Annotated in this window: 84 protein-coding genes and 1 riboswitch; of the genes, 63 read left to right on the top strand and 21 right to left on the bottom strand. The window is 60.0% G+C overall.

Going from position 1 to position 115,343, the window contains the following annotated elements; translation table 11 throughout:
- The first annotated feature begins 37 nt into the window (after window positions 1–37).
- The 11 genes from ACFOTD_RS14365 (at window position 38) to ACFOTD_RS14315 (ending at window position 18,548) form a co-directional block, all read left to right on the top strand.
- Window positions 38–1,597, top strand: a complete 1,560-nt coding sequence (locus tag ACFOTD_RS14365; RefSeq protein WP_378119837.1) for an ABC transporter substrate-binding protein — start codon at window positions 38–40, stop codon at window positions 1,595–1,597.
- A gap of 216 nt (window positions 1,598–1,813) precedes the next feature.
- The gene (locus ACFOTD_RS14360) at window positions 1,814–3,388 is read left to right on the top strand and encodes an ABC transporter substrate-binding protein (protein WP_378119835.1); all 1,575 of its coding nucleotides are present in this window, start codon (window positions 1,814–1,816) and stop codon (window positions 3,386–3,388) included.
- 92 nt (window positions 3,389–3,480) lie between these two features.
- Window positions 3,481–4,467 carry a hydroxyacid dehydrogenase gene (locus ACFOTD_RS14355; protein WP_378119833.1) on the top strand — a complete coding sequence of 329 codons (987 nt, stop codon included), beginning with the start codon at window positions 3,481–3,483 and terminating at the stop codon, window positions 4,465–4,467.
- A gap of 22 nt (window positions 4,468–4,489) precedes the next feature.
- Window positions 4,490–5,440, top strand: a complete 951-nt coding sequence (locus tag ACFOTD_RS14350; RefSeq protein ID WP_378119831.1) for a carbon-nitrogen hydrolase family protein — start codon at window positions 4,490–4,492, stop codon at window positions 5,438–5,440.
- A 70-nt stretch (window positions 5,441–5,510) separates the two neighbouring features.
- Complete coding sequence (locus ACFOTD_RS14345) at window positions 5,511–6,434, top strand: Gfo/Idh/MocA family protein (RefSeq protein WP_378119829.1); 924 nt, start codon at window positions 5,511–5,513, stop codon at window positions 6,432–6,434.
- Window positions 6,431–7,726, top strand: coding sequence for a hypothetical protein (locus tag ACFOTD_RS14340; RefSeq protein ID WP_378119827.1), 1,296 nt, complete (start codon window positions 6,431–6,433; stop codon window positions 7,724–7,726). Before ACFOTD_RS14345 ends, ACFOTD_RS14340 begins: the two co-directional genes overlap by 4 nt.
- Before the next feature lie 123 nt (window positions 7,727–7,849).
- Window positions 7,850–10,198 carry an AraC family transcriptional regulator gene (locus ACFOTD_RS14335; protein ID WP_378119825.1) on the top strand — a complete coding sequence of 783 codons (2,349 nt, stop codon included), beginning with the start codon at window positions 7,850–7,852 and terminating at the stop codon, window positions 10,196–10,198.
- Window positions 10,199–10,398: 200 nt separating this feature from the next.
- Window positions 10,399–14,454 carry an S-layer homology domain-containing protein gene (locus ACFOTD_RS14330; protein WP_378119824.1) on the top strand — a complete coding sequence of 1,352 codons (4,056 nt, stop codon included), beginning with the start codon at window positions 10,399–10,401 and terminating at the stop codon, window positions 14,452–14,454.
- A 68-nt stretch (window positions 14,455–14,522) separates the two neighbouring features.
- The gene (locus tag ACFOTD_RS14325) at window positions 14,523–16,184 is read left to right on the top strand and encodes a DUF4091 domain-containing protein (protein ID WP_378119822.1); all 1,662 of its coding nucleotides are present in this window, start codon (window positions 14,523–14,525) and stop codon (window positions 16,182–16,184) included.
- A 59-nt stretch (window positions 16,185–16,243) separates the two neighbouring features.
- On the top strand, window positions 16,244–17,569 hold the full coding sequence (locus ACFOTD_RS14320; protein ID WP_378119820.1) for a Gfo/Idh/MocA family protein: 1,326 nt from the start codon (window positions 16,244–16,246) through the stop codon (window positions 17,567–17,569).
- Between the two features lie 100 nt (window positions 17,570–17,669).
- On the top strand, window positions 17,670–18,548 hold the full coding sequence (locus ACFOTD_RS14315) for an SDR family oxidoreductase (protein ID WP_378119844.1): 879 nt from the start codon (window positions 17,670–17,672) through the stop codon (window positions 18,546–18,548).
- Here ACFOTD_RS14315 and ACFOTD_RS14310 read toward each other — a convergent pair.
- Entirely contained in the window at window positions 18,502–18,876 is a 375-nt protein-coding gene (locus tag ACFOTD_RS14310; protein ID WP_378119818.1) for a hypothetical protein, read from the bottom strand. The genes ACFOTD_RS14315 and ACFOTD_RS14310 overlap by 47 nt on opposite strands.
- Window positions 18,877–19,002: 126 nt before the next feature.
- Here ACFOTD_RS14310 and ACFOTD_RS14305 point away from each other — a divergent pair, with 126 nt between their 5' ends.
- The 9 genes from ACFOTD_RS14305 (at window position 19,003) to xylF (ending at window position 29,566) form a co-directional block, all read left to right on the top strand.
- Window positions 19,003–19,392: an iron chaperone gene (locus ACFOTD_RS14305; RefSeq protein WP_378119816.1), complete on the top strand. Its 390-nt coding sequence runs from the start codon at window positions 19,003–19,005 to the stop codon at window positions 19,390–19,392.
- A gap of 268 nt (window positions 19,393–19,660) precedes the next feature.
- Complete coding sequence (locus ACFOTD_RS14300) at window positions 19,661–20,182, top strand: DinB family protein (RefSeq protein ID WP_378119814.1); 522 nt, start codon at window positions 19,661–19,663, stop codon at window positions 20,180–20,182.
- 463 nt (window positions 20,183–20,645) lie between these two features.
- Window positions 20,646–21,386 (top strand): hypothetical protein, encoded by a 741-nt coding sequence (locus tag ACFOTD_RS14295; protein WP_378119812.1) that lies wholly within the window; start codon window positions 20,646–20,648, stop codon window positions 21,384–21,386.
- A gap of 14 nt (window positions 21,387–21,400) precedes the next feature.
- Complete coding sequence (locus ACFOTD_RS14290; protein WP_378119810.1) at window positions 21,401–23,089, top strand: vWA domain-containing protein; 1,689 nt, start codon at window positions 21,401–21,403, stop codon at window positions 23,087–23,089.
- 29 nt (window positions 23,090–23,118) lie between these two features.
- Window positions 23,119–24,258, top strand: coding sequence for a toxic anion resistance protein (locus tag ACFOTD_RS14285; protein ID WP_378119808.1), 1,140 nt, complete (start codon window positions 23,119–23,121; stop codon window positions 24,256–24,258).
- A gap of 185 nt (window positions 24,259–24,443) precedes the next feature.
- Window positions 24,444–25,421 (top strand): sugar ABC transporter substrate-binding protein, encoded by a 978-nt coding sequence (locus tag ACFOTD_RS14280; protein WP_378119806.1) that lies wholly within the window; start codon window positions 24,444–24,446, stop codon window positions 25,419–25,421.
- On the top strand, window positions 25,418–26,863 hold the full coding sequence (locus ACFOTD_RS14275; RefSeq protein ID WP_378119805.1) for a sensor histidine kinase: 1,446 nt from the start codon (window positions 25,418–25,420) through the stop codon (window positions 26,861–26,863). Before ACFOTD_RS14280 ends, ACFOTD_RS14275 begins: the two co-directional genes overlap by 4 nt.
- Window positions 26,856–28,442: a response regulator transcription factor gene (locus tag ACFOTD_RS14270; RefSeq protein ID WP_378119803.1), complete on the top strand. Its 1,587-nt coding sequence runs from the start codon at window positions 26,856–26,858 to the stop codon at window positions 28,440–28,442. Before ACFOTD_RS14275 ends, ACFOTD_RS14270 begins: the two co-directional genes overlap by 8 nt.
- Window positions 28,439–29,566, top strand: a complete 1,128-nt coding sequence (xylF, locus tag ACFOTD_RS14265) for a D-xylose ABC transporter substrate-binding protein (protein ID WP_378119801.1) — start codon at window positions 28,439–28,441, stop codon at window positions 29,564–29,566. Before ACFOTD_RS14270 ends, xylF begins: the two co-directional genes overlap by 4 nt.
- Window positions 29,567–29,739: 173 nt before the next feature.
- Here xylF and ACFOTD_RS14260 read toward each other — a convergent pair whose 3' ends face one another.
- Window positions 29,740–30,420, bottom strand: coding sequence for a TetR/AcrR family transcriptional regulator (locus ACFOTD_RS14260; protein WP_378119800.1), 681 nt, complete (start codon window positions 30,418–30,420; stop codon window positions 29,740–29,742).
- A gap of 136 nt (window positions 30,421–30,556) precedes the next feature.
- Between ACFOTD_RS14260 and ACFOTD_RS14255 the strand changes: the two genes are divergently transcribed.
- From ACFOTD_RS14255 to ACFOTD_RS14235, 5 genes are all read left to right on the top strand, one after another.
- A complete protein-coding gene (locus ACFOTD_RS14255; protein WP_378119798.1) occupies window positions 30,557–31,906 on the top strand; it encodes an MATE family efflux transporter in 1,350 nt (449 codons plus the stop codon).
- A gap of 182 nt (window positions 31,907–32,088) precedes the next feature.
- Window positions 32,089–33,195 (top strand): sugar ABC transporter substrate-binding protein, encoded by a 1,107-nt coding sequence (locus tag ACFOTD_RS14250; protein ID WP_378119796.1) that lies wholly within the window; start codon window positions 32,089–32,091, stop codon window positions 33,193–33,195.
- A 98-nt stretch (window positions 33,196–33,293) separates the two neighbouring features.
- Entirely contained in the window at window positions 33,294–34,814 is a 1,521-nt protein-coding gene (locus tag ACFOTD_RS14245) for an ATP-binding cassette domain-containing protein (RefSeq protein ID WP_378119794.1), read from the top strand.
- A 12-nt stretch (window positions 34,815–34,826) separates the two neighbouring features.
- The gene (locus tag ACFOTD_RS14240) at window positions 34,827–36,002 is read left to right on the top strand and encodes a sugar ABC transporter permease (RefSeq protein ID WP_378119792.1); all 1,176 of its coding nucleotides are present in this window, start codon (window positions 34,827–34,829) and stop codon (window positions 36,000–36,002) included.
- An 818-nt stretch (window positions 36,003–36,820) separates the two neighbouring features.
- The gene (locus ACFOTD_RS14235) at window positions 36,821–37,411 is read left to right on the top strand and encodes a DUF2087 domain-containing protein (RefSeq protein ID WP_378119791.1); all 591 of its coding nucleotides are present in this window, start codon (window positions 36,821–36,823) and stop codon (window positions 37,409–37,411) included.
- 72 nt (window positions 37,412–37,483) lie between these two features.
- On the opposite strand, the gene ACFOTD_RS14230 is transcribed toward ACFOTD_RS14235, so the two are convergent.
- The 3 genes from ACFOTD_RS14230 to ACFOTD_RS14220 form a co-directional block, all read right to left on the bottom strand.
- Window positions 37,484–38,479, bottom strand: coding sequence for an LLM class flavin-dependent oxidoreductase (locus tag ACFOTD_RS14230; RefSeq protein ID WP_378119789.1), 996 nt, complete (start codon window positions 38,477–38,479; stop codon window positions 37,484–37,486).
- 104 nt (window positions 38,480–38,583) lie between these two features.
- Entirely contained in the window at window positions 38,584–38,895 is a 312-nt protein-coding gene (locus ACFOTD_RS14225) for a spore coat protein (protein ID WP_378119787.1), read from the bottom strand.
- A gap of 12 nt (window positions 38,896–38,907) precedes the next feature.
- A complete protein-coding gene (locus tag ACFOTD_RS14220) occupies window positions 38,908–39,096 on the bottom strand; it encodes a spore coat protein (protein ID WP_378119785.1) in 189 nt (62 codons plus the stop codon).
- Between the two features lie 228 nt (window positions 39,097–39,324).
- On the opposite strand from ACFOTD_RS14220, the gene ACFOTD_RS14215 reads away from it, so the two are divergent.
- The 12 genes from ACFOTD_RS14215 (at window position 39,325) to ACFOTD_RS14160 (ending at window position 65,851) form a co-directional block, all read left to right on the top strand.
- Window positions 39,325–39,669, top strand: coding sequence for a YojF family protein (locus tag ACFOTD_RS14215; protein WP_378119783.1), 345 nt, complete (start codon window positions 39,325–39,327; stop codon window positions 39,667–39,669).
- Window positions 39,670–39,696: 27 nt separating this feature from the next.
- A complete protein-coding gene (gene bshB2 / locus ACFOTD_RS14210) occupies window positions 39,697–40,353 on the top strand; it encodes a bacillithiol biosynthesis deacetylase BshB2 (RefSeq protein ID WP_378119781.1) in 657 nt (218 codons plus the stop codon).
- A 471-nt stretch (window positions 40,354–40,824) separates the two neighbouring features.
- Window positions 40,825–42,099 carry a BNR-4 repeat-containing protein gene (locus ACFOTD_RS14205; protein ID WP_378119779.1) on the top strand — a complete coding sequence of 425 codons (1,275 nt, stop codon included), beginning with the start codon at window positions 40,825–40,827 and terminating at the stop codon, window positions 42,097–42,099.
- A gap of 130 nt (window positions 42,100–42,229) precedes the next feature.
- Window positions 42,230–44,542: a helix-turn-helix domain-containing protein gene (locus tag ACFOTD_RS14200; protein ID WP_378119777.1), complete on the top strand. Its 2,313-nt coding sequence runs from the start codon at window positions 42,230–42,232 to the stop codon at window positions 44,540–44,542.
- Between the two features lie 365 nt (window positions 44,543–44,907).
- Window positions 44,908–45,057, top strand: coding sequence for a hypothetical protein (locus tag ACFOTD_RS14195; protein ID WP_378119775.1), 150 nt, complete (start codon window positions 44,908–44,910; stop codon window positions 45,055–45,057).
- 553 nt (window positions 45,058–45,610) lie between these two features.
- Window positions 45,611–46,636 (top strand): ABC transporter permease, encoded by a 1,026-nt coding sequence (locus ACFOTD_RS14190; protein WP_378119774.1) that lies wholly within the window; start codon window positions 45,611–45,613, stop codon window positions 46,634–46,636.
- A 13-nt stretch (window positions 46,637–46,649) separates the two neighbouring features.
- Window positions 46,650–47,534, top strand: a complete 885-nt coding sequence (locus ACFOTD_RS14185) for a carbohydrate ABC transporter permease (RefSeq protein WP_378119772.1) — start codon at window positions 46,650–46,652, stop codon at window positions 47,532–47,534.
- Window positions 47,535–47,573: 39 nt separating this feature from the next.
- Window positions 47,574–49,115, top strand: a complete 1,542-nt coding sequence (locus ACFOTD_RS14180; protein ID WP_378119770.1) for an ABC transporter substrate-binding protein — start codon at window positions 47,574–47,576, stop codon at window positions 49,113–49,115.
- Between the two features lie 86 nt (window positions 49,116–49,201).
- Window positions 49,202–54,187: an Ig-like domain-containing protein gene (locus ACFOTD_RS14175; protein WP_378119768.1), complete on the top strand. Its 4,986-nt coding sequence runs from the start codon at window positions 49,202–49,204 to the stop codon at window positions 54,185–54,187.
- A gap of 720 nt (window positions 54,188–54,907) precedes the next feature.
- Window positions 54,908–61,891, top strand: a complete 6,984-nt coding sequence (locus ACFOTD_RS14170; protein ID WP_378119766.1) for a DUF4962 domain-containing protein — start codon at window positions 54,908–54,910, stop codon at window positions 61,889–61,891.
- Window positions 61,892–62,057: 166 nt separating this feature from the next.
- Complete coding sequence (locus ACFOTD_RS14165) at window positions 62,058–64,265, top strand: helix-turn-helix domain-containing protein (RefSeq protein ID WP_378119764.1); 2,208 nt, start codon at window positions 62,058–62,060, stop codon at window positions 64,263–64,265.
- Between the two features lie 29 nt (window positions 64,266–64,294).
- Window positions 64,295–65,851, top strand: a complete 1,557-nt coding sequence (locus ACFOTD_RS14160) for an extracellular solute-binding protein (protein WP_378119762.1) — start codon at window positions 64,295–64,297, stop codon at window positions 65,849–65,851.
- A 34-nt stretch (window positions 65,852–65,885) separates the two neighbouring features.
- Here ACFOTD_RS14160 and ACFOTD_RS14155 read toward each other — a convergent pair whose 3' ends face one another.
- A complete protein-coding gene (locus tag ACFOTD_RS14155) occupies window positions 65,886–66,521 on the bottom strand; it encodes a cyclodeaminase/cyclohydrolase family protein (protein WP_378119760.1) in 636 nt (211 codons plus the stop codon).
- Complete coding sequence (locus tag ACFOTD_RS14150; RefSeq protein WP_378119758.1) at window positions 66,518–67,381, bottom strand: bifunctional 5,10-methylenetetrahydrofolate dehydrogenase/5,10-methenyltetrahydrofolate cyclohydrolase; 864 nt, start codon at window positions 67,379–67,381, stop codon at window positions 66,518–66,520. The genes ACFOTD_RS14155 and ACFOTD_RS14150 overlap by 4 nt, the downstream gene beginning before the upstream one ends.
- Window positions 67,382–67,471: 90 nt before the next feature.
- Window positions 67,472–67,556, bottom strand: a riboswitch (ZMP/ZTP riboswitch).
- A 136-nt stretch (window positions 67,557–67,692) separates the two neighbouring features.
- On the opposite strand from ACFOTD_RS14150, the gene ACFOTD_RS14145 reads away from it, so the two are divergent.
- A complete protein-coding gene (locus tag ACFOTD_RS14145; RefSeq protein ID WP_378119757.1) occupies window positions 67,693–68,091 on the top strand; it encodes a DUF1801 domain-containing protein in 399 nt (132 codons plus the stop codon).
- Window positions 68,092–68,141: 50 nt separating this feature from the next.
- Here ACFOTD_RS14145 and ACFOTD_RS14140 read toward each other — a convergent pair whose 3' ends face one another.
- Entirely contained in the window at window positions 68,142–68,498 is a 357-nt protein-coding gene (locus tag ACFOTD_RS14140) for a hypothetical protein (RefSeq protein WP_378119755.1), read from the bottom strand.
- 420 nt (window positions 68,499–68,918) lie between these two features.
- Between ACFOTD_RS14140 and hflX the strand changes: the two genes are divergently transcribed.
- Complete coding sequence (hflX, locus tag ACFOTD_RS14135; RefSeq protein WP_378119753.1) at window positions 68,919–70,205, top strand: GTPase HflX; 1,287 nt, start codon at window positions 68,919–68,921, stop codon at window positions 70,203–70,205.
- A gap of 412 nt (window positions 70,206–70,617) precedes the next feature.
- Here hflX and ACFOTD_RS14130 read toward each other — a convergent pair whose 3' ends face one another.
- Window positions 70,618–71,016, bottom strand: coding sequence for an MmcQ/YjbR family DNA-binding protein (locus ACFOTD_RS14130; RefSeq protein ID WP_378119751.1), 399 nt, complete (start codon window positions 71,014–71,016; stop codon window positions 70,618–70,620).
- Between the two features lie 109 nt (window positions 71,017–71,125).
- On the opposite strand from ACFOTD_RS14130, the gene ACFOTD_RS14125 reads away from it, so the two are divergent.
- On the top strand, window positions 71,126–71,938 hold the full coding sequence (locus ACFOTD_RS14125) for an AAC(3) family N-acetyltransferase (protein WP_378119749.1): 813 nt from the start codon (window positions 71,126–71,128) through the stop codon (window positions 71,936–71,938).
- Window positions 71,939–72,013: 75 nt separating this feature from the next.
- A complete protein-coding gene (locus tag ACFOTD_RS14120) occupies window positions 72,014–72,868 on the top strand; it encodes a hypothetical protein (RefSeq protein ID WP_378119747.1) in 855 nt (284 codons plus the stop codon).
- A 12-nt stretch (window positions 72,869–72,880) separates the two neighbouring features.
- Here ACFOTD_RS14120 and ACFOTD_RS14115 read toward each other — a convergent pair whose 3' ends face one another.
- The 3 genes from ACFOTD_RS14115 to ACFOTD_RS14105 all read right to left on the bottom strand — a co-directional run bounded on the left by ACFOTD_RS14115 (window position 72,881) and on the right by ACFOTD_RS14105 (window position 74,482).
- A complete protein-coding gene (locus tag ACFOTD_RS14115) occupies window positions 72,881–73,345 on the bottom strand; it encodes a DUF4385 domain-containing protein (RefSeq protein ID WP_378119745.1) in 465 nt (154 codons plus the stop codon).
- Window positions 73,346–73,460: 115 nt separating this feature from the next.
- Entirely contained in the window at window positions 73,461–74,102 is a 642-nt protein-coding gene (locus ACFOTD_RS14110; protein WP_378119743.1) for a DNA-3-methyladenine glycosylase family protein, read from the bottom strand.
- Complete coding sequence (locus ACFOTD_RS14105; protein ID WP_378119741.1) at window positions 74,099–74,482, bottom strand: hypothetical protein; 384 nt, start codon at window positions 74,480–74,482, stop codon at window positions 74,099–74,101. Before ACFOTD_RS14105 ends, ACFOTD_RS14110 begins: the two co-directional genes overlap by 4 nt.
- 203 nt (window positions 74,483–74,685) lie before the next feature.
- Here ACFOTD_RS14105 and ACFOTD_RS14100 point away from each other — a divergent pair, with 203 nt between their 5' ends.
- Together ACFOTD_RS14100 and ACFOTD_RS14095 are read left to right on the top strand one after the other, a co-directional pair.
- Window positions 74,686–76,269, top strand: coding sequence for a DEAD/DEAH box helicase (locus tag ACFOTD_RS14100; protein ID WP_378119739.1), 1,584 nt, complete (start codon window positions 74,686–74,688; stop codon window positions 76,267–76,269).
- A gap of 169 nt (window positions 76,270–76,438) precedes the next feature.
- A complete protein-coding gene (locus ACFOTD_RS14095; protein WP_378119737.1) occupies window positions 76,439–77,608 on the top strand; it encodes a phosphodiester glycosidase family protein in 1,170 nt (389 codons plus the stop codon).
- Between the two features lie 127 nt (window positions 77,609–77,735).
- On the opposite strand, the gene ACFOTD_RS14090 is transcribed toward ACFOTD_RS14095, so the two are convergent.
- From ACFOTD_RS14090 to ACFOTD_RS14080, 3 genes are read right to left on the bottom strand one after another with little or no spacing between them, the layout of a single operon-like run.
- A complete protein-coding gene (locus ACFOTD_RS14090; protein WP_378119736.1) occupies window positions 77,736–78,308 on the bottom strand; it encodes a ferric reductase-like transmembrane domain-containing protein in 573 nt (190 codons plus the stop codon).
- Complete coding sequence (locus tag ACFOTD_RS14085) at window positions 78,292–79,353, bottom strand: FAD:protein FMN transferase (protein ID WP_378119734.1); 1,062 nt, start codon at window positions 79,351–79,353, stop codon at window positions 78,292–78,294. The genes ACFOTD_RS14090 and ACFOTD_RS14085 overlap by 17 nt, the downstream gene beginning before the upstream one ends.
- A gap of 30 nt (window positions 79,354–79,383) precedes the next feature.
- Window positions 79,384–79,692 (bottom strand): hypothetical protein, encoded by a 309-nt coding sequence (locus ACFOTD_RS14080; RefSeq protein WP_378119732.1) that lies wholly within the window; start codon window positions 79,690–79,692, stop codon window positions 79,384–79,386.
- 206 nt (window positions 79,693–79,898) lie between these two features.
- Here ACFOTD_RS14080 and ACFOTD_RS14075 point away from each other — a divergent pair, with 206 nt between their 5' ends.
- Window positions 79,899–81,311, top strand: a complete 1,413-nt coding sequence (locus tag ACFOTD_RS14075) for an ATP-grasp domain-containing protein (protein WP_378119730.1) — start codon at window positions 79,899–79,901, stop codon at window positions 81,309–81,311.
- A gap of 119 nt (window positions 81,312–81,430) precedes the next feature.
- Here the strand turns inward: ACFOTD_RS14075 and ACFOTD_RS14070 are convergent, their stop codons facing one another.
- Window positions 81,431–81,823 (bottom strand): hypothetical protein, encoded by a 393-nt coding sequence (locus tag ACFOTD_RS14070; RefSeq protein WP_378119728.1) that lies wholly within the window; start codon window positions 81,821–81,823, stop codon window positions 81,431–81,433.
- A 272-nt stretch (window positions 81,824–82,095) separates the two neighbouring features.
- Here ACFOTD_RS14070 and ACFOTD_RS14065 point away from each other — a divergent pair, with 272 nt between their 5' ends.
- The 3 genes from ACFOTD_RS14065 to ACFOTD_RS14055 are packed head-to-tail and all read left to right on the top strand — an operon-like array spanning window position 82,096 to window position 92,626.
- Entirely contained in the window at window positions 82,096–85,152 is a 3,057-nt protein-coding gene (locus tag ACFOTD_RS14065; protein WP_378119727.1) for a PA14 domain-containing protein, read from the top strand.
- 17 nt (window positions 85,153–85,169) lie between these two features.
- On the top strand, window positions 85,170–86,834 hold the full coding sequence (locus ACFOTD_RS14060; RefSeq protein WP_378119725.1) for an S-layer homology domain-containing protein: 1,665 nt from the start codon (window positions 85,170–85,172) through the stop codon (window positions 86,832–86,834).
- 26 nt (window positions 86,835–86,860) lie between these two features.
- Window positions 86,861–92,626, top strand: coding sequence for a glycoside hydrolase domain-containing protein (locus ACFOTD_RS14055; protein WP_378119723.1), 5,766 nt, complete (start codon window positions 86,861–86,863; stop codon window positions 92,624–92,626).
- A gap of 54 nt (window positions 92,627–92,680) precedes the next feature.
- Here the strand turns inward: ACFOTD_RS14055 and ACFOTD_RS14050 are convergent, their stop codons facing one another.
- Entirely contained in the window at window positions 92,681–94,180 is a 1,500-nt protein-coding gene (locus tag ACFOTD_RS14050; RefSeq protein ID WP_378119721.1) for a bifunctional folylpolyglutamate synthase/dihydrofolate synthase, read from the bottom strand.
- A 456-nt stretch (window positions 94,181–94,636) separates the two neighbouring features.
- Window positions 94,637–95,785, bottom strand: coding sequence for a zinc-dependent alcohol dehydrogenase (locus ACFOTD_RS14045; protein WP_378119719.1), 1,149 nt, complete (start codon window positions 95,783–95,785; stop codon window positions 94,637–94,639).
- A 142-nt stretch (window positions 95,786–95,927) separates the two neighbouring features.
- On the opposite strand from ACFOTD_RS14045, the gene ACFOTD_RS14040 reads away from it, so the two are divergent.
- The 3 genes from ACFOTD_RS14040 (at window position 95,928) to ACFOTD_RS14030 (ending at window position 98,034) form a co-directional block, all read left to right on the top strand.
- Window positions 95,928–96,416, top strand: coding sequence for a general stress protein (locus tag ACFOTD_RS14040; protein WP_378119717.1), 489 nt, complete (start codon window positions 95,928–95,930; stop codon window positions 96,414–96,416).
- 141 nt (window positions 96,417–96,557) lie between these two features.
- Complete coding sequence (locus ACFOTD_RS14035) at window positions 96,558–96,776, top strand: hypothetical protein (RefSeq protein WP_378119715.1); 219 nt, start codon at window positions 96,558–96,560, stop codon at window positions 96,774–96,776.
- A 76-nt stretch (window positions 96,777–96,852) separates the two neighbouring features.
- Window positions 96,853–98,034, top strand: coding sequence for a YecA family protein (locus ACFOTD_RS14030; protein WP_378119713.1), 1,182 nt, complete (start codon window positions 96,853–96,855; stop codon window positions 98,032–98,034).
- Between the two features lie 494 nt (window positions 98,035–98,528).
- Here ACFOTD_RS14030 and ACFOTD_RS14025 read toward each other — a convergent pair whose 3' ends face one another.
- Window positions 98,529–99,416, bottom strand: coding sequence for a helix-turn-helix domain-containing protein (locus tag ACFOTD_RS14025; protein WP_378119711.1), 888 nt, complete (start codon window positions 99,414–99,416; stop codon window positions 98,529–98,531).
- Window positions 99,417–99,527: 111 nt separating this feature from the next.
- Between ACFOTD_RS14025 and ACFOTD_RS14020 the strand changes: the two genes are divergently transcribed.
- Window positions 99,528–101,030, top strand: coding sequence for an L-arabinose isomerase family protein (locus tag ACFOTD_RS14020; RefSeq protein WP_378119709.1), 1,503 nt, complete (start codon window positions 99,528–99,530; stop codon window positions 101,028–101,030).
- A gap of 90 nt (window positions 101,031–101,120) precedes the next feature.
- On the opposite strand, the gene ACFOTD_RS14015 is transcribed toward ACFOTD_RS14020, so the two are convergent.
- Window positions 101,121–102,491, bottom strand: a complete 1,371-nt coding sequence (locus ACFOTD_RS14015) for an FAD-dependent oxidoreductase (protein ID WP_378119707.1) — start codon at window positions 102,489–102,491, stop codon at window positions 101,121–101,123.
- A gap of 527 nt (window positions 102,492–103,018) precedes the next feature.
- Here ACFOTD_RS14015 and ACFOTD_RS14010 point away from each other — a divergent pair.
- Window positions 103,019–103,834 carry a hypothetical protein gene (locus ACFOTD_RS14010; RefSeq protein WP_378119706.1) on the top strand — a complete coding sequence of 272 codons (816 nt, stop codon included), beginning with the start codon at window positions 103,019–103,021 and terminating at the stop codon, window positions 103,832–103,834.
- A gap of 228 nt (window positions 103,835–104,062) precedes the next feature.
- Here the strand turns inward: ACFOTD_RS14010 and ACFOTD_RS14005 are convergent, their stop codons facing one another.
- On the bottom strand, window positions 104,063–104,275 hold the full coding sequence (locus ACFOTD_RS14005) for a hypothetical protein (protein ID WP_378119704.1): 213 nt from the start codon (window positions 104,273–104,275) through the stop codon (window positions 104,063–104,065).
- A 161-nt stretch (window positions 104,276–104,436) separates the two neighbouring features.
- Between ACFOTD_RS14005 and ACFOTD_RS14000 the strand changes: the two genes are divergently transcribed.
- The 11 genes from ACFOTD_RS14000 to ACFOTD_RS13950 all read left to right on the top strand — a co-directional run bounded on the left by ACFOTD_RS14000 (window position 104,437) and on the right by ACFOTD_RS13950 (window position 115,272).
- On the top strand, window positions 104,437–104,733 hold the full coding sequence (locus tag ACFOTD_RS14000; RefSeq protein ID WP_378119702.1) for a late competence development ComFB family protein: 297 nt from the start codon (window positions 104,437–104,439) through the stop codon (window positions 104,731–104,733).
- A gap of 186 nt (window positions 104,734–104,919) precedes the next feature.
- Window positions 104,920–105,726 (top strand): adenosylmethionine decarboxylase, encoded by an 807-nt coding sequence (gene speD / locus ACFOTD_RS13995; RefSeq protein WP_378119700.1) that lies wholly within the window; start codon window positions 104,920–104,922, stop codon window positions 105,724–105,726.
- Between the two features lie 25 nt (window positions 105,727–105,751).
- Entirely contained in the window at window positions 105,752–106,795 is a 1,044-nt protein-coding gene (locus ACFOTD_RS13990; RefSeq protein WP_378119698.1) for a GTPase, read from the top strand.
- Window positions 106,792–107,391: a GTPase gene (locus ACFOTD_RS13985; protein WP_378119696.1), complete on the top strand. Its 600-nt coding sequence runs from the start codon at window positions 106,792–106,794 to the stop codon at window positions 107,389–107,391. The genes ACFOTD_RS13990 and ACFOTD_RS13985 overlap by 4 nt, the downstream gene beginning before the upstream one ends.
- Before the next feature lie 33 nt (window positions 107,392–107,424).
- Complete coding sequence (locus ACFOTD_RS13980; protein WP_378119694.1) at window positions 107,425–107,625, top strand: hypothetical protein; 201 nt, start codon at window positions 107,425–107,427, stop codon at window positions 107,623–107,625.
- Between the two features lie 200 nt (window positions 107,626–107,825).
- A complete protein-coding gene (locus tag ACFOTD_RS13975) occupies window positions 107,826–109,280 on the top strand; it encodes a nicotinate phosphoribosyltransferase (protein ID WP_378119693.1) in 1,455 nt (484 codons plus the stop codon).
- A gap of 325 nt (window positions 109,281–109,605) precedes the next feature.
- A complete protein-coding gene (locus ACFOTD_RS13970; protein WP_378119691.1) occupies window positions 109,606–111,300 on the top strand; it encodes a peptide ABC transporter substrate-binding protein in 1,695 nt (564 codons plus the stop codon).
- Between the two features lie 130 nt (window positions 111,301–111,430).
- The gene (locus ACFOTD_RS13965) at window positions 111,431–112,360 is read left to right on the top strand and encodes an ABC transporter permease (protein ID WP_378119689.1); all 930 of its coding nucleotides are present in this window, start codon (window positions 111,431–111,433) and stop codon (window positions 112,358–112,360) included.
- A gap of 3 nt (window positions 112,361–112,363) precedes the next feature.
- Window positions 112,364–113,278, top strand: coding sequence for an ABC transporter permease (locus ACFOTD_RS13960; protein WP_378119687.1), 915 nt, complete (start codon window positions 112,364–112,366; stop codon window positions 113,276–113,278).
- 13 nt (window positions 113,279–113,291) lie between these two features.
- On the top strand, window positions 113,292–114,323 hold the full coding sequence (locus ACFOTD_RS13955; RefSeq protein ID WP_378119685.1) for an ABC transporter ATP-binding protein: 1,032 nt from the start codon (window positions 113,292–113,294) through the stop codon (window positions 114,321–114,323).
- Window positions 114,316–115,272, top strand: coding sequence for an ABC transporter ATP-binding protein (locus tag ACFOTD_RS13950; RefSeq protein WP_378119684.1), 957 nt, complete (start codon window positions 114,316–114,318; stop codon window positions 115,270–115,272). The genes ACFOTD_RS13955 and ACFOTD_RS13950 overlap by 8 nt, the downstream gene beginning before the upstream one ends.
- The last annotated feature ends 71 nt before the right edge of the window (window positions 115,273–115,343 follow it).

Below are 115,343 nucleotides of genomic sequence, written 5' to 3'. Positions count from 1 at the left end.
AGGCATCATCATCCAACATTTCTCGGGAGGGTTCACGTTGAAAAAAACAAACAACGGCAAATTCAAATTCCGGACGACGCTTCTCACGTCGATCTCGCTGGCGGCTGCGCTCACGGCGGCAGGCTGCGGCAATTCCAACAATAATACGGACGCATCGCCGAGCGCCGCCGCTTCCGGCAGCGCCAGCTCCACAGCGTCGGCGCCGGCTTCGGACAGCGCGTCGCCTTCGGCCAGCAGCGAGCTTGAGCCTGTAGAGCTCACCTGGTACTATCCGCAAAACGCGGCGAACGCCGATCTGAAGCTCGTCAACGATGCGGTCAACAAGATTACGAAAGAAAAAATCAACGCGACGATCAAGCTCATGCCGATCGACTTCGGCACCTACGAGCAGAAGATGAATACGACGACGGCGGCCAGCGAGAAGATCGACATCATCTGGACCTCCAACTGGCTGTTCAAGTTCGACACGAACCAGAAGAAGGGCGTATTCCTGCCGCTCGACGACCTGCTTAAGTCCAGCGGGCAGAAGCTGTACGATTCGATGCAAAAGAAGTTCTGGGACGACGCCACGCTGGACGGCAAGATCTACGCCGTGCCGAACTTCCAGGTCTCGGCCAGCCGCCCTTCGCTTGTGCTCCAGAAGCGGTTCGTGGACAAATACAACCTGGATATCAGCACGATCAAGAAGATCGACGACATCGAGCCTTTCCTGAAGCAGATCAAGGACGGCGAGCCGGGCATTACGCCGTTCGGCACGACCAAGGGCTTCTACTCGGGTCTGATGTACAACATCGACAACCGGGTCGAAGTGTACAGGGACGATACGACGCATACTGTCCTGCCGGACGTCACGGACGAACTGAAGCATAGCTACGAGCTTGCCCATTCCTGGTACACGAAGGGTTACATCATGGAAGACGCGGCGACGCTGAAGTCCGCAGCCGACGCTTACAACAAAGGAACGACGGCCGTCTGGTTCGACGTCACCGGCAAGCCGGGCTCCGAGGTCGAATTCAAGGTCGCCGACGGCGGCTACGACGTCGTGCTCGCACCGCTCGCGCAGTCCACGTTCACTGGCGCAGCAAGCACGATGAACGCCATCAGCCGCACGTCCAAAAATCCGGAGCGCGCGATGATGTTCCTCGAGCTCGTCAACACCGACAAGGAGCTATATAACACGCTCGTTTACGGCATCGAAGGCAAGCATTACGTGAAGACGACGGGCGACTACATCAAGATCAACCAGGACGCGGGCTACTTCACGAACACGGACTGGATTTTCGGCAACATCACCAACGAATACCTGCCTGAAGGCGCGCCGGCCGACAAGATCGAGCAGACGATTAAAGTGAACGACGAAGCGTACGTATCGCCGTACACGGGCTTTGTCTTCAACACGGAGCCGGTCAAGACGGAGATCGCCAACGTGAACGCGGTCAAGGAAGAATACGGCGCGTCGCTCGGCACCGGTACGCTCGATCCGGCGAAGTATCTGCCGATTTACGAGGAAAAGCTGAAAAAGGCCGGCGTCGAAACGATCCGCGCCGAGAAGCAAAAGCAGCTGAACGAGTGGCTGGCCGCCAACGGCAAGGGCTAAGCATCGGATGAGCAATCGAATCGAATCGAATGACAGACCAAGAAAATAGACAGGGCTCGCCCCGTCTATTTTCTTGGTACATAGAGAGAAACGAATCATGGGAGCGACCCGCCTATAAGCTTGCTGCCTCAGGCGAGCGTAAAAGCGGGGCGAACGGCGAGGCCTGCTGTATGGCATGGGATGGCATCATTATCCTACACTTCGGGAGGGTTTAAGTTGTACAAAAAAAACATCGGCAAATACGGATTCCGAACCACGCTCCTCGCCTCGCTCTCGCTTGGCCTCGCGCTTACGGCAGCAGGCTGCGGCAATTCCAACAATAACTCCAATGCTTCGCCCAGCGCAGCTTCGCCCAGCGCGTCCGCGTCGGGCAGCGCAAGCGCGGCTCCGTCCGCATCGGCTTCCGCCAGCGCGGCTCCATCGGCGAGCAGCGAGCTCCCGCCCGTCGAGCTGACCTGGTACTATCCGCAAAACGCTGCGAATGCCGACCTTCAGCTCGTGAACGACGCGGTCAACAAGATCACCAAGGAAAAGATCAACGCGACGGTCAAGCTGAGCCCGATCGACTTCGGCACCTACGAGCAGAAGATGAATACGATGACCGCTGCCGGCGAGAAGATGGACATTATCTGGACGTCCAGCTGGGCGTTCAAGTTCGATCAGAATCAGCTGAAGGGCGCGTTCCTGCCGCTTGACGATCTGCTGAAGACGAGCGGGCAGAAGCTGTACGATTCGCTGGATAAGAAGTTCTGGGACGACGCCACGCTGCAAGGCAAGATTTACGCGGTCCCGAACTTCCAGTTCTCCGCCCAGCGCGCGAGCGTCGTCATTCAGAAGCGGTTCATCGACAAGTATAACCTCGACACCAGCACGATCAAGAAGATGGAAGATCTAGAGCCGTTCCTGAAGCAGATCAAGGAAGGCGAGCCGGGCATTACGCCATTTGGTACGCAGAAGGGCTTCTACACGGCGCTGCTGTACGGCATCGATACCAAAGTGCCGGTCTATTATACCGATTCGACGAACACCGTCCTTCCGGACGTAACCGATGAAATGAGAGCCAATTACGCCCTCGCGCACTCCTGGTATACGAAAGGCTATATCAACCAGGATGCCGCGACGCTCAAGTCCGCCGCCGAAGTTTACAACAAAGGAACGACGGCCGTCTGGTTCGACTGGACGGGCAAGCCGGGCTCCGAGGTCGAATACAAGGCAGCCGACGGCGGCAACGACGTCGTGCTCGTGCCGCTTGGCGAGCCGGTATTCACGGGTGCGGCCAGCACGCTGAATGCGATCAGCCGCACGTCCGAAAATCCGGAGCGCGCGATGATGTTCCTTGAGCTCGTCAACACCGACAAGGAGCTTTACAACACGCTCGTCTACGGCATTGAAGGCAAGCACTACACGAAGACGACGGGCGATTTCATCAAGATCGACCAAAGCGCGGGCTATTTCACGAACACGGACTGGATCTTCGGCAACATCAGCAACGAGTATCTGCCCGAAGGTTCGCCGGCCGACAAGATCGAGCAGACGATCAAGATGAACAACGAGGCGCGCGTATCCAAGTATAACGGCTTCGTCTTCAACGGCGAGGCGGTCAAGACGGAGATGGCAAACGTCAACGCGGTGAACGGCGAATATGCCGCCTCGCTTGGCAGCGGTACGCTCGATCCGGCGAAGTACCTGCCGATTTACGAGGAGAAGCTGAAGAAGGCGGGAGCGGAAAAGATTCGCGCCGAGAAGCAAAAGCAGCTGAACGAATGGCTGGCCGCCAACGGCAAGTCGTAATCGGTTTAACGCAATAAGAATAGCAAGCCGACGCGAAAATAGACTGGGGCTCGTCCCCGTCTATTTTCTGCGCGGTCATGGAGGTTATAGAGATGAAAATCGCGCTGCTGCAGGGCAAGGAACAGCGGGAGAAGGTATTTAAACAGCAGCACATCGACCGGCTGCGGAAGCTTGGCGACGTCGCCCTTAACGACATCGTCGGCGACCCGTCGGAGGATCAGCTGGAGGCGCTTATCAGAGGCGCCGACATCGCGATCACGTCCTGGGGCTGCGGCCCGCTGACCGCACGGGTGCTGGACGCCGCGCCGAACTTGCGGCTCGTGCTGCACGCGGCAGGCACGGTGAAGCTGATCGTCACGCAGGAGCTGTGGGACAGAGGCATCCGGGTATCCAATGCGACGGCCGCGCTCGGCAAGGGCGTGGCGGAGACGGCCCTCGGCTTTACGATCGTGTCGCTCAAAGACATGTGGCGGCTCGTCCGCGAGACCCGGGAAGGCGGCTGGGGAGACGGGGCGAGCGTGCGAGAGGTTTATAACGTGACGATCGGCGTCGTCGGCGCGGGAAAAGCGGGCTCGCACTACATCAAGCTGCTGCGCCAGTTCGACGTGGACATCGTGCTGTACGATCCGTTCGTCGGCGAGGCGCAGGCCAAGGAGATGGGCGCGCGCAAGGCCGGGCTCGAAGAGCTGCTCGCGCAGAGCGACGTCGTCTCGATTCATCTGCCGTCCTTGCCCGAGACCTATCATATGTTCAACCGGGAGCGCCTCGCGCTCATGAAGGACGACTGCGTGATCATCAATACGGCCCGCGGCTCGGTCATCGACGAGGACGCGCTGGCCGAGGAGCTGCGCAAGGGCCGGTTTTTTGCCTGCCTGGACGTGACCGATCCCGAGCCGCCGCTTGCCGACCATCCGTTCCGCGGCCTGCCGAACGTCGTGCTCACGCCGCACATCGCGGGCGCCGTCAACAACGGGCTGCAGCGTCTTGCGCAGGCTGTCGTTCTGGATGCGGAGGCGTTCATGGACGGCGAGCCGCTTGGCGGCGAAGTGCGGGCCGACCAGCTGCATTTGTTGGCTTAAACGAGAAGGGAGCGCCGGCGCCATGGCGAATTACATTACAATCAGCTGTCTGGGCCCGCGGCCGCTCGCCGTGCCGGCCGACGTCACGGACGAAGAAGCGATCGCGCGCATGATCGCCCACTGGCAATCGCAACTCGACCGGGTGCTGCCTGACCGGCCGGATCTGATCGTCCTGCCGGAGGCCTGCGACCGGCCGGATCCTTTAAGCTTTCCGCTCGATCGGCGCCTATCCTACTATCGCGCGCGCAAGGACCGGATACGCGACTTCTTTGCGGACGTCGCGAGGCGCCACGGCTGCTACATCGCCTATCCGGCGCATACCGAGGCGGAGGACGGCTCGTGGCGCAACGCGATGCAGCTCATCGACCGCGGAGGCCGCGTCTTGGGGGCTTACCACAAGAATCATCTGACGCCTGACGAGCATACGCGCACGAACATCCTGTACGGGCGGGAGACGCCGATCTTCGAATGCGACTTCGGGCGGGTCGCGGCGGCGATTTGCTTCGACCTCAACTTTGAAGAGCTTCTGCGGCGCTATGCAGCCGAGAAGCCCGATCTGATCCTGTTCCCTTCGATGTATCACGGCGGCCTGATGCAGGGCTATTGGGCGTACGCCTGCCGCTCGTTCTTCGCGGGAGCTGTCGCCGGAGCGCCATGTACGATCGTGACGCCGCTCGGGGAAGTGGCAGCCAGCAGCACGAACTACTATTCTTTTATCACGGCCCGGGTCAATCTCGATTACGCGGTCCTGCACATTGACGAGAACGACGCCAGATTCCCGGACATCAAGGCCAAATACGGCCCTGCGGTCGTCATTCACGATCCGGGCTATCTCGGCTGCGTGCTGCTGACGAGCGAGTCGGCGGATGTCACGGCGGACGAGATCGTGGCCGAGTTCGGACTCGAACGGCTTGACGATTATTTCGCGCGGGCGGACCGATCCAGGCATCTGCCTGGAAGAATGGAGCCCTGACAAGAAGACAAGGAGTCAAGGAGACAAGGACAAGGGACAAGAAGACTGGGAAACAAAGGAGGCATGCGCTTTGAAAATCGGAATCGTCGATCTGGATACGTCACATCCGAACGCCTGGGTGCCGATCCTGCAACAGCTGGGGCACGAGGTGGTCGCCGTATTCGACGGCGGCACTGTGCATGACGCGGGCGCGGCCGGCACGTTCGCCGCGAAGCACGGCATTCCGGTCGTCTGCGACAGACTGGCGGATATGCCGGGGCTCGTCGACGCGGCCATCGTCCACAGCGTGAATTGGGACCTGCATGTAGAGCGGGCGCGCCCCTTTGCCGAAGCGGGCAAGGCGATCCTGATCGACAAGCCGATGGCGGGCAACGCGCGCGACATCCGGCAGCTGCTCGCCTGGGCGCGCGGCGGCGTCCGGATCGCCGGCGGCTCGGCGCTGCGCTTCTCCGCAGAAACCGAGGCGTGGCGCAGGTCTCGGGACCCGGATGACCGGATCGTCACCGCGCTGGCGGGCTGCTCGGTCGACGACTTTAACTACGGCATCCACGCATTCGGTCTGATGCTGGCCATTATGGGGCCGGAAATCGCGAGCGTCAGGTCAACCGGCGTCCATGTCCAGCATCAGATCGAGCTGGCCTGGCCTGACGGCCGCAAGGGATTCCTCAGCGTAGGTACGACCGCGGGCTATTTGCCCTTCTACGCAACGATCGTCTCGGAACGCGAGGTCAGGCATATCCAGGTGGATTCGGATCGGCTGTACCGTTCGTTCCTTGAGGCCGCGCTGCCTTATCTGGCCGGAGAATCCGCCGTCTTCCCGCCGCTTGGCGAGCTGCTGGAGGCGGAGCTGGCGGCGGTCGCCGCCAGGCGCTCCCTGCTGGAAGGCGGACGAACGGTCACGCTCGAAGAGATAGCATGCGAGTCCGGGCCGGGGTACGACGGGGGCGACTTCGCCGCTCAATACCGCATGCAGGCCAGGGGGCAAACGCGATGATCACAATCCGAAAAACGGGGCTGGGCACGATTCGGGAGCCGCTTGCCGCGCCTTTCGGCTTCAAGGGCGGCTATGTCGACGAGCTGTGGCAGTCCGTCGTCTGCCTGGAAGACGAGCGCGGCAGCCGGTCGACCGGACTTGGCGTCCAGAGCGTCCTGTGGTCGGACCCCGACGTCTATGCGAAATGGGGAGCCGAGCGCGGAAATGCGTTTATGCAGGCGATCACCGCGCATGCCTTAACGGCAGCTGACGGCGCATCCTTCGGGACGCCGCTGGATCTGCTGGACGACCTGGCCGGGCAGGCTCGTGCTTATGCCAATCGCGAGTGGGGAGAAGGACCGCTTCGCGCGACCTTTTCTCTGAACGCTCTCGTGCCCGTCGATCATGCGGCATGGGCGCTGCTCGGAAGGCGGCAGCCGGACGCTTCCTTCTTCGAGCTTATTCCCGCAGCCTACCGTTCCTTCCTGCAGGCCCGCCACGACCGGCTGGCATGCACGCCGGTCGTCTCCTACGGGATGACGGCTGCGGATGTCGAGTCGCTGCTCGACGAGGGCTATTTCGTGCTGAAAATCAAGCTTGGCTCCGACCCGGACGGCGATGGCGACCCGGACAAGATGCTGGCATGGGACATCCGGCGTCTGGCGGAGATCCACCGGATCGCCGGGAACCGCGACTGCCCGCATACCGACAACGGGAAGATCGCGTACTATCTGGACATCAACGGTCGTTACGGCGGGAAGGAACAGTTGTGCCGGCTGATCGACGCTGCGGAACGAATGGGCGCGCTGGAGCGCGTGCTGGTCGTCGAGGAGCCGTTCCCCGAGCATGTTCACGCGAGCGTCGCGGACCTGCCGGTCCGGGTGGCGGGCGACGAGAGCGTGCACGACGAGGGAGATGCGCTGGCGCGCATCCAGATGGGCTACGGCGCGTTCGCGCTCAAGCCAGTCGCCAAGACGATGAGCATGAGCCTCAGGATCGCCCGGACGGCTGCCGCCTATCGCATACCGTGCTTCTGCGCGGACCTGACGGCCAATCCCGTGATGGTCGACTGGAACAAAAACCTGGCCGCCCGTCTGGCTCCCCTGCCCGGATTATCTATGGGACTGATCGAATCGAACGGCGGGCAAAATTATCGGCGTTGGGAAGCCATGAAACGCAGCCATCCGAGATCGGGGAGCGATTGGATCGAACCGGCCTCGGGCATGTTCATGCTCGCCCCGGCTTTTTACGCAAGCAGCGGGGGCGCCCTGGACGGCAGCGAATACTACGCCGATGCGTGCCATATGCTTTAGGCAATCATTTCAACGACTGTAAAAAGGTAGTTCACATACTGGCCATAATGGAGAAAAGTGCGGATTTTGCACTTTTCTCTTTGTTTAAATTCCTGATAAGGTAGAGACGGAGGGGATTACGCCATGGCTCACTACCTGCGGAAATACAGAGAACGAAAATACTTGATGCGCATCATGCTCTCGATCAACCTGCTTATCGTCGTGTCCATGCTGGCTTCCTTGCTGACGGCCTACATGTACTCGCGGAAGATCAGTCTCGATTCCCAGCGGGAGGCCAACGAGAAGGTGCTCTCCCAGATCAACTACAATATTTCCTACATGAACGAAACGGTCAAAAACTTCGCGATCTCTCTCTATTACGATAACGATATGGCGCATCTGCTGTTCAGCAGGGAGCCGGACCGGTTCGAGGATACGTTGCGCATTATCAAGCTGAACAAAACGATCGCTTACAACTCGTTTATCCATTCCATCGTTTTCTACAACAGCAAACGGGATACGTATTTTACGAGCGGCGACGATTCCATATCGAATCCCAAGAGCAATCTGATGGATATTACGAAGAGCTATCTGGCCGGCACCAAGTCCATCTATAAAATGCAGTTGATGCCGATCGCCTACGCGCCGAATACCGAGCATCCGGAAAGTTCGCAAGAAATCTTTTCGCTGTTCATGTACGATTCGATCGAGGCCTACAACAAAACCGACAGCGCTCTCATTATCAATATCAAGCCGGAATGGCTGTTCCAGAAGCTGGAGCTCATGAACCAAACGTCCGACAATCCGTCCAACCGCATTTTTATTCTGGACCAGAACAAGGAAATCTACAGTCCGATCGCGCCGGTGGACGAGGGAATCGCCAAGCTCAAGGACGAGATTTACAAACGGATCGACGCGTCCAAGCAAGAGGTGTCCCAGTTCACCTATTCGTACGACGGCCAGAAGCAGATCGTGAATTACATGGCCAACGCATCGACGAATTGGGTCATCGTCAACATCGAACCGTTCACCGGCGTGCTGGCCCAGATCGAGCAGCTTAAAAAGGTGTTCATTACCGTCGCTGCGATCTCCTTTGTACTGGCGCTCGTCGCTTCCCTGTTCGTGTCCAATAAGCTGTACAATCCCGTCAGCGTGCTGCTGAAGCAGACGGCGCGGGTGCCCGGCGTGACGATCGAGCCATCGCAGGGCAAGGATGAATTCAGCTATGTCACGGACATTTACGACCGGCTGGTCGAGAAGCTGGCATCGGAACAATCGAGGCAGGCCGGCAACGAAAATATCATTTGTTCCTATCACCTGCGCAAGCTCGTGACCGACAGCACGGCGATATCGGCGGATGAGCTGAAGTCGTTCCGGGAGCGGGGCTACCTCAAGACCGAGCTCGAGTGGCCGTTCGTGCTGGGCGTCATTAAGGTAGACGACTATAAAAAGCTTAAGGATACCCGGGGCCTGGATCTTAAGCTGCTGCAGTTCGCCGTCTCCAACATCGTGCAGGAGGTCGTATCCGAGGTGCTTCCGGTGGATGCGGTGGATCTTAGAGAAGAGCACTTCGTATTGCTGTTCGACATCGGGAAGCCCGACGAGGAGACATACGAGCGGATCGCTTCGCTAATGCGAAAAGCGCAATCGATCATTAACGATCTCTACCACATCACGTTCACCGTGGCGCTCAGCGACCTCGTCCCTTCATATAGCGAGCTGACCTATTCTTACGAGCGGACGCTCGATTATTTGCAATATAGAATGAACGTCGGCGCGAACGCGGTGATCACGCCCGGGACGGTCCAGGCCAGGCAAGACAACCACGATGCGCAGATTCCGCCCGAGCTCGAACGCAAGCTGATCGAAGGGATTAAGTCGGGCCGGCAGGAGCAGGTTCATCAGGAGCTCGCGCGCATCCGCGGCGTCATCTCCGAGATGAGCTCGGACGCCGTCATCCAGTCTGTCGTCCACGTCGGCATCATCATCAAGCAGACGATCAGGGAGATCAACCAGAACAAGGTATCGCCGATCATGCTCGACCTGCGTTCCATCGACGGCCTCGTGTTCGAAAAGGAGACGCTCGACGAGATTTTCGAAGCGTTCGTCCACATATTGGATCCGATCTTTGCGGATCACAAAGAGGTCGTCGAGAACAAGGTCCAGGTCATCGTCGATACGATCAAGGACGTCATTCAGACGAACTACGCCAACGGAAATCTCAGCCTGCAGGAAATCTCCGATCTGCTCAAGATGTCACCGGCCTATGTGGGACGCATTTTCAAAAAGTACGAGACCGTGTCGGTAGCCGACTATATTAATGAAGTTCGTCTGCAGCACGCGGTACTGCTGCTTGAAACGAATAATTGGCAGGTCAACGAGATCTCCGAAAAGGTCGGGTTCAGCTCGCAAAGCTACTTCTTCAAGCTGTTCAAGAAGCGCTTCGGCACGACGCCAAAAGACTACCGGATCAAAAAGTCGATGGGAATGTAATGGAAATGTGTTGGGAATGTAAGGGGAATGTGACAGAAATGTGATAGAGGTGCGGCGCGCTCTTCACTAAAATCCATATCGAGGAGCGCGACGAGGGTGAAAAGTGCAGATTTTGCACTTTTTTTTCTTTAAGGTCCTGCTAGTCTATGAGTGCGGATGATGCTCACCAATTCGCCATCAGACAAGAGGAGGTATGGTTCTTGTACAAGAAACAGAGATCGAAGCTTGTTTCCGGCATGGCGGCACTAATGATTGCGTTATTGATTTTCGGATTGATTCCGGTTACGGGTGCTCAGGCGGCCGAGCCCGAGACGTTCGTTCCGAACGCAGGCAACAACCAGAGCGTAGCTTCGATTACGTATAGCGTGACCGGCGCTACATATTACGTATCGACGGCTGGCGACGACAATGCGGTCGGCTCCGAACAAGCGCCGTTCCAGACGATCAGCCAGTGCGCCGAGGTGCTGCAGCCGGGCGATCTGTGCCTGATCGGCTCGGGCACTTATCGCGAGACGGTCAAGCCGGCCGTCAGCGGAACGAGCGACAAGCCGATCACTTATGCGGCCGCGCCCGGCGCGGATGTCGTCATCAGCGGCACCGAAGAGATCGGCGGCTGGACGCAGGATTCCGGACATATATATGTCGCGGACCTTCCCGCAGGCATGAACAGCCTGGGCGATCAGAACCAGCTCTTTATCCGGGACGGCGGGGACGTCACGAAGCTTTGGGAGGCGAGATGGCCCAATATCGACGACTATACGTTTCCCGAGCTGAAGCAGCATGTCGGAATCGCGACCGGCGGTTCGGAAACGACGCTGTCCAGCGATCAGCTGACGCAGGCAGACAATTACTGGGTCGGCGCGACGATGTGGATGCGGGGCGGCGACGCTTACGATCCGGTGTCGACCAAGATCACCGGTTTTAACGCAGCGACGCATACGCTAAGCTACCCGCTCATCATTCAGAACTTCGACTACATGTGGCCGGAGCTCGGATCTACCTTCTACCTGTCCGGCCTGCGCAGCGAGCTGGACGCGCCGCACGAATGGTACGTCGACTCGGCAGCGCGCAAGGTCTATCTGTGGGCACCGGACGGCGGCATGCCCGAGAACGTCGAGATCAAGCAGCGCATGAAGACGTTCGACCTGAGCGGACGCTCTTATATCCATGTCGAAGGACTGCAGACGTTCGGCGGCAGCATCCCGATGGACGGCGGCGCAAGCTACAATGTGCTTGACGGCATCACGGCCGAGTATTTGTACTTCTCGACCGAATCGCACGGCACGTCCGTCGCCCACCAGCTAAGCGGCGGCATCAACATCAGCGGCAACAACAACGAGATCAAGAACAGCGAAATTTCCTATTCTACCGGCACGCTGGTCAACATCGACGGCAGCAACAACCGGCTCGTGAACAATTCCATTCACGACGGCAGCTACTTTGCGGCCTACGATCCGGTGGTCAAGCTGACAAGCGGCACGCAGAACCTGATCAGCCACAACGACTTGTATAATTCCGGGCGCTACCTTCTCTACTGGAACCGGGGAAGCGCGGAAATTCAGTACAACGACTTCCACGACGGCATGTGGCTGTCCCGCGACGGGGCGCTGATCTACAGCTGGGGCGCCGATATGGGCAACAGCGAGATTCATCACAACCTGATTCACGACAGCCAGGGCACGGACATGAGCGTCGGTCTCTACTTCGACAATTATGCCAGCAACGCGATCGTGCACCACAACGTTATTTTCAACAATAACGTCGGCATTCAGCTGAACACGCCGGGCAACTACCGGCTCATCTACAACAACACGGTTGCAAACAACGACGTGAGCAGCATCGGCTACTGGGGCTCGGCTCCGTACGCCCAGGAGCTGTACGGTTCGCGCGTCTACAACAACATTTTCACGAACAAGGCGGATCTGACGCCGGATACGGCCAGCGGATTTAATGTCACATCGGCCAGCGGCGTGAACTTCGTCGATGCGGCGAACCGCAACTTCCGTCTAAGCGCCGGTTCTACGGCAATCAATACCGGTGCCGTCATCGAAGGCATTACGGACGGCTTTGCAGGCGCCGCGCCGGATGCGGGCGCATACGAGTACGGCGGCACGGACTGGACGGTCGGACCGAACTTCGACAATCCGCCGAATCCTTCGTATACGCAAATTGCGACTCCTTATATGAATATGGTCAAGAACGGCGGTTTCGGCACGCTGGACAGCTGGCTCCCATGGTCGCAGACGACGACGTCGCTCGAGCAAGTGCCGAACGCAACGGGCAATGAAGTCTGGAAAAATAGAGGCTATCAAATGCGGCTGAAGCTCGGCAAGGGCGGCGGCGTCGAACAGAAAGTCAACGGGCTTAAGCCTAACACGGATTACAAGTTCGTCGCTTGGGTCTACAACGAACCGGGCGAAACGATTATTGTCGGCGTGACGCAATACGGCGGCGCAGACAAGGATATCTCGACGAAAGAAGAGAAATATACGCGCATTGAAGTGCCGTTCCGTACCGGAGCGGATATTACGGGCGCGCGGGTGCGCATTTACAAGAGCAACGCGACGACCGGCATTTCTTATGCGGACGATCTCGGACTGTTCGAGGTTACGCCGTTCAATTCCGGCGTGAGCGATTCGCTGCTTAAGGAAGTTAGCATCAATCTGCCTAATACGAACCTTACGGTAGGCGGCACAGGCACGATCCCGCTGGTCGGCAAGCAGCAGGACGACCAGGCTGCGGATCTGTCCGATGCCGAAGTCACCTTCACGTCGAGCGACAGCAGCGTTCTGCGTATCGACGGCGTGACCGGCGGCAACGCATACTACACGGCGCTGGCGCCGGGACAGGTGACGATCGAGGCGATCGCCGTCAAGGACGGCATTACGAAGGCGGCTACCAAGGTCGTCACGGTATTCCCGAACGGGCAGCAGTCCCCGATCGGAGACTGGTCCGTACGGACTTACGGAACGAACAGCCGCGGCTTCGCCACGGTGGCCAACTCGACCTATACGTTGATCGGCCAAGGCGACAACGTTTGGAACGCGTCCGACGACTTCGTTTATTTTAGCAAGCCCGTGCACGTGAACGACACGAGTGCGAAGGTTACGCTGACCGCAACCATCGACTCGATTGGCGCGGGCGATCCGGCATCTGTCGGCCTGATGCTGCGGGCGGAGGATGCGGCGGATTCCAAGCACGTGCATTTCCGCACGGACGGCACCGGCAAGGTGCTCCGTTACGTGTTCCGCAACGAGGAGAGCATCCAGGACGCGCAGAAGCCCGTTGCCCAGCAGAAATATTGGGGTTCGCAAACCGGCCTGCTGCTGGACTATCAAGGCAAGAGCATCGATGCGCCTTTCCAGATGAAGCTGGTCAAGCAGGGGGATAGCGTCGAAGGCTTCTATTTTAAAGACAACGCATGGGTATCGATCGGCAGTACGACCGTCGAGTTCGAAGACGGGGACTTCCTGGCAGGCATCGGCATGTTCTCCGGCGCGGGCAAGATTCCGGTGAAGGCCGTCATCTCGAAGCTCGAAGTCACGGTTGAAGGCGACACGCCGGATACGGAGCCGTCGACATCTCCGACACCAACACCGACGACTACACCGACACCGACGCCTTCGCCGGTATCGTCTCCGTCTCCAACGCCGACGCCGTCCGCGACGCCGACACCAACGCCGGCACCGACATCGGGCGCTGCGATCTTTAAGGACGTCGACGCGAAGTACGGCTGGGCGGACGAAGCGATCGGCACGCTTGCTGCGGCGGGCATCATCCAGGGCACGAACGAATCGACGTTCGATCCGGCCAAGCCGATTACGCGTGCGGACTTTATGACGCTGCTCGTACGCATGCTGAGCCTCGAGACTGACGTAGAGGGAGCCGACAATTTCGCCGACGTATCGCCCAACGATTACTTTTACCAGACGCTGGCGGTCGTGAAAAAGCTCGGCATCACCAATGGCATCGACGGCACCAACTTCGATCCGAGATCGGAGATCTCGCGGCAGGATATGATGGTGCTGATTGCCAGAGCGCTGCAGGTATCGGGGAAACTCGAACTGTCGGGCGCTCCGGCGGACCTGTCTACGTTTAAAGACGGAGGCGCCATCTCCGGTTACGCGCAGGAAGCCGTAGCCGGGATGGTCGGCGCCGGCATTATCCAGGGCAGCGACGGACAGCTGAATCCGAAGTCCTCCGCAACGAGGGCCGAGACCGCGACGATGCTGTACCGTATCTTCAAGCAGCTTTAACACGTCTCGCAGCAGAATGTCCCGATTGAATAAAAGCTTAAGCGCTTAGCAGCAGAAGGAGAATCGCCATGACCCGCACCGCCCCGATTTTCGAGACCAGATGCCTGCATTCCCTGGAAAAGGTGTTTCCGGACGAGGCGCTCAGCGCCGCCGCTTATACGCGCGGTTCGGCGCTCAAGGGAGAAACCTATGCCTTCCAGGTTGCTTACCGCGCGTCGGAACTGACCAAGGCCGTCGCCGTCGCCGCGCAATCGCCGCTTGGGGAGCGCGTCTCCCTTAGAGTCGTCGGGTTGTCTCCGTCGGAGCTGCCCTGCATGCACGATCGCGACGAGCACGTCCTGCGGGCGACGCCGGGGCTGTATCCCGATCCGTTGTATCCGATCCGGGAAGCGCATGGCGTGACGGGCTTGCCCGATCAGTGGCGGTCGGTGTGGGTCACGGTAGAGACTGGCGCCGATCTGCCAGCCGGCGTATATCCGGTCATCGTTCGATTCGACGCCGAGACGGGCGAGACGCTCGGGGAGGAGCGGTTCGAGCTGGAGATCGTCGAGGCCGCGCTTCCTCCGCAGACGCTTATCCACACCGAGTGGTTCCATAGCGACTGCCTGGCCAATTATTATGGCGTCGACGTATTCGGAGAGTCGCATTGGTCGCTGATCGAACGATATCTTGATACGGCAGTGCGGCATGGTATGAACATGGTGCTGACGCCGCTCTTCACGCCTCCGCTCGATACTGCGGTGGGCGGGGAGCGGCCGACGGTTCAACTGGTGGACGTAACGAAGGACGGAGAATGCTACGTCTTCGGCTTTGAACGTCTCGAGCGCTGGATCGCCATGTGCGACCGCGTCGGCATCCGTTACTTTGAGTTCTCGCATCTGTTCACGCAATGGGGAGCGAAGCACGCGCCCAAGATCGTGGCGGACGACAACGGCACGCATCGGCGAATTTTCGGATGGGATACCGATTCCGCAGGCGAAGCATACAGGTCTTTTCTGGGCGCGTTTCTGCCGTGCCTGGTCGCCTTCCTCCGCCGGCGCGGCCTGCTGGACCGCAGCTACTTTCACATTTCCGACGAGCCGCTTGCCGAGCATATGCCCTGGTACCGCAGCGCGAGCGAGCTGATGCAGGCGCATCTGGGGGAAATGCCGATTATCGACGCGCTCACCGACTATGCTTACTACGAGCAGGGGCTGGTGCGACGGCCGATTCCGGCGAATAATCACATCGAACCTTTTCTCGCGCATGGCGTTCCGGAGCTCTGGACGTACTATTGCTGCGTGCAGTACCAGGACGTATCCAACCGTTTTTTCAATATGCCGTCAGCACGCAACCGGATCATCGGCATTCAGTTGTACAAATATCGAATCGCCGGATTTCTGCACTGGGGCTACAACTTCTGGAACATCCAGTATTCGCTGGAGGCGATCGATCCGTATCGCGTGACCGACGCGGGCTGCACGTTCCCTTCGGGAGACGCGTTCCTGGTCTATCCGGGGGCGGACGGCACGCCCGTCGAGTCGATCCGCATGGAGGTGTTCCAGGAAGGGCTCCAGGATCTGAGGGCGCTGCAGCTGCTCGAAACGTTGATCGGACGCGAGCGCGTGCTTGCGATGATCGAAGAGGGGCTCGAGGAGCCGCTGACGTTCAGCGCGTATCCGCGCGACGCGGCATGGCTGCTGGGATTGCGGGAATCGGTCAACTCGGCGATCAAATTGCATATCGGTTAATAGAACGCGGCGCAGGACAAACGTCCTGCGCTCTTATCATGCTAAGGAGATGGATGAAAGTGAACGTAACCACCAGCGACGCGGCGAGCGCGTCTCGCGATCCGGTCACCGTCGTTATCGTCGGCGCGGGCAGCCGCGCGATGAACTATGCCTCCTATGCGCTCAAGCATCCCGATGCGATGCGGATCGTCGGCGTCGTGGAGCCCAATCCCGTCCGGCGGGCGCATACGGCGAGCTTATACGATTTACCGGCGGACCGGTGCTTTGACAGCGTCGACGCACTCGTATCCCGCCCGCAGCTCGCCGATGCCGTCATCAACGGGACACTAGACGCGCACCACGTGCGGACGACGCTGCCGCTGCTGCGCAAGGGCTACGACGTGCTGCTCGAAAAGCCGGTGGGCATCTCGGAAGCGGAGGTGCTGGCGCTCTACCGGACCGCGGAGACTTACGGCCGCAAGGTGATGATCTGCCACGTGCTGCGCTACGCGCCGTTCTACCAGGCGTTGAACCAGGTCATCCGGACCGGCGAGATCGGCGACGTCATCCATGTCCAGACGGAGGAAAACGTCGATTATCACCACATGGCGACCGCCTTCGTACGGGGCAAGTTCGCGAGTCTTGCGCGGGACGGGTCCTCGTTTCTCATGGCCAAATGCTGTCACGATCTCGACTTGATCTCCTGGTTCAAGACCGGGATCAAGCCGGTCCGCGTCAGCAGCTTCGGGCGGCTCTCGCAGTTCCGCGAGGACCGGGCGCCGGAAGGGGCAGGCACAAGATGCGTGACGGATTGTCCGATCGAAGCGGCATGTCCTTACTCCGCCAAGACGCTATACGTCGATCGGGGGCTGTGGCCGGTTTACGTATGGCCGGGTTACCTGGACGGCGTGCGGCTGAGCGACGAGGAGAAGCTGGCTGGCCTTGCGGGCGACAATCGGTTCGGCCGCTGCGTCTGGCGCTGCGACAACGATATCGTGGACCATCAAGTCGTCCAGTTCGCGTTCGAGGACGGGAGTACGGCCGCGCACAGCCTCGTCGGGGGCGCCGCCAAGGCTTGCCGGACCGTGCATATTACGGGGACCAGGGGAGAGATTCAAGGGGAGCTGGAGGAAGGCGTATTCGTCGTGCGGAATCCGGATCCATGGGCGGACGGACGCGTTTTTTCAGAGCGGGAGGTCCGTATCGAGGTGTCGGGCGAGATGCACGGGGGAGGCGACCATCGGCTTGTCGAGGATTTCCTGCGAGTCGTCAGGGGCGACCCCGACGCCGGCTATTCGACCTCTCTGGCGCATTCGATCGTCGGGCATGTATCGGGCTTCCGGGCGGACGTATCGATGGCGACGGGCCGGACGGTCGAGATCGATTGGGACGGCATATTCGTTTGAAGCAGGGCTGAGAAGGTTATATAGAAAGGAGTTTGAGCCTATCCGTTAAAAATTCGCGAAACAACCAATGGAGGGATTGACGATGGCCGACCAATACGCGATGCAGGATCCGACGAAGCAGTATCCCAAGGCGGGACCGGAGTATCAACAGACGCAGGAGCCGCCGGGGCTTCAGGTCGAGATGACGCCGATTCCCGACTGCGGCGAACGGACATACCGCGGCACGGGCCGGCTTGCGGGCCGCAAGGCGATCGTGACCGGCGCGGACAGCGGCATCGGCCGCGCCGTGGCGATCGCCTTCGCGCGGGAGGGTGCCGACGTGGTACTGTCGTACTTGCCGGAGGAGGAAGCGGACGCGCAGCAGGTCGTCAAGCTGGTGGAGGAAGCCGGGAGCAAGGCTGTCGCGGTGCCGGGCGACCAGAAGGACGAGACCTACTGCGAACAGCTGGTAGAGACTGCGGTCCGCGAGCTCGGCGGTCTCGATATTCTTGCGAACGTAGCGGGCATGCAGCAATTCGTGCCGGACATCGCAGAGCTGACGACGGAGCAATTCGACGCGACGTTCAAGACGAACGTATACGGCTTGTTCTGGCTGTGCAAGGCGGCGATCAAGCACATGGAGCCGGGCAGCGCGATCATTAATACGTCTTCGATCCAGGCGTACAAGCCCGCGCCGATCTTGCTCGACTACGCGACGACCAAGGGCGCGATCAACGTGTTCAGCAAGGCGCTGGCCCAGCAGGTCGCGAGCAAGGGCATCCGCGTGAACGTCGTGGCGCCCGGCCCGGTATGGACGCCGCTCCAGGTATCCGGCGGCCAGCCGACGGAGAAACTGGCGAAGTTCGGCGAGACGACGCCGCTTGGCCGTCCGGGCCAGCCGGCCGAGATGGCGCCGGCGTACGTATTCCTGGCGAGCCAGGAATCCAGCTACGTCAGCGGCGAGACGCTGAACGCGAACGGCGGCACGCCGACGCCATAAGCGTCGCCGCCGACAGCGCCGCTGCATGAGGCGGCGTTGGCAAACGGGACGAAGCGATATTACGGGACGAAGCGATACTTGCTTTGTCCCGTTTTTGCCGTGGATGAGAGGCGTCGCCGGCTAACGCCTGCTGCACGGAGGGCGATTGCGAGGTTCGCACCGCCGTAAGGCCCATCGCCTTCTGTATGGTAGGCGATGGCTCGAACCGCGCCACCGATTGGCCCATCGCCTTCTGTATGGAAGGCGATTGCGCGAACCGCGCCATCGATTGGCCCAACGCCTTCGGTACGGAAGGCGACTGCTCGTTGCTCGCCACCGATTGTCCCATCGCCTCTCGCCTTGTCTTCTCATCGACTGCCGCGCCACCCCGCGACAGCCTTTCTTTTCCGTCTCTCATTCATTTCGAATATACTAATGATGTGATCTCCAATCCGGCCAAAAGGGGCGTATTGCCATGGATGTAAAAGGGACCTCGTTCGCATCGACGGAGGACTATATCGCGACTTTCCCGCCGGAGATACAGCGGCTGCTGCAGGACGTTCGGGAGACGATTCGATCGGCCGCGCCGGAAGCGAAGGAGAAGATCAGCTACCAGATGCCGACGTTCGATCTGCACGGCAACCTGGTGCACTTCGCCGCATTCAAAAACCATATCGGATTTTACCCGGGCGCGGACGGCATTGCGGCGTTTAAGGAGGAACTGTCGGCGTACAAGGGGGCGAAGGGCTCGGTGCAGTTTCCGCTGGACAAGCCGCTGCCTCACGAGTTGATCAGTCGAATCACGGCTTACAGAGTAATCCAGAACAAGGCGCGAGCCGACGCGAAACGAGGCAAAAAGGCTTAAAGTGGCCCAATCGCCTGTCGTAGAGCAGGGGATCGCCGAATCTGGGCGCCCGTCCGCCCAATCGCCTCTCGTAGAGCAGGGGATCGCCGAATCCGGGCGGCCATCCGCCCAATCGCCTCTCGTAGAACAGGGGATCGCCGGATCCGGGCGGCCACACGCTCCATCGCCTCTCGTAGAGCAGGGGATCGCCAGGCTCTGGCGCTATTAGCCGAACCTTCAACACACGCCGCTAATTTCCGCACGATCTATCCTAAAGGGGGACGCACGCATGAATTTCAACATAGAAGAAGCCGTGGCCATCCTGAGCCGGACGCCGCAGACGCTCGCCTCGCTCCTATCGGGTCTGCCCGAAGGCTGGCTAAGCTGCAATGAAGGCGAGGGTACCTGGAACGCGGACGAAGTTGTCGGCCATATGATCGAAGGGGAGAAAACGAACTGGATTCCGCGTCTTGCGTTTATTTTGCGGGAGGGCGAGAGCAAGCCGTTTCCCGCGTTCGACCGTTATGCCCACCTGAGTGCCGAGAGCCGGACGACGGAGGTCAAGCTTGAGGAATTCGCGGAGCTCAGATACAGCAGCATCGAAAGCCTGCGGACGCTAATCGGCGCGGATGAGCGACTGGAGCGGACGGGCGCGCATCCGGCGTTCGGCACGGTCAAAGCCAGGGAGCTCGTCTCCGCATGGGTCGTGCACGACCTAACGCATCTTGCGCAGATCGTTAGAACGATGGCGCTGCGCTACAAGACGGACGTCGGCCCTTGGGTCCAATATCTCGGGATCCTTAACCGCTGAGCGGGTCCACGCGGCACGCGCCGGGCCGCCTCCTTTTTCGTTGACGCTCCCCCGCAGCTGCGCGGCATTCCCGAACAAGAGCTCCGCATCGCGGCCGCTTCGATCGAGCCCGTCTCGTTCGAGGACGGCCGTTCGCTGCTTGTGGAGGGAGATGCGGGGGACGATTGTTACTTTATCAAACGGGGCTCCGTACAGGCGTCCTCCCGCAATATTGTGTGAAAAATTGAGTAACTTCTTACGCCGTTCTTACGTATTCCCGATATATAAGGAATGAAGCGGCGCCGCGGCCGCGCTGTCGACAGCAACCGTTTATATGGATATTTTGTTTACAACCCTCGAATCCTAGCATTATATGGTACTATTTAATTATATGAACTGAGCGCCCGTTCGATCGCATATTCATAGCATAACAGCAGAGCGGGCGGACCGGAATTCCATACATCGAGGGAAGGGGCTACTGGCGTTGGTCGGAAAGAACTATTTGAAAATGCTGGGGGTTGTGGTTGGCGCGGCCCTCGTGAATATTATCGCGCTATCGCCCGCCTTCGCCGGCGTGACGATCGGCGGCAGCGCGTTCGAGACGGCGCTGGGCGCGACGCTGCTCGCCGCGAGCGCCATCGCGATCATTTACGGCAGCTACAACTGGCTCTACAAGTCGTCGATCGTGCTGGCTGCTAACAAGCCGATCAAGACCCGGGAGGACTATGCGAGCGCGCTCGCGCCGTACGGCAAAGTTCGCGCGCTTGCGGAGGATATCGGGCTGGCGCTGGAGCAGATGGACCGCATGGACAAGAAAAAGGCGACGCTGTTCAAGGTGCTTCACCAGCGCTTCGATCCTGCCGAGATGAGCTTCGCCAAGTTCTCGAGCGTGGCCGAAGAGGTGGAGAATCTCTTTTATCTGAATATAAAGAGCGTGCTCAATCGGCTCGGCGTGTTCGACGAAGCCGAATACGAGCGGGTCATGACGCGGAAGTCGGCACGATACTCGCCGAAGCTGCTGCAGGAGAAAACCGATTTTTACAACGATTATATGTCCTACATCAAGCACGCGATCGGCACCAACGAGGAGATGCTCCTGCAGCTCGACAAGCTGCTGCTCGAGATCTCGCGTCTGGACAGCATCGAGCCGGGCGACATCGAGCAGATGCCGGCCATGGTGGAGATCGACTCGCTGATCAAACAAACCAAGTACTATAAACAGTAAGGGGTGCAAGCGCATTGAGGAGCGGCAAAAAGTTTTTATGGGTAACCGGCATCATTCTGATCGTCGTGTTCGCGATTGTCTATATCGGCGTCAACGTGTCCACGAACTGGGGCAAGTCCGACAAGCAGGTGGCGACGGAAGACGCGGGCAAGCGGCTGAACAAGCTTTACAACAACATCGACGTTACGACCGACACGCCGGTCAAGGGACAGATCGACCTCGATCCGGTCGACGTGGCGGCCACGCTGCCGGATATCGCCAAGTTCCCGATTACGGTGGACAGCACGACTTCGGACTTTGCGGAGATTTTCTCCTCGACGGAGAAGTCCGGCACGGGCAACGACGGCTGGCTGACGGACGTGGCGAACGATTTTAACAAGGCGAATATTAACGTAAACGGCAAGGCGGTCTCGGTCAAGCTGCGGAACATCGCTTCGGGCACGGCGGCGGATTATATCCGTTCGGGCAAGTACGTGCCGGACGCGTTCACGCCGTCCAACGAGTTGTGGGGCGAGATGGTCAAGGCTTCCGGCGTGAAGACGCAGATCGTCTCCAAACGGCTCGTCGGCAACGTTCCGGGGATCGTCATCGCCAAGGCGAAAAACGACGCGCTCGTCCAGAAATACGGCTCGGTGAGCGTCAAGACCGTCACCGAGGCGATCGCGGCAGGGGACTTTTCGATGGGCTACACGGATCCCTTTGCCAGCTCGACGGGACTTAACTTCCTCGTGTCCGCGCTGAAGACGTTCGACGGCTCGAATCTGCTCAGCGAAAAGGCGGTCCAGGGCTTCGAAAATTTCCAGGCGAACGTGCCGTTCATCGCGTCGACGACGCTGCAGATGCGCGACGCCGCCAAGTCGGGCGCGCTCGACGGCTTCGTGCTGGAGTATCAGACGTACGTCAACGCGGCGGATCTGAAGGGCGGCTACGTGTTTACGCCTTTCGGCGCCCGGCATGACAGCCCGCTGTATGCGCTCGGCAACATTTCCGCGACCAAGCTCGAGATCGTCAAGAAATTCGCCGAATTCGCGGCGCAGGCCAAGTACCAGGATGCCGCCAAGAACAAGGGCTTCAACGAGCTGGAGGATTACAAGCCGACGGTCGGCGCGATCGACGGTAGTACGCTGATCGCCGCGCAGAAGGTATGGAAAGAAAAGAAAAACGGCGCCAAGCCGATCGCCGCGGTATTCGTCGCCGACGTCTCCGGCAGCATGGACGGCGAGCCGCTGAACCGGCTGAAGGAATCTCTGCTCAAGGGGCAGAAGTACCTGGGACGCGACAACAGCATCGGGCTCGTCTCGTACTCCAGCGCGGTCACGATCAACCTGCCGATCGGCAAGTACGATACGAACCAGCAGTCGATGTTCGTCGGCGCCGTGGACGGCCTGCAGGCGGGCGGCAGCACCGCGACGTTCGACGGCGTCGTCGTGGCGCTCAAGATGCTGCAGGATTACATGGCGGCCAACCCCAACGTCAAGCCGCTGATCTTTGTCCTGAGCGACGGCGAGACCAACGTCGGCCTTAAGCTCAAGGAAGTCCAGAGCCTGATCGCGAGCTACAAGATTCCGATCTACACGGTCGGCTATAACGCGGACATCAAGGCGCTGCAAAATATTTCGAGCATCAACGAAGCGGCCAGCATCAACGCGGACACGGACGATGTCGTCTACAAGCTCGGCAACTTGTTTAACGTTCAAATGTAAGCTCAAGACATAGGAGAGGTGGACGCGAAATGTCATTTTCGATGGAAGTCCCAAGCCAGGAAGAAATTAAGGTCGCGATCGAGGAAGAGGTCAAGCCCGTCCCCGAGGAAGTCGCCAAGCTCAAGGAGCTGGCGGATAACAACGTGAACGCGATCATGACGCTCGACCTCGAATCGCTCGACCATCGCAAGGGCATTCTGCAGTCGATCGATACGTTCGGGATGAATACGATGCGGAATTCCGCGGAAAAAAACCAGCTGCTGCAAATCTCCGTCGGCAACCTGTCCAAGACGGGCGACGAGGGCGGCCAGGTCGCCAAGGGGCTCTCCGAGCTGAACATTCAGCTCAAGGATCTCGACCCGAGCGCCGTCGACTTCGCCAAGAGCGGGCTGCTCGGCAAGCTGTTCAATCCGCTGCGCGCCTACTTCGCGCGGTACGAAAAGGCGGATGTCGTCATCGCGGACATCATCGCCTCCCTCGACAAGGGCAAGACGACGCTGAAAAACGACAATACGACGCTGGAGATCGAGCAGCAGACGCTGCGCGACCTGACCAAGAAGCTGCAGAAGGAAATCGAGCTCGGCACGCTTATGGACGCGTCGATCGAGCAGCAGGTCGAAGCGGCCAAGGTGCGCGGCGAGGATCCCGATAAGGTCCGCTTTATCACCGAAGAAGTCATGTTCCCGCTGCGCCAGCGCCTGATGGACCTGCAGCAGATGCAAGTCGTCAATCAGCAGGGCATCATGGCGATCGAGGTCGTCGTGCGTAACAACAAGGAGCTCATCCGCGGCGTCGACCGCGCGAAAAACGTGACGGTATCGGCGCTCAGGATCGCCGTCATCGTGGCAAGCGCCCTGTACAACCAGAAGATCGTGCTCAAAAAAATCGAGCTGCTCAACCAGACGACGAACGAGCTGATCGCCGGCACCTCCCGGATGCTCAAGGAACAGGGCGCCTCGATCCACAAGCAGTCGCTCGAGGCCAACATCTCCGTCGATACGATGAAGCAGGCGTTCACCGACGTGCTGTCGGCGCTCGACTCGATCAGCGCCTACAAGCAGGAGGCGCTGCCGAAGATGCGCGAGACGATCAATCAATTCCGCGAGCTGGCGGACACCGGCGAAAAGCAAATCCTGCGTCTCGAGCGGGGCAACAAGCTGGGCTTGTAGGCGTCGTCGTACTCATACTTCGCTGCCTGGATCAATTCGCAGCCCAATCATAAAATTCGCACCCGGCCCGGCCGTCTGCCTCGCAGACGACCGGGCTTCTTTGCGCCTCCCTGCGCCCGGACGCTTGAACTTCCGTTGGCCTCTGCTATGATGTAGCTAGTCCAATTGGAAACGGAGTCATTCGCTTGCGCAAATCGTTGCTTATCCTGATCGGCGCCCTTTGCGCCGTGCTCCTGTACTTTACGGTCCAGTCGGCGGACCGGGTGTTCCGCTCCGACCGGGAGCTTCCGCAGACGCGGGCCGGGCAGGAAGCCCGCTACCGTCTCGTCCTGATCACGCAAGAGCTGGACACGCCGTTCTGGAATCAGGTCGCCGTCGGCGCGAAGGCGGAGGCCAAGGCGAACGGCTCCAGCATTGAAGTGTGGGGCAGCTACAACAAAGACCAGGACGACTTCCTCAAGAAGCTGGAGATCGCCATCGATTCCAAGGTGGACGGGATCATTCTTCAGGGGCTGGATACGGAAGCGTTTAAAGAGTTGACGAAGGTCAAGGCCGCTTTTTACGGCATTCCCGTCATCACGGTCGGCAGCGATGTGCCGATGGCCGAGAGCCTCCGGCGAACGTATGTGGGCTCGGATCAATTCGCGGCCGGGCAGCTGATCGCCAGGCAACTGATCGCGGACATGGGCAAGTCGGGCACCGTCATCCTGATGGGCGACGACCGGCAGGAATATTATCAACGGCAGCGCATTCAAGGCCTAAACGACGTGCTCAAAAACTATCCTGACGTAAAGACCGCCTACGCGGAAACCGGGGAAACGCGCGAGCAGGTCATCGCCACGACGCAGGACATGATGAACCGGCTGCCCGACGTCGACGCCTTCGTCGCCGTCAACGCCAACATCGCGGACGCGATGATTCAGGAGATCGGCAGGCGCTCGCAGGTGGGACCTTACGACATTTATACGTTCGACGACAGCTCGGACAGCCTGGATCTGCTCAAGGCAGGCAAGCTGGACGGCGTGCTCGAGCAATCGCCCGACAAGATGGGAAGGCAAAGCGTAAGCCTGATGGTCAAATGGCTGAGCGGAGAGGTCATGCCGCTAAATACCGACGGCTACCTGACCGATATCCGGATGCTTAAGCTGAAGGAGGCGCCATGACGAGCATTCAACGCAAGATCTGGACGCTCGCCGCCATCGTCCTGTTCATCATGGTCGCGATCTGGATGACGCTGACCTATTACAACCAGAAGACGCAGGAGCAGTACAACGACATTTTGCAGCGGTATTTGCGGATGAACGAGGTGACGACGGCGAGCCAGCAGACGATCACCGCGCTCAACAACTATCGGCTGGAGCCGACGGCGGGCAACCTCGGCCTGCTCGACCGGAGCAAGGAAGAGCTGCGCAAAGCCAGGCTCGGGGTCATCAATCTCCGTAACGCGGACAACGACTTCGCGATTACCAACTACATGAACCTGATCGACAGTCTGCTCGAGACGATGGACCGCTCGCTGCTTTTTCAATCCGAGAAGGAGTCCGAGGATTCGGCGAACGCCTTTCTCGAGGCGACGCGCATCTCCAAGTACATTTCCGAGATGACGCTCACGCTAATCGACACGGAGCTTAAAACCTATGATCAATTTTACCGCGGTATCATCGAGCAATCGGCCGAGCTCAAGAAGCTGGGCGTCTGGCTGCTGCTGACGATCACGCTGCTCATGCTGCTGTTCACGTACGGATTTTCCCTGAGCATCACGCGGCCGATCCAGAAGCTTACGCAGGCGGCCAAGGAGCTGTCGCGCGGGCGCTTCGACCTGAAGGTCGAGGTCAAGTCCAATGACGAGATCTCCTTCCTGGCCAAAATGTTCGAGCGCATGCGCGTCAATATCAACAACCTCATCTCGGAAATTCAGCAGAAGGCGCAGCTTGAGCGCGAGCTCCAGCAGAACAAGCTGCTGCTTCAAGAGAGCCAGCTCCGCAGCCTGCAGAGCCAGATTAATCCGCATTTCCTGTTCAACACGCTCGACACGCTGTCCAAGAAGGCTTATCTCGAGGGCTCCGAGGAGACGAGCGACCTGCTTGCGAGCGTCGCGGGCTTGCTGAGATACAATCTCAAGCGGCTCGACCGGTCCGTCACCCTGTACGAGGAAGTGAAGGTGCTGGGGCAGTACATGGAGATCCAGAAGGCCAGGTTCACCGATCGGCTTCGCTTCGAGACGGACGTCGACGAGTCGTGCCTGCACGTTCAGATCCCGGGCCTGACGTTGCAGCCGATCGTGGAAAACGCGGTTATTCATGCGGTCGAGCCGAGCGAGGAGGGCGGCACGATCCGCTTCAAGGTGGCGGACGAAGAGACGTATGTCAGGATCGAGATCTCGGACGACGGACCGGGCATGTCCGAGCTCAAGGTCAGGCAGATTCTCGAGGAACGCCCCGTGGTGACGGAAGGGCATTCGACAGGTATCGGCTTCAGCAATGTCGTCAGACGGCTCCGCCTTTTTTACGGCATCGACGAGGTCATCGACATCGCCAGCGGCCCGGCAGGCACGACGGTTTTCCTTCAAATACCGAAAACAAGGAGATTCGATAGCGATGACTAGGCTCTTGATCGTGGACGACGAGCAGATCGAGCGGGACGGATTGCAGGCGATTCTGCGAAAAGGCTTCCCCGAGCTGGACATCGCGCAAGCGAAAAACGGAAGAATAGCCGTGGAAATGGCCGCGGAGCTGCAGCCCGACCTTATCCTGATGGATATTAAGATGCCCGGCATGAACGGCCTTGAAGCGATCGAGATTATCGCCAAGGCCCAGCCCGGCATCAAGTTCGTCATGGTCACGGCGTACGACACGTTCGATTATGCGCGCTCGGCCATCAAGCTCGGGGTCAAGGACTACCTGCTCAAGCCGAGCAAGGCGAGCGAGATCGTAGCGACGGTGGGCAAGGTGCTCGGTCAGATCGACGAGGAGCGCAGGTCGGCCGAGACGAGCAAGCGGCAGGAGGATGCGCTGCGCAAGGTGCTGCCCGTGATCGAGGCCGACATCGTCACGCAGCTGCTGTTCGACCACGTGCATGAGGTGCACCTGAACGAGCTGGTGGGTCTGCTGGGCGAGAGCGCCGGCGGCGAGCCGTTTGCGATGTGCGTGCTGCTGCCGCAAGGGGCGGAGGGACTGTACGCCGCGGTCCGGGAAAAAGCGAGACGGGCGGGCGGCGGCTGGGTCGGCGCGATGTACGGACGTCACATCCCGATTATCGCGTTCAGGGACCAGGCGCGTTCGTATCGCTCGCAGGCGCTGGCCCTGGCGCGCGAGCTACTGCAGACCGCGGACGCGGCGGTACCGGGCGGCGCGAGCTTGTCGGGCGCGGACGGGAGCGGGGGCGGCTCGTTCGTCGGCATCGGCGGCGAATGCGATTCGCTGGACCAGATCCGGCAATCCTATCAGGAGGCGCTGATCGCGTCCTCGGATCCGACCGTGCCGGTCAAGTACCGGTTTTACGCGGATACGCCTGCGCTCGGCATGGCGCGCGAGGGGCTGTCGGCGAAGCAGTGGGAACGCCAATTTTTTGACCGTATTCGGCTCGGGCAATGGGAGCAGCTCGAAGCGGACGTCCAGGAGCTGCTCCGGCGCTGCGAGAGCGAGGGCGCGGACCTGCTGCTCGGGCAGCAGCGGGCGCTGGAGCTGCTCTGGCTCGCCTCGCGCGTGCTGCTTGAGATGGGCGTGGAGACGGAATCGCCGCTATTTGCGGTTCAGGCCCGCGATTATCGGCAGCTGCGCGCCGAGACGGATCTCCTGCTCGCGCGGATGCGGCAGGCGTTCGAGACCCATCAGGAGCAAGTCAAGCCGGATGCGATCCAGCAGATTAAACAATACGTCTACGAGCACTCCCACGAGGACATCTCGCTCGAGGCGATCGGCAAGCGTGTCGGACTCAGCCCGTTTTATATCAGCAAGCTGTTCAAGGAGCAGCTTGGCGTCAACTACATCGACTTTCTCACTGAATGCCGCATCGACAAGGCCAAGAAGCTGATGGGCGATCCCGAGCGGAGCCTGAAGGAGATTACGTTCGAGGTGGGTTATCACGATCCGAACTATTTCAGCAAGGTGTTCAAAAAAATGTGCGACGTCTCGCCGACCGAATACCGCAAAACGCTGCTCGGCAAAAGGGGATCGCAAGGATGAAGCAACCGTGGAATAAAGGCAGGCGAGCGATAGGTCCGCTGTTGCTGGCGCTAACGCTGGCCGGCTTCGCGGCAGGCTGCGACGGAGGCGGCAACGGCGGCGGGCAGTCGGGCAACGCGCCTGCGGCGTCCGCTACGCAGGGCGGAGGAGGCGGTGCCTCGCCGTCCCATAGCGGGCCGATCAAGATCGGCTTCGCGATGGATACGCTGCTCGAGGAGCGCTGGCTGCGCGACCGCGACCTGTTCAAGGCCGCGGCGGAGGCGCTTGGCGCCGAGGTCGTGATCGAGGCGGCGAACGGGGACGACGCCAAGCAGATCTCGCAGGCCGAGACGATGATCGGCGAAGGCGTCGATATCCTCGTCATCGTGCCCCACAACGCGGCGGCGACGGCGGCGATCGTCAAGCGCGCCCATTCCTCGGGCATCAAGGTGCTGGCGTATGACCGGCTCGTCAACAATGCCGATATCGATCTCTACGTCTCCTTCGACAACGAGAAGGTCGGCGAGCTCCAGGCCGAGGCGATTCTGAAGCAAGTGCCGCGCGGCAAGTTCGTCTATATCGGCGGTGCGGATACGGACAACAACGCGCATATGTTCAAGCAAGGCGTGTTCAACGTCATCCAGCCGAAAATCGACAGCGGCGTCATCCGAGTCGTATACGACCAGTGGAGCAAGGACTGGCTGCCGGCGAACGCGCTGGCCAACATGAGGGCGGCGCTTGACGCGAACGGCGACCGCATTGACGCGGTCATCGCGGCCAACGATGCGACCGCAGGCGGCGTCGTCCAGGCGCTGGCCGAGCGGGGCCTCGCCGGGCGCATCCCGATCGCGGGCCAGGACGCGGATCTCGCGGCCGCGCAGCGGATCGTCGAAGGGACGCAGACGATGACCGTCTACAAGCCGATCAAGCTGCTCGCCGAGAAGGCGGCGGAGCTTGCCTTCAAGCTCGCGCGGGGAGAAGACCCGGGCGCCGACCGCAAGGTCAACAACGGCAAGATCGAGGTGCCGTCCGTACTGCTCGCGCCGATCGCCGTAGACAAGTCCAATATCGACGAGACGATCATCGCCGAAGGCTTCCACTCGCGGGAGGAAGTGTACAAGAACGTGGAGCTGTCGCGACGCTAGCGGCTTGGCGGAAGCGGTCGAATTGCGCGAAGATATCAAAGCGCCAGGGGCGATGACCTGGCGCTTTTTTTCGCATGCCGCAAGCCGGAGACGACGCGAAACGGTCGTTCCGGCGTGAATGCTGGAGCCATGTGGCCGGCATAGCGCAAAACTGCGCTATTTCCGCGATCCCGTTAGTTCTCCTGCGCCTTAATAACCTGCTCCACGCCAAGTAAAATCAGATTCAAGCCGAATTCGAACGACCTGTCGGTCCCCATCACCTCGAACAGCCCGCTCTTGAACATCCGCCGGAATACTCCCGCATCCGACTCGCTCATGCTGTCCAAAAGACGCAGCATCACACCTTCCGGAAGCTCTCCCTCGTCGTTCATGACCGCTTTGACATTGCGCTGGTGCTGGTAATCGTCCAGCACAAAGTAGTGAACATAATTCACGAGCGTAAGAACCGTTTGAATTTTCTGCTCGGCCTCGAGCGGCGTCGATGCCAGGCAGAGCAGCATACGGTTGGTGAACCGGATCGTGTCCGGCTCGTGCGGCAGCGTCATCATCATGAGCTGCGTGGAGCAGGGATACCGGCGGAGCACATCCCTGATCGTTACCGCAATTCCCGCAAGCTGCGCCTTCCAATCCCCGTCTTCTCGGAACTCGTCCAATATAATTCGCGATATCTGGCTGGCCAGACGCTGATACAGATCCTGTTTGCTTTTGAAGTACCAGTATAAAGAGGGAGCTTGAATGCCCAGCCGCTCAGCCAACCGTCTCATGCTGAATTTCTCGATGTCCTCCTCGCCCAGAAGCGCCCACGAAGCCTCTAAGATTTTATCCTCCGAAATCTGCGGCTGCTGCTTTTTCATCGCTAACCATCCTTTTGTCTAACAGTGTAAGTTTGTGCTTTACAGCCTCATAGGTTCATGATATCATCTAACACTGTAAGGTTCAATCTAACACTGTTAGATATAACCGAAAACAACCGAGAAAGCGGTGACCCGCATGGATACAAACCTTCATTATTTTGAAAAAGCGCCAATCGCAAAAGCCGTAGCCCACTTCGCCGTCCCGATGATGCTAGGCACTTCAATGAGCGTGATCTACTCGATCTTAAATGCCTTTTTCCTTGGTACGCTCCACAATACGGCCATGTTATCCGCGCTCGCGCTCACTTTGCCGTTATTTGCGATCATCATGGCGCTGGGCAACCTGATCGGCATCGGCAGCGGCGCATTCATCTCCCGGCTGCTGGGGGAGAAAAAATACGAGGACGTTAAGCATTTATCTTCCTTCGCCTTTTACAGCAGCCTGGCGCTCGGCATCATCGTGATGGCCGTCGGTCTCCCGTTGATCGATTCGATCGTTCACGGGCTGGGCGCGACGCCCGATTCGTTCGGATTTACGAAGGATTATGTTACGATTATGCTGATCGGCTCGCCGTTCGTCGTGTTGTTCTTTACGCTGGAAAATATCGTGCGGTCGGAAGGCTCGGCCATCACGTCGATGGTCGGCATGATCGTCAGCGTCATCGTGAATATCGCGCTCGATGCGCTTGCTATTTTCGTTTTCCATTGGGGCGTGATCGGCGTTGCCTCCGCTACGGTCGTTTCCAATATCGTCGCCAGCGTATTCTACGCCTATCATATGGGCTACAAGAGTTCGTTCTTATCCATCTCGGTAAAATGGTTCAAGGTGACCAAGGACATTGCGGGAAATGTGTTCAAAATCGGCGTCCCTGTCTTCGTCATGAGCGTATTCCTCGGCGCCATGTCGCTTATTTTTAACCATTATCTCGTGGAATACGGGGAGCAGGCGATCGCGGGCTACGGCATTTCATCTCGTTTATTGCAATTTCCCGAGTTCATCCTGATGGGCTTGTGCGAGGGCGTCGTACCGTTGATCGCTTTCTCTTTTACCGCGAATAAATTGCGCATGAAGCATACCATCTCCTTCACGATCAAAACGATCGTGGCGCTGGCCGTCGCGTTCGGCGTCATCGTCTATTTGATATCCGACCACCTGATCGGCTGGTTTACGAACGATCCGCAATTGATCGAAATGGGCAGCTACATTTTGCACGTGACGTTCTTATCCTTGTTCATTACGGGCATGACCTCGCTGTTCACGGGCATCTTTCAAGCGACAGCGCAAGGCACCGCCGCCTTTATTATGTCCGTCATTCAAGGAGTCACGCTGATTCCCGTGCTTTATATCGCCAATCGCATGAGCGGATTCCATGGCGTCGTCTGGTCGATCGTCATTGCGGATGCCGTCACGTTCCTGGTAGGCGCGATCATGCTGTACGTGCTGCGCAACAAGTTGCAGCCGGATCTGGAGCAGCTGGTTCAGTAAAAAAACATAAGTCGAGCATGAACCGCACAATCCATGTGCGGTTTTTTTGCCTGCTCCGGCGAGGATAAAATTTTGCAGGCGGTCGCAAAAGAGTGCTATCGATAAGCGCTTTCATGCCGCTTGTCCGGTGCTATAGTTGGTCTTGTCAGAAAAACCGACGAGATCGAAAGGGGTTACAAGAAATGAAAAAGGGATTCAAAACAATCGCGCTATTGATGGTCGTCATGATGTTCGCGGCGGTCGCCGCGGCTTGCGGCAAGGATGGAGCCGGCAGCAAGGTGAGCGTGGGCATCGTGCTTCCGACGAAGGATGAGCCGCGCTGGGTACAAGACGAGCAACGCTTTAAGGATGCGCTGTCCGGCACGAAATATACGACGGATATTCTGTTCAGCCAAGGCTCCTCGGCCAAGGAAAAGGAAAACGTCGAGACGCTGATCAACAAAGGCATTCAAGTCCTCATCATCTGTCCGCAAGACGGCGACGCAGCGGCAGCGGCTGTTGAAGAAGCCAAGAAGGAAGGCATCAAGGTTATCTCCTACGACCGTCTGATCACGAACACCGACGCGGTCGACTACTACGTCACCTTCGACAGCGTCGCGGTCGGCGCGGCGCAAGCGCAATACCTGGTCGACCACGCCAAGGGCCAAGGCGAGCCGCTGTACCTGTACGCTGGCGCAGCTACCGACAATAACGCGTTCCTGTTCTTCCAAGGCGCATGGCAAACGCTGCAGCCGAAGATCGCGGACGGCACGTTCAAGATCGCGAACTCGAGCGAAGCGGTCGCGCTGAAGGATACGAAGGATCTGACCCGCGAGCAAATGAGCAAGATTATCGGCCAAGTGACCACGAACTGGGACGCCAACGAAGCCAAGAACAAAGCGCAAACGCATCTGACCTCCGCAGCCGCCGACATGAAGGGCGACGTCGCCATCCTGGCGCCGAACGACGGCACGGCTCGCTCCATCGCCGACGTGTTCGGTTCCGACAAGGCAATCACGAGCTACGTCGTCACCGGCCAGGACGCCGAGAAGGCATCCATCCAATACGTCATCGATGGCAAGCAATCCATGACGGTGTTCAAGGACGTCCGTACGCTGGTCAAGGACGCGATGGGCATGGCGGTCGACATCCTCGACGGCAAGTCGCCCGAGACGACCGGTTCTTACAACAACGGCAAGGTGGACGTGAAGGCGAAGCAAACCGACGTCATCGTCGTCGACAAGGACAACGTGAAGAAAGAGCTCATCGATTCGGACTACTACAAAGCGGGCGACTTTACGGGACTGTAATCCCGGCCGGCAAATAGCTTAGAGCGCGGGATCGTGATAGATGCGTCTATCGCGATTCCGCCGTTACCGAACGTCGCTGCGCCTAAGGAGTGAAGAGAATGAGCGACTATATTTTAGAGATGAAGGGCATTACCAAGGAATTCCCGGGCGTTAAGGCGCTCACGGACGTCAGCTTCAAGGTCGAACGGGGCGAGATCCACTGCCTTATCGGGGAAAACGGCGCAGGCAAGTCCACGCTGATGAAGGTGCTGAGCGGCGTTTATCCGCACGGCACGTATTCCGGAGACATCGTGTTTGACGGTAAGGTGCAAGCCTTCGGCAAGATCGGCGACAGCGTCAAGGCCGGCATCGCCATCATTTATCAAGAGCTCGCGCTGTTCCCGGATCTCACCGTCTACGAGAACATTTTTGCCGGCAACGAAGTGAAGAGAGGCGCGGTCGTCGACTGGAACCGCACGATCGTCGAAGCCAAGCGCATGCTGCGCAAGGTCAAGTTGAACGTCAATCCCGAGACGCTGATCAAGGATCTGGGCGTCGGCAAGCAGCAGCTCGTCGAGATCGCCAAGGCGCTCAGCAAGGAAGTGAAGCTGCTCATCCTGGACGAACCGACGGCCGCGCTCAACGAGAACGACAGCGAGAACCTGCTCGAACTGCTCCGCGAACTGAAGGACCAGGGCATCACATGCATCATGATTTCCCACAAGCTCAAAGAAGTCATCTCTATCGCCGACAAAGCGACCGTCATCCGGGACGGACGCACGATCTGCACGCTTGACGCCGCCAATGGCGAGATCACGGAAGGCGTCATCATCAAAAATATGGTCGGCCGGGAGATCGAGGACATCTATCCGAAGCGCTTGAACAAAAAGTTCGGCGATACGATTCTCGAGGTCCGCGACTGGACGGCTTACGACGCGCCGACGGGCAGAAACGTCGTAAAAAACGCCAGCCTGCACGTTAAAAAAGGAGAAATCGTCGGGATCGCCGGCTTGATGGGCTCGGGGCGGACGGAGCTGGCACTCAGCATCTTCGGCAATCCGAAGTCTTATAAACTGCAAGGCGAGCTGCAAATGGAAGGCAAGCGCCGATCGTTCAAGCATACGAGCGACGCGATCGAAGCGGGCATCGCCTACGTCACGGAAGACCGCAAGGGAGACGGCCTGTTCTTGCTTCAGGACATCAAGAGCAACGTCACTGCTGCCAATCTGTACGGCATCGCCAGGGGCGGCGTCATCAATCAGAACGAAGAGGTCAAGGTCGCGAACGAGTATAAGCGGTCGATGAACGTGAAGGCCCCTTCCGTCGAACAGATCGTCGGCAACCTGAGCGGCGGCAACCAACAGAAGGTATCGCTCGGCAAGTGGCTGTTCGTCGGACCGAAGCTGCTTATCCTCGACGAGCCGACCCGCGGCATCGACGTCGGCGCGAAGTTCGAGATCTACACGATCATGAACAAGCTGATCGCCGAGGGCATGAGCATCATCATGATCTCCTCGGAGCTCGGCGAAGTGCTCGGGATGAGCGACCGCGTATACGTCATGGCCGAGGGCAGGATCAAGGGCGAACTGCCGATCGAACAGGCTACCCAGGAAAAAATCATGGAGCTCGCCACGCAATAGGAGGTATCACCGATGAATTTCTTTAACGAAGCCAAGTCGCTGATCAAGGTGAATATTCGCGAGTACGGCATGTATATCGCGCTGTTCGTGATCATGCTTACTTTCTCGATCATGACGGACGGCCTGTTCATGTCCTCGCGCAACATCAGCAATCTGCTTGATATGACGGGCTACACCGCCGTGCTGGCCGTCGGCATGACGCTCGTCATCGTCATCCGGCACATCGACCTGTCGGTCGGCTTCGCCGCCGGCTTTATGGGCGCGATCGCCGCGATCATGCTGTCGGACTGGGGCGTGCCGGTCTATATAACGATTCCCGTCATCCTCGTGCTCGGCGTCGTCATCGGCATGTTCAACGGCGTACTGGTCGCCTCGGTCGGCATCCCGGCGTTCGTATCGTCGCTGGCGGCGATGCTGATCTTCCGCGGCGCGCTGCTCATGGTCACCGAGAAGACCGGTACGATTATCGTGAAAAACGAGCACTTTAACGCGCTGGGCAACGGATTTATTCCGTCCCTGGGCGAAGTCGGCGGACTCAGCGTGCTGTCGCTGATCCTGGGACTCGTCGTCATCGCGCTGTACATTTACTTTGAATTCGCGAACCGCCGCAACAAGCTGAAGTACGAGTTCGAGGTCGTCTCCGGCGGCATCTTCGCGGTTAAGCTCGTATTCGTATCCGCCATCATCGCTTATATTACCTGGATCATCGCCGGCTACAACGGCTTTTCCTGGACCGTCGTCATCATGCTGGCCGTTGTCGTGATCTACCACTTCCTGACGACCAAAACGGTGCTTGGCCGCCATATCTACGCGGTCGGCAGCAACCCGGAAGCCGCGCACCTGAGCGGGATCAGCGTCAAAAAGATCACGTACATCGTCTTCGGCTCGATGGGCATGCTGTCCGCGCTGTCCGGCATCCTGTACACCGCCCGTCTCCAATCGGCGACGACGACGGCGGGCACGCTGTTCGAGCTCGACGCGATCGCGGCCGCCTACGTCGGCGGCGTATCCGCAGCCGGCGGCGTCGGCAAAGTCACCGGCTCCATCATCGGCGCCATCGTCATGGCCTCGCTCACGAGCGGCATGAACCTGCTCGGCGTCGGCATCTCGTACCAATACATGATCCGCGGCGGTGTCCTGGCCGCGGCCGTCATCTTCGACGTCATGACGCGCAAGAAGAGAGCATAAGGGCAAGCTGGCCGAGCCGTTCGGTCCGCCGCGAGATTCGCGGGGACCGGGCGGCTTTTTAGTTGTGGGCGGCGCGGGGAGCGGGATCGCCTCTACTGCGGGAGGCGATTGGGCTGGCAGCGGCGTAAGAAGCCGCATCGCCTGCACTACGACAGGCGATTAGGCTGGAGGCGGCAATAGAAGCCGCATCGCCTTCTGAATAGAAGGCGATTGGGCCGGCGGCGGTGCAGGGAGAGGCAATCGCCTGCACTACAGCAGGCGATTAGGCTGGAGGCGGCGCGAGAAGACGCATCGCCTGCACTACAACAGGCGATTGGGCTGACAGCGGCGCGAGAAGACGCATCGCCTGCACAACAACAGGCGATTAGGCTGGAGGCGGCGCGAGAAGACGCATCGCCTGCACTACAACAGGCGATTGGGCTGGCCGCGGCGCGAGAAGTCGCATCGCCTGCACTACGACAGGCGATTAGGCTGGTGGCGGTGCAGGGAGAGGCATCGCCTGCACTACAGTAGGCGATTGGGCTGGAGCAGGCAATAGAAGACGCATCGCCTTCTGCATAGAAGGCAATTGGGCCAGCGGAGGCGCGATAAGTCGCATCTCCTTCTGCATAGAAGGCAATTGGGCCAGCGGAGGCGAGAGAAGACGCATCGCCTTCTGTATAGAAGGCGATTGAGCTGGCAGAGGCTTAAGGATTGGCATCGACTGCACAACGACAGCCGCTAACGCCTCATCGCTTAACTTCTTGACGCGCTCTTAAGATTAGATTAACATCTAATTAGATGTTAATCTAATCTGATCTTCTGTTGGAGGTGCACCCATGCAACTCGACAAAGTCGTCGCCTATCACAAGGCGCTGGCGGATCCGACGCGGCTGCGGATGCTGATCTTGCTGGCCGGCGGGGAACTTAGCGGGCTGGAGCTGGCGGAACGGCTGCATCTGGCGCCCGCTACGATCACGCATCATGCGGCGAAGCTGCGCGAGGCGAGTCTCATTCACGAGCGAAGGGAAAAGAACTCGATTTTTTTCACGCTCAACGATTACTTTCTCAAAAACAACGCCAACGCGGCTGTCGCGCTCATTTACAAAGATAGAGAAGGGAGGACGAACAACGTGGGGAACGAAGCGGATTCGCGCTTGAAAGACACTGTCGTTAAAAACTTTTTCACCACGGACGGCAGGCTCAAACACTTGCCGGCGCAATTGAAGAAGAAGCTGATCGTGCTGGCGCATCTCGCATCCAAACTGGAGCCGGGTCGGCGTTACGGCGAGCCGGAAATTAACACGTTCATCAAAGACTACCACGACGACTACGCAACGATCCGAAGAGAGTTTATCATGCATCAGTTCATGTTTCGCGAAAACGAGGTTTACGAGCTGAACCCGCCGGAAATGTGGGCAAAATCGTGAGTGCAGGCGATCTGACAGGCGACCGGACAGGCGAATTCCGCAAGCGGATCCGACTGTCCGGCCAACCTGTTCCTACCGCAGCAGCTCCCGCGCCAGCAAGCGAAACACGCTCAATCGCGAGGCCATACCGTGCGGCGTGCTATTGATCATCACTTCGTCGAACCCGTACAGCTCCTGGTCCCGGCGCAGCTGATCGGCGACCTCGGCGGGCGTGCCGACGAGATGAAGCTTGCGGTTCTCGCGGATGATGGCAAGATCCGCCTCGGTCAGTGGATAATCGCGCGCCTCCTCGGGCGTCATCACCGGCTGCAGCGAGCCCCGCATGAGCGACAGGCGCATCAGGTCTGCCGGCTTCGCGATGTACTCGGCTTCCTCGCGAGTCTCGGCGACCGTAGCCGAGTAAGTGACGAGGATGATCGGCTTGGGCATGAAATACGACGGCTCGAAGTTGTCCCGGTAGGCATCGAAAATCTCCCGCGTCATTTGACCGTTGAAAAATTGCGCAAAAGAGTAGCCTACTCCGAGCCTGCCCGCCCTTATGGCGCTGTTGCCCGTGGAGCCGAGCAGCCATGCTTCCGGCAGCGGCACATCGTAAGGCGAGGCCAGCAGACCCTCGTACAGCGGATCCTTCGGCGCGCGGTCGGCGATCAGCTGCATCGTCGTGTGCAGCTTGTCGTAAAGGTCGTCAGGCAGATGCGCCCGTCCCTCGGCGAGCGCGCGGGTCGAGAAATGGTCGCCGCCCGGCGCGCGCCCGGCGCCGAAGTCGATGCGCCCCGGGGAGAAGGCGCTGAGTGTCTTGAACACTTCGGCCAGCTTGAGCGGCGAATAGTGCATCATCATGACGCCGCCGGTGCCGATGCGGATGCGCTTGGTCAACGCGGCGAGCCGCGCCGCCACGATCTCGGGCGCCGTGCTGGCGAAGTTGCGGGTATTGTGATGCTCCGCCATCCACATCCGGTGGTAGCCGAGCTCGTCCGCGAGGACGGCGATCTCCTCGGCGTTGCGCAACGCTTGAGGAGCGTTGCTGCCCTTTACGATCGGCGCTTGATCCAGGATTCCAATCTTCATGCAGGTACGCCTTCCTTCCGCATTCCGTCTTCTTATCGTCTATATCTATACGGTAGCATATTTTCATCCATAAAAAAAAGCGCCCGAAGGCGCCCGGCTGCCGCTTATTCCTTGATGAGAGACAGGGCGTTATCCGCTTTGAGCACGTCGTGCTCGACTTGTTTTTCAACGTTGTACGGGTGGTACATTTCGTTCTCGATCATGTAGGCCGCAATCTTGCGATGCGTCTCGATCGCCGTATCCAGCTGCGCCTTCAGGATTTTATGAACCTTTGGCGTTGCCGTCTCCGTAAGCGCGATGGCGTAGCTGCGTACCGCGGCTTTTGCGGACAGCAGCATGTCGGTCGCGATCGCCAGATCGTCCAGCGGCGCCGTCGCTTTGAGCAGCACTTCTTTTTTCATCGTCGTCGTTGCCATATCAGTCACCTCTTATTGTAAGATGGATTTCAATTCTTCGATCGCCTTGGACGAATTCACCAGGTCTTGTTCGATCAGCGCCTTTAGCTTCTCGTCCGTCGCCAGCTCGAGCATTGCCCTCGCTTTGGTTGCGCACGACGTTTTTAACGTCAGGATCTCATGGACCTCAAGCTTCTCGTGCAGCGCCAATTCCTTTGCCATCTCGATCGCTCCTTCCATAGTGGGTGCCACCAAAAACATACCCTATCCTCGTATGCGAATAAACAAGCCAGATGAGAATTTTAGAGCGCGATTTGCGGTTTCATTTGCAAGTCACCCCCTATTCGACGGGATTCATCGGCATGATCCGAGGGGGAACGGGGGCCTTGCGCATGCGCCGTCCCGTTGACTGTGGTATATTGAATCATAAATAGCGGAGGAGGCGCCGGCATGTTACCGATTCAAAACGTGGAAATACAGAACAGGATCGATTCGCTCAAGGATCAGGACCTGTACATACATTTGGAATTGACGACGGGCGCTTACGCGGCCCACAACGATAGCACCAAGCATCCCGCGGCTAACTTCATTACGAACGCGCTGATCCGTTACGGCATCGGCTCGATCTCGGGCAACGGACCGTACAGGGTCGGTTTGAAAATGGAAAAGGGCTGGATTTACGCAGAGGGACTGACGCACTACGACGAGACGGACGAGGAGCGCCTGATCATGGCCGGCCACGACAGCTCGGGCAAGCTGGTCGTCGCCCTGCAGCTGAGCCGCGAACCCTTTTAACCTAACGACCGGGAAAGGAAGATATCCATGGAACAACGTATTCTAGTCGTGCTGCCGCATCCGGACGACGAATGCTTCGGCATCTCGGGCACGCTGGCCAAGCACATCGCGGCGGGCGCTCAGGTTACTTACGCCTGCCTGACCTTGGGCGAGCGCGCGCGCAATATGGGCAATCCCCCTTTTGCCAACCGCATCACGCTCCCGCAGATCCGCAAGGGCGAGCTCGAGCAGTCTTGCAAGGCCATCGGCATCCAGGATCTTCGCCTGCTGGGCTTCCACGACAAGACGCTTGAGTTCGAGGATCAGGACCTATTGGATCTGAAAATCGGCGAGCTGATGGCGGAGCTCGATCCGACGCTCGTCATCACGTTTTTCCCGGGCTTCGCGGTTCATCCGGACCATGACGCTACAGGCGCCGCCGTCGTCCGCACGATCGGCAAGCTGCAGCCGTCCGCCCGTCCGCCCGTGCACTGCCTCGCCTTTTCGCATAATCATCAGGAGTCGATCGGCGCTCCGGACGTCTTGGTGGACGTCAGCGATTTCCTGCAGCAGAAGATCGCATCGGTTTTGTCGCATCGCTCGCAATTTTACGTCCCGCAGCTGTTCGAGAAAAATCCGCACAAGAACCGCGAAGTGCAGGAGCGATTTGGCACGGAGCGTTTCTACACGTACAAGTTCGCCTGACCAAGGATGCGCCTTCGGGCGCGTGGCCCCGGGAAGCTGCTGGCATCTGGAAGGGCAAGCCAGCAGTTGATCCGGGAACCACAATACCCGCTCCAAGCGCCAACTGTCGATCTACGTGATACTTTTAAGCGCAAACCCGCTTCAAGCTCCGACTGTTGATCTACGTGCACGCTTGGGCCAGTTACTCCACGCGCTCTCGCCAACTGTTGATCTACGTGCATACTTCGAGCGCGGTCCTCGCTCCCATCGCCTTCTTCAAGCAGAATTCTGTTCTATCCGCCCCCGAATCCCCTCATTTTGTTCTACTCCTGCATCATTTTGTTGCTGACGCGCGCCGCGGACCGCATGGTACGATAAGCCTGTCGCCGGAAGCCCGGCGGCCGTTCATGCAAACGCTTCACCGGCGTCCGCTGCCGAAGCGAACGCTCTGCAAGCTGCGGTTCATTCCGGGCAATGGAGAGGAGAAGGTGAATGATGAATTGGAAAAAGCAATGGAGGGCGTGGGTCGCGGGGCTCTTGCTGGTCTCGCTGCTGCCCATGGGCACGGGGAGCGCGGCGGCGGCGCTGACGGAGGTGCCGTATGCGATGGACTCGAGCAACCAGGCAGGCTGGTGGAGTCCGCTCGCGACTTACGGCACGGGACTCGAGTATGCCTACATGGCGTACAACGCGCCGGGCAGCACCGCGGGCACGCACAAAGTATACATCGCAAGGCGCGACGGGACGGGGGCCTGGTCGAACATTCCGGTCATGAACGGCACCGCCGTGGCCGAATACGCCGACGACAACGGCCACAACCAGCCGTCGATCGCGCGGGACGGCAGCGGCCGATTCCACGTGTTCGCGTCCATGCACGATTCAACCTGGCATTATTTCCGGTCGGATACGGTCGGCGGCGCGCCGCAGAACCATTCGGCGGATATGCCCGACCAGACGATGAAGGTCACGTACCCGGTCGTGACGACGGCGCCGAACGGCGACCTCTACCTGCTCGTCCGGTCCAGCCTCGATACTGCCGGCAAGCGCAACGGCGTACTGCTGCGCTGGGACAACGCGGCCTCGACGTGGAGTCAGATCGCGGTCATCGCCTCAACGCTTAATCGTTCGGTGTACCCGGACGACCTGGCGTTCGACGCGAACGGCGATCTGCACATTTTGTTCGAATGGGCGTACTTCGCGGCCAGTCCGCTGCGCCACCAGCTGTCCTATCTCAAGTACAGCCCGTCCGCGAATACGTTCGCCAAGGCCGACGGTACGCCCGTCGCGGTACCCGTATCGCTGACGACGGCGGACATCGTGCAGCCGATGGCGCCGACCGAGATTTACGTGCAGAGCGGCAGCGACCCGGGAGGTCCCGGCGTGCAAAGCGCCAAGCTGACCGTCGACGCGGCAAACCGGCCGGTCATCGCGTACCGCTACCGCGAGGAGGGAAGTACGACGTTCTCCGTCAAGCAGGCGACGCGCGGCGCGACCGGCTGGAATCTGCAGACCGTCTACGACGCCGCCGAGACGACGGCCGCCATCGACGTCACCTGGACGGGCACGCAGTCGCGCGTCTATTATGTGACGGCCGCCGGGACGGATCGCGCCTTTATGGCGTCGCAATCGGGCACGGGCTGGAGCGTGGCATCGCTTGCGCCGGGCATCCCGATCCAGCGCCTCGCCGTCGAGCGGAACGCGAACAACGTCGATGTCCTGTATCTTGCGGATATCGCCAATCTCAAGCTGTATTACGGGCGCAATTGACCGACATATAGACAGGGGAGCGGCCGGACGCGCGCCAAACGTCTGGCTGCTCCCTTTTTCCCATCCGTTGACAACAAAAAGAGAGAGCGATTATAGTTAGTGCACCATGGCACTTCGGGAGAGAAGTCTTATGAACGTGTTCCGAACGCTTCGCGCGCGCAAGTTCCTGCAGCGGATCCTTCTCAGCTTCATGCTCGTCGTCGTCACTCTGGCGGTGACTGCTTATCTGCTCAACGTCAACGCCCGCGGCAAGGTTCTCAGCCTGCAGAACGATGCCGACCGCAAGCTGCTTACGCAGATCAACTACAATATCGAGAACATGAACGGCATCGTCAAGGACATGGCGGTGTCCTTGTTTAACGACGACGAGCTGATCGCGCTCAAGGCGGGGGCCGATTACCGGCAGAGCGTCCTGAAGATCGACCGCCTCGACCGGACGGTCGCCGAGTCGCCCTATTTGCATGCCGTCGCTTTTTACAACCCGAGCCAGAAGCGCTTTTTCTCCTCGCTCAATCACGGCATGGACAACAGCCGGCTGTATGAAGTTTTAGGCGGCTATCTTGAGCAGCACCAGGATGTCCCGAAGCTGCAGCTGATGCCGCTCGATCTGGACGGCGGCGGCAGCGGCATCGACGTTTTCGCCTGTTTCCTGTACGACGGTCCTTCGCTCGGCTCGGTCAACGGCAGCGTGCTGATCCTGACCGTGAAGCCGGATTGGCTGCTGGACAACGTGAAGGCGCTTAACAAGCTGGCCGACCGGGAGAAGGATCTGCTCCTCGTGACCGACGGGGAAGGCAACGTCCTCATGTCGAGCGAGCCGCTGTCTCCGGCGCAGCTGGCGCTCAAGGACGAGGTCATGCCGCGGATCGCTGCTTCGTCCAGCACGCTCGAGGATTTCGTTTACCGGCATGCAGGCAAGAAGTACAAGGTCGCTTATCTGGAAAAGGGGATGAACAACTGGCGCATCCTGAGCCTGCGCGACTACGATTCGGTACTGGGGAACGTGAACCGGATGAAGTGGACGGAGATCGGGGTTATGCTGTCGGTCGTCCTGTTCGCCGTGCTGCTGTCGGTGTTCTTCTCCCTGCGGCTGTATCGTCCGGTCGGGCGCCTGCTCAGCCTGATTCCCGAGGATCCGCGCGGGCACCCGCAGACGGAGGACGAGCTGACGCTTATCGCAACCAATTACATGGGCATGGTCGACAAGCTGAAGGGATTGGAGCGGGACGAGGCGTCCAAGCGCAACATCGCCAAGGTGTACCATCTGCGCAGCCTGCTCGGCGGGAGCGAGGCCGTATCCGAAGCCGAGTTCAGGCAGAACCGGGAGCAATACGGTATCGACATCGAAGGGGAGGGGGCGCTTAGACTCGCCGTCGTCCGGCTCGACCGTAGAGATGCGCTCGTCGCGGCGTCGGGCGAAAGCTCCGCATCGCTCTTTACCTTCGCCATCGCCAATATTGGCGAAGAGCTGCTTCGCCGCGACTACGGCTGCGAATACGCGGACATGAAGGACGGACATCTCGTATTTATCGTCAGCGCCAAGGGCGCCGGGGGGCTGGAGGCGCTGGCCGAACGCTTCCGCGAGCTGCAGGCGACGATCATGTCCTTTTACCGCATTTCGTTCACCGTCGCCCTAAGCCGCACGTTCGAGCGATATCGCGATATTTCCCGCCACTACGCGTTGACGCTCCGCCAGTCCGATTACCGGATGATTCTCGGCTACGGGGCGGTCATCGAGCCGGCGGATATCGAAGCCAACGAGCGCAACGAGCAATTCCGGATTCCCGGCGAGCTGGACAAGCAGTTGATCGAAGGGCTCAAGAGCGGCGATCTGGCGCAGACGACGGAAGCGATCGACAGCTGGAAGCGGGCGATCGGCGCGTTCAGCTTCGAAAATATGTTTTCGGCGCTGCTGCAGATGGGGATGACGATCAGCAATACGCTCGGCGAGATCAATCAATTCAACCTGAATCCGGTATCCGTCGACCTTCACGCGGTCAATCGGCGCCTGGTCGGCACCGAGACGCTGGACGAAGCGCGGGACGTGCTGCTCGCCGTGGCGCGGGAGATGTTCGAGCAGCGGCAGAGCGGCAAGGAAGACAAGAGCCGGCTGCTCGCCGACACGATCGCGGAGATCGTGGACAAGCATTTCGCCGATCCGGATCTCAACGTCCAGAAGATCGCGGACATGCTTAAGATGAACCCGGTCTACCTCGGCCAGGTTTATAAGGCGCAGTCGGGTGAGACGGTCGTCGACCGGATCAACACCGCGCGGCTCGCCCAGGCGAGGCTGCTGCTCGAGCAGCAGGACTTGACGGTGTCGGAAATTATGGAGCGGGTCGGCTTCGGCAACGAAAGCTATTTTTACCGGCTGTTCAAGCGCCGTTACAGCGTCACCCCCAAGGAATACAGACTAAAGTCCGCCATCGAACGAAATACGTGAACGACGCCCGTCCGGCATGCCGGAACGGGCTTTTTTTAGTGCGCATCTTAAAACTGCACAGAAAGTCGGAAGATTGGGGGGGGATATTCCGGACGCGCGGCCTCGTATAATGAGGTCAATCGGCAGCGCGCTCCGGCATCGCCGCTTAACCAGCCGGGACGATCACATGAGGGGGAACTCTGACGGGGACTACTTTCGACGCGCTGGTCGGGCAGATGTGTGAAGAAGTACTGACGGGGACTACTTTACACGTGCTGGTCGGGGGATGTGCGAAGAAGTGCTGACGGGGACTACTTTCGACGTGCTGGTCGGGGGATGTGCGAAGAAGTGCTGACGGGGACTACTTTCGACGTGCTGGTCGGGGGATGTGCGAAGAAGTGCTGACGGGGACTACTTTCGACGCGCTGGTCGGTCAGATGTGTGAAGAAGTGCTGACTGGGACTACTTTCGACGCGCTGGTCGGTCAGATGTGTGAAGAAGTGCTGACTGGGACTACTTTCGGCGAGCTGGCCTGACGGATGTGCGAAGAATTTCTGACTGAGACTACTTTCGGCGCGATGGCCTGGCAGCTGAGCGAAGAAGTGCTGACGGGGGCTGCTTTGTGCGCGCTGGCGGATCGTAGTAACGTCCATGGACGTTACTTTCGAGACAAAAGACGATTGGCGGATCAAAGTAACGTTCACGGATGTTACTTCCGGTATAACGGCGGGATAGGGGACAAAGTAACGTCCATGGACGTTACTTTGAAGTAAGGGCCAGCCGGATCCGGCTGGCCCTTTTCCTCGTGGAGCCGGCCGCTCCATCGGACCTGTTTACGACCTGCACGACCTGCACGACCTGCACGACTTGCACGACCTGTACTGCACCTGTACCGGACCCATATACGACCTGTACTGCACCTGTACAGCCCGCGCGCCGCGCCGTTACAGCATTCTGGCATACGTACAGCCCGCGTTTACAGGAATCCTGCATATGTACAGTACCGCGATTTCGGCCCGCTGCGCTATCGTTAGACCTGCAAGCCGGAGCAACAAGGCAGCAAGGGAAGCAAGGGAAGGAGCATTCGTCATGCCGAACAAAGCATCGGTCGCCCTGAGCGACCAGAGCCGCACAAGCGCATTAGCCGACGCGCAATCATCGCCGCAAGCCGGCATCGCCCACAAGCCGAAGCGCAAATCATTTATCCGAAGAGAGCTCAAACATTTTAAGAACAACCGGGAGCTGTTCCTGCTGTCGCTGCCCGGACTTCTGTACAAGTTGATCTTCGCGTACCTGCCGATGGTCGGGCTCATCATCGCCTTCAAAAATTATCGCTACGATCTCGGAATGTTCGGGAGCAAGTGGGTCGGCCTGGACAATTTCCGGTTCCTGTTCACGACGGATACCGCCTGGCGAATCACCCGCAACACTGTGTTGTACAACGCCGGTTATATGTTGATCACGACGCTCGGCGCCTTGTTCCTGGCGGTGCTGATGAACGAGCTGAAGGCGAAGTATACGAAGTTTTATCAGACGGCCCTGTTCCTGCCTCACTTTTTGTCCTGGGTGCTCGTGGGCTACATCGCCTACGCGTTCCTGAATCATTCGGACGGCTTCATCAACCGGATGCTGATCTCCCTCGGGTTCGAGCCGGTCAGCTGGTACCAGGATTCGGGTCCCTGGCCGGTCATTCTAATCGTCGTTCATCTATGGAAGGCGATCGGCTTCACGACCTTGATCTACTTCGCGGGCATCATGGGCATCAGCGGGGATTATTACGAGGCCGCCCGGATCGACGGCGCGACCAAGGCGCAGATGGCGCTGAAAATCACCGTGCCGCTGCTGACGCCGCTCATCATCATCATGCTCATTCTCTCGATCGGCGGCATGTTCCGCGGCGACTTCGGGCTGCATTACTTCATTCCGAACAACTCGGGTTTCCTGTTCTCCTCCACGGACGTCATCGACACTTATGTATACCGGGCGCTTCGCGAGGTCGGGAACGTGAGCATGTCGGCCGCGGTAGGGTTCTATCAATCGATCGTCGGCTTCATCCTGGTGCTCGTCGCGAACGGCATCGTACGCAAAATCAACCCGGATCACTCGATGTGGTAAGGAGGAATCGCAGATGCAGCAAGCAAGTCCGATCCCGCGCACGTTTATCCACCTGTTCTTCGTCATCCTCTCCGTCTTGATGATCCTGCCGTTCCTGCTCGTCGTTGCCGTGTCCCTCACGGACGAACAGGCGCTGACGCAGCACGGCTATCAATTTTGGCCGAGCGTCTTCAGTCTCAATGCCTACCGGTACATGCTCGACTCGCCGGTCATTCTGTTCCGGGCTTACGAGGTGACGCTGCTGGTCACGGTCGTCGGCACGATCGTCAGCCTGCTCATTACCGCGATGACCGCCTACGTCGTCTCCCGTCCGGATTACCGGTACAACCGCGCCACGACCTTCTACGTTTTTTTCACGATGCTGTTCAGCGGAGGACTCGTTCCTTCTTACATTTTGGTCACGCAGTATTTACATCTCAAGGACAGTCTGCTGGCGCTGATCCTGCCCGTTCTGCTGTCGCCGTTCAACATCATGGTGATGAAAGGGTTCCTGTCGAAGCTGCCGTTCGAGGTGATCGAATCGGCCAAGATCGACGGGGCGCGGGAATTCAAGATTTTCTTCCGCATCATCCTGCCGCTGTCGACGCCGGCACTGGCGACGATGGGCCTCTTGATCGCATTTGCTTACTGGAACGAATGGTTCAACGCCATGCTGTACATCGACGATCCGAACAAGGTGCCGCTGCAGCTCTTGCTGGTGCGGACGCTGAACAGCATCGAGTTCATCACGGCCAACTCGGACTTCGCCCAGCAGCTGGGCATCGACCTGTCGCACTTCCCGAACAACTCCGCGCGGATGGCGATCGCCGTTCTGGCGGGCGGACCGATGCTCATCGTGTTCCCGTTCTTCCAGCGTTTTTTCGTCAAAGGACTTACGGTTGGCTCCCTCAAGGGTTAACATATTTGAATCAGAGCACAAAACTAGGAGGTCACAGGAATGCTGAAAAGAAAAATCGGCTCCACGGCGGCGCTTGCGCTGCTGACCGCAACCGCGCTGGCGGCATGCGGCAACAACGACAATAACGGGGGCAACGCCGCCGCTTCGCCAAGCGCGAGCGGTTCGTCCCCGGCCGCGTCCAGCGCGTCGGCGACGGCTTCGAGCGGATCAGAGCTCAAGCCGGTCGAGCTGACCTGGTACTATCCGCTCAACCAGATGCAGCCGGACCAACAGAAGGTCGAAGACGCGGTCAACAAGATCGTCAAAGAGAAGATCAACGCGACCGTCAAACTGAAACCGGTTGCACTGGGCGACTACGTGCAAAAGATGAACACCGTGCTGGCCGCCAGCGAGACGTTCGACATCATGTGGACCGGCTATCTGATCAAGCCGGAGGAGCTCGTCCGCAAGGGCGCGCTGCTGCCGCTCGACGACCTCATCGAACAAAACGCGCCGGCGCTGAAGGCGGATATGCCGCAGTACATGTGGGACGGTCTCACGGTCGACGGCAAGATCTACGGCGTCGCCAACCAGCAGATCAACGGCTCCCGCTATGGCTTCATCATCCAGAAGCGCTTCGCCGACAAGTACCAGCTCGACACCGCGTCCATCAAGAAAATGGAAGACATCGAGCCGTTCCTCGAGAAGATCAAGCAGGGCGAGCCGGACATCATTCCGTTCAACGGCTACTACAACACCGTGCTGCACGACGCGACGTACTGGGGCGTTCCTGGTCTTGACGACCACTTCTTCATCAAGTCGGGCGATCCGACCTACAAGCTGTACCGCTATCCGGAGGAAGAGCTGAATACCTTCAGGCTGGCGAGCAAATGGTACAAAGCCGGCTACATCTACAAAGACGCGGCCACGGCCAAGATGACGGATTACCAGGCGAAGGGCCAGATCGCGGTTGATTTCCAAAACGTCCTGAAGCCTGGCGTCGAAGCCGAAGTCAAAGGACGCAACGGCGGCAACGACGTCGTCATCGTGCCGATCAGCGACTGGTTCACCAACGGCTACTCGGCGACGACCAACCTGTCGATCAGCCGCACGTCGAAAAATCCGGAGCGCGCGATGATGCTCATCAACCTGATGAACAGCGACGCGGAGCTGTATAACTTGATCAGCAACGGCATTGAAGGCGAGCACTATACGAAGAGCGCGGAAGGCTTTATCACGCCGAAGGAAGATTCCAAGTACCGTCCGAACATGGACTTCATTTTCGGCAACGTGTTCAACAGCTACCTGAAGGAAGGCCAGCCGAAGGACGTATGGGAGCAAACGAAAAAAATCAACGAAACGGCCGAGTTGAATCCGGTCGGCGGCTTCAAGTTCAATTCCGAGCCCGTCGTCACCGAGATCGCCAACCTGAACGCGGTATGGGGCGAGTACAAGAAGGGCATCAACACCGGCACGCTCGACTTCGACAAGACATGGCCGGGTCTGTACGAGAAGCTGAAGGAAGCGGGCGAGGAGAAGTATGTCGCCGAGGTGACGAAGCAATTCGAGGAATACTTGAAGACGTCGGGTCTCAAAAAATAATCGCATGAGCGGTCCGCGGCAACGAGAAAGGCGCCGAAGTCGGGCGCGGTGTTCCAGACTCATACCTTAAGGAGAGATGGAAACGCATGCTCTTGAAAAGACGGATGACAGCTTGGCTTGCAGGCTTGATGGTATTATTCTGCGCTTTTCCGATGATGCAAGTATCCGCTGCGACCGGCGAGGCGCCGAATGCCGGGGCCGTGCTTTACGTCGCGACGAACGGCAGCGACGCCAACGCCGGCACGATCGCCGCGCCCTTCAAGACGCTGGAGAAGGCGCGCGACGCCATCCGCGATTTGAAGGAAGACGGCGGCCTGCCGGACGGCGGCGTCACCGTCTACCTGAGAGAAGGGCTGTACGAGCGGACGTCGAGCTTCGAACTCGGCGCCGCCGACTCGGGCGAAGCCGGCAAGACGATCACGTACATGGCTTACCCCGGTGAGACTGTCCGCCTGTCGGGCGGCCGCGATATCCCGAAGAGCGGGTTCGTGCCGGTGACCGACAGCACCGTGCTGAATCGGATCATCAGCCAGGACGCGAGGTCGAAGGTGCTGCAGATCGATCTCGCCGCGCTCGGCATTACGGACTATGGCGTGATGAGCCGCCACGGCTACTATCTGGCCAACGATCTGAGCCAGGTGCCGCCAATGGAGCTGTACGTGAACGGCCAAGGCATGACGCTCGCCCGCTGGCCCAACGAAGGCACGGTCCAGATGGGCGACATCATCGACATGGGACCGACGCGCAAGGACGCGGACCTGCAGCAGCGAGGCGGTACGTTCACGTATACGTACGACCGACCGCAATATTGGACGCAGGCGGACGACATCTGGCTGGACGGCATTTTCGGCTACAGCTGGGAGTGGTCGTACAACAAGATCGCCGCGATCGACACGGCGAACAAGACGATCACGCTGCGCTACGGCGAGATGAGCGGTCTGTACAAGAACTGGTACCCGGATTTCCACTTCGCGCAGAACCTGCTCGAGGAGATCGACATGCCGGGCGAGTACTACATCGACCGCGGCGCCGGCAAGCTTTACTATTTGCCGAACGCCGAGTTTAAGACCGCGAATCCCGAGATCACGGTGACGATGCTGAAGACGCCGATGATTAATTCAATCGACGCTTCTTACATCGACTTCAAAGAGCTGGTCCTCGAAAACGGGCGGGACTCGGCGGCCGTCATCGTCGGCGGCAGCCACGTGCGCATCGTGAACAGCGAGATCCGCAACTTCACGAACAGCGGCGTGCTGATCAATACGCAGAGCCGGTTTTTCTATAACATTTTCGACGGAGCGCCGGGCACCGATCTCGGTATCGTGGGGTCCCATATCCACCATATCGGCGGCACCGCGGTCACGCTGAGCGGCGGCAACAAGACGACGCTCGCGCCGGGCAACAACTACGTCGAAAACTCGCATATTCACGACTTCGCCTATTATCACAAGGCGTACAATCCCGGCGTCATCCTGTCGGGCGTCGGCAACCGGATGTCGCACAACGAGCTGCACGACGCGCCCCACCCGGGCGTGCTCGTCTTCGGCAACGACCATCTGATCGAGTACAACGAGATATACGACGTGTGCAAAAGCTTCTCCGACCTCGGCGCGATCTACATGAACGCGGGCGAGACGCCGCAGCAGCGAGGCACCGTCATCCGGCGCAACTATTTCCACGACATCGGAACGAGCAAGGCCGGCGTCGAGGGCATTTATCCCGACAACTTCACGATGGGGCTCAAGATCGAGGAGAACGTCTTCTACAAGATGGGCAACTCCGCCATCAAGAACAATGGCGGCGCGCATATTCTCTCGCGCAACAACATCTTTGTCGACGCGAAGGTGCCGTACGATTATGCGGATATCTATCTGGGCGACAGCCCGGACGGTCAGATCGCGAAAAACTACATGCCGAAGTGGCAGGCGCTGTTCGCCGCGAACAACGACTTCGTCGGTACGCCGTATCTGACCAAGTATCCGGAGCTGGCCAACTTCTTCGATGAAAATCGCTATTATCCGGATACCAATACGTTCCAGGGCAACATTGTCTACAATCCGAACGTAGCCCGCGTCGGGACCAACGCGAACGGCGCTTACGACAAGTTCAACCTCGTCCAGTACGCGAACAACTGGGTGACGACGACCGATCCCGGCTTCGTCAACCTGGCGGGCGGCGACCTGACGCTGGCGGCTAACGCGCCGGCCTATACGCAAATTCCGGGCTTCCCGCAAATTCCGTTCGGCGACATCGGCACGTCAGGAACGCCAGGAACGACGGCGGATCCGCACGAATTCCCGGTGACCGGCGTCGCGGTGTACAACGACGCGATCAACGTCGATCGCTTCAAATCGGTGAAGCTGCAGACGGCGGTCGTGCCGTGGAACGCCAGCAACGCGGCGCTCACGTTCGCGTCGGCCGATCCGTCGATCGCCACGGTGAGCGCGGCGGGCGTCGTCACGGGGCAGTCGGTCGGCGATACGACGATCACGGTCGCGTCGGCCGCCAATCCGAGCCTGACGGCGGTCGTATCGGTTCACGTCGAGACCGGCGACGGCATCATGGACCGGACGGACTTCGAATCCGGATCCGGCCTGTGGCCGCAGGATGCGAACCGCTCGATCGTCAAGGTCGACGACAACCGGTGGTATAAGCTGCTGAATAACGCTTCGACGCTCATCAACAAGGATTTTACAGATTACGAGCTGACCTTTAAGCTGAAGACGCCCGAGGTCATGCCGGCCTTCGCGACGCTGTACATCTTCGACAAGCAGGTGGGCAGCGGCTCGACGCGGATCGGCTACAAGGTGCGGGAGGACGGCACGTCGTCCTGGCTCCTGTACAATTCGGCCTGGGCGGTGCTCAAGGAAGTGAAGCTGCCCGGCCAAGATCTGCTGCCGAATACGACGTACGATATCAAAGCGCTCGTAAAAGGCTCGGACTACAGCGTCTACGTGAACGGCGCGTTCCGGCTGAAGGCTGCGGATCCGGGACACAACGCGAGCGGCAAGGTCGGCTTCTACGTCAACAACGTCACGAACATGATGTTCGACGACATCCAGTTCAAGGCGTCGACGACCGACGTGTCCGGCGTCATCCCGACGGAAAATCCGGTGCGCGTGACTGCCGGACAGACGAAGCAGCTGACCGTGTCTTTTGATCCGGTTAACGCGGCGAACCAGGGATTGACCTGGACGTCCAGCGATTCTTCGGTGGCGACCGTGAACACGAACGGCGTCGTCACCGCCGTAAACGAGGGCGAGGCGACGATCACGGCGACCTCGGTCGAAAACGCGAGTGCGACGGCGGCCATCCAAGTGATCGTATCGAACGTCATGCACTTCACGAACTTCGAGTCTGGCGGCAACGGTTGGCCCGTCGACCCGAACCGCAGCATCTATCTGGACGCGAACGGGAACCGCTGGTACAAGATTTTGAACGGCGCGACCGGGCTGCTGGATAAGACGTTCTCGGATTATATGCTCGAGTTCAAGCTCCGGACGCCGCCTACGCTGCCGACGGGCGGAGGCACGCTGTATATCTTCGACCGGCAGGACGCGACCGCTTCGACCCGCATCGGTTATAAGATGAAGGCGGACGGCACGTCGGATTGGGTGCTGTACAACGGCAGCTGGGCCGTGCTGAAAACGGCGCCTCAGACCGGGTGGGATTTGGCGGCCGATACGACTTATGACGTGAAAGTCCTTGCGGAGGGCGGACATCTCAAGGTGTACGTGAACGGGGCGCTTCGGCTGGACGCTACCGACCCGGGCTACCGCCCGTCGGGGAAGGTCGGCTTCTATGCAAGCGGGTTTAGCTACCTGCTTTTCGACGACGTCCGCTTTTCGGTCTTGCCGCAGGAGCCGGCGCCGGCATTGTCGTCGCCGCTCGCGGTGGCGCCCGGCAGCGCGCCGGGTTCTGTTCAGGTGACCGCCGTCGCATCGGATGCGGCGAACAGCCTGCACTTGGTCGTCTCGGCGGCGCCGCTCGCGACGCCGAAGCTGGGCAGCGCGACGCTGCCGGGCGGGGCGGTCCCGCTTGCAAGCGGGACCGCGCTGGAGCTGCCCGCGGCTGCGGCGGGCGCTTACGTCGGCGTCTACGAGACGTCGACGGCGACGGGCAAGATCGCGCGGTTCGGCGCGCGGCAGCTTGCCGCGGCCGACATCGCGCCGTATCCGGCGGCCGCGCTCAGCGTGACGGCGGCGCCGGGATCGGCCGCGGGCACAACGCGGCTGGCGGTGGGCGACTTGCCGGCGGGCCATGCGCTGAAGGCAGCAGTGCTTGAATCGGCGGCGGAGCTGCCTGCGGTGCCGGATCTGGGCGGCACGGCGCCGGCAGGCGCGGCCGACTATGCGGCGGGCAGCGACCTTGCCGCAGCCGAAGGCAACGCGGTCGCGGTCTACGAGCTGGATGCCGCGGGCAAGATTGCGGCATTCGGCACGGTGACGCTGACAGCGGAGCAGATCAAGGGCGAGGAAGCGACCGAGGGGCCGGGGCTGCCCGGCAAACCGGTGCTGTCGAGCGACAACGGGTACGACACGGGCTTGCTCGACGGCGACTACAAGATTACGATGAACCTTTGGTACGGCGAGAACGGCACCGTCTACAAGCTGTACGAGAACGACGTGCTCATCGATACGCAGTCGCTCGCCAGCGCATCGCCGGGGGCGCAAACGGCGGTCACGACGATTACGGGTCGGACCGATGGCACGTACCGCTATCGGGCCGAGCTGATCAATGCGAAGGGCAAGACGACGAGCGAGACATTCACCGTCACGTTCAAGGACGCGAAGCCGGGCAAGCCGGTGCTGTCCGCGAACAACTGGGACGGCGACGGCAGCTACGACGTGTCGATGAACATGTGGTGGGGCACGAACGGCGGGACTTACCGTTTGTACGAGAACGGCGTGCTGATCGATACGCAGCAGCTGACCGCCGGCACGCCTTCCGCGCAAGCCGCGAAGACTACCGTCTCCAGCCGGGCGCCGGGCAGCTACGAATATCGTGCGGAGCTCGCCAATGCGGCTGGCGCGACGACGAGCGATACGCTGCTCGTGCAGGTGACGAAGTAAGGCAAAGTAAGGCAAAGTAAGGCAAAGTTGACCATACTTAAAAGAAACCGTTCCTTTACGAGGATGGCTGCGATAAGCGGTCGTTCGCGGAAGGGGCGGTTTCTTTGTTTTTTGCAGCGGCAGCTTGGGATTGCTCGAACGCCACTGGACCCGAGCGAAGACGGAGGAGAGGCGGGATGCGAGTATGTAGCGAGTGAGCGTGAACGTGTGCGTGTCCGTGAGAGTGATCGTGTGCCCGCGGACACACGATGCGCTATTTTTGCGATTTCGAAGTTTTTTTGGTGCAGACGGACCGGAGATCCGCTATTGTGCCGAACAGCCGACTAGAAACCTCCGGTTTGTTCGAATAACGGATCCTATGTCCCCAACTACGCCAGATCTGCCTCATTTAGCGAAAATAACGTACCCAAGGTCCGCGGGAGGGAGCGTGAAAACGAGCAAGCGGCGAGCGTGAGCGCAGTTGAGTGTCGAACGCGGGTTGGCGAATAGGAGGCGGCGATTTCTAATCTGTTTTTTCGAAGCTAATCTCTTTTTTTGAAATAGCGAAATAGTTGCACGTATCGCGATATCCGTTCATATACGGCGGGCGAGAGGCTGGGCTACCATAGGCGTGTACGGAAGGGAGGTTTGATCGAAAGCGTTTCCAATGCGGCGATGCGGGACCCGCCGCAGCAGTCTGCCTGACGAATCACATTTAAAGGCTGAAAAGGAGCTGGGACGATGAGGGGTTGGACGAAGAAAAAAACGATGGCGCTCGGCATGGTCATCGCGATGTTCGCGAGCCTGCTGAACGTCGGGATCGCCTTCAGAAGCGCGCAGGCGGAAGAGACGGGCCTGGCTTGGCCGGCGTCGGTGTTCGGCGGCTACAATATGCCGTTCGCGCCGGCGGAAGGTTTGGTCACGACGCAGAATCCGCCGGACTTCAGATGGCCTGCGGTGCCGAATGCGACTGGCTACGATTTGGAGGTGAGCCGAGATGCGTCGGTATCGAACGCCACGTACGGGAAAAGCGCCCTGACGGAAAACATCTATAATTTTCCGAACGCGTTCGATAGCGGCACCTGGTACTGGCGGGTCCGCTTCCACAAGGCCGAAGGGTCATCGGTATGGAGCGACGTGCGCAAGTTCCGGATCGAAGAGCAGTTCACGAAGTTCGAAGTGCCGCCGATTGGCGAGCTGATGGGCAGGGTGCCGGCGGGCCATCCGCGCATCTGGACGACGCCTGGCGGGCTGCAGCAATTCAGGAATCTCGCCTTGTCGGGCAGCGGAAAGGCGTTTATCGATCAGAAGGAGACTGAAGTCGGCAAAGATCTGTTGACGGCCAACCAGGATCCGCCAAAGGACCCTGAACGGACCGGGACATTGGACGATTATGCGAACAAGGCCAAGCCGCTGCTGAACCGGATGCAGGACGCGGCCTTTTTATACCTGATCACGCAGGACGCGAAGTATCTGACCGACGTGAAGGTCCGGCTGTTCGGCGGCCCGAACGTCGCCGGCATCGCCGGCTGGGACCCGACAGGCCCGTCCGGCCAGCAGGACCAGATCCAGCGATCGGTCGCGCTCGCTTCGGCGATGACTTACGATTGGCTGTACGCCGCGCTGACGGAGCAGGAGCGTACGACGCTCCGGGACCTGATCGCCCTGCATGCCGGAGCGATGGTAGCCTCACTCGTCGACAATCCGGAAACGAACATTAAGAATCGTCCGTACAACTCGCACGGCTGGTCGGCGTTCGGCTATCTCGGCATCATCGCCACCGCCATGCTGGGCGAATATTCGGACGGCAGAGCCGAGCAGTGGTACGCCAAGATCGTGCCCGCCTATATCAACATCCTGCCGCCCTGGGGCGGGGAGGACGGCGGTTGGGCGCAGGGAACGGGCTATTGGCAGTGGTCCAGCACCATCGCGCAAGAGTTCGAGGACGTGCTCCTGGCGTCAACCGGACTCAATCTGTACGAAAAAGGTTATTCCCGCAACGCGGGGCGGTATCCGCTGTACGTTTTCCCGCACGGCATTCCGAAGGGCGTGTTGGGGGACGACAGCCAGTACCTGCCATCCGATACGAGCGTCACCATTTACAATCGCTTGTCCCAGTTGAGCGGAGACGGACGCCTGAAATGGGCGGCGGAGGCGATCGGCACGGGGCCGTCTCTCACGCTTAACAACAACTACTTCTACGGGGACGACAATCTGTCTTCCCGCCCGCCGGTCGATCTGCCGAAAGCCAGATGGTTCGAGGACGTCGGCGTGGTCGCCATGCACTCCGAGCTTTACGATCCGGATCGCGTCTCGATGTATTTCAGGTCGAGCCCGTTCGGCAGCTACAACCATAGCTATGCCGATCAAAACGGCTTCGTCATCAACGCCTTCGGCGAGTCGCTGGCGATCGAAGCCGGTCATTACGACGACTATAACTCGGCGCACCGAGAGCAGTATACGAGACAGACGTTGGCGGCCAACGCGATCACGTACGACGGCGGCGTCGGTCAGAAGGCCAACGATATCGAGGCGGACGGCAAGGTAAAAAGCTTCGTTACGACGCCCGAATTCGACGCGGTCAGCGCCGACGCGAAAACCGCATACGGCAGCGCGCTCAGCCAGTCGGATCGCGACGTCATCTACCTGCGGCCTGGCGTGTTCGTCATGGTCGACAGGCTGAAGTCCGCGGATCCGCAGGGCAACAAGTTCGAATGGCGGCTGCATGCCCAGGATCAGATCGATCTCGACGGAGACAACGCCGGCGCGACGATCCTCAAGGGAGACGCGGCGCTTAAGGTCCGCTTCTACACGCCGGACAACCTGAGCGCATCCAAGACGAATCAATACATCGGCGTCACGGGCGCCGAAGTGAAGCCGGGCGGCAGCTTCGCCGCGAACGAGCAAGTGCATGCCGTCTTCAGTACGCCCAAGACGACATCGACGACCTTCGTATCGACGATGGAAGCGTACAAGCGGGATTCGGCCCCGCAGGACGTCGAATCGGAAAACCACGGCAATTACATGAAGCTGACGTTCAAAAACGGCACGCCTGCCGATACGACGGACGACACGGTCGTGTATGTCCGCATGACGTCGGCCGGCGAGATCGACGCCGGAAGCATCCGCTTCGACGGTTCGGCGGTCGCGCTGAAAGGCGATTCGGTACTGCTCGTCGACGGGAAAAAGGTCGTTAAAGACGGCGCTACGCTGATCGAAAGCGACCAGCCCGCGACAATCGCCTACGACGGAGAGCGCCTGTCCGTATCTGGCCAAGCGGATCCGACGCAGGTGTCCGTCGAAGCGCCGGGCGTACAGCGCGTTCGCGACTTCGATAACGGGACCGACTTCCCGAGCGGGGGCACCGTGGCCGAAAGTCTCGCCAATCACGGCGTGCAATGGGCGATGGCAGGCAGCAAGCTGACTTTGCACGTAGAGAAGGGGCAGCATGCGTTCAAGCTGAACGATGCGCCGGTACCTGGGGCGCAGCCGAACGTGACGTTGCCCGTCGAGATCGACGGCACGCAGAGCAGCGTGACGATGCAGGTGTACGGCAGTACGGACGGCGAGCCTGTCGCATGGGGCAAGCTGAGCAACCAGGCGGGCCTGTACGAGGTTCAGGAGGCGCCGGCGGGTTTCGTGTTCGAGAAACACGGAAGGCCGAGCACCGTGTATCTCGAGGCCAATGCTTCCATACTTGTTCGAGGAGCAACGGGACCGCTGAAGCTTGCGCGGATCGGTACCAGCAATCCGACGGCGGCCGAGGTATGGACGAATCCGGACGAGAAGCGGTCGACGTTAAATCTCCAGTGGAAGGAAGCGGAGGCGTACGTCGCAGTCGACGGCCCCAATAAGTATTCGACGCGTCCGTTCCTGTCCGGTGGCGTGGGACTCGGAGAATGGACGAAGACGGGACAATCGGTCAAGTGGACGATGAACGTCCCCAAAGCAGGCAAATACGACCTCGTCCTGAAGTACGTGGCAGGCTTCGATCCTGTCGGCACGATGACCGGGCGTCTTGCGATGATCGGCGAAGAACCATACTACGTCGAAGCGCCTGTAACCCTGGACGCGAACGGGGTGCCGGATTGGGGACGTGCGCCGGGAGTTTGGAAAGGCCTGCGGATCCACACCAACCAGCAGCTGCCGTCCGGGCCCGTCGACATCACGATGTGGAATGCGCAGGGCGCCATGAACCTGGACTGGATCGCCTTAATCGAGAACAAGGACGACGAAGTTCGCCCGAGCGTACCGGGCGGCGTGCAGCTCGTCTCCCGTACGAATACGTCCGCGACGGTGTCCTGGACGGCGTCGACGGACAACGTCGCGGTGAAGGAATACGCGATCTTCGCGAACGGCGTGCAGAAGACGGTCGTGCCAAACGGCCAGACGACCGCTACGGTCACGGGGCTCGTGCCCGGCACGGCGTATGCCATCGTCGTGCGGGCGATCGATACGAGCGACAATCCGTCGCTGGACAGCGTGCCGCTCGAGCTGCCGGCTAGCGATACGTTGCCGCCAGAATGGGGGAGCGCTGCCCTTAAAGCAAGCCGCCTTTTCACGAACGCAGCCAGATTGGCGTGGGATGCCGCAACGGACGACTCCGGCAGCGTGGCCTCGTACGAGATCTCTCGCAAAACGGCGTCGCAGACCACGTTCGAAAAAATCGCGACGGTAGCGGGCAGCGTGTATGCGTATGATGCGACCCAGCTGCAGCCCGGCGGCGCATATACGTTCAAGGTCGAAGCGGTCGACGGAGACGGCAATCGGTCGGAAAACGGGCCGAGCTTGACCGTGACGCTGCCATCCGCCACCGGCGGGGATTACTACGATTCGTTCGACGAATATCCGGTCGGCACGCTGCCGTCGATGCCAGGCTGGACCGTCACGAAGGCGAGCGGCGACAACGCGTCCGCCGTCACGGTCGAGACTACGCCGGGCGGCGCAGGACGATCGCTGCAGGTCAAGGACGACTTTTCTCCGAGCAACGACAGCTATACCGAGAGCCCGGTCGCGACGCGAACGACGACGCCGATCGCAGGGAAGGTCAAGTTCGAGACCCGATTCATGTTCAACAGCCTGTTCAAGGATAACTCGACGGGCTACGAGCACGGCAACTACGAGCTGTATTTGCGCGGGAACGGCGCGAATATCGTCCGGTTCACCGGCTTTACGGGAGGCACCTTCGGCTATTATGTAGACGCGGGGACAGGGAACGGTGCTTTTACGAACGTTAAGATCCCGGGGAACTCCCTCGACTTCAAGCTGCCCAAGGATCAGTGGATCACGCTGCGCATCGATCTCGACACGGATACCGACACGTACGATTTGACGCTGCAAGCGGACGCGCTCAAGTCCTACGGCGGCATCAGCGTGCCTCCCGGCGCGCTGGACAAGGAGAAGGGCACGTACACCGTACGCGGCATTCCTTTCCTGGCTAAGGTGAACACCGTCGATACGTTCCGGTTCAGCGGCAACCGCTACAAGAGCCAGTTCTTGTTCGACTACGTGACCATGTACAAGGACACGACCGGCCTTCCGGCGTGGAATTCGGGAGCCGCGGCGACGCAGACGCACCTGTTCCCGACCGCAGCCAGACTGGCGTGGGATCCGGCGACGATGAGCGACGGCGGCGCCATCGCCTCGTATGCTGTCTATCGCAAGCAGGGCACGCAGGCCTATACGAAAATCGCCACCGTAGCCGGAAGCGCGCGCGAGTACGATGCGACCGCGCTCCAGCCGGGCCAGACTTATACGTTCCAGATCCGCGCGATCGGCGCGTCGGGCCGGGAGACCGAGAGCGGCCCTAGCGTGACGATCACGACGCCCGCCGCAGGCAGCAGCGGCGATTACTACGATTCGTTCGACGAGCGTCCCGTCGGCGCGTTCGTCGAGGCTGGCGGCTGGACGGTCGCCAAAGCAGCCGCCGACACCGTCTCTACCGTCACGGTCGAGGCGACGCCCGGCGGCGCAGGTCAATCGCTGCTCTTAAAAGACGCCTACGCGCCTAACGCTTCGGATTATACGCAAAGCCCTGCCATTATCCGAGCGACGGCGCCCTTGAGCGGGAAGGTCGCGTTCGAGACGCGGTTCATGAACACGGAGCTGGGCACCTTCGAACTCAAGATTCGCGGCCAGAACAGCGACATCGTGAAGATCGGGGGCTTCTCGGAGGGGAACTTCGGCTACTACAACCTGAAGGATGCCGCCACCAATGAGTACGGGGACTACAAGATTCCCGCGAACAACCTGAATCCGCTCTTCAAGATGCCGCAAAATCAGTGGATAAAGCTGCGGATCGACATCGACACGGCGAGCAAAACGTACGACCTGTCCATGGAGGCGGACGCGTTCAAGACCTACACGGGACCCGTCGACGCGCCGGGGACGATCGTGAACGGCGTTTACAAGATAACCGGCATTAAATTCATGAACGGCGCAAACGTGAATTCCGTCGACACGTTCCGCTTCGCGGGCAGCCGGTTTACGACGCAGTTTTTGTTCGACTACGTCGCCATGTACAAGGACACGACGCCCGTTGTGGCGGACACGACCGCGCCGACGACGAGCGCGACGCTCTCGCCCGCGCAGCCTGACGGCACGGGCGGCGCTTACGCAAGCCCGGTCACGTTCACGCTGAGCGCGACGGATGCCGGCGGCTCGGGCATCGACAAGACCGAGTACAGCCTGAACAACGGCACCGCCTGGCTGCCGTACGCAGGCCCGGTCACGTTCGACCGCCAGGGTACCTACAGCGTGCGGTACCGATCCGCGGACAAGGCGGGCAACGTCGAATCCGCCCATACTATAGGCTTTGCGCTCTCGACGACGACCGTCCGCGCGAAGCTGGCGGACAGCGCGGGCAACCCGCTCGCTGGCGCGACGGTCAGCTATTACGACGGCAACTGGAAAACATTCGGCACGACCGATGCGACGGGGACGGCGAGCAAGACGCTGCCGGACGGCAACTACACGATCGCTATGACCTATGAAGGCAAGACGGTGCAGAAGACGCAAAATACGGGCATCGACAATATCGCCGCATTCCAGACCGCCAAGGTGAAGGTACGGCTGAAGGACAGCCAGAACAACGCTTTAGACGGAGGCGTCGTGTCCTTTTATTCCGACGGCTGGCGGACGTTCGGTCCGGCTACGGGCGGCGAGGTCACCAAGGAGCTGCTGCCCGGCTCGTATTCGTTCACGATGACGTACGAGGGCACGAGCCGGCAGAAAGAGCAAAATACCGGCGACAACGCCACGGTCGACTTTCAGACGGTCAACGTGCGGGTGCAGCTAAAAAACAGCCAGGGCGCGCCGCTCGCAGGCGGCGAGGCAGCCTACTACGCGACCGGCTGGCGCACGCTAGGCACGACCGCGGCTTCCGGCGAGACGTCCAAGGAGCTGCTTCCGGGCAACTATGCGTATGCCGTGACCTACGCGGGAGGCATCCTTCAGAAGAGCCAGGATACGAGCGTCGACCCGATCGTCGTGTTCCAGACGACGAACGTCGCGCTGCAGCTGAAAGACGTCCAAGGCAACATGCTCGAAGGCGGCGAAGCCGCGTACTACGCGGGAGGCTGGCGTAAGTTCGGTACGTTCTCGGGCGGCATCGCGCGCAAGGAGCTGCTGCCCGTCACGTACACGTTCAGCGTCACTTTAAACGGCACGATCAAGCAGGCTTCGGCGGACATCGCCGCGAATCCGACGGTACCGTTCATCATCTAATTTCGCGCCAGGCGTACCTCTATAAGGGCGATCCCCGGATCCAAGCGGATTCGGGGATCGCTTTTCTGACGCGGACGGGACGTTCCGATTTACACGCGCGTATAGGCTTGTTAAGATTGAGGTGCCCGATCGGCGAAGCACATTATTTTCCACGCTTGGGGGACGCATGAGACAACTTCAGCCGTTGCTTTTTTTCAGACGCAGATCCTATTCGCTGTTCATGCGGCTCATCGCCGGGTTCCTGTGCATCATCGTGCTGCTCGTCTCGCTCACGGTCTATGCGATCTCGGTATCCAAGCGCAGCGTCAAGCAAGAGATCGTCAATTACAATACGCTCATGCTGGACAACGCCATGAACGGCTACGAGAAGCACCTGGATCTCGTCAAAAAACAGATGTACCTGTTCTTCAGCGAAGAAGTGCAGCGGCTTCAAGCTCCGCCCCGCTACGACGAGTTCCCGCAGATCATCGGCGATATCTCGACCTGGGTCGCCAATCCTTACCTGTTCATCGACAACATCGCTTTTATCGTCGACCGAGGCAAGACCGTGCTGGAAAAAAACACGAGCACGAGCGCCCGCGCGATGTTCGGCAAGTTTTACGCGAGCGAGGCGTATCCGCCGGATTTCTGGACCGCGCAGTTTTCCGAACCCTATACCTACCGGGTGTTCCCTTCGGCCCCTTTTTATAATTCCATCTTCAGAGGCGGCTCCGAGCCGATCGGAGACTTGATTCCGGTCGTGTTCAAATACGACGGCAGCTCGGAATCGTACATGGTCGTGTTCCTTAACGCCGGGAGAATGTACGACGCGTTCCAGCAAAGCAAATACGACGACTTCGTCGTCTACGACAAAGACGGCCGCGTCCTCTACCGCAGGGAAGGAGAGAAGCCGTTCCTGAGCTATGCCGAATTGACGAAGCCGGGCCAAGACCGATTCGTTCGCGGCGACGACTATTATTTTATCCGAAAAGGAACTGCGACCGGTTACAGCTATGCGTACCGGGTACCGGCCCGGCAGATCGCCTATCAATCGCGGCTGAGCGCGACGCTAATCGCCATCCTTGCCGCCGCAGTGGTGCTCAGCATGCTGATTGCGGTCATGTTCGCCGTCCGCATCAACAATCCGTTGAAGCGCGTGATCGAGTCGCTGCGCTCCATGAACGAAGCGATGCCTAGCAGGCCGGGCATCCGGGAGTTCAATCTGATCGACGACGAGCTCCGCGGGAGCCGGGAGCTGCGCCGGCAGGTCGGCTTCGTTAACCGGCTGAAGGCGATCCGGAGCCGCGAGGCCGACGGCGCGAGCCTTTCCTTCTCGGACAAGCCGTTCGTTTTTATCCTGTACCAGGTCCAGCTCCGGCGCCGCGATTCGGACGATGCCGAGCCGATCGACAAATGGCTCTACTATATGAAAGCTTATATCGACGCCCATCTGCAGCCGGCGTTTCCCGATGCGCAGACGTTCCAGATCGAGCGCAATCAGATTCTGAGTCTCGTGCCGACCGACCGGACGGCCGACCTGGACGGTCTGTTAAGGCGCATGAAGGACGTGTTCGACCATGACAAGGCATATGGCGTCGTGACGATCGCCGTGACGCCGGTCCACCGGTCCTCGGACGAGCTGACGTCCGCCTACGAGGAGGCGCAGCAGCTCGTCAAGGATCGGAGGTTGACCGACGAGACGCAAGTTATCGCCGAACCCGCGCCGTTGCAGCCGCCCGTCGAGCTCCCGCCGGACCAGGACAAGGAGTTCCTCGTTCAACTTAAGGAGGGGAACGCGCAGCGCGCCGCGGCGATCATGCAGCGGCTGTTCGACCGCTGGGAGAGCGGGACGATGACGGCGTCCGCGCTGCTGCGGTTCGCGGAGGCGACGGTCGGCAAGATTCGCGTCGCCGCCGTTCAAACCCCGGCCGATCAGGATCGGCTGACGGCCATCCTCGCGCAGACGGAAGCGCAGCTCGCGCGGTGCGAGACCGCGGCCGAGCTGGAGCGGCTGCTGGCGGACCTGGTGACGGAAGCGGCCGAAGCCTTCAAGGCCAAGAAAGAAGAGAAGCATCCGGTCACGGACTTCATCATCGACTACGTGAACGCGCATATGTCGGAAGCCATCTATCTGGACGCGCTCGCGGAGAAGCTGAAGATGAACAGCAGCTATCTATCCACCTATTTTAAGGGGAAAATGGGCGTCAATATCGTCGACTACATCAACGAGACGCGTGTCGCCCGGGCGAAGGAGCTGCTGTCCGACAACCGCGCCAAGATCAACGACGTGGCGAAGGCGGTCGGCTATCAGAACATCACGTCCTTCAACCGGATGTTCAAGAAGTTCACGGGCATGACGCCGAGCGAGTACCGGAAGCGGCAGGATATCTCGTGAGAAATGCAGCGGGGAAAGGGGAATCCGGCTTGATCGAGCGTAGAAAACGAATATCCAGGGCTGCCGCGCGGATCGCGCTCGCCGTTCTCGGTACGCTTGCCGTCTTGGCCGCGCTGACCGGCTGCTTCGGCGACGAAGGCAACGAACGGGCGGTTTCGACCGCGTCCTCCAAGGCGGGCGCGCAGTCCGCGTCCGCATCGGCCGCAGCGCCGCTCACGATGCTGACGGAAGAATCGCAAGCCTGGCCGGCGCGGTCCGAATGGCCCGTATGGCGGTGGGTACGCGAGGCGACGAATATCGCGGTCGAGCAGGAGACGCAGACGGGGCCTGAATCGATGGCGCTGGCGATCGCGTCGGGCGACATGCCGGATCTGTTCACGCTGTATCCGGCCGACGCTCAGAAGTACGGCTCGCGTGGCGCTTTTCTGGACCTCTCCGGTTACTTGGACCGAATGCCCCATGTTCAGGCGTTCCTCGCATCCAGGCCCGACGTCGCCGCGCGCATGACTTCGCCGGGCGGCGAGATGTACCAGCTGCTCAGCGACGGCGCGGGCGCGGGCAACCAGATCGTGTGGTTTTTCAGGGACGACATTTTCGACAAGCACGGACTGAAGCCGCCTGCCTCATGGGACGAACTCTATGAGACCGCCAAGAAGCTGAAACGGCTCTATCCCGACAGCTACCCGTTCGTCTTCAGGCACGGGCTCGGCACGCTGGCCACGTTCGGTCCCGCATTCGGCCTTTCCCCTTCGTTTTATCAGGACCCCGAGACGGGCGAGGTCAAATACGGCCCGACAGATCCGAATTTTAAGACGATGATCGCATACTTAAGGAAGTTCTACGAAGAAGGACTCATGCCTCCGGATTGGCTATCGATGGATTACAAGGCCTGGACGCAATTCATGACGACGAATCAATCGTTCATTACCGTCCAGTACATCGGCCAGATCGAGATTATGAACGCGCAGTTGAACGCGGGCGAGCATCTGACGTTCATGGCGCCGCCAAGCGGGCTGGACGGCTTCGCCTATCTGCCGAGAAAAGACTACGAGCCGCTCGGCTTCGCGATCTCCGCCAAAACGGACCGTTTGGATACGGCGCTGCGTTATCTGGATTTTTTGTACTCGGACGAAGGCATGGACCTGATGAGCTGGGGCAAGGAAAGCGAGACCTATGAGGTCGTGGAGGGCAAACGCAGGCTGCTGCCGTTGTTCAAGGAGCCCAACGACCTGCGCAAGGAAGCCGGCATCATGACGGCGGGCACGTACGGCCGCTTCGACTATAGCTCGCTCATGTCGCTTAGCAGCGCCGGCGAGCTGTATGCCTATCGCGAAGCGGCCAAGTACGCGTCCCCCATCTCGGGCGAAACGCCGATGCTGACCGCGGACGAGATCGCCTGGGCGGGACCGGCGCTGGAGCAGTTGGACAAGTATTACGGGGCCAACGTCTCTCAGTTTATTCTCGGCTACAAGCCGATGTCCGAGTGGGACGCCTTTATCGAGGGGCTGAACAGGCTGAGCGTAACCAAGTTGAAGGCATTGTACCGGCAGGCGTTCGATCGGGCAAAGGAAGGCGGGCGACCGTGAACGCCGGAGGCGCGGATGACCGTTCGCGCCGCCGTCATTCAAGCATCCTGCGGCGGGCGATGTCCTGCGCTTCTCGAGCCATGTCCGCAATGATACGCATCAGATCGGCCGCTTGTTCGGCATACGCCGCTTCCAGCTTCGCGTCCTGAAGCGAACCGAAGTTGATCTCCGCGGTCAGCAGAGCAGATCGCGCCGCAGCCTCCAGCAGAATTGCGGCGATCGCCAGGTCGGACAAGACGTTTTTGTTGGCGCCTTCTGCGATCCGCAGCGTATGACTCAAGCCTTCCCGGCATTGATCCATGAGCCGGAGGGGCACCGCGGTCGCTTGGACGGCGGCTTCGCGCAGCGCCGCCCGGCGCTGCGCTTTTTCCTCTTCGGTCGCCTTCGGCAGCCGCAGCGCGCTCATGTACCGGTCGAACGACGCGATATCCGCGTGCATCAACGTCTCGCATTCAGCGCTCAGGCGGGTCATCTCCGCGAGCGTCTCTTCGATCTGCGGCCGGATCGCCGCGAACTTGTCGCCTTGCGACAGCCGGCCGACCATCGATGTCATCGCGGCCCCCAGCGCGCCCACCACTGCGGCTACTCTGCCGCCGCCGGGCGTCGGGTCCGCGCTGCCCGCTCTTCCAACGAAGCTCCGAATCGATTGATCCCACGAGATGTCGCTCATTCGCCGATCGCCTCCTTTTGCTGCTGCCAATCGATCGCATCCATCAAGTTCCTGAACACGATCGCGGTCGTCAGGGTGCCGACGCCGCCGGGCACCGGCGAGTATGCTGCGGCGCGATCGCCCGCGCCTGCGGCAGAATCGCCGGCGATGCTGCCGTCTTCGAGCTCGTTGATGCCGGCGTCCACCAGGACGAGGCTAGGATGGACCATGCCGGGGGTCACCGTATCCGGGCGGCCCACGGCGACGAAGGCGAACGCAGCGCGCACAAGGTGCGCCGCGATATCCGGCGTGCGGGAGTGGCAGACGGTGACGGTCGCTTGCTCCCGCTGCAGCAGATGGAAGAGCGGCAGCCCGACGGTCTGGCCGCGTCCGATCAGCGTGACGTCGGCGCCTTCGAGCGCGTAGCCGTAATGCTTGACGAGCGCGATGCAAGCCTGCGGCGTGGCCGGGTAGAGGCCGGCTTCGCCCGTGACGACGGCGAGTTTGTTGGCGGGCGTGACGCCGTCGACGTCTTTGGCCGGCGCGATCGCCCGCTCGATGCGGCGCGCGGACAAATGGGCGGGCAGCGGCAGCTCCAGCAGGATGCCGTGGACGGCGGAATCCGCGTTGCAATCGGCGATCAGCTGCAAGAGCGAAGCTTCGGTTGCGTCCGCCGGCAGCTCGTGAAGGCGATAGTCGATGCCGAGCCGGTCCGCGATTTTTCGTTTGGCCTGCGCGTAATACGCGGAAGCCGGATCTCCTTCGACCAGAATAACGGCCAGCTGCGGCTGCGTGCCGGCCTCCTTGAGCGCCTGCGTGCGTGCGCGTATGTCGTCGTAGATGCGTTCCGCCGCTTCCTTTGCTTTCATAATCGTCGCCATACCGTGGTCCTCCTTTAATGGAATGCCGATTTTTAAACGAAAAAGGACCCGGAGCAGGCTCGTATGCGCATACGAGTCTTGCTCGCGGATCCTTTTCTCCCAGGCGAACGGAAGGGTCCCGCCGCATGCTCCCTCGTGGTCGATTCCACTGATCTCGCCAGTCGCATGCAGCTTTATTGCCTTATATAGTAACAGACAAGGCAGCAGTTGAAAACTGCCGAAGATCGCGCGAAACGATACCGGGAATAGGAAGAGGATGGTAAAATAAAACTTGCGACAGTCACTTGCGGATGAAGGGAAGTGCGCGGCGGATGCCAAAGGATCTGGAAGCAGCGACGGTGAACGACTTTATGGACAAGCTCGAGCACCCGATGAAGCGTGAGATCGAGGCGCTGCGCGGCATTGTGCGCGGTGCGGATGCCCGGCTCGCCGAGGGGATCAAGTGGAACGCGCCCAGCTACAGCTTGGTTGGAGAGGACCGGTTCACCTTTAATCTGCAGGGCAAGGGGATGATCCGGCTTATCTTTCATGCCGGCGCCAAGAAAAACAATCTGAATATCCGCGAGGCGTTGGGCGAGGACCCGTCGAGGCTGCTCGAGTGGGCGGCCGACGACCGTGCGATCGTCAAGCTCGTCAGCATGAACGACGTGAGGGAAAAAGAGGACGAATTGACAAGCGTCATTCGGCGTTGGCTTGAGGCGACGTGCTGAAGGCGCGGGGCTCGCTTGCCGGGTATTCGGAGCGCCGCGTCGCGAGGAGATCATAGCACCAGGAGAGGCGATAGTCCGCGCACGAGCGATCTGACCGTCATCGCCTTCACCAGGAGAGGCGATGATCCGCGCACGAGCGATCTGACCGTCATCGCCTTCACTAGGAGAGGCGATGGTCCGTGCACGAGCGATCTGGCCATCATCGCCTTCACCAGGAGAGGCGATAGTCCGTGCACGAGCGATCTGGCCATCATCGCCTTCACTAGGAGAGGCGATAGTCCGTGCACAAGCGATCTGATCATCATCGCCTTCACTAGGAGAGGCGATAGTCCGCGCACGAGCGATCTGACCGTCATCGCCTGCACCAGGAGAGGCGATCGTCCGCGCACGAGCGATCTGACCGTCATCGCCTTCACTAGGAGAGGCGATAGTCCGCGCAAGCCACGTCCCGTATAACAACGTTTGCCATTTCAAGGCGCCGTGTGTTAGAATCAATGTACTTTAGGGAACGGAGGGTTGCCGTGTGATAGACTACATCCGAGTTCGCACTTTGGTCGGCTAATGATTAGCGCCCAAGCTCTGCCTGCTGGCAGGGGACTCAGATGAAGTCTGTCTACATTCGAAGGCAACCCGTACGGGAACTATACCGGTCCGCTTGCTTGCGGCGCTTTTTCGTCCGCCGGCGGCCGGTCCTTTGAATAGGCATGATTTCGATACGCGATATTTCCCTTTTGGGCGAATGGCGTTTCCTCGATCTGATCACCCTGAACGCAGGCGGACGAAGCCTGTGTTTTTTTGTTTTTCGATCATGAGAGGATGATGAATATATGGAACGAGAAAATATCGAACCGAACAACCTGGCGCGCGCGATCGTCGTCGGCGTTCAACTGAACAACGCGCCCGGATTTGAATACGCCATGGAAGAGCTTCGCAACCTGGCCGACGCATGCGGCATCGAGACGGTCGGCGAGCTGACGCAAAAGGCGGAACGCGTGAATTCAGCCCACTATATCGGCAGCGGCAAGGTGGAGGAGCTGAAGGCGATCGCCGCAGAACTGGACGCCCCGACGGTCATTATTAACGACGAGCTGTCGCTCTCCCAGATCCGCAATCTGGAATCCGCGCTAGAGCGGCGGGTTATCGACCGCACGATCCTTATTCTGGATATCTTCGCAGCGCGCGCGCAGACGAAGGAAGCGCAGCTGCAGGTCGAGGTGGCCAAGCTTCAGTACATGCTGCCCCGGCTCTCAGGCCTTCGCGAATCGCTTGGACGCCAGGGCGGCGGGTCCGGACTTAAAAACCGCGGCGCCGGCGAGACCAAGCTGGAGCTGGACCGCCGGCGTATCGAGGAACGCATTTCGCATATGCAGCAGGAGCTCGAGAAGCTGGTCGCCCGCCGTCAGGTCCAGCGCAAGCAGCGCCAGAAAAACGAGGTTCCCGTCGTCGCCCTCGTCGGCTATACGAACGCCGGCAAGTCCAGCCTCATGAATGCTTTGCTGGCAGCCTACGAACCGGAAACAGGCAAGCGCGTGCTGGCCAAGGATATGCTGTTCGCCACGCTGGAGACGGCCGTCAGAAGCATCTCGCTGCCGGACCGCAAAACCTTCCTGCTCGCGGACACGGTCGGCTTTGTCAGCCAACTGCCTCACCATCTCGTGAAGGCGTTCCGCTCCACGCTCGAGGAGGTGTCCGAGGCCGATCTGCTGATCCACGTCGTGGATGCCGCCAATCCCGAATACGAGCAGCATATCGCCGTGACCCGGGAGACGCTGAAGGATCTGGGCGCTGACGAGATTCCGACTATCTACGCCTACAACAAGGCGGACCTGCTGCCGGACGGCGACTTCCCGCGCATCGACGGCGACATTGTCTATTTGTCCGCAACGAGCGGCCAAGGCGTCGAGGAGCTTGTGAAGATGATCCGGGAACAAGTCTTCGGTGATTATGTCGAGGGAGAGGTGCTGATTCCTTACGACCAGGGCCGGCTTGTCGCCTACTTCAACGAGCATGCCGACGTAAGAAGCACCGAGTACGAGGAAGAGGGGACGCGCCTGTCGCTCAGCTGCCGGACGGCGGATTACGAGCGGTACCGCGAGTTGTTTGTGGAGCGTTAAAAAAGAGACGGACCGCCTGGAAGGGCGGTCCGCTTTTTGAGCTTTCTGCAGTTGAAGCCTGCCGCGATCAGGACGCAACCGAGATCAGAACGCAACCGAGATCAGGACGCGACTGGTGGTGGCCTTGTCCCGGACATACGATCCCTTATTTCCTTCCAAAACACTGTAATAGCCAATGTTGCGGACACAGGGTACGTTAAAGTGACTTAAGTTGCCGGCATTCCCTCTTAAATCTAGGAATAACGGAACCATTGTCCGCTACCATGTGAGTGGGGTGCATTTCCGGCAAATAACGGATTCTGCGTCCGCCTGGGGCCGAGCCATTGCCGGTTCACAGGCAAATTAGCGGATGCTGTGTCCGCCTGTGTCTGCTCCTGGCGTCTGCCTCCGCCGGATCGCGGTGGAGACCTCGCTACTTATTACCTCTGGCGTCATCATCCTTGGGATATGGGGCTAAGCGCATTTCGAGCGCTTCGCGGTCCGCTTTACGCAGCTTGCTCACGACCGCGTCGTAGGAATGATCGACCATCGCCTTCAGGTCAGCGTCGGGCACGGTGCCGTCGAGACGAACGGTGTTCCAGTGCATCTTGTTCAAGTGGTAGCCGGGAATGACGGCGGCATATTGCTCCCTGAGACTTTCCGCGAGCACGGGATCGCACTTCAGGCTGACGGAAGGCGGCTCGCCGCGTTCATCCACCAGCGCGAATACTTTGCCCGACACCTTCAGCACGAGCGGCTGATCGCCGAAGGGATAATCTTTGATTGCGCCTTTTTTGGTCAGGATGTACTTGACCAGCGACGGGACGTTCATCCGGCACTCCTCCATTCGTTCACGCATTGCTCCTTCAGATATAACACGCCGCACGACAAAAGTTAAGCCTGTCCGACCAAATCATCATTTAGAAAGGGGTTTTTACACGGTGAGCGAAAAAGATATCATCGCGCGCACGAGGCGGCCGAACACGGTATCTTCGATGACGGAGCAGCTCGGACGGCTCGGCGTTCGAAATGGCGATACGCTGCTCGTGCATTCTGCGTTGTCTCGCATGGGGTGGGTATGCGGCGGTCCGCAGGCCGTGATCCTTGCCCTTCTGCAGGCTGTCGGCGAGAGCGGGACGATTGTCATGCCCGCGCAGAGCGGCGATTGGACCGATCCGGCCGAATGGCAGAATCCGCCGGTGCCGGCGGATTGGCTGGAGACCATTTATCAAGAGATGCCCGCATTCGATCCTGTGCTGACGCCGACGCGGGGGATGGGGCGGATCGCCGAGCTGTTCCGAACCTGGCCGGACACGCTTCGCTCAAGCCATCCTCAAGTGTCCTTCACGGCAAACGGTCCGCGCGCCGCATATATCGTTGCCGAGCATCCGCTGACGCCGCAATTCGGGGAGTCCTCGCCGCTCGGCAAGCTCTTCGAGCTGGATGCGAAAGTGCTGCTGCTTGGCGCCGGGTACGATTCGTGCACTTGCATGCATCTGGCCGAGACAAGGGTCCCGCACATGCCCAGGAAACGCATGGGGACAGCCGTCCTGACGGCCGGAGAGCGAGCTTGGCGCTGGTTCGAGGACTACGTGTACGACGCGGACGACTTCGAACGGATCGGGATTCCTTTTGACAAAAGCGGGCACGTGTCGTCCGGACGAATAGGCGAAGCCGAGTGCCGGTTATTCGGGGCGAGACAGGCGGTCGAGGCTGCGGAGAAGTGGCTGGCGGCAAACCGAAACCGCGAGTAGTGGCTTCGACTTAAGGCTTGAATAGAGACTCGGAATGAAGGTCGCGATTACGAAGACGCGGGAGGGATAGAGGGCTTGAAGACCAAGAAAAGGCTGTTTGATGTATACATCGGCGTAGACTACTCGGGAGCCGGGCGTCCCGACAAGGCGATCCCCGGACTTGCGGTCGTTCGGGCCGCGGACGGCGAACCGCCTGCCATTGTGCGCAATCCCCGCCATTCGCAAGGAAGATGGTCGCGGTCCGAGCTGCACGATTATCTAATGTCGGAACTGGCGCAGACGGACCGGCGCTTGTTCGTCGGCATCGATCACGGCTTTTCGTACCCGCTGTCCGAGCTCGCGTATTACGGGCTGCGTACCTGGGACGACTTTCTTGCGTGGATCTCGCACAGCTGGGACACGCGGCGGTCTTCCATCGACGAATGCAAAAATCGCGGGGCGCCTTACCGCAACGCGAATCTGTTGCGCCTGACGGAAGCGCGCTATGCCGTCGGCGCCAGCAGCGTGCTCGATCTGGACCGCCGGCATGGGCATATGACCAAAACCGTTTCCTACTCTACGCATGCGGGCCTGCCCTGGCTGGCTGAACTCAGGCAGCGCTCGGATCGCGGCCGGGTAGAATGCTGGCCTTACGATCATATCGGCGAGAACGGGAGCGGAGAGACGGCCGTTCGGCCGATCGGCGGGCATGTCGTGGCGGAGGTTTATCCGAAAATATGCAAGGAGCGTCTCGCGTACAAGGCCTCCCCGCCGGACGCGCGTTACGGCGGTTCGCTGTCCGCCCACGAGATCGACGCTTTCGCCGTCGCGGAATGGGCGCAGCAGCGCGACAGGGAGGGCGTCTTCGCACCTTACTTTCAACTGGAAACGCTCACGCCGCATGAGCTTCGAACGGCAGCGCTGGAGGGTTGGGTGCTGGGCTGCTTGTAGTCCGGGCCGGGCTTAAGGCTCGGTCCCTTCGTACCGTTCCCGGTGACGCCGCTTCATCTTCAAGTAGTCGGGATCGGTGCGCGCCTCGTCCCACTTCTTTTTGAAGATCGTCGCGGACTTTGCCTTGACAGGGTCGTACCGGTCGGGCAGCTTCTCGCCGCCGGCAGCCGCGTACTTGCGCCCGCTCTTATGGTTGGCATAGCGGCGGGCGCGGGTGAAGCCCATCTGCAGAAACTTGCGGGCCATATCCATGCCGATGAAGTCGTCCGCCGCCTTGTACGCCAGGAACATGGCATGTATTTTTTCGGAAGATTCGAGCGCTTCCTCGGGCGTCTTGAACCGCCAGTGCGGCAAAATCTCGCTTTTGTAGGGCTCTACCATCAGCACGCCCTGCTCGCCCCGGCCGACCGCATACAGCTCGGGATGCGCCCGCAGATCGAGATTGGCGTAGTCCAGCGAATAGTCGAACGGCTTCATGCGGTCGTTCCACCTCCAGTCGAGTGCTTGTCCGTTGGAACTAATGATGCATTACCCATTCCGGCCCAAGACTTCCCGTACAACCATAGTGCAAGGTATGCGTCCGCCAAATGTTCTAGAGCTCCGACCGCCCGTCCACGTACCCGTCGTCGATCGCCCGCCACAAATAGAGGCAGGCGATGCTGCGGTAAGGGCTCCACCGATCCGCATACCGTCCCAGACTGCCGGGCGCTTCGTCAGGATCGAGGCGTCCGTACAGCCACTGCGCGGCGCGCTGCAAGCCGGCATCCCCCAGAGAGAGCACGTCCGGCCTGCCGAGCGAGAAGATCAGGAACATCTCGGCCGTCCATTTCCCGATCCCTTTGACCTGCGTCAGCATGGCGACGGCTTCCGCTTCCGGCAGTACGCCCAGCGCCTCGTAATCCAACTCGCCGGATAAGGTTCGCCGGGAAAGATCGTGAATCGAGCGGACTTTGGCGTAGGAGAGACCGATGCCCCGCAGCGTCTCCTCGCCGTGCGCAAGCAGCGACTCGGGCGTGAGCGGCGCGCCGTTCAGCGTCGCGAGCCGCTGCTTGATCACGGCTGCGACCTTGGCGGAGAGCATCTGAGAGACGATGGAGCCGACGAGGGATTCGTAAGGCGTGCGGCTCGGCGTCAGCCGAATCTCGCCGATGCGTTCGATCAGCCGGGCGAGCACGGGATCCGCTTGCCGCAGATATCGTCCCTCTGGCGTCTCGGCGTGGACGATAAGGGTCATGGGACGAGCCTCCCCCCGTTCGGACCGCCTGTATCGCTCTCGCCGGGAGGGACGAGATAGCGGACAGGGACGCCCGTTTGCGTTGCGTATTCGATCTCGCCTCTCGTGCTCTCGCCGATGTAACCGCCCGGATTGACGACGAAGATCTCGTCGGCCATGTCGATTTTTTGCAAATGAATATGGTCCAGCAGCTGCTTCTGCGCTTCGGAAACCGCGGGACCGCTTGCATGCACGAAGACGCCGACCGAAATGACGACGTTGCCCGCAAGCGTCAATTCGGCGTTGATACGCTCGAACTCCGGCTTAAACCGCGTGGATCCGCACAGCGTGACGACTCTGAAGCGTCCGTCCGTAAGCGCGGGCTCAGCGTTAATCATCATGGGTAGCCTCCCTTAAGAAAGGGTATAGTTTATTTTAATAGTAGCAGAATCGGCAGGCATGCGCTTCGAGAGGCCGGGTAAATTGCCTTTTTTTGCATTTTCATGCGGCGATATGGCTTCATTGCCTTTCAATCGCAGTCTCAGGTAAGGTATAATGCTTGGCATGACCATTGCACGATACGCTTTAACATAAAGGAGATTCCATGAACTTCAATGACCTTAAGCTCAAGCCGGCGATTCTCAAAGCGCTGAGCGAAGAAAATTATACGACGCCTACGCCGATCCAGGAGCAGGCGATTCCCGTCGTGCTCGCGGGCAGAGACCTGTTCGGGTGCGCGCAGACGGGCACGGGCAAGACGGCCGCGTTCTCGCTGCCGATGCTGCAGCTGCTGAGCGATCAGCAGAAGCCGCCGGGCAAGCGCCGGCCGATCCGCTCTCTCGTGCTGACGCCGACACGGGAGCTGGCCATCCAGATTTACGACAACGTGCGCGCATACGGACGTCACCTCGACGTGCGCGGCATCGTTATCTTCGGCGGCGTGTCCCAGAAGCCTCAAGAGGAGGCGCTGGCCCGCGGCGCGGATATCGTCATCGCTACGCCGGGACGTCTGATCGACCTGATGAACCAGGGCTTCATCGATCTCTCGCACGTGCAGATCCTCGTGCTTGACGAAGCCGACCGGATGCTCGACATGGGCTTCGTGCACGACGTGAAGCGCATTATCGCAAAGGTGCCGCAGAAGCGGCAGACGCTGCTGTTCTCGGCGACGATGCCGGCCGAGATTACCAAGATGGTGCAGACGATTCTCGTCAACCCCGCCAAGGTCGAGGTGACGCCGGTATCCTCCACGGCCGAGCGGATCGAGCAGTCCGTCTATCTGGTGGACAAGGCCAACAAGCAGAACTTGCTGCTCGATTTGCTGCGCGACCAGAAGATTCCTTCCGCGCTCGTGTTCACACGGACCAAGCACGGCGCCGACCGCGTCGTTCGCCATCTGGCCAAGGCGGGCGTCTCGTCGGCCGCCATTCACGGCAACAAGTCGCAGAACGCCCGGCAGAACGCGCTTGCCGGCTTCAAGAACGGCACGACCCGCATCCTGGTCGCGACCGATATCGCGGCTCGGGGCATCGACATCGACGAGCTGCCGTACGTTATTAACTTCAATCTGCCCAACGAGCCCGAGACTTACGTGCATCGCATCGGCCGTACCGGCCGTGCGGGCCTGAGCGGCATCGCCATCTCGCTCTGCGAGGATGAGGAGCTGCCGTACCTGCGGGATATCCAGAAGCTGATCGGCAAAAAGATCCCCGAGATCAAGGGGCATCCGTATCCGCTGGGCTCCGCGCCGGCCGAGCCGAAGGACGAAGCCGACCAGCAGCGCGGCGGCGGACGCGGTCGTCAAGGCGGCAGCCGTCAGGGCGGTGGCCGCCAGAGCGCCGGACAAGGCGGTCGCGCCGAGGCAGGCCGCAGCGGCAGCGGCGGGCAGGAGGCGAGCCGTCAAGGCGCAGCCGGCGGCAGGCCGGAGGCTGGCCGCGGGGGCCGGCCGGAGTCGGCGCGCAGCGGCGGCGGCAGGTCCGACGCGCCTCGCGGCGAGAGCCGCCCTGGCAGCGGCGCCGGCCGCGGCCAGGCGCCGGCGGGCCAAGGAGGCCGCGGCGGCGCAGCCTCGCAAGGGCGCGCGGGCCAGACGCAGACTGGCGGCGGGCGCCAGCAGCCGGCGGGGCGGCCGCACCAAGGGCCGCGTCCGTTCTCGCTGAAGGCGCAGCCGACGGATACGCGCAGGCCTTAAAGGCGCGGCGCGAATGGTTTAATCGGACTTGTTACGAAGGGATGTCTTGCACGGCTCGCTACGGGCTGCAAGACATCCCTTTTTTGCGTGCCGATAGCCCATCCATTACAGCCAGACCGTTCACTGCCGATAAAGAGAAGAGATCGGGATAGAGGAGAGAAATAGGCAGATGAAAAAACGGTGGTTGTGGTTCATGATTGCCTTCGTGGCGATCGCAGCCGTCTTGCCGTCGGCAGGCTCGGATGCCAGGGCGGTTGCAGCGGCAACCTTGCCCGCAAAGGGCTTAATCTACGTGGACGCCCAAGGAAGATCTTTTATTACGCTTCGTTCGCTGGACGGATTCGCGGGCGGACGACTCCTTACGAATGGGGACGGCCGCTCCGTGTCGCTGTCGCTCGGCGCAGACGCGACACTTATCTTGTCGTCCGGCAGCGCGGCCGCGATGCTGAACGGCGCTGCCGGGACGCTGAAGGCCGCGCCGTTCAACAAAGGCGGGAGCTTGTACGTCCCGCTGTCCGCGCTGAACGCAGCGTTCGGGTGGACGGTGCGTTGGGAGCGAGACGTCGACGCGGCGCAGCTGCAGGCGCCGGGCGGCGCTGCGCTGCGGCTGCCCGTCGCGAGAGGAAAGCATCCGGCCGACATGAAGCCGGTCGAGCAAGCTTCGAAGCGCTTCAAGGCAGCCGGCAAAACGTTCGCCGCGCAAGTCGTCACCGTTGCGCTGCTGCATCCGGACGTGCGGCTCGATACGGTGCTCGCCGGGGACAAGATCGGGAAGGTCGAGGAGCTGGGCAGCATGGCGAAACGGGCGAAGGCACGGGTCGCGATCAACGGCACCTTTTTCGACGCCTATACCGACAGCGACTTCAAGGTACCGTACGGCTACATCGCGGGCGGCGGCAAGCTGAAGAAAAACAGCTCCGGCGACAAGCGGGCGACGTTCTTGTACGATGCCCATCAGCTGGCGGAGATCGTCCCCGGGCTCTCGTTCATGGAACGCTTTAACCAAGGCGCGGTAGAAGGGGCCGTGCAAGCGGGGCCGCGGCTCGTCGCAAACGGCAAAGTCGCGCTCGATATCGCGGGCGAAGGCTTCAAGGACCCTAAAATTTTAACGAACGGCGGCGCCCGCAGCGCGATCGGGATTACCAAGGACCATCGCCTGATCTTGCTCACGACGGGCGGCGCCACGATACCGCAGTTGGCTGAGTTGATGAAGCAGGCCGGTGCCTGGCAGGCGATGAACCTGGACGGCGGCGCTTCGAGCGGGCTGTGGGTGGACGGCAAATACGTAACGAAGCCGGGACGCCTGCTGAGCAATTCGCTTGTGGTGCAAGTCGGTTAATGCAAAAAGCAGGCATGATGGCCCCGGTCGGGACGATCATGCCTGCTTTTTTGGGCCGTTAGGTTTTGGTGAACGGCTTACGGCGCGGCAGCGCGTGCCGCTATAGCCACATGGGAAAAAGTAGAAATCAAGCTGCCGCCTTCGCTCTCGGCTTCGGCACACCCGCCGGGCTGGGTACGGCGATGCGGAAGATGGTGAGCGCGACGATCAGGCCGGCGGTCGCGATATACGTCCATTTCATCCAGGGCTCGCTCGAGTCGGTGCCGAGGAGCAGCCCGTGGACGAGGCCCATGAAGAAGCCCGGGAACGCGAGAAAGTGGATGGTGCGCCAGGTCTTTTTGCCGAGCCGCTTCATCATGTCCGACGAAGCGAGCAGCAAGAGCGCGATATAGAAGCTCAGCGTGCCAAGTCCCGTCAAATAAGGATGGGAGCGGGCTGCAAAAGGAATGAGCAGCTCAAGCGGGCTGTAGCTGACGTATTTATCGAACAGCAGCACCGACCCGTGCAGAGCGCCGAACAAGAAGCCGAACCAGCCGGCGGACTGGTGAATGAAGAGCACGGCCGCGCGGGTTTTGGGCGCAAACAGCTTGAGGCTCGTCAATATGCCGGCGCCGGTCGATACGAACAGCAGCAGGTAACAGGTAATGCCGGCTGCGCGGGTCGTCGTCCACACGCTCAGCCAATCAGCCAATCCGTTCATAGCTAACACGCTCCTCCATCACATACGTTTCCAGATCTCCGCCGTATACAAGCGAGCCGTCGTTAAGGACGCCGATCATCGCGCATCGGGGGCTCTCCTTCTCAAGCCACGCGGGAGCTTTGTCCGCACCGAGGAGCAGCGCGCATTTGGCGTATACTTCGGCCATGACCGCATCCGGCGCGATCATCGTAACTTGCGCCAGATCCGTGTGCGCAGGCCTGCCGGTGCGCGGATCGACGATGTGGTGGCGTACTTGCCCGTCCCGGTCCTGCCAGCGGCGCTTGACCGCGCTGCTCGTCGCGATGCCGGCGCCTCTGCGAAGCGTGAGGCCGGTCGCGTCCCGCTCCGGGTGCCAAGGATCCGCGACGCCGATCTGCCACCCGTCCGGCGGGCAGCCCCAGAGGATCAAGTCGCCTCCCGCGCCGATGGCGCCCGTGCGTACGCCGTCCTGCCGGGCCAGCTTCGCCAAGTGACGGGCCGTCCATCCCTTGGCAATGCCGCCTAGATCGACTGCCGTGCCGGATCGCAGCCGGATCGTACGGCTGCCCGGATCCAGCTCGGCGGCAGGGGCGACGCTTCTCGGGTGCTGCAGCGTCCCGCGGCTGTCGCCCGAATCTGTGTCTGCAGCTGCGCCTGCAACAGCACCCGGATCTTCGCTTGCAACAGCCCCCGCACCTTCGCCGGTTGCTCCGCTCACCATGCCTGCTCCGCTCACCATGCCTGCTTCCTCTTCAACGCGCTTCAGCTGCTCGAAACTCTTGTCATACCCGAGCCGCTCTATCTCCTGACCCAGATAAGGGCTGAACAGCCCGCCGGTCTCACGATGGTAGCGGTCCGCTTCGGCGAGCACCTGATAGAGCAGCGGCGTTGCCAGGAACGGCCGGCCTTCCGCGCGATTCAGCCGCGACAGCTCGCTGTCCGGCAGGAAGCGGCTGAGCTGGGCCTCCGCGAAAGCGAACCAGTTTCTCGCTTGCGCGCGCCAGCGAACCGGCAAGCCCTGCGTGACAATCGTCGTATTCATGGCCCGGAAATGATCGTTTTCCATACGCGCCGCCTCCTGGAGTTCTAAGTATTTTTAAGACGCATGCGTTCTCATGCTGCCTTGATTGTCTGAGGGAATCTGGTTGCTCGTGCCGCTGCCCGCGTCCGTATCGCCGAATCTGCCTCCGCCTCGGCGTCCGAAGCCGCCCGTCTGTCCGTCGTCCGTCTGACTCTGCCACTGGTCGGTCACCTGATCGTCGCCTTGCGCGATCGAACTGTTCGACGATTCGGCAGGCGTGGTCGAAGTCGTCTCGCCTTTGGCTGACACCAATCCGACAAACCCCGTAAATAAAGCGACACCCGACAGTCCGACGATCCACTTGATCCACTTTTGCTGGGCCATAAACGCCCTCCTCTTTTATCGTAGCCGTTAGGCTTGATCGTTGATAAAACCCATTATGCGCCGTCAACCTTAAACGCCATTTAAATCCGCCTGAAAGTTGGCTGAATAAGAACGCGAGCGATATAGGCAAGACGGAAGAACGCTATCGCAACGCGCGCGGCATCCATTACAATAGAAGAAACAAGAGCGAGCGGGTGAAAACGGATATGGCAGACGCAGCGTACGAATGGGCGCCGCTTGGCGTAGAGGAGATTGAACGGTTGTTCGCGGATTGGCAGGGGGCGTGGGGGATCGCGGGCGGATGGGCGCTCGACTTGCACCTCGGCAGGCAGACCCGGCCGCATGACGATATCGACGTGTTGCTGCCGCTTGCGGATTATGCTTCGGCCTATGAGCGGCTGGCGGCGGATTGGGAGCTTTATTTGGCGGAAAAAGGGCGGTTGACCCGGCTCGGCTCGGAGGATCGGTTGACGGAGGAGACCGATATTTGGGTCAGGCGCGACGCGCATTCGCCGTGGGCGTTCCAGCTCATGCTGATTGACGTCGCGGACGGATGTTGGACGTATCGCAGGTCGCGAGCCGTTCACAGGCCTGCGGCCGAGCTGTTTTTGCGGACGGAAGGCGGGGTGCCGTATCTTCGGCCAGAGATTCAGCTGCTGTACAAAGGCGGGAGCTCATCGATTCGGGAGAAGGATCGGAGGGACCTGGACGCGATGCTGCCGCGCCTGAACGAGGCGGAGCGGGGCTGGCTGCGCGGCGCGCTGCTCACGCAGTTCCCGCAGGGTCATGAATGGCTGGTGCGGTTGGACGGACAAGGCACGACCCGTCCCTATCTAAGGCTGATCCAGCGGGTCGGCGAGGCGGAAGGCGTCTCGTTCGAGACGATTACGCCGAACCTGACTTACCGGGCGCGAAGGGGCGAAGCGAGCTTTCTGATGACGGATGCGGAGCTCGGCCTCAATCCAAGCTCGGCATCGGCGCTCGCGGTGAGCAAATCCGCGGCCTCGGATGCGCTTCGGGCGGCAGGCGTGCCCGGCGTCGAGCATGTCTTCCTGCCGCATCCGGGACACCGGTTCGGCGTCGGTGCCGCCGCTACGTACGTTCGCGCGGAAGCCGCGTTCGAGCGGTTCTGCGGCGACGCGGTCGTCAAGCCGGACGATGGCGCGCAGGGCAGGCACGTGTACCGGGTTCGCAATAAGGACGAGCTGCGGGAGGCGCTTCGCGCTGTCTTTGCGCTCGAGCGGCATGCGGCGGTATCGCCCTATCGCGAGGCTGAGTTCGAATACCGGGTCGTCGTGCTGGCCGGGGAGGCGCGCGTCTGGGTGGGCAAGCAGCGCAACGGCTCGTGGAAGCACAACTTGGCAGAAGGCGCCAGCTCCGTGGAAGCGTCCGCCGAGGATCGCATGCGCCTGTCGCCGCTCGCCGTAAGGGCCGCCGCGGCGCTGGACATGGTGTTCTGCTCCGTCGACATTCTCGATACAGCGCTCCATGGACCGCTCGTCATCGAGATTAATCACAAGGTGATGCTCGGCGACCATTACAGGCAGCATCCGGAGACCGAAGGGGAGTTGGCGGCGCTGTACAGAGACGCGATCGCCCTGCGGTTCGAGCGTAGCTGAGCGCTTCAAGCTTACCATTGAGTCTTTGTTGTTTTCGTGAAAAAGGTCGCCTGCAGCCCGGTGGAATTACCGGGCGGACAGGCGACCTTTTTTTCGCTTTTGCGGTGAAAAGTCAGATGTTATTGGAAGCTTCTGTTCATGCCGTTAATCGGCGAGAAGTGCTGTTGCTGCTGCTGCGGAAACGAATTAAAGCCGCCGAATTGCGTGTGGGACGGCTGGGATTGCATCGCTTGCTGCGACATTTGCATGTTTGCCGTTTGCTCCAGCTGGCGACAGATCTGGGCGACTTGCTGCAGCTGTTGGATCGCCGTCTGATGCCCCTGCAGTGCTTGCTGGATGATCTGGGCCGCCTTATGCTCGCGTTGGGCCAGCTCTTCCAGGCGCGAAGCGTTCTGCTGCTCCTGCTGCTGCAGTTGTTGATACATTTGGCTCGCTTGCTGGGTCTGGCTCACGAGCTGCTGGATCAGATGCTCGCATTGATTGATTTGGTTGGACAGGTTGAAGTTGTTCATGTTTTTTTTCCTCCCGTGCATGTATTATGGACCGTTGCTTAGCATGGCTTGGGGGTTCCGGATTATGCATGAAGAGGAGAAAAACGCCCTCCCCCTTAAACGCATCTTTATACCCATTTACCTAACGAAATGTTTCTTTTAAAGCTAACAAACTAACTGTAATTTACCGAAAATTGACTATCTCTTTACATTCCATGCCTAGATGCGCAGCGCTTCCAGCGCGTAAGGTTACCTAATGACTGGCGATTTTTTTCATTGGGAGGGGAATGGCAGTGAAGAGAAATCCCGCGCGGACAAGCCGCCTGCTGGCGGCTGTCTTGCTGTGGACTTCGGTATTTTCCGGAGGCTATTATTTGGTGCAAGCGGCAGGAAGCGACGGTACGACGGGAGCTCCGGAGGCCGTAACGACGGTCGCCTCGGAGACGGATGCCAGTTTGAATGGAGCGGCGCAGGCTGTAGGGGGGGCCCAAGGTCTGCTAGGCGAGTATTTTGCCGGCACGAGCAGCTTCGATTTTGGCGACTATAAGGGCACGACGATCGATTCGCAGATTAACTTTACGAATCTCGATCCCATTCTGCAGACCTATGCGGGCAAGCAGGACAACGCCAACGCGCGTTGGACCGGTCAGCTCGCAGTGCCGCAGACGGGCGATTATACGTTTTACATGATCGGCGACAACGGCTTTAGACTATGGATCGACGATCAGCCGGTCATCGATCACTGGGTGAACGATTGGGACAAAGAGCAGACGAGCGCGCCGATCTCTCTTCAGGGCGGAACGAAGCACAAGATCAAGATCGAATATTTCGAAGACTTCGGCGGCTCGAACCTATACCTGAGATGGTCCACGCCGACCCTGGCCAAGGAGATCGTACCGGCCTCGGCCTTCTATCTGCCTGAAGGGTACGCGGGTCCGGTGTCGGGCTTTATTCCCGCGGACGGATTAAGCGTCACGATGGCTACATATGCGGACTTAGGCGCGCCGCCGGCAGAACTGAAGGCGCACATGACCGTGACGGCCGACGATCAGCCGATTCAACTCCTCGCCGCAGGCGCCGGAGCGTCGCCGACGTCCCTGACGCTGAATCTGGGGACGGCCGTGAAGCCCGGCCAGCGGCTGAACGTCTCCTATGACGGACAAGCGGGGCTGCAGCTGTCGGACGGCACGCCGGTAGCGGCCTTCCGCTTCACGCCATCCAACAATTCGGAAGCGATCAGCTACGAGCCGATCGCGATCGCAATGTCACTGTACGGCAGCGCCAAGACGAACCGCTCGTTCGCCTGGTATACGCCGTACGACAAGCCGAACGCGGCGCCGGCCAACATTTTGGACAGCATCGTCGAGGTCGTCCCTGCGGGCAAGGCGTTCGACTCGCAGGACGCGAAGCGTTACGCAGGCAAGCCCGAGGAGACGCGGGTGCTGACGAACCTCAAGATTACGAACGCTACCACCGGCTCGTTCATCAGCCACAAGGTGCTCGTCGACGGCCTGACGCCCGGCACGGCGTATCAATACCGGGTCGGCAACGACGGCCAATGGAGCCAGGTCGGCAGCTTTACGACAGAGGGCAACGACGACCACAATTACGAATTCCTCTATATGACCGACTCCCAGGGCGCCAACACGAACGATTACGAGGTGTGGGCGAAAACGCTGGGCAATGCGCTGGACGATTATCCGAACGCCAAGTTCATGGTCATGACCGGGGACCAGGTGGATGCGGGCGCGCTGGAGTCGCAGTGGCTGGATTACTTCGGCAAGCCGCAGAAGCTGCTGATGAACCTGCCGCTGATGGCCGCGGTCGGCAACCACGAAGGGCCTTATAACGACAATTACTATTACCACCTCAACTATCCGAACAATTCGATCGAGAAGCCGTTGCCGCCAGGCAGCGTGTACGCGTTCGATTACGGCGACGCGCATATCATGGTGCTCAATACGATGGATATCGGTTGGGACGACAATCAAAAAGAATCGTTCAGACAGCAGGTCGAGTGGCTAAAAAGAGAAGTTGCGCAGACGGACAAAAAGTGGAAGGTCGTCGCGTTCCATAAGGCGATCTACTCGCTTGGCAACCACGCGGTCGACAGCGATATCCTGGCCTTGCGCGAGACGCTCTATCCGGCGTTCGACGAGCTCGGCATCGACGTCGTGCTGCAGGGACACGACCATACGTTCATGCGTTCCTATCAAATGTACGACAACAAGCCGGTCGCCAACATCCAAAAGGACGGGGATGGCAATCCGCTGAACCCGGACGGCACGCTGTACATGATCAACAACTCCGCCGGGACCAAATATTACGATCTCAAGAACGGCGTGGACCGTTTTTACGCGGCCGTCTACGAGCAACCGTACGAGCCGATCTACTCGGGCATCCGGATGACGGAAGACAGCTTTACGATCGATTCGTACAAGTCCGGGCAGGACAAGCCGTTCGATACGTACACGATTGTCCGCAAGGACAGCAAACCAGCCGCGGTAGAGGAACTGAAGGCAGCACCGGCGGGAACCGGCAAGACCAAGCTCTCTTGGCGCTTGCCTGCGTCCGGCACGGACGACGCGATCCGCGGTTTCCGCATCTATGAAGCGACGGGCAAGCTCGGCGCCAACTGGAGCGTATACGTGCCGGTTGCCGCAGGGCAGACCGACTACAGCTATACGGCAGAAGGAACGAGCGCGTCCAAGGGCTATAAGTTTGCGGTACGCGCGGTAGACAAGCGGGACAACTCGGATGCGGCGTTCGCGAGCACGGTTGGCCTCTCTCCGGCGGCTCCGACTGCGCCGAAGGTCGACGACGGACGCAATACGTTCGGCTGGACGAACGTGCCGGGCTACGACAAGGCGTCCGACTATGAATTCAGCGTCGACGGCGGCGTTTCTTGGCAGCCGGCGACAGTCAACCCGCAGCCGGTCGGCGATATGGATTATGCGGCTGGCAAGGTACAGGTTCGCGTTGCGGCATATGAAACGGTTGGCACCGCGGCAGGCGAGTCGCTGCTCTCCGATGCGCCGTTTACGGTCAACGGCAAGCTTGATACGTATCAGATCGCAGGCGAGCTAAAGCGTGGGGACAAGCTCCAGGCCAACGTTACGGTCGAGCGGCTGGAGGCATACGACGGCGATGCCTATGTCGTGTTCCAGCTGCTCAAGGGAGAAACGCCGCAATTGATCAACGCCGTGCCGCTCAAGAAGGACAAGCTCAGCATCGCGCAATACTTCGATGTAAGCGGCGCGGATTATAGCGTGAAGGTGCTCGTGCTCGATCAGTTCGACAACAATCTGAGCCTGCCTGAGCAGCTCGCGAGAGCGAAGGTGCTTCAGTGACGGAGAGAAGGAGAGGAATGAACGCGGTGAAGAAATACGTGGCGGCCGTTATGTTATGGATACTCGCGCTCTCGCCGGCAGCCGGCTATGCAGCCGCTCCCTTCGAGCTTGCCGTAAGCGCGAAGGAGGTGCTGCGCGGGGGCACGATCACGCTGTCCGGCACGGGCGCCGGCAATGGCGCGCAGGTCGCGGTGAAAATCGTGAGCCCGTCCAAGACGACCTTCTACGTCGACGTGCTGACGGCAACGAACGGCAGCTACGCCAAGACGCTGACGATCCCGTCCGACGCGGCTCTCGCGCCGTACGGCACTTACACGGTAATCGCCGGCTCCGGCTCGGATTCGGCGCAAAAAACGTTCGCTGTCGTCGAGAAGCTTGGCAGCGGCAACGAGAACCCCGGCAACGAGAATCCGGGCAATGAAACTCCGGGCAACAACAATCCCGGCAACAGTAACCCGGGTACGACGCCCGCGAACGGCTCGGCCATCCCTTCGGGAGCCGGCAAGGCATCCGGCTCGGTTGCGCAGCCGGAGCTCTCGCAGGACGGCCGCTATGTGGTCGGCGCCGACACGATGGATGCCGCGATCAAGCAGTCCGGCAGTGCCGTCACCATCGAATTGCCGGCGGCCGCCCTCAAGAACGGCACGCCGCTGGAGCTGCCGGCAGCTTCGTTCAAGTCGCTCGGCGACAACGACCGGGAGCTAATCTTGTCTGCCGGCGATCTCAAAATTCAGCTGCCCGCAGGGGCGATTCCGGCGTCGGGAGACGCGCAATCCAAGGTGCGTCTGACGCTGAACACCACGCTGACGAGCGAAGCGCAAAGCCAGGTTGACCGTTCGATTCGTTCTGACGCGTCCTACAAATCCACGGGCGTCGTCTTGTCGGTCGATATTCAGCTCCTGACCGGCAGCGCGAGCTCGGATATCCACAACCTGAGCAAGCCTGCCACTGTGACGATCAAGCTGACGCCGGAGCAGGCGGCGGCCATTTCTCCCCAGACAGCAGGCGTCTATTTCCTGAATGGCGATCAGGCCGAGTATGCGGGCGGCACGGTCGATGGCGGCGTGCTGACTTTTAAGCCGAAGCACTTCTCGACGTATGCCGTGCTTCAGTACGACAAGCGCTTCGCCGATCTGGCGTCGCATTGGTCCGAAAACGCCGTCCGCTCGCTGGCTGCCAAGCATATCGTCACCGGCGTGGACGCGACGCATTACGAGCCGTCGCGGAGCATCACCCGTGCGGAGTTCGCCACGATCCTGATGCGCGCGGTCGATTGGAAGGGCGAAGCGCCGGCGGCTGCCGGTACGGCCCAGCCGTTCAAGGACGTCGCAGCCAGCCAGTACTATGCCGAGCCGGTCGCTATGGCATCTGCGCTGGGGATTCTATCTGGCTACGACGGCGTTTTCCGCCCGAATGACAAGATCACGCGCGAGGAAGCGGCGGTCGCGCTGGTGCGCGCGGCCAAATACTTCAGCCTGAGCGGCGGAAGCGGGGCAAGCGCGGGCAAGGCTGCATTTGCCGACCAGACCGACATCTCCGCCTGGGCAACCGCAGCCGTCGAGCAAGCGTCGACGCAAGGCCTGATGCAAGGCGACGGAAAGCAGTTCAACCCCAAGAGCCCCGTGGTGCGCGCTGAAGCCGCCGCGATGATCGACCGGCTGCTGCCGGTCGCCACGAACTAATCCAAATGCGGGAGGATCCGAACCCCATGTTAAAAAGGTGGATTGCGGCCGCGATGGCGGCGCTGCTGCTGTACGGCATCTTGTCGTCCGCAGCGCCGGGCGCCGCGCAAGCGGAAGAGACCGCTGCCGACATATATACGAAGACCTGGAACGTCGCCCTCAATTCGACGGCGACGGCTTCCGGCAAGTGCAACGCCAACGAATCGGCGTCCGCTGCCGTCGACGGCAAGCTCACGACCAAGTGGTGCGACAACACCACGGTCAAGAAGAAGTGGCTGAAGCTCGATCTCGGCAAAACCTACAATATCAACCAGTGGGTCGTGAAAAACGCAGCCATCGGCGAATCGGCCAATAGTCCGTTTTGGAATACGAAGGACTACCGCCTTCAGCGCAGCGACGACGGCACGACCTGGGAAGATATCGACGTCGTGCGCAACAACGCGCAGACGCTCGTCGACCGCCAGGTGCCGACTTTCTCCGCCCGGTACGTCCGCGTCTATATCGACCAGGCCGCGTACGACAACAACACGGCGCGCCTCTACGAGGTCGAGATCTATGGCGTAGATGCGGACCAGATTCCCGCCGCTCCGGCCACCGATTTGCTTCCCGTCGATTACGTAGATCCGTTTATCAACACGCTCGGCGACAACGGGCAGACCAATCCGGGGCCGACGATGCCCTTCGGCCTTGCTTCCGTCGGTCCCGACGGCGACGGCGGCGCCTTCAGCGGCTACTATTATCAGGACCGCTTCCTGAAGGGCTTCTCCCAGCTTCGATTCAGCGGCGTAGGCTGCAGCGGCGCGGGCGGCAACATTCTGATGATGCCCGAGACCCGCTCCTTTACCAAGAACAGCAGCGAATACAAGCAGCAGTACGACAAGAGCAGCGAATCCGCTTCTCCGGGCTACTACGGCGTGACGCTGGCGAGCGGCATCAAGGTCGATCTGACCGCTTCCGACAACGTCGGCTTTCACCGCTATACGTTCCCGGGTACCGATACCGGCTCGGTGCTGGTCGATCTCTCCAACTCTTACGCGGGCATGGTGGACGCCAACCTCAAGGTAGAAGGCGCCAATGAGATCACCGGCATGATCCAGTCCAAAAACGTTTGCGGACACGGCTACTATACGATCTATTATTCGATCCAATTCGATCGCGACTTCGATTCGTATTCGTCCTGGCAGGGCGACTCGGTCGGCGCGGTGGCGTCCCGCACCGGATTCAACAGCGGCGTATGGCTGAACTTCAACACGAAGAACAGTGCGGTCATTCAGGCGAAGGTCGGTCTGTCGACGATCAGCGTGGAGCAGGCCAAGTACGAGCGGTCGCACGATATTCCGGACTGGGACTTCGAAGCGCAGCATCAGCGCACGCGAAGCGCCTGGAGCGACGTCTTGAACAAGGTCGAGATCAAGGGCGGCGACGAGGAAAACAAGCGGGTGTTCTACACCCAGCTGTACCATTCCTTCCTTCATCCGAAAAACGTAACGAGCTCCAGCGGCACGTTCCGCGCAGGCCGGGACGAAAATACGATTCGCGAGGCTTCCGAGCTGGGCGAGGACTTCGAGTATTACAACGGCTGGTCGACCTGGGACGACTTCCGCAAGTACGCGCTGTACTCGGTGCTCGATCCGAAGCGGTACGAAAACATGGTCAAGTCGATGGTCGACTTGTACAGCACCAGAGGCTCGTACGTGCAGTGGGGAGACGGCTACTGGCCGAGCCCGACCGTGCGCAACGAGTTCAACGGCGCGGTCATTTTGGACGCCTACGCGAAGGGCTTTACCGACTTCGACGCGTACAAGGCGCTTCAGGGCATGGCGATCGACACGGACAACTATACGGTGAGCGACGGCGAGATTTCCGGCAAGCTGGAAAAGGCGTACAGCGCCTACTTCCCGATGAAGCTGGCTTCGATGCTCGGGGATAAGACGACCTACGAAAAGTACAAAGCAGTCGCCTTGTCCTACAAGTCGCTTTGGAATGCGAATCAAGTGGACGAAAAGGGCGATAAACGCGGCTTTTTCACCCCGAACGCCCAGACGGTCGCCAAGACCGACGTCACGGCGGTGGACAAATACGCTTACCAAGGCAATCTGTGGACGTACCGCTGGTTCGTGCCGCAGGACGTCGGCGGGCTGGCCGATCTGATGGGCGGCAAGCAGGCGATGGCGCAGGATCTGCAGCACTTCTTCGCGATCGACGAATATATGGCGATCAACGAGCCGGATCTGCAGGTGCCTTATCTGTTCAACTACCTGGGGCACCCTTACCTGACCCAGTATTACGCGCGCGAATTCACGACGGAAGTGGTCACGCAAAAATATCACAACCACGGTCCGTACGCGTATCCGATTCAATCGCGGGTCTATCGCGACGATCCGGAAGGCTATCTGCCGTCGATGGACGACGATGCCGGCGGCATGTCATCCTGGTTCGTCTACAGCGCGATGGGTCTGTACCCGGGCAATCCGGGCGACCCGTATTTCCTGATCGGCTCGCCGATCTTCGACGAGATGACGCTGCACCTCGACGGCGGCAAGACGTTTACGATCAAGGCAAACAACGTGTCGAGCGAAAATCGCTTCATTCAATCGGCGCAATTGAACGGTGCCGACTTCAATCAGGCCTGGATCGACTACGACGATATCATGGCCGGCGGCACGATCTCGTTCGAGATGGGCGCGACGCCCAACACGAGCTGGGGCGCCGCTGCGAGCGCGGCTCCGCCGACGGCCGACTACGGCGCGACCGTCGACAATGCGCTGGCCCGCCAGACGCTCGTTCCCGCGGGAGCCGAGTGGAAGTATCTGGACAAAGGCCAAGCGGCTGCAGTTGACTGGACGGGACTCTCGTTCGACGACAGCAGCTGGGCTGCCGGCGCGGCGCCGCTCGGTTACGACAGCAAAAATTACGCAACAACGAAAACGAGCTACGGTCCGGATGCCAACAACAAGTATCCGACCACGTATTTCCGCAAGACGTTCGAGGTGGCGGACCCTAAGCAGCTCATTCAGCTGAACGCCAGCCTGATTCGCGATGACGGCGCGATCGTGTACTTGAACGGGCGCGAGATCATTCGTACGAACATGCCGTCGGGCACGGTGAGCTACGGCACGTATGCCAATGCGACCGTCGGCGACGAGCGGGACGTGAACGTTTATTCGATCGACCCTTCTTACCTGGTCGCAGGCACGAACGTGCTGACCGCCGAGGTCCATCAGGTGAACGCGACCAGCTCGGACATCGCCTTCGATCTCGGGCTGGAGGCCATCGTACCGATGGTCAAGCCGGGGGCGCCGACTTCGCCGGTACAGGACGACACGGCCAATACGTTTGGCTGGACTGTCGTTTCCGGTTTCGAGCAGGCGAAGGATTACGAGTTCAGCGTGAACGGCGGACAGAGCTGGAAGCCGGCGACCGCCAATCCGCAGACCGTCGGTCCTCTCGCTTATCGGGCCGGTCAGGTGCAGGTGCGGGTCAAAGCCGACGATGCGCGGGGCGTGACCTCGGGCGCGGCATTGCTCTCCGACGCGGCTTATACGTCGGATATTCAGTGGAACGTATACGACCTCCAGGCGGACGTCGGACGGAACGGCAATATGGACGTCCGCGTCACGGGTACGCTGAAGGGCGACTATGAAGGCTCCGCCTACGCGGTCATCCAGCTGATGGACGGCAACGACCAGGCCTGGGTGAGCAGCGCCATGCCGGTCGAGGCCGGAGGTTTCGAGGTATCGCAGATCTTTAACGTAAACGCCGAGAAGTTCAAGGTGAACGTTTACTTGGTCGACGCGTTTGACGGCGACATTTACAATTCCTTGTGGCTCGCCGAGCCGATCGTATCGGAGCCGGAGCCGAAGCCAGCGCCGGGCGAAGATCCGCCGGAGCAGCCGGAACCGCTGCCCGATCCGCTGCCGATCCCGGTCAAGCCGCCGCTGCCGCCACTCGATCCGATCCAGCCGGACGAGCCGCCGGTGACGGAGCCGGGTCTCGTGCAATTCGAGGGACGCAGCGAATGGAGCACGGCCGTGAATACGTTTAACGGCAATCCGCTCAAGACCGAGGATGGCAACGGCGGCACGATCGTCGGCAATACGTTCGACGGCGCATGGCTCGCATATACGGATGTCGATCTTGGTACCGAAGGCGCCAACCACATTACGGTCGAATATGCGGCTCCTACTGCCAAAGTACCGGCTGACGCCAAGCTGGAGGTCCGCCTTGGCAGCGTAGATGGAGAGCTGCTCGGTACTGTGGCCCTGCCGCGGACAGGCACGGAGTGGACGTCGTACAAGACGGCGGACGCGCAGTTCACGAAGACCGTGACCGGCAAGCAGACGCTGTATATCGTGATGCATGGCAGCACGACGAGCGGACTGCCGTATATCGGCAACTTCGACCGCATGACGTTCGCCAACTGGAAGCTTCGCAGCGACTACGCCAAGCTGGAACTGGAGAAGTACGATGAGTGGTCGACCGACCTGAACCCTGGAAACAGCAAACCGCTAAATGTCGAGGACGGCAATGGCGGGAAGCAGGTTGCAAATACCTACAACGGCGCTTGGCTGGCCTATAAGCATTTGGATTTTGGTGATTCAGGCGTGAACAAGTTTAGTGTCGAGTATTCGGGCAATAGCGGAAGGGTACCTGCAAATGCAGCTGTAGAAGTACGGTTGGGTGCAGTGGACGGTCCGCTGCTTGGCAAGGTGGCGACGCCGCCAAATGCGAGCGCATGGGGAACGTACAGTACGGTTTCGGTCTCCCTGTCTCAGGCACTTAAGGGAGTTCAGGACATCTATCTCGTGCTCACCGCCTCGACGGATTCGACCTATCCATACGTCGGCAACTTCGACAAGGCGGCATTCTCGCTCGCGGCGCCGGAACAGCCGGTCCGGACCGACTTCGCCAAGCTGGAGCTGGAGAGCTACGATGCCTGGTCGACTGCGTTGAACCCATACAACAATTCGCCGCTTGGCACCGAGGGCGGCAAGAGCGGCAAGCAGATTAAAAATACGTTTAACGGCGCGTGGCTGGCGTTTAAGCGCATGGACTTCGGAAGTGCAGGCGTCGACCAAGTATCGATCGAATACAGCGGCAATACCGCTAGCTGTCCGGCTGATGCAGCGGTCGAAGTGAGGCTTGGAGCACCGGACGGCGAGCTGATCGGCAAGGTGCTGACGCCGCCGACAGCCGGCGGATGGACCACATACAAGACGGCAACGGCCAACCTGACGAAGAAGCTGTCCGGCGTGCAAGATGTTTATTTTGTGCTCGTCGGCACGTCAACCGCCACGTACAAGTACATCGGCAACTTCGACAATGCGTCATTTGCGCTCAGCGAACCGGATTTATCCGTTGAGTTCGAAAGCCGGAGCGAGTGGTCGCCGGACAAAAACACGTTTAATAACAGCCCCTTAAAGACGGAGACAAAGGATGGCCTTACGAACGTCGGCAACACCTTCACCGGCGCATGGCTTACCTACAAAGATCTCGAGTTCGGGACAATCGGCAAAAACTACGTCGATATCGTCTATGACGCACCGACCAACCGGGTCCCCGCGGACGTCGTCGCCGAGATCCGGCTGAACGACAAGGACGGCGAGCTCGTCGGCACGGTCAGCCTGCCGAATACGGGCAGCGGCTGGGGCTCGTACAAGACCGCCGGCGCCGCGCTGAACCGGACGCTCACCGGCAAACAGACGCTCTGCGTCGTATTTAAAGGCAGCACGACGTCCAGCCTGCTGTACATCGGCAATCTGGATCGCATGATCTACTCGAGAAAGGCATAAAGTCAAACAGCGCCGCGCGGTTCCACGATGGAACCGGCGGCGCTGTTTTTGTTTTTACTTCCCGATATCCTCCAAGCCCTGCCCGTACAGCCGCTTGGCGTTGCCGATCAGCGTCTGCGTGCCGACGATGAGGATGCAGTCGGGCACCGGGCCTGCGCGCAGTGCGTCCAGCGCGTCCGCGAGCAGCGGATAGGCGGCGCTGCCGTCCGGACAATACTGCGTAGCCACCTCCAGCGCGTCCTCCGGAAACGCGAGATGGCTCACGTCGGGCCGCGTCACGAGGATGCGGCTCGCGATCGGGGCGAGCGTCGCGATGACGCCGGCGTAGTCTTTATCCTTCGGCACGCCGATCACGGCGGCGACACGCGCGCCCTCGCCGAGGCCGAGCGAGCTTACGACGCTCGCCAGATAGGCGGCAGAGTCGCGATGGATCGCGCCGTCCACGATGGTTAGCGGCTTGCGGCTCACGATCTCGCAGCGGCCTGGCCACTGCAGGCCGGCGAAGCACGCGGCGACCGTCGCCGGATCGAGCGCCGCGCCCGCGATATCCTCGCACGCTTGCACCGCAAGCGCCGCATTGTCGGCCTGGAACGCGCCGAGCAGCGGCAGTGTCAGACCGCGATAGAGCGTACGTCCGGTGCGTACGTCGAATGTCGTGCCGCGCGGGGATATAGCGATGCGCTCGGCTTCGAACGATTCGCCTGCAAACGAAACGTGTTCGCCTCGGGTTGACGCGCTCGCCCGTTCCGCCGACACATCAAATGACGCCTCAATCGCCGCAAGCTCGCGTTCTTCCGCTATATGGTCTGCCGCCCCTAGCTCCCGCTTAATCGCCACAAGCCCACGCTCTTTCGCTGTATTTCCTGCCGTGCCTAACTCCCGCTTGATCGTGGCAAGCGCGTCTTCGCGCTGCGCCCCGATATACAGTCGCGTATCCGCCGACTTAGCGATACCCAGCTTATGCCGTACGATGTCGTCGAGGCCGGGACCGAGCTCGCGGACATGCTCCTCCATGATTGCCGTGACGACCGCCCATTCGTTCGCAAGCACGTTCGCATCGTCGAAGCGACCGCCCCGTCCGCATTCGACGACGTTAATGTCGGTGCCTTGCTCCGCGAACCAACTGACCGCGATCGCAAGCGACACGCCGACCGGACCTTGATAGGCCGGCGCTTCCAGGCCACGCTCGATCTCCGCCCAAGCCGGCTCGATCCGCTGCGCGATCCGCACGAAATCTGCCTCTCCGATCGCGCGACCGTCAATGCGGATCCGCTCACGGTAGTCTACCAGGTGCGGAGAGGTGAACAAGCCGACCTTATAGCCTAGATGACTAAGTAGAGAAGAGATGAGGCGCGAGGTCGAGCCCTTTCCCTTGCTGCCCGTCACGAGCACGAATCGTCTCCCGCGGTCCGGCGCGCCGAGCAAATCGAGCAGGCGGCGGGTCAGCTCCGGGCAGCGAACCCGGTCATCGCCGGCAGACGGCAGCTGCGGTGCCGCGCGAAGGTACGAACGGTAGACGAGGTCCTCGGCCTCGCGTTGATTGTGGATCGGCATGGGTGAACGGACGCTCCTTTTGCGGTCAAGTAATGGGTGGAGAGAGGCTAGGCGGACCCAGAATCCGCTATTTTCGCGTAAATCCAGTTTTCTGATATCGCTGCGGACCCAGGAGCCGTTATCTGCCGGATGAGAGGCGTTAAACGGCATTTTGGGCGCAAATAACGGCCGCTCGGTCCGTTAACCGCTCCGCACAGCGCGATAAGGGCAAAATAACGGCCGCACGGTCCGCCGTGGCCCAGTCAGTCACTCTGAGGCGCTCTCCAGCCGCTCTCAGCGGCTCTCAGCCGGCGCTCCAGCCGCACTCCAGCCGCTCTCAGCCGCTCTCCAGCGCTCTTTCGCCGCTCTCAGCCACTCGCCAGCCGCCAATCTATTCCGTCCATTATAGCAAAGCCCGCAACGCCAAACAGCCCCCGCTCGACCCCGAGCGAAGGGCTGCCAGCTATCCGATACCGCTTAAGGCTTCAGCACGACCTTAATGCAGCCGTCTTCCTTGTCGTTAAAAATCTTGTACGCCTCGCTCGCCTGATCGAGCGGGACGCGGTGGGTCACGATCTCGGTCGGATCGAACTCGCCGTTTACGATCATGTCGAACAGCTTCGGCATATAGTGAATGGCCGGCGCTTGTCCCATTTTCACGGTGAGGTTGCGCTCGAACATATGGCCCAGCGGGAACATGTTGTAAAGCGCGCCGTATACGCCGGTCAGCTGAATCGTGCCGAATTTGCGGACCGCGTCCATCGCGATATCGATCGCGCTCAGGGTGCCGCCTTGCAGCTTGAGCTTCTGGCCGATTTTCTCGAGTGCGTTTTTCTTGCCGTCCATGCCGACGCAGTCGATGACGACGTCCGTGCCGCCGCGCGTGATCTCGCGGATGTGCAGGGCGACTTCGTCGTGCTCGCCGAAATTGATCGTTTCGACGTTGTTCATCTTGCGCGCGTGCGCAAGACGGTATGGGACGTTGTCGACGGCGATGATCCGCATCGCGCCCTTCATGGCGGCGAACTTCTGAACCATCAGCCCGACCGGTCCGCACCCGAGCACGGTCACCGTGTCGCCCGGCTTCACGCCGGCGTTCTCGACGCTCCAATAGGCGGTCGGCAGGACGTCCGACAGAAACAACAGCGCCTCGTCCGGCATTTCGCACGATTCGGGAATAACGAGAGGCATGAAGTTGCCATAGGGAACGTGCAGGTATTCGGCTTGCCCGCCGGGATAATTGCCGTAACGTTCGGTGTAGCCGAGATAGCCGCCGGAGTCGATCTCCTTTAGGGGCGGGTGGGGATTCGAATTGTCGCACTGGCTTTCCATGTCGTGCTCGCAAAAATAACATTTGCCGCAGGACACGTTAAAGGGAATGACGACCCGGTCGCCTTTTTTGACGCGGGTCACTTCGGGACCGACTTCCTCGACGATGCCCATCGGCTCGTGGCCGATGACCGCGCCCTTATGCGCAGGCATGCCGCCCAGATAAATATGCAGATCGGAGCCGCAGATCGCCGTTGACGTGATGCGCACTATGATGTCGTCCTTTTGCTTCAGCCTTGGATCCTCGACCTCTTTCACCTGTATGTCTTTGCTTCCTTGAAAGGTTACCGCGCGCATGCTTGTTCGTCCTCCTTCGGCTTGTTGATTTCCGCCAATCCTTATTAAGTACCCTGTAGGATGGCAATTCCTTCAGGGATTAATCCGCAAGCCCAGAGGGTAAAGTTGAATATCCCATGACAGCCAAACGGAGGTAACCGATATGTCTATGACCGTATACGGCGTATTCGACACGAGCAAGGAAGTCATCGACGCGATTCAGTCTTTGAAAATAAGGGGGCATTCCGACCACGATCTGACGGTCGTCGCGGACCGGGAAGAGTCGTGGAGTCTCGGTAACCTGGGGCAGGCGGCGGACCTGGTCGAGGTGGAAGGAGCGGGCGCGGGCAACGGCTCGCTGCTTGGCAAGGTAAAGCGCATCATTAAGGCGGGCGGGGACAGCGAGCTGTCCGGACGGCTGGAGGAGATCGGGCTCTCGAACGGCGAAGCGATGGAGTACGCGCCGGAGGTGGACAAGGGGCGGTTCTTGCTGCTGATCGGCCATGACAACGGGCTGACCGACGACGTCGTCGCCAGCTCGCCGGCCGAGGATAACGTGTCGGACAGCGCGATTCGCAATCAGGCGATCGACCGGGAGCTGCCCCGCATCCTGTCCGAGGATGGTCCGCTGCCGCCAAGCGAGCGAATCTGACCTGCTTTCGCGTTTTCGCTCCGAGCCGAAGATCCGACAAGGAGCCGCGCCCTGCAAGGGGGCGTGGCTCTTTTGGCGTACCCGCGGTATAATGAAAACAGCTTGCAGTGCGATTTCGATGTAAAATGGGGTGCGATGAGTATGACACAATCCAGCGATTCCAATCCGTCCGCGTCCGCGGACAAGCCGGAGCAGAAAAAGATCAGTCTGGCTGAAGCGATGAAGCAGCGCCTGGCCCAGAAGAAGCAGGCTGCGGCGCAGGGCGCCGGACAGCAGAGCGGTTTTTCGACCGACGTGAAGCAGATGCGCAGCCAAATTAAAAAGAAGCCGAACAACCAGAAGAAACGTACGGGCGTATAAAGCGTACTTCGCACGGTTTGGCGCGTAAGCCCGGCCGAATGGCGATCGGGCTTGTTTTTATTAAAAGGGAAGTAGGATGATGATGGCAGAGCATATGAAGCTTGACGGAGAATGGCCGGCATTGACATGGCCGTTGTCGCTGAAGGATGCCCTGGCGCGGCAAACCGGGGAATCGCTGGCGCAAACGGCAAGACTGCTGCTAATAGACGATTGGAAGAACGAACGGAACAAAGACAAGCTTGTCGACGGTCTCGTGGCCGTGTTGGCCGACTATGCCGCCGAATCGACGAGATTGTGGGACGAGGAACGTTGGGCGCTCATTCGCAGACTGGTGAAAAATAAAGGTCTGATGGCGAATCCGCCCGAATCCGGCCCGATCGCATACTATTTCTCCGAGCGCGGGATCGCTTTTCCCGGCGAGGTAAACGGCAAAAAGTCGCTTGTCATGCCGGCCGAGCTGGTCGAGCGCTTCGCTAAGCTGGAGGATCTGTCGGGTACGCCTGCGCAAGTGAAGCGCAACACGGAACATATCAAACTTACCCAAGGGCTGCTTTATTATTACGGCGTGCTGGAGGAGAGCGAGCTGGAGGAACGCCTGATCGCGCTTACGGGAGAGACGCCCGAGGATGGCCCCAATATGTTTGAGGTGCTGGTCGACGCGCGCGACTTTCGCGCGATGTACGATTTCGACGATGACGCGCTGTATGCGAACCTCGACGTCGAAGAGCCGCAGGAGCTGCTGCGCATTCAGCAGGCGCGGAAGGAGCTGCCGTATCGCGAATTCACCAAGGCGGAGCTGCTCAAGGCCGGGGAGTACGAATACGTCGAGCGGACGAAGGCGCATCAGGAGCTGGCCGGCTTCCTGGCCCGCGAATACGCGGTGGATAAGGACGAAGCGGACACGATTGCCGAGATTTGCGCGGATACGTTCAAGAACGGCAAGTCGATGAGCGCGGCGTTCGAGATTTTGCAGTTCGAGTTTTCGGTCGAGGATGCGCAGACGGTCGAGGAAGTCGGCGAGTTGCTCGCGCGGCTCAACAACGGCACGAGATCGTGGGTGCTGAAGGGACATCGTCCGGACGAGCTCAAGATAACGATGGGGGGCGGGATACCGTCCAACGTGCTCGCCATGCCGCAGCGCTCGCACCAGGCGGACGTCATTTCCATCCAGACCGGCCGCAAGATCGGACGCAACGATCCTTGCCCGTGCGGCAGCGGCAAGAAGTTCAAGAAGTGCTGCGGGGCCGTCGGAGACTGAGACGAACCACAAACGAGAACCACAAGCTCTCGCCGATTCGAACCCGGCGAGAGCTTTTTATGCGTGCTCTCCATCCTGATACGGCTGAAGGCGAATGTGGAGAGGTAAGCGTGCTAATGGCGTGCCGGCGTTTTTTCGTGGCCTGGCTGGCCGAAAAGCCTGCATTTGTACATGTATTTTCAACCGACTCGCAACACTTGGTGAAATGCCTGCAAATATGCAGGTAAATTCATGGTACAAGCCGGAAACCCGGCTGACGGAGGAAAATACCTGCATTTTCGCATCTTTTTTGTTCAATGGGGGCGATAGCGGCAAAAAAAGATGTATATTTGCAGGCTTATCGGCGAGAACGACGCGGGTGACGATTGGTCAATCGGCCGGAGCGGCTCACCGGATTGGCCCATTTGAGCAGCCCATCGAAGCCCCATCGAAGCCCCATCGAAGCCCCATCGAAGCCCCATCGACAGGCATTTTTATGTTCGCTTTTTTCGGCTTCAGCGGCGGCTTTTCCACTGCTTGCGGTAGGCAAGCGGCGTCAATCCGGTCCGTTTCTTGAACAGGTTGATGAAGTGGCTGGCATTGTCGATCCCGACCCGTTCCGCGATCTCTCCGACCGGCACGTCCGCATACTTTAAGTATTCTTTCGCATGGTTCATGCGCACCTGTATGAGGTATTCGATGGGGCCGAGTCCGATGTAGCGCTTGAAGGCCCGGGATAGATTAAACTTGCCGACCGAGCGCTCGTTCGCAAGCGTCTCAAGCGTCAGTCTTTCCTTATAACGCGAATCGATGGCTTGCACGGTTTGCTTGACGTAGACCGGTACGTCTACGGGCGACTGCCCGCTGCCCGAGGCCAGGACGACTAGTTCCGTCAGGATGTCGGTAAGCAACTTGGCGCTCAGCAGCTCGGTGTGCGCAAAGTGGAAGCGATGAAGCTCGATGAGCTCGCGAATGCGTCCGGAAAGGACGGAGTCGCTTCCTGCCGCGATGACGGGAGCTGACGTATAACCCGAAAAGGCATCATAATAATGGCGGGCCTGGCTGCCGTTCAGATGAACCCAGAGCAGCTCCCACGTAGCGTCTTCGCTTGTTGCGTAATGCTGATAGTCCATGCAGTCGATAAAAAACGCTTGTCCGCTTGTCAAAGCGTACGATTGATCCCGATAGGCAAGCCTGCCGGACCCCGATACCGTATAGACGATCAAGTACGAATCGATCCCCTCGCGCTCCGTAAAGTAAGACGCGTTTGCGCGAAAATGCCCGACCTCCTGAACGAAGTAAAAGGCGCTTTTGGCCAAATCCGACGGCGTTGCGATCAGCCGCACGGAGTCTGTGGACCAAGCGGGAGAGACGTTGACATAAGAAGCCTGCAGTTCGCTCATCCTCTCCGCAAGAAACTAGGATTTTTGGGCAATTTCCTTCGATGTTTTCAAGATTATAACCGTTTACAATTTTGTTATAAAGCTTGGATTGATAGAGAAGGAGGAATCGCCATGTCTTTGCTGCAGCCGATCAAATCGATTCGAAAGGCGCGGATCGGGCTCTATTCCGTCGGCCTGCGCGCGTATTGGGAGCAATTTCCCGGTCTGCGCGAGCGTCTGGAGGGCTACGGTAATTTTATTGAAGGCAAGCTGTCCGAATGGGCGGACGTGTTCAACTTCGGCCTGGTCGATACGGAAGGAGAAGGCCGCCGCGCCGGCGAGTGGCTGAACGCGCAGGACGTCGATCTGGTGTTCTGCCATGCGGCCACGTATTCGACGAGTTCGACGGTACTCCCCGTTCATCAGATTAACAAAGCGCCCGTCGTGTTTTTAAACCTGCAGCCGACCGAGCGCATCAACTACGAGGCGACGACGACCGGCGAGTGGCTGGCGCATTGCGGCGCGTGTCCGGTCCCCGAGTTCGCGAACGCGTTCAACAGAGCAGGCATTCCTTTTCGCATGGTCAACGGCTTGCTCGGACTGGAGGAAACGCCTGCCGGTTCACTGACGAACGAGATTACGCATGAGCGGGAAGAGGCGATACGCGCATGGCGGGAGATCCGGGCTTGGACACAGGCGGCCGCCGTGCCTCGTACGCTTCGGCACAGCCGCTTCGGGTTTCTGGGCAATACGTATAGCGGGATGCTTGATATGTACAGCGACTTCACGATGATCCAGGCGCAGACAGGCCTGCATGTCGAGGTTCTGGAGATGTGCGACCTTGACCGGCAGCTTCGATCGGTTACGCAAGACGACGTCAGGCGCAAGCTTGACGAAGTGCGGGAGATGTTCGAGATCAGCGGGGATTCGCCCTCCGACCCGATCGCGAAAAAGCCGACGGAGGAGCAGCTCGAATGGTCTTGCCGGGTGGCCGCGGCACAGGAGAAGCTCGTGCGGGAATATGAGCTGGACGCACTCTCCTATTATTATCATGGCGCGCCGGGCGGTGCCTACGAGAAGCTGCAGGGCGGGTTCATCGTCGGTCATTCGCTGCTCACGGCGCGAGGAATACCGTGCTCCGGCGAGGGCGATCTGAAAACGGCCGTGGCGATGAAAATCTGCGATATTCTCGGCACCGGCGGCAGCTTTTCGGAGATTGTCGTTACGGACTACGTGGACGGCACGATCCTGCTCGGTCATGACGGCCCGTTTCATATCGCGATTGCCGAGGGCAAGCCGATCCTGCGCGGGATGGGCCTATACCATGGCAAGCAGGGCACCGGCGTCTCGGTTGAAGCCAAGGTCGCGTCCGGGCCGGTGACGACGCTGAACGTGACGCAGACGGGGGACGGCAGGCTGAAGCTGATCAGCAGCGAAGGCGAATCGACCGACGGGCCGATCATGCGGATCGGCAACACGCAGACGCCCGTCCGTTTCCGCGAGCACCCGGATGACTATATGACGAGATGGTTCGCCGAGGCGCCTACGCATCACTGCGCATTATCGGTTGGACACAATGCCGCTCTTTTCGAAAAAGTCGGTCAATTGCTGCAGGTCAAGCATGTGAGGCTGTAGGCCGATCTGCGGAAAAAAAGGCGATGCGTATGAGCCTGGCGGGCTCCGCATCGCCTTATTCGTCTAATCGCTGCTTCGCTTACACGCCTTTCATGCGCCTGCTTTCGTACCGGCATTCGCCGTTTCCAGCTCGGCCGCAGCCTGCAGACCGGCTTGGTTCAGTAGATTCCAGGGCTTGTTGTAGTGCGGCTGGAAGAAGAAGTCGACGAAGCCCAGCTCTTGTACGGTCATCCGGTTCTGGATGCACACCGACAGCGTGTTGGCCGATTGCGTGAGATCCGCCTTCGACAGCACCTGCGCGCCGAGGAGACGGCCGCCGTCTTCTTCATAGACGAGCTTGACCAGCGCCTTCTCGTAGGTCGGCATGAACTCCGGACGGTAGTTGTCGCTGACCGTCGTCGTCCGCACCTTCAAGCCCGCATCGATCGCAGCCTGCTCGGTCATGCCGGTCGAAGCGATGTTAAGATCGAATACACGGATGCCCGAAGTCCCTTGCGTACCCATGTACTTCACGCGTGGCTCCATGATGTTCATGGCGACGAGCGTCCCCATGCGTACGGCATTGGTCGCCAGCGGGATATAGGCTTCCTTGCCCGTCGGGTTGTAGCGGATCGCACAGCTGTCGCCTGCGGCGTACACGTCCGGGCAGCTCGTGCGCATGTACTCGTCGACGACGATCGCGCCGTTCGGGAGCATCATGACCTGGCCTTTGAGCAGCTCCGTGTTCGGACGGAACCCGATGCAGAGGATGACGAGATCCGAATCGTACGCGCCTTCCGTCGTGACTACGCGAGCGACCTTGCCGTCCTGACCCTCGAGCGCGGTAACCGACTGACCGAGCGCGAGACGCACGCCGCGTTCGCGCATGTCGGCTTCGACGACGTCGGTGAACGCCTTGTCGAGGTACTTGAACATGACGCGGGGCGTATTGTCGATGAGCGTCACGGTCTTGCCCAGCTGATGGAAAGCCTCGACCAGCTCGACGCCGATATAGCCCGCGCCGACAACGGTGATCCGGTTGGCGGTCGCCGCTTTTTCGATGATCGTCTGCGCATGCGCGTAGTTTTTGCAGAGTAGCACGCGGTCAAGATCCATGCCGGGCATCTGCGGCACGATCGGCCACGATCCCGTCGTGACGACCAGCTTGTCGTAGCTGTCGACGATCACTTCTTCGGTCTCCAGGTTGCGGACGGTAACCGTCTTATATACCGTATCGACGGCCAGCACGTCATGGCGCATCCGGGTATTCACGCCAAGATCTGCGAGCGTGTCGGGGTGGGCATAGAACAGTTCCTCCGCATTTTGCACGACGCCGCCCACATGAAGCGCGATCCCGCACGACAGAAACGAAATATTATCATTGCGTTCGTACACGGTAATCTTAGCGTCAGGGTAACGTTTGGCCATTTGGATGGTGGCGGCGGTGCCGGCATGGGTGCAGCCAATAACGACGATTTTCATAAGGAAGTCCTCCTCGGATTCTTGTATTGTGATATAATTCACATACTCTGCTTGAAGGGGGCGAAGATCCATCGCTGCATGGTAGAATTTCGTTCGCATGCCGCCGCAGATCTTCGCTCGATAAGTTTGTGATCTAAATCACAATGTCTTGTTGAATCCAATATACGCCACCTTTAACGGGAATGCAATAGATAAAGTGAAAATAATCACAAAGTATTTTTACGCGGAGAGGAGCGTGCTGGCGTTTTTCGTATACGCCTATTTTGTCATAAGACGTCGTGTGCCGTTCAAGCGCAGAACCAAGTCGCCATAGGAGATTGCTCGAATCGCGGCGCGGCTGGCCCAACGCCAGCTGTAGAGAAGGCGATCGCCCGAATCGCGGTGCGGCTGGCCCAACGCCAGCTGTAGAGAAGGCGATCGCCCGAATCGCGGTGCGGCTGGCCCCAACGCCTGCTGTAGAGCAGGCGATTGCCCGAATGGCGGCGCGTTTGGCCTCATCGCCTTCTGTAGAGAAGGCGATTGCCCGAATGGCGGCGAGTTTGGCCTCATCGCCTCCTGTAGAGAAGGCGATTGCCCGAATCGCGGAGCGTTTGACCTTATCGCCTCCTGTAGAGAAGGCGATTGCCCGAATGGTGGCACGTTTGGCTTCATCGCCTTCTGTAGAGAAGGCGATTGCCCGAATCGCGGAGCGTTTGACCTCATCGCCTTCTGTAGAGAAGGCGATTGCCCGAATGGCGGCACGTTTGGCTTCATCGCCTTCTGTAGAGAAGGCGATTGCCCGAATGGCGGCACGTTTGGCTTCATCGCCTTCTGTAGAGAAGGCGATTGCCCGAATGGCGGCGCGTTTGGCCTCATCGCCTCCTGTAGAGAAGGCGATTGCCCGAATGGCGGCACGTTTGGCCTCATCGCCTCCTGTAGAGCAGGCGATTGCCCGAATCGCGGAGCGTTTGGCCTCGTCGCTTCCTGTAGAGAAGGCGATTGCCCGAATGGCGGCACGTTTGGCTTCATCGCCTCCTGTAGAGAAGGCGATTGCCCGAATGGCGGCACGTTTGGCTTCATCGCCTCCTGTAGAGAAGGCGATTGCCCGAATGGCGGCACGTTTGGCTTCATCGCCTTCTGTAGAGAAGGCGATTGCCCGAATGGCGGCACGTTTGGCTTCATCGCCTCCTGTAGAGAAGGCGATTGCCCGAATCGCGGAGCGTTTGACCTTATCGCCTTCTGTAGAGAAGGCGATTGCCCGAATCGCGGAGCGTTTGACCTCATCGCCTTCTGTAGAGCAGGCGATTGCCCGAATCGCAGGCAGGCTGGCTTCAACGCCTGTCGTAGAGCAGGCGATTGCCTAATCGTTGGTAGGCGCACTCATCGCCTGCTTATCTCACGCCGCCGCACCGTGCTCGGACCAAGTATCAATCCATGTTGACACATCCCGCGCCGCCGCGCCGCGCATGGGCCAAGTATCGATCTAAGCCCCTAAGCCAATTAAAAAGGAGCCGCTCCAACGGTCATATTCATGACACGTGGAACGGCTCCTGTCTTTTGCTTTTTTCCTATTACCACCCGTTACCGCCCGGTCACAACGGCTGTTCGGGCGGCGTTTCCGGCGGTATCGCGTCGGGCTTGACGTCCGGCGGTACGTCGTCCGGCTTGATCTCGGGCGTCGGATTCTGCACGATCTCAGGATTCGGCACGACCGGCGAGATCTCGGGGGAAGTCGGAGGCGTGATCTCCGGCGTACCCGGATCGAACTGCGGCAGCTCAGCGGCATAATCTTTATATTCGGACATCTGGCAGCACTCCTTTATTAGTCGCTTGGTTTCCATTACCCAATCGCAGGGCGGCCTTAACGGGATCCCGGACAACAAACATTGGCACTTAGGTCTAATGACGGCGGGCTCGGCCCTGTGATATGCTGGATGAAAAACGGCAACAGGGAGTTTGACACGCGATGGAATTTGCGAGAGCTTCGTCAGTATTTAACGCGATGGAACCGATCGTCGTTAGTTTTTTCGAGGAGCATATTTTGCCCAACTATCCGCTGAAGTGCGGCTGCGACAAGTGCACGACGGACATCATCGTACTGACCTTGAACCATCTCAAGCCGCAGTACACATCCACGCAAGCCGGCCAAGCCTATATCAAGGCACTTTATATGAACCCCCAGATGCAATCGGACATTTTGCAGGAGCTCACGCGTTCCCTGCAGATCGTGGAGTCCAAGCCGCAGCACGCTCCCGCCGAATAGCCCCGAACCGCCTCGAAGGCCCGCCGTCCTCGGGTCTTTTTTGTGCAGCCTGTCCTTAAGTCACCTTACGTTTCCGCGCTTCTGCTCCGGTTTGCCGCATTCGGGGTAAATACATGGGAGGATTGGGGCTCACGGCCTCAGCCATAATAAGGAGACGATCCGAACAGAAGCGAGGGGACCGACGACATGGCGCTTACCGACGAACAGCGCATCACGCTTCACGGGTTCAATAACCTGACGAAGACGCTGAGCTTCAATATGTACGACATCTGCTACACCAAGACCAAGGAAGAGCGGGAGGCGTACATCGCCTACATCGACGAGCAGTACAACTCCGATCGGCTCACCAAGATTCTGAACGCGGTGGCTGAGATTATCGGCGCCCATGTCCTGAATACGGCGAAGCAGGATTACGTGCCGCAAGGCGCGAGCGTGACGCTGCTCGTGTCGGAGGGGCCGATCGTGGAGGTGCCGACGGAGTCGTACGAGGAGTCGCCGGGACCGATGCCGGCCAATGTCACGTTGCAGCTCGACAAGAGCCATATTACCGTGCACACGTACCCGGAGTATCACCCGAGCGAGGGCATCAGCACGTTTCGCGCGGACATCGACGTCTCGACGTGCGGCGAGATTTCTCCGCTCAAGGCGCTGAATTATCTCATTCACTCCTTCGACACCGACATTATGACGATCGACTACCGGGTGCGCGGGTTCACGCGGGATATTAACGGATACAAGCTGTTCATCGACCACGATATCAATTCGATCCAGAATTACATTCCCGATGCAGTGATCGAAGCGTATGATATGATAGATGTCAATGTGTACCAGGAGCACATCTTCCATACGAAGTGCAAGCTGCGCGAGTTCGACCTCAACAACTACCTGTTCGGCTACACCAAGGACAAGCTGAGCGAAGCCGAGCAGCAGGAGATCGCGGAGCGGCTTAAAATCGAGATGGACGAGATTTTCTACGGTAAAAATATTCGTTAGGCGCAAACGTCGAGGGGGAGCTGCGATGGGACTTAGAGAGGACGCGGCAAGGCTGAAGCAAGATATCGAGGACGAGCAGAACGCCAAGCTCCGGATCGCCCTGTTCGGGCAGCCGGGCTCGGGCAAGTCGTCGCTCATCAACCAGATCGTCGGGCAGCCGGTCGCGCGCACGGGCGTGACGACCGACACGACGGTGGAGGCGCAGATCATCGCCCACGAGGAGCTGCTGCTTGTCGATCTGCCGGGGTACGGAACGTCCCGGTTTCCGCCGAACGAATGGATGGACCGGTTCCGGCCCGAGGAGCTGGATTTGTTCCTCTGCGTATTCGCGGGCAAGTTCCACGAGGCGGACACGGCCTTCTTCAAGGAGCTGCGGGAGAAAGGGCGGATCTGCCTGTTCGTCCGCAACAAGCTGGACGATCTGTGGGAGGACGGCCGCACGACGGAGGAGCTGCAGGCGGAGATCGTCGCCGACGTGTCGCGCCAGATCGGCGCGCCCGAGCGCGTGTACTTCGTCAGCTGCCGGACCCGCGAGGGCTTAAGCGAGCTGGTGGACGGGATCAAGGCGGCGCTCGAGCCCGCGCTGCAGGAGAAGTACGCGCGGTCGGCCAAGGCGTTTAGCCTCACGCATCTCGAGGCGAAGAAGGAGGCGTGCGAGAAGTCCGTGTACAAGTACGCGGGGCTCGCCGCCGCCAACGGTCTCAACCCCGTGCCCGGCATAAACGTCGGCGTCGACATGTCCATCATGTACAAGATGTTCGCCGAGATCCGGGCCTCCTACGGACTCACCGACGAGAAGGTGAACAAGCTGATCCCGTCCCTGCTGCCGCTCGGCAAGCGGGTGCTCGATTACGGAACCAAGGAAGGCATCATGCTGCTTCTCAAGAAGTTTGCGGGCAAGAGCGCGTCGACGGCCGTCGGGCGCTTCGTGCCGATCGTCGGCCAGGCGATCGCGGCAGCCGCCGGCTTCGGCATGACGCTTGCCGCCGGCAAGTCGTACCTGAACGACTGCCACGAGCTGGCGGAGCGGATTCTGGAGCGCGAGCTCGGAATCGAGCGCCAGCCGTGAGCGCGAAGGCTAGGCGCGCGGGAACCGGACCGGCCGCCGAGCCGACGGTGCTGGAGCGCAACCTGAGGCGGCTCGCCTCGGAGCTTGCCGTCATCCCGCGCAAGCGCAAGATCGCGATTATCGGGCAGCCGGGCGCCGGCAAGTCGGCGCTGCTCGATCTGCTGACGGACCGCGGCTGCGTGCCGCGGCCGGTCGTCGGCCAGCGGACCGATGCGACGTCTTGGGCGCACGATCCGAATGCCTCGCTGATCCATGCATGCGGGGAAGCCGTCTTCGTCGATTCGCCCGGCTACGGCACGGCCGCGCATCCGGCGGAGGCGTTTTTTCGTCTGTTCCCGTATCGCTCCTTCGACCGGCTCCTGGTCGTTATTAAGGATAAGCTGCACGCAGCGGACGACCGGCTGCTCGCCGGCATCGCGCGGAACGGACTCGCGGAGCGGACGATGCTTATCCGCAGCTTTGCGGATAGCCTGGAGGAAGGGGAGCGGGAGCCGCTGCTCGGCGAGCTTGCGAAGCGATTTCCCGGGCCGAAGGTGTTGTACAGCGCCAGGACCCGCGCGGGTCTGGACGAGATCCGGCAGTATGCCGGCATTTGAGGAGCCAAACGGAACTACGAAGATTCAATCACGATGGATGATTTGATCGGCGTGCTGCCGCGTATGCTCGAACGGGGCTTTAAACCTGCCGCGCATGAAGAACGTCAAAACGAATGCAAGGCTTGGAACCGTCGGGGGAACTCCCTGGCGGTTCTTTCTTGTTTTGCGCAGAAGCGGCCTATTGTTCAAAGTCTTTCCTTGGTTCAGGGCGCATGGGCAAGGGTACGATTGTAACAATTGCTGCCGAACCGTCCAGGTCTTGCTTCTAAATTCGAGAATGGACTTGCAGCCAAGCGCAAATGCGGTCGGTCTGCCTCGCGCGCATGCGCAAGAAGCAGACGCGATCCGGGAATGAACGTACCGCGCTGGATGCATAATACAGGGGATGCGGTCAGATCCTGCCGCATGCGCCTCTGACGGAAGGAGCTAAATAGATGGCTATGGCCGATCTGACCCTCCACACGGACAAGTACCAGATTAATATGATGTACGCGCACTGGGTGCAAGGCACGCTCAACGAGCGGGCCGTGTTCGAGATTTACTTCCGCAAGCTGCCGTTCGGCAACGGCTACGCCGTCTGCGCCGGTCTCGAGCGGATCGTCCGTTATATCGAGGCGCTGCGATTCGGAGACCGCGAGCTTGATTATCTGAGACGGCAAGAGGAAAACTATGCGCCCGGCTTTCTCGAAGCGCTACGTTCCTTCCGCTTCACGGGCAGCCTGCACGCGATGCCGGAGGGAACGCTGGCTTTTCCTAACGAGCCGCTCGTCCGGGTCGAAGCGCGCCTCTTCGAAGCGCATCTGATCGAGACGGCCATGCTGAATTTCCTCAATTATCAGACGTTGATCGCAACGAAGGCCTCGCGAATCCGGCAGGTCGCTCCTGACGATATGCTCCTGGAATTCGGCACCCGCAGGGCGCAGGAAGCGGATGCGGCCGTATGGGGAGCGCGCGCCGCCTACGTCGCGGGCTTCCATGCCACCTCGAACATGCGGGCCGGCATGCTCTTCGGAATTCCGTCCAAGGGTACGCATGCGCATGCCTGGGTTCAGGCGTTCGGAACCGAGGAGGAAGCATTCCGCAAATACGCAGAGGCGCTGCCGGATCAGGTGACGCTGCTTGTAGATACGTATGATACGCTTCGCAGCGGCGTGCCCAACGCCATTCGGATCGGCCGTATGCTCGAGGCCTCGGGCAAGCGGATGGTGGGCATCCGGCTGGACAGCGGCGATCTGGCCTATCTCTCGCAGCAGGCGAGAAAAATGCTTGACGATGCAGGGCTCACCTACGTCAAGATTACCGCGTCCAACGATCTGGACGAGCATATCATCGACAATTTGAAAAGCCAACGCGCGCAAATCGACGTTTGGGGCGTCGGCACGAAGCTGATCACCGCCGCCGATCAGCCTTCGCTCGGCGGCGTATACAAGATGGTCGCCATCTCGAGAGACGGCGCTTACGAACCCGTAATCAAGATCTCGGCCAACCCGGAAAAGGTGACGACACCCGGCCTTAAGGATGTATACCGAATTATTGGCCGCGACACCGGCAAGGCGGAGGGAGATTATATCGCCCTCAAGGACGAGGAAGACATTCGCGAAGGCCGCCGGATCAAGCTGTTCGACCCGGTGCACCCGTATATTCACAAGTACATCGAACGTTACGACGCAGTACCCTTGCTGAAGCCGGTCATCGTAGACGGCGAACTGGCAGGACCGCTTCCCTCGCTCGAAGAAGTCCGTGCATACCACGACGAGCAGATCGGTCAATTTTGGCCGCAGTATTTGCGCAAGCTGAATCCTGAGCTTTATCGGGTCAATTTGAGCGAAAAGGCTTGGAAGCTGAAGATGGATTTAATCGCAAGGCATACACAAAATGACCATTTGTAATTTCCATTTACAAACATTAAATGGTAACTGACATGGTGATGACATGTAATGGGTTGTGATATCTATGGATTGTGGATAAGTGATAAAAGAATTCGCTTTCATTTAACACTTTCCATCGGTAAAGGGAAAACGCGTTAAAGAACAGCCGCTTTTATACGCTAAATCGTGTAAAAATTATTTCAACGTTTGATTAAAAAATGTGCAAAATATCATAGATTTCTTCAGAATCTTGCTTTATAATCGCCTAGGAGAGAGAGCATCCGCTAGAAAACTGGAAAAAGTATATGCGATTTATGCTCGATCAAAAATCTGGGGAGGCCAGTACATGAAGACAAGGAAGATTGTGTCAGGTATTCTTACGTTGACGCTGCTAGGCGCTTCGTTGGTTGCTTGCGGCAACAACAATAACAACGCAGGCAGCAGTTCAAGCGCCAGCTCCGGTGCAAGCTCGTCCGCGAGCGCACCAGCAAGCTCCTCCAGCAAGACCGAACTCGTAATGAACTACCGTGCGGATCCGCCGGCGCTTGACGTATCGATCGCGGAGAGCTCCGCCTCGTTCACGATTCTCGGCGCTATCAGCGAAGGTCTGTATCGTTTGGATAAAGATTTGCAACCGCAGCCTGCGCTTGCCGACGGCATGCCGACGGTCTCCGCGGACGGCCTGGTCTACACGGTCAAGCTGAAGTCCGGCCTCGTCTGGGCGAACGGCGATCCGCTGACCGCGAAGGATTTCGTATACTCCTTCAAGCGCACGCTGGACCCGAAGACCAAGGCGACTTACGCGTTCATGGTCGCTTGGATCAAGGGCGGCAACGATGTGCTGACCGCCAAGGACGACGCGGCCGTCAAGGCTGCGCAGGACAAGCTCGGCGTCGTCGCGAAGGACGATACGACGCTGGAGATCACGCTGGACCACCCGGTTCCGTTCTTTACGGCGCAACTGGCGTTCCTCAACTTCTACCCGCAGAATGAGAAGTTCGTCTCCGCGCAAGGCGAAAAGAGCGGCGCGGATGCGGACAAGGTGCTCGGCGCAGGTCCGTTCAAGCTGACCAAGTGGGACCACGAGCAGCAGCTCGTGCTTGAAAAGAACGACAAGTATTGGGATGCGGCCAACGTTAAGCTGACGAAGGTCACGCTGAACATCGTCAAGGATACGTCCACCGGCCTTAACCTGTACGAGACCGGCGCGACCGATTATGCCGATGTCAAGGGCGACCAAATGCTCGCTTACGACGGCAAGCCGGATTTGCAAATGAAGAAGGAGCTCGTGACGGGCTACCTGAACTTCCAAGGGACGAAGGTTCCCGCTTTTGCCAACGCCAAGGTACGCCAAGCGTTCACGATGGCGATCGACCGCGCAGGCGTAGCTAACCTCGTTCTGAAAAACGGCTCCGTTCCTGCGACCGGCTTCGTACCGGCCGGCAACCAGGACGGCAACGGCCAGGACTTCCGTACGGTCGTAGGCGACACCGAGGCGGCATTCGATGCTGCCAAGGCGAAGCAACTGCTTGCCGAAGGCCTGCAAGAATCCGGCGCTACGCTGCCTAAGCTGTCCATCATGGGCGACGACACGGAGACCGGCAAGAAATTGCTCGAGTACCTCGTTTCCCAATGGAAAACGAACCTGGGCGTAGACGTAACGACCGAACCGCTGCCGCACGCGAACCGTCTGGATCGCGAGCTGTCCAAGAACTACCAGATCGTCAGCACCCTGTGGGGCGCAGATTACAACGATCCGATGACCTGGCTCGACATGTTCCTGACCGGCGGCTCGTTCAACACGCAAGACTGGTCGAACGCCGAGTACGACAAGCTGATCAAGGCCGCTCAACTCGAGACCGACAACGCGAAGCGCGCCGACGAAATGGCGCAAGCCGAGAAGATCCTGCTGAGCGAAGCTGCCGTTACGCCGCTGTACTTCCGTTCCTCGCCGTTCGTCATCAACCCGAAGCTGAAGGATCTGATCCTGCCGCCTTACGGTCCCGATTTCGAACTGAAGTGGGCTCACTTCGAAGGATAATCCAAGCGTCAAGCTTGCTTAACGACTAACGCACCAGGTACAGTCAACGCCAACCATGAGGGAGGCCGTTCTTGAACGGCTTCCTTCATGTGCTTGACGCTCGTAAATTCCAATGAAGGGAGGGTTTTCCATGCTGAAGTTCATCGTGCGCAGATTTATTTATATGGTTATTACGCTTTGGGTCGTCGTTACAGTCACGTTTTTTCTAATGAAGCTGCTGCCGGGCAATCCGTTCGGCGAGAACGCATCGAAGCTGTCGCCCGAGAATCTGCAGATCTTGCGGGAGCAATATGGCCTGGACAAACCCGTCTGGCAGCAATACCTGAAGTATATGGGGAAAGTGGTACAAGGGGACCTCGGCGTCTCTTATCAATACCCGACGCGCGAAGTCGTCGAGATCATCAAGCATAACTTCCCGGCATCGCTCGAGCTCGGGATCGAATCGTTGATTTTTGCCGTTATTATCGGCTTATTACTTGGCATTTTCGCGGCGCTTAGGCACAACAAGGCCGGAGACTATACCGCGATGCTCATCGCGATCATCGGCATCTCCGTTCCTTCGTTCGTCATCGGGCCGCTGCTCTCATACTTTGTCGGCGTTAAACTCGGCTGGTTGCCTCCCGGCTTATGGACGGGACCGGAACACCGGGTGCTGCCGGCGCTTGCGCTCTCTTTCGGCACGATCGCGATTCTGGCCCGCATGATGCGGGCGTCGATGCTCGACGTCGCGAGCCAGGATTATATCAAGACCGCCAAGTCCAAGGGCATCGGCGGCAATGCGATCGTCTGGAATCACATGATCCGCAACGCGATTTTGCCGGTCGTCACCATTCTTGGTCCGATCGCGGCCAACGTCGTCACGGGTACGCTCGTCGTCGAGACGATCTTTTCCGTGCCGGGACTCGGCCATCAGTTCGTGCAGTCGATTCTGACGACGGACTACACGATGATTGCCGGCCTCGCGATTTTTTACGCGGCTATTCTGATCTTCGTCATGTTCATCACGGATATCGCTTACGGCTTGGTCGATCCGCGTATCCGGTTAGGGAAGGGGAGATAAGGGATGGACAACATCGCCAAGAGCCAATTCGAGCCGGCGGTCAAGTCTGGCGACAGAGAAGCGATTCTTCGCCCTTCCGTCAGTTATTGGCAGGATGCCTGGAGACGCCTTAAGAAAAACAAGCTGGCCATGGCCGGACTTGTCGTCATGATCATCGTCACGCTGCTTGCCCTCATCGTGCCTGTCGTCAGCGGCTACGACTACGAGACGCAAAACGCCAGCGCCGTCAACCTTCGTCCGTCCGCCGCCCACTACTTCGGCACGGACGATTTCGGCCGCGATTTGTGGACGCGCGTTTGGTGGGGCGCCCGCATTTCCTTGTTCATCGGCATTATGGCCGCATTGCTCGACCTCGTGATCGGCGTCCTGTACGGCGGCATCTCCGCCTATTTTGGCGGCAAGGTCGACAATATCATGCAGCGTTTCATCGAAGTCATTTACTCGATTCCGTACCTGCTGCTCTCCATCCTGCTGTTGATGGTACTCGGGCCGGGCGTGTCGACCATTATACTGGCTTATGCGATCACCGGCTGGGTCTCGATGGCCAGGCTCGTGCGCGGGCAGATGCTCGTGCTCAAGGAGCAAGAGTTCGTGCTGGCCGCCAGAGCGTTGGGCGCGAAGCCGTTCCGCATCATTCTGAAGCATCTGATTCCGAACGCGCTCGGCGTCATCGTCGTGCAGATCACGTTCGTCGTGCCGACGGCGATCTTCGCCGAAGCCTTCCTGAGCTTCATCGGCCTCGGCATCAAGCCGCCGCTGGCATCGCTGGGCAACCTGTTGAGCGACGGCGCGGCATATATGCGCTACCACCCGCACCGGCTCGTGTTCCCGACGATCGTATTCAGCATGATTTTGCTCAGCTTCAACCTGCTCGGGGACGGCCTGCGGGACGCGCTCGATCCCAAGATGAGAAAATAAGGAGGAGAGTCCGATGAGCACGCCTCTATTGGAAGTAAACAACCTGCGCGTATCGTTCAAGATGCATGCGGGCGAGGTTCAAGCGGTTCGCGGCGTCTCCTTTAAATTAGATAAAGGCGAAGTGCTCGCGATCGTGGGAGAATCGGGCAGCGGCAAGTCTGTCACGGCCCAGACGATCATGCGTCTGACGCCGACGCCTCCCAGCTATATTAAAGAAGGTTCGATCGTATACGAAGGCAAGACCGACATCACCAAGCTGAGCGAGTCTCAGATGGGAAAGGTTCGCGGCGCGGAGATGGGCATGATCTTTCAGGATCCGATGACGTCGCTGAATCCGACGATGACCGTCGGCATGCAAATCGCCGAGGGCATTCGCAAGCACGAGAAGCTGTCGAAAAGCGCGGCGCTCGCCCGCGCCGTCGAGCTGCTCAAGCTCGTCGGCATGTCGAATCCGGAAGGCCGCATTCATCAATATCCGCATGAGCTGTCCGGCGGCATGCGCCAGCGCGTCATGATCGCGATCGCGCTGGCCTGCCATCCGAAGCTGCTGATCGCCGACGAGCCGACGACGGCGCTCGACGTGACGATCCAGGCGCAGATTATGGACGTCATGCGCGACGTGCAGGAGAAGACCGGTACGTCTATCATTTTGATCACGCACGATCTCGGCGTCGTTGCCGAACTTGCGCAGCGCGTCATCGTCATGTACGCGGGACAGGTTGCCGAACAGGGCAGCTTGCACGATATCTTTTATAATCCTCGTCATCCTTATACCTGGGGACTGCTGCAATCTGTGCCGCGTCTCGACTCCGACAAGAAGAGCGAGCTGTCGTCCATTCCGGGCACGCCGCCGGACCTGTACGCGCCTCCGAAGGGCTGCGCGTTCGCGGCACGCTGTCCGTATGCCATGAAGGTGTGCATGGAGAACGATCCGCCGCTATTCGAGATCGACGGACCGGCTCATACGGCCAAGTGCTGGCTGAACGATCCGGACGCCCCCAAGGTAGAAAGGCCGATCGAGACAGGGGGTGCCGCAAATGTCTAATGCGCCTATTCTGGAACTGACGGATCTGCGCAAGCATTTTAATCTGTCCGGCGGCCGCGTGTTGAAGGCCGTCGACGGCTTGAACTTCAACGTGGAGCGCGGCGAGACGTTCGGCCTGGTCGGCGAGTCCGGCTGCGGCAAGTCGACCGCCGGCCGCACGATCATGCAGCTGTACGAACCGACGTCCGGCAGCATCAAGTTCGACGGCCGCGACGTGAGCAAGCTTACGAAGTCGGAGCGGATCAAGTTCACCAAGGAAATGCAAATGGTGTTCCAGGACCCGTATGCATCGCTTAATCCTCGGATGACGGTCGGCAAGATCATCGGCGAAGGCCTCGAGATTCACGGGCTGGCCTCCGGCCGCAAGCGCACGGAACGCGTCGCCGAGCTGCTGGACGCCGTCGGCCTGAACGAAGAGCATGCAAACCGGTTCCCGCACGAATTTTCCGGCGGCCAGCGCCAGCGGATCGGCATCGCGCGCGCGCTCGCGATCGAGCCGAAATTCATCGTGGCGGACGAGCCGATCTCCGCGCTCGACGTATCGGTGCAGGCGCAGGTCGTCAACCTGTTCAAGAAGCTCCAACGCGAGCGCGACCTGACCTATCTGTTCATCGCGCATGACCTGGCGATGGTCAAGCACATCTCGGACCGCATCGGCGTCATGTATCTGGGCAAGCTGGTCGAGGTCGCCGAATCCGACGAACTCAACGAAAACCCGCTGCACCCGTACACCCAGTCGCTGCTGTCCGCGATCCCGCTGCCCGATCCCGAGCAGCAAAAGTCGCGCGAGCGCATCATCCTGAAGGGCGAGATTCCAAGCCCGCTGAATCCGCCGAGCGGCTGCCCGTTCCGCACGCGCTGCCCGCACGCGATGGACGTCTGCGCCCGGACGATGCCCGAGTTCAAAGAAGCCAAGCCAGGACACTACGTAGCCTGCCATCTCTATTAAAGTAATCGCATGACCCGCGCCGGAGGATACGCCTCCGGCGCGTTTTTTTTGTTGGGCAACCTTCGGAACCC

Origin of the sequence: Cohnella sp. GCM10012308 (assembly GCF_042649185.1) — a bacterium.
Classification (GTDB): domain Bacteria; phylum Bacillota; class Bacilli; order Paenibacillales; family Paenibacillaceae; genus Cohnella.
This window is presented reverse-complemented; position numbering and strand designations above follow the sequence as displayed.

Bases quoted from the DNA above. Each gene is read 5' to 3' on its own strand.
- ACFOTD_RS14355 (WP_378119833.1), top strand. From the start codon at position 3,481: ATGAAAATCGCGCTGCTGCAGGGCAAGGAACAGCGGGAGAAGGTATTT.
- ACFOTD_RS14350 (WP_378119831.1), top strand. From the start codon at position 4,490: ATGGCGAATTACATTACAATCAGCTGTCTGGGCCCGCGGCCGCTCGCC.
- ACFOTD_RS14340 (WP_378119827.1), top strand. From the start codon at position 6,431: ATGATCACAATCCGAAAAACGGGGCTGGGCACGATTCGGGAGCCGCTT.
- ACFOTD_RS14335 (WP_378119825.1), top strand. From the start codon at position 7,850: ATGGCTCACTACCTGCGGAAATACAGAGAACGAAAATACTTGATGCGC.
- ACFOTD_RS14325 (WP_378119822.1), top strand. From the start codon at position 14,523: ATGACCCGCACCGCCCCGATTTTCGAGACCAGATGCCTGCATTCCCTG.
- ACFOTD_RS14315 (WP_378119844.1), top strand. From the start codon at position 17,670: ATGCAGGATCCGACGAAGCAGTATCCCAAGGCGGGACCGGAGTATCAA.
- ACFOTD_RS14310 (WP_378119818.1), bottom strand. From the start codon at position 18,876: ATGGGACAATCGGTGGCGAGCAACGAGCAGTCGCCTTCCGTACCGAAG.
- ACFOTD_RS14305 (WP_378119816.1), top strand. From the start codon at position 19,003: ATGGATGTAAAAGGGACCTCGTTCGCATCGACGGAGGACTATATCGCG.
- ACFOTD_RS14300 (WP_378119814.1), top strand. From the start codon at position 19,661: ATGAATTTCAACATAGAAGAAGCCGTGGCCATCCTGAGCCGGACGCCG.
- ACFOTD_RS14285 (WP_378119808.1), top strand. From the start codon at position 23,119: ATGTCATTTTCGATGGAAGTCCCAAGCCAGGAAGAAATTAAGGTCGCG.
- ACFOTD_RS14275 (WP_378119805.1), top strand. From the start codon at position 25,418: ATGACGAGCATTCAACGCAAGATCTGGACGCTCGCCGCCATCGTCCTG.
- ACFOTD_RS14270 (WP_378119803.1), top strand. From the start codon at position 26,856: ATGACTAGGCTCTTGATCGTGGACGACGAGCAGATCGAGCGGGACGGA.
- xylF (WP_378119801.1), top strand. From the start codon at position 28,439: ATGAAGCAACCGTGGAATAAAGGCAGGCGAGCGATAGGTCCGCTGTTG.
- ACFOTD_RS14260 (WP_378119800.1), bottom strand. From the start codon at position 30,420: ATGAAAAAGCAGCAGCCGCAGATTTCGGAGGATAAAATCTTAGAGGCT.
- ACFOTD_RS14255 (WP_378119798.1), top strand. From the start codon at position 30,557: ATGGATACAAACCTTCATTATTTTGAAAAAGCGCCAATCGCAAAAGCC.
- ACFOTD_RS14250 (WP_378119796.1), top strand. From the start codon at position 32,089: ATGAAAAAGGGATTCAAAACAATCGCGCTATTGATGGTCGTCATGATG.
- ACFOTD_RS14245 (WP_378119794.1), top strand. From the start codon at position 33,294: ATGAGCGACTATATTTTAGAGATGAAGGGCATTACCAAGGAATTCCCG.
- ACFOTD_RS14240 (WP_378119792.1), top strand. From the start codon at position 34,827: ATGAATTTCTTTAACGAAGCCAAGTCGCTGATCAAGGTGAATATTCGC.
- ACFOTD_RS14235 (WP_378119791.1), top strand. From the start codon at position 36,821: ATGCAACTCGACAAAGTCGTCGCCTATCACAAGGCGCTGGCGGATCCG.
- ACFOTD_RS14230 (WP_378119789.1), bottom strand. From the start codon at position 38,479: ATGAAGATTGGAATCCTGGATCAAGCGCCGATCGTAAAGGGCAGCAAC.
- ACFOTD_RS14225 (WP_378119787.1), bottom strand. From the start codon at position 38,895: ATGGCAACGACGACGATGAAAAAAGAAGTGCTGCTCAAAGCGACGGCG.
- ACFOTD_RS14220 (WP_378119785.1), bottom strand. From the start codon at position 39,096: ATGGCAAAGGAATTGGCGCTGCACGAGAAGCTTGAGGTCCATGAGATC.
- ACFOTD_RS14215 (WP_378119783.1), top strand. From the start codon at position 39,325: ATGTTACCGATTCAAAACGTGGAAATACAGAACAGGATCGATTCGCTC.
- bshB2 (WP_378119781.1), top strand. From the start codon at position 39,697: ATGGAACAACGTATTCTAGTCGTGCTGCCGCATCCGGACGACGAATGC.
- ACFOTD_RS14205 (WP_378119779.1), top strand. From the start codon at position 40,825: ATGATGAATTGGAAAAAGCAATGGAGGGCGTGGGTCGCGGGGCTCTTG.
- ACFOTD_RS14200 (WP_378119777.1), top strand. From the start codon at position 42,230: ATGAACGTGTTCCGAACGCTTCGCGCGCGCAAGTTCCTGCAGCGGATC.
- ACFOTD_RS14195 (WP_378119775.1), top strand. From the start codon at position 44,908: ATGTGCGAAGAAGTGCTGACGGGGACTACTTTCGACGCGCTGGTCGGT.
- ACFOTD_RS14190 (WP_378119774.1), top strand. From the start codon at position 45,611: ATGCCGAACAAAGCATCGGTCGCCCTGAGCGACCAGAGCCGCACAAGC.
- ACFOTD_RS14185 (WP_378119772.1), top strand. From the start codon at position 46,650: ATGCAGCAAGCAAGTCCGATCCCGCGCACGTTTATCCACCTGTTCTTC.
- ACFOTD_RS14180 (WP_378119770.1), top strand. From the start codon at position 47,574: ATGCTGAAAAGAAAAATCGGCTCCACGGCGGCGCTTGCGCTGCTGACC.
- ACFOTD_RS14175 (WP_378119768.1), top strand. From the start codon at position 49,202: ATGCTCTTGAAAAGACGGATGACAGCTTGGCTTGCAGGCTTGATGGTA.
- ACFOTD_RS14170 (WP_378119766.1), top strand. From the start codon at position 54,908: ATGAGGGGTTGGACGAAGAAAAAAACGATGGCGCTCGGCATGGTCATC.
- ACFOTD_RS14165 (WP_378119764.1), top strand. From the start codon at position 62,058: ATGAGACAACTTCAGCCGTTGCTTTTTTTCAGACGCAGATCCTATTCG.
- ACFOTD_RS14155 (WP_378119760.1), bottom strand. From the start codon at position 66,521: ATGAGCGACATCTCGTGGGATCAATCGATTCGGAGCTTCGTTGGAAGA.
- ACFOTD_RS14150 (WP_378119758.1), bottom strand. From the start codon at position 67,381: ATGGCGACGATTATGAAAGCAAAGGAAGCGGCGGAACGCATCTACGAC.
- ACFOTD_RS14145 (WP_378119757.1), top strand. From the start codon at position 67,693: ATGCCAAAGGATCTGGAAGCAGCGACGGTGAACGACTTTATGGACAAG.
- ACFOTD_RS14140 (WP_378119755.1), bottom strand. From the start codon at position 68,498: ATGACGGTCAGATCGCTCGTGCGCGGACGATCGCCTCTCCTGGTGCAG.
- hflX (WP_378119753.1), top strand. From the start codon at position 68,919: ATGGAACGAGAAAATATCGAACCGAACAACCTGGCGCGCGCGATCGTC.
- ACFOTD_RS14130 (WP_378119751.1), bottom strand. From the start codon at position 71,016: ATGAACGTCCCGTCGCTGGTCAAGTACATCCTGACCAAAAAAGGCGCA.
- ACFOTD_RS14115 (WP_378119745.1), bottom strand. From the start codon at position 73,345: ATGAAGCCGTTCGACTATTCGCTGGACTACGCCAATCTCGATCTGCGG.
- ACFOTD_RS14110 (WP_378119743.1), bottom strand. From the start codon at position 74,102: ATGACCCTTATCGTCCACGCCGAGACGCCAGAGGGACGATATCTGCGG.
- ACFOTD_RS14105 (WP_378119741.1), bottom strand. From the start codon at position 74,482: ATGATGATTAACGCTGAGCCCGCGCTTACGGACGGACGCTTCAGAGTC.
- ACFOTD_RS14100 (WP_378119739.1), top strand. From the start codon at position 74,686: ATGAACTTCAATGACCTTAAGCTCAAGCCGGCGATTCTCAAAGCGCTG.
- ACFOTD_RS14095 (WP_378119737.1), top strand. From the start codon at position 76,439: ATGAAAAAACGGTGGTTGTGGTTCATGATTGCCTTCGTGGCGATCGCA.
- ACFOTD_RS14090 (WP_378119736.1), bottom strand. From the start codon at position 78,308: ATGAACGGATTGGCTGATTGGCTGAGCGTGTGGACGACGACCCGCGCA.
- ACFOTD_RS14085 (WP_378119734.1), bottom strand. From the start codon at position 79,353: ATGGAAAACGATCATTTCCGGGCCATGAATACGACGATTGTCACGCAG.
- ACFOTD_RS14080 (WP_378119732.1), bottom strand. From the start codon at position 79,692: ATGGCCCAGCAAAAGTGGATCAAGTGGATCGTCGGACTGTCGGGTGTC.
- ACFOTD_RS14075 (WP_378119730.1), top strand. From the start codon at position 79,899: ATGGCAGACGCAGCGTACGAATGGGCGCCGCTTGGCGTAGAGGAGATT.
- ACFOTD_RS14070 (WP_378119728.1), bottom strand. From the start codon at position 81,823: ATGAACAACTTCAACCTGTCCAACCAAATCAATCAATGCGAGCATCTG.
- ACFOTD_RS14060 (WP_378119725.1), top strand. From the start codon at position 85,170: ATGAACGCGGTGAAGAAATACGTGGCGGCCGTTATGTTATGGATACTC.
- ACFOTD_RS14055 (WP_378119723.1), top strand. From the start codon at position 86,861: ATGTTAAAAAGGTGGATTGCGGCCGCGATGGCGGCGCTGCTGCTGTAC.
- ACFOTD_RS14050 (WP_378119721.1), bottom strand. From the start codon at position 94,180: ATGCCGATCCACAATCAACGCGAGGCCGAGGACCTCGTCTACCGTTCG.
- ACFOTD_RS14045 (WP_378119719.1), bottom strand. From the start codon at position 95,785: ATGCGCGCGGTAACCTTTCAAGGAAGCAAAGACATACAGGTGAAAGAG.
- ACFOTD_RS14040 (WP_378119717.1), top strand. From the start codon at position 95,928: ATGTCTATGACCGTATACGGCGTATTCGACACGAGCAAGGAAGTCATC.
- ACFOTD_RS14035 (WP_378119715.1), top strand. From the start codon at position 96,558: ATGACACAATCCAGCGATTCCAATCCGTCCGCGTCCGCGGACAAGCCG.
- ACFOTD_RS14030 (WP_378119713.1), top strand. From the start codon at position 96,853: ATGATGATGGCAGAGCATATGAAGCTTGACGGAGAATGGCCGGCATTG.
- ACFOTD_RS14025 (WP_378119711.1), bottom strand. From the start codon at position 99,416: ATGAGCGAACTGCAGGCTTCTTATGTCAACGTCTCTCCCGCTTGGTCC.
- ACFOTD_RS14020 (WP_378119709.1), top strand. From the start codon at position 99,528: ATGTCTTTGCTGCAGCCGATCAAATCGATTCGAAAGGCGCGGATCGGG.
- ACFOTD_RS14015 (WP_378119707.1), bottom strand. From the start codon at position 102,491: ATGAAAATCGTCGTTATTGGCTGCACCCATGCCGGCACCGCCGCCACC.
- ACFOTD_RS14010 (WP_378119706.1), top strand. From the start codon at position 103,019: ATGGCGGCGAGTTTGGCCTCATCGCCTCCTGTAGAGAAGGCGATTGCC.
- ACFOTD_RS14005 (WP_378119704.1), bottom strand. From the start codon at position 104,275: ATGTCCGAATATAAAGATTATGCCGCTGAGCTGCCGCAGTTCGATCCG.
- ACFOTD_RS14000 (WP_378119702.1), top strand. From the start codon at position 104,437: ATGGAATTTGCGAGAGCTTCGTCAGTATTTAACGCGATGGAACCGATC.
- speD (WP_378119700.1), top strand. From the start codon at position 104,920: ATGGCGCTTACCGACGAACAGCGCATCACGCTTCACGGGTTCAATAAC.
- ACFOTD_RS13990 (WP_378119698.1), top strand. From the start codon at position 105,752: ATGGGACTTAGAGAGGACGCGGCAAGGCTGAAGCAAGATATCGAGGAC.
- ACFOTD_RS13980 (WP_378119694.1), top strand. From the start codon at position 107,425: ATGGATGATTTGATCGGCGTGCTGCCGCGTATGCTCGAACGGGGCTTT.
- ACFOTD_RS13975 (WP_378119693.1), top strand. From the start codon at position 107,826: ATGGCTATGGCCGATCTGACCCTCCACACGGACAAGTACCAGATTAAT.
- ACFOTD_RS13970 (WP_378119691.1), top strand. From the start codon at position 109,606: ATGAAGACAAGGAAGATTGTGTCAGGTATTCTTACGTTGACGCTGCTA.
- ACFOTD_RS13965 (WP_378119689.1), top strand. From the start codon at position 111,431: ATGCTGAAGTTCATCGTGCGCAGATTTATTTATATGGTTATTACGCTT.
- ACFOTD_RS13960 (WP_378119687.1), top strand. From the start codon at position 112,364: ATGGACAACATCGCCAAGAGCCAATTCGAGCCGGCGGTCAAGTCTGGC.
- ACFOTD_RS13955 (WP_378119685.1), top strand. From the start codon at position 113,292: ATGAGCACGCCTCTATTGGAAGTAAACAACCTGCGCGTATCGTTCAAG.
- ACFOTD_RS13950 (WP_378119684.1), top strand. From the start codon at position 114,316: ATGTCTAATGCGCCTATTCTGGAACTGACGGATCTGCGCAAGCATTTT.